103 protein-coding genes, 1 tRNA gene, 1 other RNA gene and 7 pseudogenes (1 of these 112 only partly in view) are annotated in these 115,098 nt (G+C 56.9%); 55 read left to right on the top strand and 57 right to left on the bottom strand.

Going from position 1 to position 115,098, the window contains the following annotated elements; all coding sequences use genetic code 11:
• The 4 genes in view from HUO14_RS05265 to HUO14_RS05250 are tightly spaced (at most 12 nt apart) and all read right to left on the bottom strand, a layout consistent with a single transcriptional unit that may run on beyond the window.
• Positions 1–1,416, bottom strand: the 5' portion of a protein-coding gene (locus tag HUO14_RS05265) for a Ppx/GppA phosphatase family protein (RefSeq protein WP_343046058.1). 105 nt of this gene lie to the left of the window's left edge; 1,416 of the gene's 1,521 nt are visible here — the first part of the coding sequence; it begins with the start codon at positions 1,414–1,416; its stop codon lies off the left edge, out of view.
• The gene (locus HUO14_RS05260) at positions 1,413–3,602 is read right to left on the bottom strand and encodes an RNA degradosome polyphosphate kinase (protein ID WP_176278850.1); all 2,190 of its coding nucleotides are present in this window, start codon (positions 3,600–3,602) and stop codon (positions 1,413–1,415) included. Before HUO14_RS05260 ends, HUO14_RS05265 begins: the two co-directional genes overlap by 4 nt.
• A gap of 3 nt (positions 3,603–3,605) precedes the next feature.
• Positions 3,606–4,223 carry a P-loop NTPase family protein gene (locus tag HUO14_RS05255; RefSeq protein WP_176278849.1) on the bottom strand — a complete coding sequence of 206 codons (618 nt, stop codon included), beginning with the start codon at positions 4,221–4,223 and terminating at the stop codon, positions 3,606–3,608.
• Between the two features lie 12 nt (positions 4,224–4,235).
• The gene (locus HUO14_RS05250; RefSeq protein WP_176278848.1) at positions 4,236–5,522 is read right to left on the bottom strand and encodes a heavy-metal-associated domain-containing protein; all 1,287 of its coding nucleotides are present in this window, start codon (positions 5,520–5,522) and stop codon (positions 4,236–4,238) included.
• 62 nt (positions 5,523–5,584) lie between these two features.
• On the opposite strand from HUO14_RS05250, the gene purM reads away from it, so the two are divergent.
• Complete coding sequence (purM, locus tag HUO14_RS05245) at positions 5,585–6,691, top strand: phosphoribosylformylglycinamidine cyclo-ligase (RefSeq protein ID WP_176278847.1); 1,107 nt, start codon at positions 5,585–5,587, stop codon at positions 6,689–6,691.
• Complete coding sequence (gene purN / locus HUO14_RS05240; protein ID WP_176278846.1) at positions 6,684–7,649, top strand: phosphoribosylglycinamide formyltransferase; 966 nt, start codon at positions 6,684–6,686, stop codon at positions 7,647–7,649. The genes purM and purN overlap by 8 nt, the downstream gene beginning before the upstream one ends.
• 180 nt (positions 7,650–7,829) lie before the next feature.
• On the opposite strand, the gene HUO14_RS05235 is transcribed toward purN, so the two are convergent.
• From HUO14_RS05235 to HUO14_RS05215, 5 genes are all read right to left on the bottom strand, one after another.
• Positions 7,830–8,411 (bottom strand): LuxR C-terminal-related transcriptional regulator, encoded by a 582-nt coding sequence (locus tag HUO14_RS05235; protein ID WP_246255391.1) that lies wholly within the window; start codon positions 8,409–8,411, stop codon positions 7,830–7,832.
• Positions 8,412–8,804: 393 nt separating this feature from the next.
• The gene (locus HUO14_RS05230; RefSeq protein ID WP_176278844.1) at positions 8,805–10,397 is read right to left on the bottom strand and encodes an EAL domain-containing protein; all 1,593 of its coding nucleotides are present in this window, start codon (positions 10,395–10,397) and stop codon (positions 8,805–8,807) included.
• A gap of 312 nt (positions 10,398–10,709) precedes the next feature.
• Entirely contained in the window at positions 10,710–11,132 is a 423-nt protein-coding gene (ndk, locus tag HUO14_RS05225; RefSeq protein WP_176278843.1) for a nucleoside-diphosphate kinase, read from the bottom strand.
• Positions 11,133–11,265: 133 nt separating this feature from the next.
• On the bottom strand, positions 11,266–11,703 hold the full coding sequence (locus tag HUO14_RS05220; RefSeq protein ID WP_176278842.1) for a DNA polymerase III subunit chi: 438 nt from the start codon (positions 11,701–11,703) through the stop codon (positions 11,266–11,268).
• 42 nt (positions 11,704–11,745) lie between these two features.
• Positions 11,746–13,203, bottom strand: coding sequence for a leucyl aminopeptidase (locus tag HUO14_RS05215; RefSeq protein WP_176278841.1), 1,458 nt, complete (start codon positions 13,201–13,203; stop codon positions 11,746–11,748).
• A gap of 268 nt (positions 13,204–13,471) precedes the next feature.
• Here HUO14_RS05215 and HUO14_RS05210 point away from each other — a divergent pair, with 268 nt between their 5' ends.
• The 4 genes from HUO14_RS05210 (at position 13,472) to rsmA (ending at position 18,979) form a co-directional block, all read left to right on the top strand.
• The gene (locus HUO14_RS05210; protein WP_176278840.1) at positions 13,472–15,685 is read left to right on the top strand and encodes an LPS-assembly protein LptD; all 2,214 of its coding nucleotides are present in this window, start codon (positions 13,472–13,474) and stop codon (positions 15,683–15,685) included.
• A 113-nt stretch (positions 15,686–15,798) separates the two neighbouring features.
• A complete protein-coding gene (locus tag HUO14_RS05205; RefSeq protein WP_246255339.1) occupies positions 15,799–17,148 on the top strand; it encodes a peptidylprolyl isomerase in 1,350 nt (449 codons plus the stop codon).
• Positions 17,148–18,155, top strand: coding sequence for a 4-hydroxythreonine-4-phosphate dehydrogenase PdxA (pdxA, locus tag HUO14_RS05200; RefSeq protein ID WP_176278838.1), 1,008 nt, complete (start codon positions 17,148–17,150; stop codon positions 18,153–18,155). Before HUO14_RS05205 ends, pdxA begins: the two co-directional genes overlap by 1 nt.
• Entirely contained in the window at positions 18,152–18,979 is an 828-nt protein-coding gene (gene rsmA, locus HUO14_RS05195; protein WP_246255337.1) for a 16S rRNA (adenine(1518)-N(6)/adenine(1519)-N(6))-dimethyltransferase RsmA, read from the top strand. Before pdxA ends, rsmA begins: the two co-directional genes overlap by 4 nt.
• Here the strand turns inward: rsmA and HUO14_RS05190 are convergent.
• Positions 18,976–21,081, bottom strand: a complete 2,106-nt coding sequence (locus HUO14_RS05190) for a malate synthase G (protein ID WP_176278837.1) — start codon at positions 21,079–21,081, stop codon at positions 18,976–18,978. The two genes, rsmA and HUO14_RS05190, sit on opposite strands and share 4 nt — an antisense overlap.
• A 455-nt stretch (positions 21,082–21,536) precedes the next feature.
• Here HUO14_RS05190 and HUO14_RS05185 point away from each other — a divergent pair, with 455 nt between their 5' ends.
• The 4 genes from HUO14_RS05185 to HUO14_RS05170 all read left to right on the top strand — a co-directional run bounded on the left by HUO14_RS05185 (position 21,537) and on the right by HUO14_RS05170 (position 25,342).
• Positions 21,537–22,745 carry a hydrolase gene (locus HUO14_RS05185; protein ID WP_176278836.1) on the top strand — a complete coding sequence of 403 codons (1,209 nt, stop codon included), beginning with the start codon at positions 21,537–21,539 and terminating at the stop codon, positions 22,743–22,745.
• Entirely contained in the window at positions 22,742–23,752 is a 1,011-nt protein-coding gene (locus HUO14_RS05180; RefSeq protein ID WP_176278835.1) for an arginine N-succinyltransferase, read from the top strand. Before HUO14_RS05185 ends, HUO14_RS05180 begins: the two co-directional genes overlap by 4 nt.
• A complete protein-coding gene (locus tag HUO14_RS05175; protein WP_176278834.1) occupies positions 23,749–25,011 on the top strand; it encodes an N-succinylarginine dihydrolase in 1,263 nt (420 codons plus the stop codon). Before HUO14_RS05180 ends, HUO14_RS05175 begins: the two co-directional genes overlap by 4 nt.
• Before the next feature lie 100 nt (positions 25,012–25,111).
• Positions 25,112–25,342 carry a hypothetical protein gene (locus tag HUO14_RS05170; protein WP_176278833.1) on the top strand — a complete coding sequence of 77 codons (231 nt, stop codon included), beginning with the start codon at positions 25,112–25,114 and terminating at the stop codon, positions 25,340–25,342.
• Between the two features lie 114 nt (positions 25,343–25,456).
• Here HUO14_RS05170 and ssrA read toward each other — a convergent pair.
• The 4 genes from ssrA to mscL all read right to left on the bottom strand — a co-directional run bounded on the left by ssrA (position 25,457) and on the right by mscL (position 27,248).
• Positions 25,457–25,809: a transfer-messenger RNA gene (gene ssrA, locus HUO14_RS05165) on the bottom strand.
• Positions 25,810–25,878: 69 nt separating this feature from the next.
• Positions 25,879–26,145 (bottom strand): hypothetical protein, encoded by a 267-nt coding sequence (locus HUO14_RS05160; RefSeq protein WP_176278832.1) that lies wholly within the window; start codon positions 26,143–26,145, stop codon positions 25,879–25,881.
• A gap of 159 nt (positions 26,146–26,304) precedes the next feature.
• Positions 26,305–26,529 carry a hypothetical protein gene (locus tag HUO14_RS05155; protein ID WP_176278831.1) on the bottom strand — a complete coding sequence of 75 codons (225 nt, stop codon included), beginning with the start codon at positions 26,527–26,529 and terminating at the stop codon, positions 26,305–26,307.
• 287 nt (positions 26,530–26,816) lie between these two features.
• Positions 26,817–27,248, bottom strand: a complete 432-nt coding sequence (mscL, locus tag HUO14_RS05150; protein ID WP_176278830.1) for a large conductance mechanosensitive channel protein MscL — start codon at positions 27,246–27,248, stop codon at positions 26,817–26,819.
• Positions 27,249–27,391: 143 nt separating this feature from the next.
• Here mscL and HUO14_RS05145 point away from each other — a divergent pair, with 143 nt between their 5' ends.
• The 4 genes from HUO14_RS05145 to HUO14_RS05130 are packed head-to-tail and all read left to right on the top strand — an operon-like array spanning position 27,392 to position 30,013.
• A complete protein-coding gene (locus HUO14_RS05145; RefSeq protein ID WP_176278829.1) occupies positions 27,392–27,982 on the top strand; it encodes a LemA family protein in 591 nt (196 codons plus the stop codon).
• A 20-nt stretch (positions 27,983–28,002) separates the two neighbouring features.
• Complete coding sequence (locus tag HUO14_RS05140; protein WP_176279487.1) at positions 28,003–28,815, top strand: TPM domain-containing protein; 813 nt, start codon at positions 28,003–28,005, stop codon at positions 28,813–28,815.
• A complete protein-coding gene (locus tag HUO14_RS05135) occupies positions 28,815–29,492 on the top strand; it encodes a TPM domain-containing protein (RefSeq protein WP_176278828.1) in 678 nt (225 codons plus the stop codon). The genes HUO14_RS05140 and HUO14_RS05135 overlap by 1 nt, the downstream gene beginning before the upstream one ends.
• Positions 29,493–29,521: 29 nt before the next feature.
• Positions 29,522–30,013 (top strand): NUDIX hydrolase, encoded by a 492-nt coding sequence (locus HUO14_RS05130; protein WP_176279486.1) that lies wholly within the window; start codon positions 29,522–29,524, stop codon positions 30,011–30,013.
• A gap of 35 nt (positions 30,014–30,048) precedes the next feature.
• On the opposite strand, the gene HUO14_RS05125 is transcribed toward HUO14_RS05130, so the two are convergent.
• The gene (locus tag HUO14_RS05125; RefSeq protein ID WP_176278827.1) at positions 30,049–30,327 is read right to left on the bottom strand and encodes an ETC complex I subunit; all 279 of its coding nucleotides are present in this window, start codon (positions 30,325–30,327) and stop codon (positions 30,049–30,051) included.
• Between the two features lie 24 nt (positions 30,328–30,351).
• Entirely contained in the window at positions 30,352–31,365 is a 1,014-nt protein-coding gene (locus HUO14_RS05120; RefSeq protein ID WP_176278826.1) for a polyprenyl synthetase family protein, read from the bottom strand.
• 116 nt (positions 31,366–31,481) lie between these two features.
• On the opposite strand from HUO14_RS05120, the gene HUO14_RS05115 reads away from it, so the two are divergent.
• Positions 31,482–31,766: a chorismate mutase gene (locus tag HUO14_RS05115; RefSeq protein ID WP_176278825.1), complete on the top strand. Its 285-nt coding sequence runs from the start codon at positions 31,482–31,484 to the stop codon at positions 31,764–31,766.
• Here the strand turns inward: HUO14_RS05115 and HUO14_RS05110 are convergent.
• From HUO14_RS05110 to HUO14_RS05090, 5 genes are all read right to left on the bottom strand, one after another.
• Positions 31,763–33,082, bottom strand: coding sequence for a sensor histidine kinase (locus HUO14_RS05110; protein WP_176278824.1), 1,320 nt, complete (start codon positions 33,080–33,082; stop codon positions 31,763–31,765). The genes HUO14_RS05115 and HUO14_RS05110 overlap by 4 nt on opposite strands.
• A 95-nt stretch (positions 33,083–33,177) precedes the next feature.
• Complete coding sequence (locus HUO14_RS05105) at positions 33,178–33,843, bottom strand: response regulator transcription factor (protein WP_176278823.1); 666 nt, start codon at positions 33,841–33,843, stop codon at positions 33,178–33,180.
• A 97-nt stretch (positions 33,844–33,940) separates the two neighbouring features.
• Positions 33,941–34,249, bottom strand: a complete 309-nt coding sequence (locus tag HUO14_RS05100; RefSeq protein ID WP_176278822.1) for a PepSY domain-containing protein — start codon at positions 34,247–34,249, stop codon at positions 33,941–33,943.
• A gap of 68 nt (positions 34,250–34,317) precedes the next feature.
• A complete protein-coding gene (locus HUO14_RS05095; RefSeq protein ID WP_176278821.1) occupies positions 34,318–35,031 on the bottom strand; it encodes an SIMPL domain-containing protein in 714 nt (237 codons plus the stop codon).
• 16 nt (positions 35,032–35,047) lie between these two features.
• Entirely contained in the window at positions 35,048–35,905 is an 858-nt protein-coding gene (locus tag HUO14_RS05090) for an aminotransferase class IV (RefSeq protein ID WP_176278820.1), read from the bottom strand.
• A 128-nt stretch (positions 35,906–36,033) separates the two neighbouring features.
• Between HUO14_RS05090 and HUO14_RS05085 the strand changes: the two genes are divergently transcribed.
• Positions 36,034–37,848 (top strand): ABC-F family ATP-binding cassette domain-containing protein, encoded by a 1,815-nt coding sequence (locus tag HUO14_RS05085; RefSeq protein WP_176278819.1) that lies wholly within the window; start codon positions 36,034–36,036, stop codon positions 37,846–37,848.
• On the opposite strand, the gene HUO14_RS05080 is transcribed toward HUO14_RS05085, so the two are convergent.
• Entirely contained in the window at positions 37,849–38,367 is a 519-nt protein-coding gene (locus HUO14_RS05080; RefSeq protein WP_425500476.1) for a DUF6456 domain-containing protein, read from the bottom strand.
• 88 nt (positions 38,368–38,455) lie between these two features.
• Between HUO14_RS05080 and HUO14_RS05075 the strand changes: the two genes are divergently transcribed.
• Positions 38,456–39,019 carry a helix-turn-helix domain-containing protein gene (locus HUO14_RS05075; protein WP_176278818.1) on the top strand — a complete coding sequence of 188 codons (564 nt, stop codon included), beginning with the start codon at positions 38,456–38,458 and terminating at the stop codon, positions 39,017–39,019.
• A gap of 24 nt (positions 39,020–39,043) precedes the next feature.
• Positions 39,044–40,222 (top strand): glycosyltransferase, encoded by a 1,179-nt coding sequence (locus HUO14_RS05070; protein WP_176278817.1) that lies wholly within the window; start codon positions 39,044–39,046, stop codon positions 40,220–40,222.
• Here the strand turns inward: HUO14_RS05070 and HUO14_RS05065 are convergent.
• From HUO14_RS05065 to yajC, 4 genes are read right to left on the bottom strand one after another with little or no spacing between them, the layout of a single operon-like run.
• Positions 40,219–40,599 carry an MTH938/NDUFAF3 family protein gene (locus HUO14_RS05065; RefSeq protein ID WP_246255335.1) on the bottom strand — a complete coding sequence of 127 codons (381 nt, stop codon included), beginning with the start codon at positions 40,597–40,599 and terminating at the stop codon, positions 40,219–40,221. The two genes, HUO14_RS05070 and HUO14_RS05065, sit on opposite strands and share 4 nt — an antisense overlap.
• Before the next feature lie 3 nt (positions 40,600–40,602).
• Positions 40,603–41,586: a protein translocase subunit SecF gene (secF, locus tag HUO14_RS05060; RefSeq protein WP_176278816.1), complete on the bottom strand. Its 984-nt coding sequence runs from the start codon at positions 41,584–41,586 to the stop codon at positions 40,603–40,605.
• On the bottom strand, positions 41,583–43,187 hold the full coding sequence (secD, locus tag HUO14_RS05055; protein WP_176278815.1) for a protein translocase subunit SecD: 1,605 nt from the start codon (positions 43,185–43,187) through the stop codon (positions 41,583–41,585). The genes secF and secD overlap by 4 nt, the downstream gene beginning before the upstream one ends.
• 27 nt (positions 43,188–43,214) lie before the next feature.
• Positions 43,215–43,547, bottom strand: a complete 333-nt coding sequence (gene yajC, locus HUO14_RS05050; protein ID WP_176278814.1) for a preprotein translocase subunit YajC — start codon at positions 43,545–43,547, stop codon at positions 43,215–43,217.
• 201 nt (positions 43,548–43,748) lie between these two features.
• On the opposite strand from yajC, the gene HUO14_RS05045 reads away from it, so the two are divergent.
• Positions 43,749–43,825, top strand: a tRNA-Pro gene (locus HUO14_RS05045).
• Positions 43,826–44,320: 495 nt separating this feature from the next.
• Here the strand turns inward: HUO14_RS05045 and HUO14_RS05040 are convergent.
• The 6 genes from HUO14_RS05040 to tnpA form a co-directional block, all read right to left on the bottom strand.
• Complete coding sequence (locus HUO14_RS05040; protein ID WP_100092225.1) at positions 44,321–44,506, bottom strand: hypothetical protein; 186 nt, start codon at positions 44,504–44,506, stop codon at positions 44,321–44,323.
• Between the two features lie 449 nt (positions 44,507–44,955).
• Entirely contained in the window at positions 44,956–45,231 is a 276-nt protein-coding gene (locus tag HUO14_RS16490) for a hypothetical protein (protein ID WP_254305635.1), read from the bottom strand.
• Positions 45,232–45,293: 62 nt separating this feature from the next.
• Positions 45,294–45,545 (bottom strand): fumarylacetoacetate hydrolase family protein, encoded by a 252-nt coding sequence (locus HUO14_RS16485; protein WP_339689398.1) that lies wholly within the window; start codon positions 45,543–45,545, stop codon positions 45,294–45,296.
• Entirely contained in the window at positions 45,485–45,808 is a 324-nt protein-coding gene (locus HUO14_RS16480; RefSeq protein WP_343046080.1) for a hypothetical protein, read from the bottom strand. The genes HUO14_RS16485 and HUO14_RS16480 overlap by 61 nt, the downstream gene beginning before the upstream one ends.
• Positions 45,809–46,309: 501 nt before the next feature.
• Complete coding sequence (locus HUO14_RS05030; protein ID WP_240616806.1) at positions 46,310–46,783, bottom strand: MarR family winged helix-turn-helix transcriptional regulator; 474 nt, start codon at positions 46,781–46,783, stop codon at positions 46,310–46,312.
• 95 nt (positions 46,784–46,878) lie between these two features.
• The gene (gene tnpA / locus HUO14_RS05025) at positions 46,879–47,304 is read right to left on the bottom strand and encodes an IS200/IS605 family transposase (RefSeq protein ID WP_100092228.1); all 426 of its coding nucleotides are present in this window, start codon (positions 47,302–47,304) and stop codon (positions 46,879–46,881) included.
• A 177-nt stretch (positions 47,305–47,481) separates the two neighbouring features.
• On the opposite strand from tnpA, the gene HUO14_RS05020 reads away from it, so the two are divergent.
• Both HUO14_RS05020 and HUO14_RS05015 read left to right on the top strand, forming a co-directional pair.
• A complete protein-coding gene (locus tag HUO14_RS05020; protein ID WP_100092229.1) occupies positions 47,482–48,369 on the top strand; it encodes an alpha/beta fold hydrolase in 888 nt (295 codons plus the stop codon).
• Positions 48,366–48,788, top strand: a complete 423-nt coding sequence (locus HUO14_RS05015; protein WP_100092230.1) for a hotdog fold thioesterase — start codon at positions 48,366–48,368, stop codon at positions 48,786–48,788. Before HUO14_RS05020 ends, HUO14_RS05015 begins: the two co-directional genes overlap by 4 nt.
• Positions 48,789–48,797: 9 nt before the next feature.
• On the opposite strand, the gene HUO14_RS05010 is transcribed toward HUO14_RS05015, so the two are convergent.
• Genes HUO14_RS05010 through HUO14_RS05000 form a run of 3 tightly spaced genes read right to left on the bottom strand, consistent with a single transcriptional unit; the run spans position 48,798 to position 52,970 of the window.
• Positions 48,798–50,255 carry an efflux transporter outer membrane subunit gene (locus HUO14_RS05010; RefSeq protein ID WP_100092231.1) on the bottom strand — a complete coding sequence of 486 codons (1,458 nt, stop codon included), beginning with the start codon at positions 50,253–50,255 and terminating at the stop codon, positions 48,798–48,800.
• A gap of 7 nt (positions 50,256–50,262) precedes the next feature.
• Positions 50,263–51,834, bottom strand: a complete 1,572-nt coding sequence (locus tag HUO14_RS05005; RefSeq protein WP_100092232.1) for an MDR family MFS transporter — start codon at positions 51,832–51,834, stop codon at positions 50,263–50,265.
• On the bottom strand, positions 51,831–52,970 hold the full coding sequence (locus HUO14_RS05000; RefSeq protein ID WP_343046057.1) for an HlyD family secretion protein: 1,140 nt from the start codon (positions 52,968–52,970) through the stop codon (positions 51,831–51,833). The genes HUO14_RS05005 and HUO14_RS05000 overlap by 4 nt, the downstream gene beginning before the upstream one ends.
• A 268-nt stretch (positions 52,971–53,238) precedes the next feature.
• Here HUO14_RS05000 and HUO14_RS16265 point away from each other — a divergent pair, with 268 nt between their 5' ends.
• The 4 genes from HUO14_RS16265 to HUO14_RS16160 all read left to right on the top strand — a co-directional run bounded on the left by HUO14_RS16265 (position 53,239) and on the right by HUO14_RS16160 (position 55,541).
• Positions 53,239–53,790 carry an AarF/UbiB family protein gene (locus HUO14_RS16265; RefSeq protein WP_246255333.1) on the top strand — a complete coding sequence of 184 codons (552 nt, stop codon included), beginning with the start codon at positions 53,239–53,241 and terminating at the stop codon, positions 53,788–53,790.
• Between the two features lie 172 nt (positions 53,791–53,962).
• Positions 53,963–54,667, top strand: coding sequence for an AarF/UbiB family protein (locus HUO14_RS16260; RefSeq protein WP_240616810.1), 705 nt, complete (start codon positions 53,963–53,965; stop codon positions 54,665–54,667).
• A gap of 103 nt (positions 54,668–54,770) precedes the next feature.
• Positions 54,771–55,193: an NUDIX hydrolase gene (locus HUO14_RS16165; RefSeq protein ID WP_206169917.1), complete on the top strand. Its 423-nt coding sequence runs from the start codon at positions 54,771–54,773 to the stop codon at positions 55,191–55,193.
• Positions 55,194–55,208: 15 nt separating this feature from the next.
• On the top strand, positions 55,209–55,541 hold the full coding sequence (locus HUO14_RS16160) for an NUDIX hydrolase (RefSeq protein WP_206169918.1): 333 nt from the start codon (positions 55,209–55,211) through the stop codon (positions 55,539–55,541).
• 549 nt (positions 55,542–56,090) lie between these two features.
• Here HUO14_RS16160 and HUO14_RS04985 read toward each other — a convergent pair.
• The 3 genes from HUO14_RS04985 to HUO14_RS04975 form a co-directional block, all read right to left on the bottom strand.
• A complete protein-coding gene (locus tag HUO14_RS04985; RefSeq protein WP_173203626.1) occupies positions 56,091–56,261 on the bottom strand; it encodes a hypothetical protein in 171 nt (56 codons plus the stop codon).
• Between the two features lie 73 nt (positions 56,262–56,334).
• Positions 56,335–56,661 carry a 2Fe-2S iron-sulfur cluster-binding protein gene (locus HUO14_RS04980; RefSeq protein WP_100092235.1) on the bottom strand — a complete coding sequence of 109 codons (327 nt, stop codon included), beginning with the start codon at positions 56,659–56,661 and terminating at the stop codon, positions 56,335–56,337.
• Between the two features lie 30 nt (positions 56,662–56,691).
• A complete protein-coding gene (locus HUO14_RS04975) occupies positions 56,692–57,954 on the bottom strand; it encodes a cytochrome P450 (protein WP_100092236.1) in 1,263 nt (420 codons plus the stop codon).
• 182 nt (positions 57,955–58,136) lie between these two features.
• On the opposite strand from HUO14_RS04975, the gene HUO14_RS04970 reads away from it, so the two are divergent.
• From HUO14_RS04970 to HUO14_RS04925, 10 genes are all read left to right on the top strand, one after another.
• Positions 58,137–58,877: a FadR/GntR family transcriptional regulator gene (locus tag HUO14_RS04970; protein WP_100092237.1), complete on the top strand. Its 741-nt coding sequence runs from the start codon at positions 58,137–58,139 to the stop codon at positions 58,875–58,877.
• 55 nt (positions 58,878–58,932) lie between these two features.
• Positions 58,933–60,075, top strand: a complete 1,143-nt coding sequence (locus tag HUO14_RS04965; protein ID WP_100092238.1) for an NAD(P)H-dependent flavin oxidoreductase — start codon at positions 58,933–58,935, stop codon at positions 60,073–60,075.
• A gap of 20 nt (positions 60,076–60,095) precedes the next feature.
• A complete protein-coding gene (locus HUO14_RS04960) occupies positions 60,096–60,875 on the top strand; it encodes a ubiquinone biosynthesis protein COQ4 (RefSeq protein ID WP_240616811.1) in 780 nt (259 codons plus the stop codon).
• Positions 60,872–62,062: a thiolase C-terminal domain-containing protein gene (locus tag HUO14_RS04955; RefSeq protein WP_100092240.1), complete on the top strand. Its 1,191-nt coding sequence runs from the start codon at positions 60,872–60,874 to the stop codon at positions 62,060–62,062. Before HUO14_RS04960 ends, HUO14_RS04955 begins: the two co-directional genes overlap by 4 nt.
• Positions 62,059–62,535, top strand: coding sequence for a Zn-ribbon domain-containing OB-fold protein (locus HUO14_RS04950; protein WP_100092241.1), 477 nt, complete (start codon positions 62,059–62,061; stop codon positions 62,533–62,535). The genes HUO14_RS04955 and HUO14_RS04950 overlap by 4 nt, the downstream gene beginning before the upstream one ends.
• A gap of 7 nt (positions 62,536–62,542) precedes the next feature.
• Complete coding sequence (locus HUO14_RS04945; RefSeq protein WP_100092242.1) at positions 62,543–63,793, top strand: acyl-CoA dehydrogenase family protein; 1,251 nt, start codon at positions 62,543–62,545, stop codon at positions 63,791–63,793.
• Positions 63,793–64,884, top strand: a complete 1,092-nt coding sequence (locus HUO14_RS04940) for an acyl-CoA dehydrogenase family protein (protein ID WP_100092243.1) — start codon at positions 63,793–63,795, stop codon at positions 64,882–64,884. The genes HUO14_RS04945 and HUO14_RS04940 overlap by 1 nt, the downstream gene beginning before the upstream one ends.
• Positions 64,885–64,946: 62 nt before the next feature.
• Complete coding sequence (locus tag HUO14_RS04935) at positions 64,947–66,560, top strand: acyl-CoA synthetase (protein WP_176278813.1); 1,614 nt, start codon at positions 64,947–64,949, stop codon at positions 66,558–66,560.
• Positions 66,557–68,161: a flavin-containing monooxygenase gene (locus tag HUO14_RS04930; protein ID WP_100092245.1), complete on the top strand. Its 1,605-nt coding sequence runs from the start codon at positions 66,557–66,559 to the stop codon at positions 68,159–68,161. Before HUO14_RS04935 ends, HUO14_RS04930 begins: the two co-directional genes overlap by 4 nt.
• Before the next feature lie 29 nt (positions 68,162–68,190).
• Positions 68,191–69,174, top strand: a complete 984-nt coding sequence (locus tag HUO14_RS04925; protein WP_100092246.1) for an alpha/beta fold hydrolase — start codon at positions 68,191–68,193, stop codon at positions 69,172–69,174.
• 86 nt (positions 69,175–69,260) lie between these two features.
• Here HUO14_RS04925 and HUO14_RS04920 read toward each other — a convergent pair.
• The 3 genes and pseudogenes from HUO14_RS04920 to istA all read right to left on the bottom strand — a co-directional run.
• Positions 69,261–69,446: pseudogene (locus tag HUO14_RS04920) on the bottom strand (IS3 family transposase); the annotation flags it as partial.
• Between the two features lie 166 nt (positions 69,447–69,612).
• Positions 69,613–70,377 (bottom strand): IS21-like element helper ATPase IstB, encoded by a 765-nt coding sequence (istB, locus tag HUO14_RS04915; RefSeq protein WP_100092247.1) that lies wholly within the window; start codon positions 70,375–70,377, stop codon positions 69,613–69,615.
• Entirely contained in the window at positions 70,374–71,861 is a 1,488-nt protein-coding gene (gene istA, locus HUO14_RS04910) for an IS21 family transposase (RefSeq protein WP_176278812.1), read from the bottom strand. The genes istB and istA overlap by 4 nt, the downstream gene beginning before the upstream one ends.
• 527 nt (positions 71,862–72,388) lie before the next feature.
• On the opposite strand from istA, the gene HUO14_RS04905 reads away from it, so the two are divergent.
• The 4 genes and pseudogenes from HUO14_RS04905 to HUO14_RS04895 form a co-directional block, all read left to right on the top strand.
• Positions 72,389–75,298, top strand: a complete 2,910-nt coding sequence (locus tag HUO14_RS04905; protein WP_246255331.1) for a TonB-dependent receptor — start codon at positions 72,389–72,391, stop codon at positions 75,296–75,298.
• A 342-nt stretch (positions 75,299–75,640) separates the two neighbouring features.
• Positions 75,641–76,570, top strand: a complete 930-nt coding sequence (locus HUO14_RS04900) for an IS4/Tn5 family transposase DNA-binding protein (protein ID WP_206169919.1) — start codon at positions 75,641–75,643, stop codon at positions 76,568–76,570.
• Positions 76,515–77,030 (top strand): transposase, encoded by a 516-nt coding sequence (locus HUO14_RS16155; protein WP_206169920.1) that lies wholly within the window; start codon positions 76,515–76,517, stop codon positions 77,028–77,030. Before HUO14_RS04900 ends, HUO14_RS16155 begins: the two co-directional genes overlap by 56 nt.
• A gap of 61 nt (positions 77,031–77,091) precedes the next feature.
• Positions 77,092–77,717 (top strand): annotated as a pseudogene (locus tag HUO14_RS04895) (transposase); the annotation flags it as partial.
• An 87-nt stretch (positions 77,718–77,804) separates the two neighbouring features.
• Here the strand turns inward: HUO14_RS04895 and HUO14_RS04890 are convergent.
• Both HUO14_RS04890 and HUO14_RS04885 read right to left on the bottom strand, forming a co-directional pair.
• The gene (locus HUO14_RS04890; RefSeq protein ID WP_176278811.1) at positions 77,805–80,516 is read right to left on the bottom strand and encodes a TonB-dependent receptor; all 2,712 of its coding nucleotides are present in this window, start codon (positions 80,514–80,516) and stop codon (positions 77,805–77,807) included.
• A gap of 321 nt (positions 80,517–80,837) precedes the next feature.
• Positions 80,838–81,152: pseudogene (locus HUO14_RS04885) on the bottom strand (toprim domain-containing protein); the annotation flags it as partial.
• 57 nt (positions 81,153–81,209) lie between these two features.
• Between HUO14_RS04885 and HUO14_RS04880 the strand changes: the two are divergent.
• A pseudogene (locus HUO14_RS04880) lies at positions 81,210–82,446 on the top strand (IS256 family transposase).
• 421 nt (positions 82,447–82,867) lie between these two features.
• On the opposite strand, the gene HUO14_RS04875 reads toward HUO14_RS04880, so the two are convergent.
• The 6 genes from HUO14_RS04875 to HUO14_RS04850 all read right to left on the bottom strand — a co-directional run bounded on the left by HUO14_RS04875 (position 82,868) and on the right by HUO14_RS04850 (position 88,511).
• Positions 82,868–84,094 (bottom strand): NAD(P)/FAD-dependent oxidoreductase, encoded by a 1,227-nt coding sequence (locus HUO14_RS04875; protein WP_176278810.1) that lies wholly within the window; start codon positions 84,092–84,094, stop codon positions 82,868–82,870.
• Positions 84,095–84,292: 198 nt separating this feature from the next.
• Positions 84,293–84,892: a 3-phenylpropionate/cinnamic acid dioxygenase subunit beta gene (locus HUO14_RS04870; RefSeq protein WP_176278809.1), complete on the bottom strand. Its 600-nt coding sequence runs from the start codon at positions 84,890–84,892 to the stop codon at positions 84,293–84,295.
• Entirely contained in the window at positions 84,858–86,177 is a 1,320-nt protein-coding gene (locus HUO14_RS16475; RefSeq protein ID WP_176278808.1) for an aromatic ring-hydroxylating dioxygenase subunit alpha, read from the bottom strand. Before HUO14_RS16475 ends, HUO14_RS04870 begins: the two co-directional genes overlap by 35 nt.
• 36 nt (positions 86,178–86,213) lie before the next feature.
• Positions 86,214–87,032 (bottom strand): DODA-type extradiol aromatic ring-opening family dioxygenase, encoded by an 819-nt coding sequence (locus HUO14_RS04860; RefSeq protein WP_176278807.1) that lies wholly within the window; start codon positions 87,030–87,032, stop codon positions 86,214–86,216.
• A 52-nt stretch (positions 87,033–87,084) separates the two neighbouring features.
• The gene (locus tag HUO14_RS04855; protein WP_176278806.1) at positions 87,085–87,384 is read right to left on the bottom strand and encodes a hypothetical protein; all 300 of its coding nucleotides are present in this window, start codon (positions 87,382–87,384) and stop codon (positions 87,085–87,087) included.
• 152 nt (positions 87,385–87,536) lie between these two features.
• Complete coding sequence (locus tag HUO14_RS04850) at positions 87,537–88,511, bottom strand: NADPH:quinone oxidoreductase family protein (protein ID WP_246255371.1); 975 nt, start codon at positions 88,509–88,511, stop codon at positions 87,537–87,539.
• A gap of 160 nt (positions 88,512–88,671) precedes the next feature.
• Here HUO14_RS04850 and HUO14_RS16255 point away from each other — a divergent pair.
• Both HUO14_RS16255 and HUO14_RS04835 read left to right on the top strand, forming a co-directional pair.
• Positions 88,672–89,754 (top strand): annotated as a pseudogene (locus HUO14_RS16255) (class I adenylate-forming enzyme family protein); the annotation flags it as partial.
• Between the two features lie 42 nt (positions 89,755–89,796).
• Entirely contained in the window at positions 89,797–90,315 is a 519-nt protein-coding gene (locus HUO14_RS04835) for an AMP-binding enzyme (protein WP_176278803.1), read from the top strand.
• On the opposite strand, the gene dmpG is transcribed toward HUO14_RS04835, so the two are convergent.
• The 3 genes from dmpG to HUO14_RS04820 all read right to left on the bottom strand — a co-directional run bounded on the left by dmpG (position 90,220) and on the right by HUO14_RS04820 (position 93,050).
• Positions 90,220–91,260, bottom strand: a complete 1,041-nt coding sequence (gene dmpG, locus HUO14_RS04830; RefSeq protein ID WP_176278802.1) for a 4-hydroxy-2-oxovalerate aldolase — start codon at positions 91,258–91,260, stop codon at positions 90,220–90,222. The two genes, HUO14_RS04835 and dmpG, sit on opposite strands and share 96 nt — an antisense overlap.
• Entirely contained in the window at positions 91,260–92,177 is a 918-nt protein-coding gene (locus HUO14_RS04825; protein WP_176278801.1) for an acetaldehyde dehydrogenase (acetylating), read from the bottom strand. Before HUO14_RS04825 ends, dmpG begins: the two co-directional genes overlap by 1 nt.
• Before the next feature lie 81 nt (positions 92,178–92,258).
• The gene (locus HUO14_RS04820) at positions 92,259–93,050 is read right to left on the bottom strand and encodes a fumarylacetoacetate hydrolase family protein (protein WP_176278800.1); all 792 of its coding nucleotides are present in this window, start codon (positions 93,048–93,050) and stop codon (positions 92,259–92,261) included.
• Between the two features lie 240 nt (positions 93,051–93,290).
• Between HUO14_RS04820 and HUO14_RS04815 the strand changes: the two genes are divergently transcribed.
• On the top strand, positions 93,291–94,055 hold the full coding sequence (locus HUO14_RS04815) for an IclR family transcriptional regulator (RefSeq protein ID WP_176278799.1): 765 nt from the start codon (positions 93,291–93,293) through the stop codon (positions 94,053–94,055).
• A 43-nt stretch (positions 94,056–94,098) separates the two neighbouring features.
• Here HUO14_RS04815 and HUO14_RS04810 read toward each other — a convergent pair whose 3' ends face one another.
• A complete protein-coding gene (locus HUO14_RS04810; protein ID WP_176278798.1) occupies positions 94,099–94,890 on the bottom strand; it encodes an SDR family NAD(P)-dependent oxidoreductase in 792 nt (263 codons plus the stop codon).
• A gap of 129 nt (positions 94,891–95,019) precedes the next feature.
• Here HUO14_RS04810 and HUO14_RS04805 point away from each other — a divergent pair, with 129 nt between their 5' ends.
• The 3 genes from HUO14_RS04805 to HUO14_RS04795 all read left to right on the top strand — a co-directional run bounded on the left by HUO14_RS04805 (position 95,020) and on the right by HUO14_RS04795 (position 99,775).
• Positions 95,020–95,862, top strand: a complete 843-nt coding sequence (locus HUO14_RS04805) for an alpha/beta fold hydrolase (protein ID WP_176278797.1) — start codon at positions 95,020–95,022, stop codon at positions 95,860–95,862.
• Between the two features lie 68 nt (positions 95,863–95,930).
• On the top strand, positions 95,931–97,514 hold the full coding sequence (locus HUO14_RS04800; RefSeq protein WP_176278796.1) for a class I adenylate-forming enzyme family protein: 1,584 nt from the start codon (positions 95,931–95,933) through the stop codon (positions 97,512–97,514).
• Positions 97,515–97,579: 65 nt separating this feature from the next.
• A complete protein-coding gene (locus HUO14_RS04795; protein WP_176278795.1) occupies positions 97,580–99,775 on the top strand; it encodes a TonB-dependent receptor in 2,196 nt (731 codons plus the stop codon).
• Between the two features lie 167 nt (positions 99,776–99,942).
• On the opposite strand, the gene HUO14_RS04790 is transcribed toward HUO14_RS04795, so the two are convergent.
• Positions 99,943–100,596 carry a TetR/AcrR family transcriptional regulator gene (locus HUO14_RS04790; protein WP_176278794.1) on the bottom strand — a complete coding sequence of 218 codons (654 nt, stop codon included), beginning with the start codon at positions 100,594–100,596 and terminating at the stop codon, positions 99,943–99,945.
• Between the two features lie 592 nt (positions 100,597–101,188).
• On the opposite strand from HUO14_RS04790, the pseudogene HUO14_RS04785 reads away from it, so the two are divergent.
• Positions 101,189–101,794 (top strand): annotated as a pseudogene (locus HUO14_RS04785) (IS5 family transposase); the annotation flags it as partial.
• An 8-nt stretch (positions 101,795–101,802) separates the two neighbouring features.
• Here HUO14_RS04785 and HUO14_RS04780 read toward each other — a convergent pair.
• Positions 101,803–102,648: an acyl-CoA thioesterase domain-containing protein gene (locus HUO14_RS04780; protein WP_100092257.1), complete on the bottom strand. Its 846-nt coding sequence runs from the start codon at positions 102,646–102,648 to the stop codon at positions 101,803–101,805.
• A gap of 626 nt (positions 102,649–103,274) precedes the next feature.
• On the opposite strand from HUO14_RS04780, the gene HUO14_RS04775 reads away from it, so the two are divergent.
• From HUO14_RS04775 to HUO14_RS04740, 8 genes and pseudogenes are all read left to right on the top strand, one after another.
• Positions 103,275–104,459 (top strand): alkane 1-monooxygenase, encoded by a 1,185-nt coding sequence (locus HUO14_RS04775; RefSeq protein WP_176278793.1) that lies wholly within the window; start codon positions 103,275–103,277, stop codon positions 104,457–104,459.
• Positions 104,460–104,643: 184 nt separating this feature from the next.
• Positions 104,644–105,057, top strand: a complete 414-nt coding sequence (locus HUO14_RS16530; protein WP_100092259.1) for a rubredoxin — start codon at positions 104,644–104,646, stop codon at positions 105,055–105,057.
• A gap of 31 nt (positions 105,058–105,088) precedes the next feature.
• The gene (locus HUO14_RS04765) at positions 105,089–106,543 is read left to right on the top strand and encodes an aldehyde dehydrogenase family protein (RefSeq protein ID WP_100092260.1); all 1,455 of its coding nucleotides are present in this window, start codon (positions 105,089–105,091) and stop codon (positions 106,541–106,543) included.
• A gap of 30 nt (positions 106,544–106,573) precedes the next feature.
• Positions 106,574–108,196, top strand: a complete 1,623-nt coding sequence (locus HUO14_RS04760; protein ID WP_100092261.1) for a GMC family oxidoreductase — start codon at positions 106,574–106,576, stop codon at positions 108,194–108,196.
• Between the two features lie 95 nt (positions 108,197–108,291).
• Positions 108,292–108,966, top strand: a complete 675-nt coding sequence (locus HUO14_RS04755; protein WP_100092262.1) for an OmpW/AlkL family protein — start codon at positions 108,292–108,294, stop codon at positions 108,964–108,966.
• Positions 108,967–109,058: 92 nt separating this feature from the next.
• Entirely contained in the window at positions 109,059–111,710 is a 2,652-nt protein-coding gene (locus tag HUO14_RS04750; RefSeq protein WP_176278792.1) for a helix-turn-helix transcriptional regulator, read from the top strand.
• A gap of 18 nt (positions 111,711–111,728) precedes the next feature.
• Complete coding sequence (locus HUO14_RS04745) at positions 111,729–112,919, top strand: NAD(P)/FAD-dependent oxidoreductase (RefSeq protein WP_206169921.1); 1,191 nt, start codon at positions 111,729–111,731, stop codon at positions 112,917–112,919.
• Positions 112,920–113,310: 391 nt separating this feature from the next.
• Positions 113,311–113,670 (top strand): annotated as a pseudogene (locus HUO14_RS04740) (transposase); the annotation flags it as partial.
• A gap of 148 nt (positions 113,671–113,818) precedes the next feature.
• Here the strand turns inward: HUO14_RS04740 and HUO14_RS04735 are convergent.
• The gene (locus tag HUO14_RS04735; RefSeq protein ID WP_089134615.1) at positions 113,819–114,046 is read right to left on the bottom strand and encodes a helix-turn-helix transcriptional regulator; all 228 of its coding nucleotides are present in this window, start codon (positions 114,044–114,046) and stop codon (positions 113,819–113,821) included.
• The gene (locus tag HUO14_RS04730; protein ID WP_100092264.1) at positions 114,039–114,530 is read right to left on the bottom strand and encodes a hypothetical protein; all 492 of its coding nucleotides are present in this window, start codon (positions 114,528–114,530) and stop codon (positions 114,039–114,041) included. The genes HUO14_RS04735 and HUO14_RS04730 overlap by 8 nt, the downstream gene beginning before the upstream one ends.
• Positions 114,531–115,098: the final 568 nt, after the last annotated feature.

Genomic DNA, 115,098 nt, shown 5'->3' with positions numbered 1-115,098 from the left:
CAGTTCCAGTTTTTTGCCTGATTTCCGGACTCGCGTCTGCTCCAGAGGATTGCGGGTGCCACCGCTGAGCCTTTGCCCCAGACGCATCGCCAATCCCCAGCAAATCGCGCGTTTTGTAGCCTGTTCGTCGGCTAGCCGTCCGCCCCCGGGGAATATATTATTGCCACCGCCGAAACTGGTGAACAGCGCCTGCCCCAGCATCTCGCGTTCCGGCCCGGTGATACCCACCCAGTTTCCGTGCAGTCCGATTTCCAGCCCCCGCTCGGCCCTGAAATTGGGGTTTGCGCGCCAGGCAACATCGCCCAGATTGCAGGCGGCCTGACGAATACGGTGCCACTCGACCGGGTCGTCGGAGAAAATCTCGCTTATCCATTCGCCGAGCAATTTGCTGTTCGCGGGAAAACGTGACTGGGCAGTGCCCGTATCATCCGTGGCCAGCAGCAGCGGGTCGCGCGCGGCTTCCTGTTTGCTGATATTCTTGAACAGCATGCCTTCCCGCACGCCATAGGCGGAAACCACCATCTTGGTACTATCGAGATAGCGTACCAGCATCGACAGAAGCCATGCGGCATCGTTCAACGTCGGTATCCGCGACGACGACAGCCCGGGCACATTTTTAAGCTTGTCCTTGTTCAGGCGGGCCAAGCGGCTGACCAGCCGCCGGGCGCGCTGCGGTTCCATTTCATAATTGTGGATGACCGGCAGCGGATATTTGCTGTCATACATGTCAAGCCGCGCCAGCGAGCGCCAGGAACCGCCGACGAGATAAAAGGGCAACTGCTGCCCCTTCTTGTCCCACCCGGTCTTCTTGAGCATCTTGCGTATTTTCGTCTTCAGGCCGTCGGTATCCTTGGCGCGCAAATCGGCGACCCTGAGCACGCCTAGCGGAAAAGAAAAGCGGTCCAGCACCTTGCCTTTGTCGATCATCGCCAGTTCAAGGCTGCCGCCACCAAGATCACCGACGATACCGCTCGCATCCGGTATTCCTGAAATAATGCCCAGCGCGGCCAGCTCCGCTTCTTCCTCTCCCTGCAGCACCGCGACATCATAACCGATTTCGTGCGCTGCTTTCAGCAGGTCATCGCCATTGCTGGCATCACGCACTGCAGCGGTAGCAAAGGCCAATATGCTATCGACCTCCATATCGGTGCACAGGCGATGAAAACGCTTCAGGCCGCGTATTGCAAATTCCATTGCATCCTTGCCAATCGCCCCGGTGGTCGACAATTCCCGTCCCAGCCCGGCCATGACCTTTTCGTTGAACAGGATCGCGGGGACTCTCGCCGGTCCCTGATAGACGACCAGCCGGATCGAATTGGACCCGATATCGACAATCGCCGTTCGTCGACAGGATTGCCGCTTTTTCGTTCGCGCGGAAATTGGCGATGCAGCTTTGCCTGAGAGCACCCCGGTCACGCTTTTTTCTTGCGACGACGCAGGCTGAGACGCGGAACCGCGTTGCTTTTCTTGAGCGCCTTGCCGCGCCCGGAGAGCGACGGATTGGTCATGAAATAGCGATGCAGGTTGAACGGTTTGTCGGAGGGTTCCACTCTGGTGTAACTGCCATCTGCATTTAATTCCCAGCTCTGCTCGTCATCGATCAGATTGGCTACCATCACCTGATCCAGTATCTGGTCATGGACGGTCTTGTTGGTGATCGGCAGCATATATTCCACCCGGCGGTCGAGATTCCGCGGCATCCAGTCGGCCGAAGAAATATAGAGCTGGGCCCCGTCATTCGGTAATTCCTTGCCGTTGCCAAAGGCCCAAATCCGGCTGTGTTCGAGAAAGCGCCCAACCACCGATTTCACACGGATATGGTCCGACAGGCCCGGTACATCCGGCCGCAGGCAACAGATTCCGCGGACCACCAGATCAATCTCGACACCGGCGTTGCTCGCCTGGTATAATTTTTCGATCAGCGCCGGGTCGACCAGCGAATTCATCTTGGCCCACACCATGCCGGGCTGACCTGCGCGGACATTGGCAATCTCCTGATCGATCAGCCCCATCAGGTCCTTGCGCATATTGCGCGGCGACATGGATATGAGTTCCAGTTCCTTGGGCTCGACATAGCCGGTAATATAGTTGAACAATTGCGCCGCATCGCGTGCGGCTCTCGGATCAGCGGTAAAGAAGCTGAGGTCTGTATAGATTTTGGCGGTAACCGGATGATAATTGCCGGTGCCGAAATGACAGTAAGTGCGATAACCTTCCTGTTCCTTGCGGACGACCATCGATATTTTCGCGTGGGTTTTCCATTCGATAAACCCGTAGACGACCTGCACCCCGGCACGTTCCAGTGCGCTTGCCCAAAGCAGATTCTGCTCTTCGTCAAAACGTGCCTTTAGCTCGACGATTGCAGTGACCGATTTGCCCGCTTCGGCAGCATCGATCAGCGCCCGTATGATCGCGGACTGCTTGCCGGCACGGTAGAGCGTCTGCTTGATTGCCACGACGTCGGGATCGACAGCGGCCTGGCGCAGGAATTCGATCACAACCTCGAAAGATTCATAGGGATGATGAACCAATATATCCTTGTCGCGGATGGCAGCAAAACAGTCGCCGCCGTGATCGCGGATACGTTCGGGAAAGCGCGGGCTATAGGGCGTGAATTTCAAATCCGGGCGATCTTCGTCAACCAATATGTCGAGATCCCCCACACCGACCAGACCGTTGATCCGGCTTTCGGTGGCGCCATCATGCAACAGATTTTCCCGCAACATGGCGACCACCGGCTCGGCGAGCTTCGGCCCCATTTCAAGCCGGATCACATCGCCGCGACGGCGACGTTTGATCGCGCTGCGGAAATAGCGGACCAGGTCTTCTGCTTCCTCTTCCACTTCGATATCGCTGTCGCGGATGACCCGGAACAGGCCGCTGCTGATCACCGAATAGCCGGGAAACAATATATCGGAAAATTCCTGGATCGTGGTCTCGACCGAAACATAGGTGGCAGATTCGCCAGGCAATCGGATGAACCGCGGCAGACCCGAAGGAATCATCACCAGTTCCCGAATGCCCAGCTTGTCCGATTGTCTCACCAGATCGAAAACCAGACTCAACCCCTTGTTGGGAATGAACGGAAAGGGATGGGCCGGATCCAGCGCTTGGGGAGTCAGGACCGGGAAAATCTGGTCGAGAAAATGCTGCCGCAGCCAGGTTTTTGAAGAATCGGACAGTTCGGCCACCGCCGAAACAAAAATATCCTGCTTGGCCAAGCTCTTGGACAGCGCCGACCAGACTTGCTGCTGATGCTCGATCAACGCATCCGCACGGATTGCGATCGCCTCAAGCTGCTGTGTAGGGGTCAGCCCGTCGGCCGACCGCTCCTCGATCTTCTGGCGATATTGGCCGACCAGACCGGCAAAGCGGACCATATAGAATTCGTCGAGATTGTTCCCGGAAATAGAAAGAAAGCGCAGCCGCTCCAGCAAGGGATGAGCGCTATTCTCGGCCTCCTCGATCACCCGCTCGTTAAAGCCCAGCCAACTTATCTCCCGATTGAAATAGCGTTTGCCACCGTCTTCGGAAAAAGCGCCAATGCCATTATCCTCGAGCGAAAGGTTCGCATCGAGCGACTCTGGAGCAGGAGTATCCATCAACTAACTATCCACCTTTTTATCGCCGGCGTCAAAAAACCTGAGCGCGGATTTGGCAACCGCCAGATTGATCGGCTTTCGGCTCTCGATCGCGAGCGAGTCCATTTTCTGCGCCAATTGCCGGACCATTGCGTAGGACCGGATCATACGCTTCTCCAGATAACGAAGCGCGTCTTCCGATATGGTTAGCCCGCGAGACGTGAAATATTTCTGAAAAAGCCCGTCAATCATCGCCTGATCAGGCGGACCGATTTGCAGATGCAATGATGCAGCGAGCCGGGATTTGAGATCTGGAAGCAGGATTCCCCATTCGGAAACAGGCTTTTCCGACATTAACAATAGCGGTCTCTTTTCACCATTAGCGCGATTCCACAGATGGAATATCTGAGTATCTTCGGCCTCGGAAGCATCCTCCAGATGAAGACCGCCGCTCTCGCTTGCGAAGGCCGTTGCCATTGTTGTCTTTCCAGAGGCTGCCGGACCGATCAGAATCATCGTATAATGCGACCAGTCGCGCCAATTCTGCAAATGCTGATGCACTTCGGCGTTGGCCGCAGTAACCAGATATCCGTCATGCTCCGGCGAAGGAATTTGTTCGAGAGGTAGGGCTATCTGACTCACTGCCTCGTTGCCTTACTGTCCGGGACGACTGATACGCAAGGCGCCCGCTCCTTGCTGGACCTGCCAGCCCTGCGCCCGAAGCGCTTGAGCCAGAGTCGCTATATCGCCCCTATAGGTCACGTTCATGACAGAAACCCCGCCAAGCGCGAGGCTTGATGTCGAAGCAGAGGTCACGCCCGAAATTGAGCGCACCGAAGATTCTCCGCGGCCTACGGCACCGACGTCCGGCGTGTCGAACTGCAAGGATATGCTGGTGGCGGCAGCAGGAGCCGCCGTTGGCGTTTCGCCGCCGGCTTCCGTTGCACCATTTCCAGCAGCGCTTTCGGTAGCATCGCTCTCACCAGTGTCGGTCACCGTATCAGCACCAATATCAAAATCCTCAAGGTTCAGATCATCCATATTGAACGGGTCCTCGATGATCAGCGACCGGTCGGTTTTCAATATGCCGCGCGACAGGGCGCTCGAATAAATGCTGTCCAGGCGCGTAATTCCCTGATCCAGCATTTTGGGAATATCTTCACTGCGCGCCACTTTCAGCGTGAAACTGTCGATATATTTATTGTCGGGTCCATAGCGCGCGGTGAACCGCGCTCTGACCGGACCGCCCGGATAGGCATAAGTCAGCCGGACCATCGGGATAATAACGTCCGCTGCGCTGAACTGGTCCAATATATTGCGCCACCAGCGACGGCTCGGGCGGTTGGCCTGCCCCGCGGTCAGAACCAGCGATTCGCTGTCCGATCCATAGGGACGAACATAATCAATGGGGCTTTCGCCGGAGCGGAACCGGGCCCAGGCCTTTTGCCATTCTGTCCTGTTTTCAAACACCTGAGGAGAACCGCCGCTCCACATAACCGGCAGGACCAGCAAGGGCGGAGACCGCAAACGTCGTCCTCCCACGCCAAGAATGGACCCTGTTCTGGCGCGATCAAACATCACGCCAAGTGTAGCAATATAGCGTTTGGGACCAATCTGCTCCTGCTCGACAATGATCGCGTAGACGATCGTGTTGAGCGTGGAATCCGGCAGTCCGCTGGTCTCGCTGCCCTGGGTGCGCTTGTAGAGCATCTTCCACGCTTTGCGCTGCGCCTCTTCCCAGCCTTTTTTGCGCGCATCGAAAGCGTTGTCGCCTTTGACATCAACCTTTACGCCCATGACTTCAAAATCGCCGCTGCTTGCGAGCGGCGCAACGCCGCGTTCCGTACCCTCAAGCTGGGCATAGACTACCGTCCCCGCGAGCATCATCACAACAGCGACGATCGCAGCAATCTTGATCCTGAAGTCAGTCAAAATACTCATTTGCGCCCTTTTGACGATTATGGCGTGGAAATCCAGCCGCGAGTTGTCTAATCGCTCAAGTTATGAGTGAAAAGCAAAATGAGCCGGATTCTTACACCTATGCGAAAGCCGGTGTGTCCATCGACGCGGGCAATGCCCTTATAAAGGCTATTGCCCCGCTGGCCAAAGCCACTGCACGCGCCGGTGCCAATGCGGAACTCGGGGGCTTCGGGGGCTTTTTTGATCTCAAGGCCGCCGGCTATGATGACCCGCTTCTGGTTGCCGCCAATGATGGCGTGGGAACCAAACTCAAGCTGGCAATCGACTATAACCGGCATGATACGGTAGGAATCGATCTTGTCGCGATGTGCGTCAACGATCTGATCGTCCAGGGCGCAGAGCCCCTGTTCTTCCTCGACTATTTTGCCACCGGCAAGCTCGAAAACGGTATTGCCGAACGGGTTGTCGCTGGAATCGCCGAGGGCTGCAAAATGTCCGGATGCGCGCTGATCGGCGGCGAAACCGCGGAAATGCCCGGCATGTATGCCGAAGGCGACTATGATCTGGCCGGCTTCTGCGTTGGCGCGGTCGAACGTGAAAAGGTTGTCACCGGAGCAAATGTCGCGGCCGGCGATATCCTGCTTGGCCTCGAATCTTCCGGCGTTCATTCCAACGGATTTTCACTGGTACGCCGACTCGCGGCGGACAAGGGCTGGAAAATGGACCGCCCCGCTCTTTTCAATCCCGATATATTGCTGGTCGAGGCCCTGATCGCACCGACCCGCATCTATGTGAAATCGCTGCTGCCGCTGATGCAATCCGGCCGGATCAAGGCCCTTGCCCATATTACCGGCGGCGGCTTGCTGGAGAATATTCCGCGCGTGATGCCCGACGGACTGCACGCCCATGTCGATGCTGCGAGCTGGGAACAGCCCCGTCTGATGGCCTTCCTGCAAGCCCAGGGCAATATCGAGCCCGAGGAAATGGCGCGCACATTCAACTGTGGAATCGGCATGATATTGGCGGTCTCGCCCGATGAAGCGGATGCGATAACATCGGACCTCGAAGCCGCCGGTGAAAAAGTCCACCGGGTCGGTGATGTCCGGGATGGCACCAAGGGATGTTCGGTGAACGGCAATCGCGGAACATGGTCGGCCACCGCCGATTGGACCGCAACCCACAATGGCTGAAAAAGCCAAAATCGCGATATTAATTTCCGGTCGCGGCTCCAACATGGCAGCCTTTGTCTATGCCGCCAAATCACCCAACTGTCCTTATGACATCGTGCTGGTGGCATCCAATGATCCCGAGGCCCCGGGCTTGCGACTGGCCGAGGCAGAGAGCATCGCGACCTTCGCCCATCCGCACAAAGGGATGGCCCGCGAAGATCATGATGACATCATGCACGACGCGATCCTCCGTTCCGGCGCCGAATATGTCGTCCTGGCCGGTTATATGCGGATTCTGAGCGACGGTTTCGTCAAGAAATGGTCGGACAGGATGCTCAACATCCACCCTAGCCTGCTGCCAAAATACAAAGGCCTCGACACCTACCAACGCGCGATTGATGCGCGTGACAATGTTGCCGGCTGCAGTGTCCATCTGGTCACCCCGGAACTCGATGACGGACCGGTGCTCGCTCAGACCGAGGTCGCGATCTTGCCGGATGACGACGCCGACAGCCTTGCCAGCCGAACCTTGATCGCCGAGCATCAACTCTATCCGGCAACGGTCGCGCATTATGTCACCCGCGAGAGCAATCCCGACTGGATATTGCAACAGATCCGCGACCGCGCATTGGCGCTGGAGGAAAGCTCGGAGCGATTGAGCTTCGGATCGCCCGGCTGGCGCGTCGGCGGAGAGAAAAATGGCAAATATTTCGCCTATTTCACCCAGAGATTATATGGCGAGGAAAGCATCGGGCTGCTGGTCAAAACCTCCGGACTCGATGAACAGGCAGCGCTGATCGACGCCGATCCCGAACTTTATTATTCGCCGAAATTTCTGGGCAAATCCGGGTGGATTGCGATCCGCCTCGACACAGGGAACACCGACTGGGATCATATTGCCGACTGGCTCCGCAAAAGCTGGCAGCGGGTCGCGCCGAAACGGCTGACCAAAATGGCCGCGATTGCTGATCAATTCTAGAAAGAAGTGTATCACGGGCTGGAACTCTTGGACAACAGAGAGGAGGGAGTATCTGCTGCCCAAAAATAAGTGCGACCCGGTTTGAGATTAAAAAAAAGCCCCAACCCGCAATACAATTTTGTGATTAGCCCGGGTCTGGCGCCAGAGCGATACGGCCCTTGGACCGTATGCTGGTAGGGCCTACATTCCCGCTTCGACCGCCAAACGCACCATGTCGGCGGCGCTCGGCACCTCGAGCCGCTGCATCAGAATCGAACGATGCATTTTGATCGTCCGCTCGCTGAGACCGAGTTCATAAGCGATCTGCTTGTTGAGCAGGCCCTTGGCGATATATTGCAGCACTTCGCGCTGCCGCTTCGACAGGTCTTTGACAATCGCAACCGCCCGCATTCGCCGGGCCTTGGCAAGGCTCGGCGAATCGGCATCGATTTCCACCTGCGATCCGAGAAAATATTCCAGCTCGCCTTCCTCGTCAAACAAGGGAGCTACCAGCACTGCATTCTGGAATGGCGTGCCGTCTTTCTTGTAATTCAGTATCTCGACCAATACCGACTTGCGTTGCTGCACGCCGCGCCGGATTTCTTCGGTCAGCCACGGCTCGGTCGCCTCGCCCGCGAGAAACCGGCAATTGCGACCGACAATGAACTCGCTGTCATATCCGGTTAGCTGGATAAAAGCCTCATTTACAGCGACAATCGGATTATCAGGCAAACGAGGATTGCTAACGACCGAGGCTATCGGGCTATTCTCGATCAGAGCCATGACCGAAGCCTTCGGCAATTCCGACGCGGAGACCTCTAGCTGGCTTTCAATGCTGTCATTTTTCTCGCGATCCATCCGGCCAAGCTACTCGACTTTCACGGTTCAAGGCAAGCAGTAGAGACGACCCGTTTCATATCTTTGGTCTCGAGCAACCAGCGGGCTAATAGTGGTCGGATAAAATGACGCATTCCATTGCCAAATCTGGCGAATGGCGACGAAAGGGCCAGACTGCGCAGAGAAATTCACGCAGCGGTCTGGTCTGGCTTGATGGGTGAGGCAAAACGCAGTTGGTTCCGAGCGGACTTCTTCGCATCATAAGGAGTCTTGTCGGCCAGACGAAAACTGGTTTGCAGATCAACCGCATATTCGTTGTGGCGTCGCGTGGAAGCCCTGTCAGCCCGCTTTTCTCTCTAACTTCTCGAGACTATTCTGGCTCGGGACGGCTTTTGTGCTTTTTTCGCTGCGATCGTCTTCCGCTTCGCGGGCGGGCAAGGTGATCTGCGGGAGCAACTTCATCAAGTCTTCCTTGGATGTCGGATGTCCGTAGAGCCAGCCCTGTCCGTCGGTGCAGCCGATATTATCGAGATAGGCTCTCATTTCGTCAGACTCGATCCCTTCAGCCGTGATCGGAACGTCCAATGATGCCGCAAGAGATGTAATCGAATTCACAATCGCGGCACTTTCGCCATTGTCGAGCATCGAGTATACGAAGCTACGGTCAATTTTGATCCGGTCGAACGGGAAGGCTTTCAACTGAGTCATCGCGGAATAGCCCGTTCCGAAATCGTCGAGCGAAATTCTGACGCCCAATGCCTTCAGGCTTGTAATCGTGCTGAGCACTTGCGGCGTATCTTCCAGCAGGCTGCTTTCCGTGATCTCCAGTTCGAGCCGTTGAGCCGGGAAACCGGTCTCGGCCAGAAGCTTCATGATCCGCTTGTCCAGCGTTGGATCAATCAACTGCACAGGTGATATGTTTACCGCCAAAACGAGCGAATGGTCCCAATCCTTCGCGTCGATGAATGCCTGACGCATAACCGAAAAAGACAGCGCCGAAATCAATCCGGTGTCTTCGGCGAGCGGTATAAAATCCGTCGGTTCGATCAATATGCCGCTCGGGTGTTTCCATCGCGCCAAAACTTCAAATCCGACGAGGTTGGATTCCCGGATACCATATTGTGGTTGATAGAACGGAACGAATTCCTGCCTGGGGATGCCTGCCCTGATTTCGGATTCCATTTTGTAGCGATGCTTGACTTCGGCTTCCATATTGGCCTCGAAGCAGAAAATTCGCTCGCCTCCCGCCTTTTTCGCTTGGTACATTGCGATATCGCTGCGCCGGAATACATCCGCAATGCTCGAGCCGCCCTCGATTTCTGCATAGATGCCCATGGAAGCACTGATCTTCGTTGTGCCTGCCCCAACCGATGTGGTTTTCCAGAGGGCTTTCCGGATTTTCTTGGCTATCGCGATTGCCTTTTTCCGGTTGGCCGCTTCTCCGCAAAGCAATATTGCAAACTCGTCCCCTCCAAGCCGCGCGCACTCCGCATCATCAGGTGTAGCCCGCACAAGGCGCTCGGCCACAGCCGTGAGCAATTCGTCTCCGGCCAAGTGCCCGTACAGATCATTGACCTTTTTGAAATTGTCGAGATCCAGATTTATCAGGGAAATATTCTCACCCAGCCGCAATTTCTGTCCAATTTTGGTGGATATGCCCGGGCGGTTCAAAAGGCCGGTAGCATAATCCCTGACCGCAACGATATCGACTGTGCGCTGCGCTTCAACAGCGGCCTGTGTCTGCCGCGAGAGCGCGTGCGATCCTCGCCAGATAAGCAATATCAGAGCGATGTTGAGGAGAAGCGCCGCGCTGAGGCTATTATCCAGAATGATCGGCGCACCGAATATTTTTGCGGTCGCGATCGGCAACAGCCAACTACTCAAACCAACAAACACCGCAATGGCACCACATAGCGCAACAATATTCAGCACATTTGGTTTGTGCTCTGAATTTAAATCGAACGACCCGGCTACTTGCATGTCCACACATCCTGCCAAAGAAGCACATCTTATCCGGACACGGTTTCAATATGATTAAGGCAATATTCACCAGCCTGAACAGGCCGGCATGACTTCTGTTCGATGAGGGGCCGGAGGGCGCGTTGGCTGCGACAGTTCTTGAATATATCGGAAGTGGCGTTGGGAGACGCATTCCTGCCAACGAAACCGCTATTACCCAACAAAAAACGCCCGGTCGCGATATTTGCAACCGGGCGTCTTGAGGCGTCCAAAATAGCGTCGGGATTAGCCGACGATTTCGTCGTCATTGAAGAAATAGGCGATTTCGATCGCCGCATTTTCTTCGCTGTCGCTGCCGTGGACGGTGTTGGCTTCGAGGCTTTCGGCCAGTTCCTTGCGGATCGTACCCGGAGCAGCATCAGCAGGATTGGTCGCGCCCATGATGTCGCGGTTGGCCTGCATTGCATTCTCGCCTTCGAGAACTTGCACGACGCAAGGGCCGCTGATCATGAAGTCGACCAGTTCGCCGAAGAAAGGACGTTCCTTGTGAACCGCGTAAAAGCCTTCGGCTTGTTCTTTGCTCATGTGGATACGCTTGGACGCGACGACGCGCAGTCCGGCTTCTTCCAGCATCTTGGTGACAGCACCAGTGATATTGCGACGGGTGGCGTCAGGTTTAATGATTGAAAATGTCCGTGTCACGGCCATGATAATACTCCATAGATCGGGGATATTGTGAGGTCGCGCAGCCCTTAGCCGCTGCACTGCAGCATGGCAAGTTTTCGATGATCGATTGCGCGCTTGTTAAAGGAAGCCTGCGATCCATGCCCCAGTGCTACATTCAGGGGCCTTCGACCCAGCGGCCGCCGTCCTGCTTCCAGTAGCGCGGGGTAACGACATCATTGGCCATCAATTGTCGCCAGACCGAACGTGCATGATCGATCTGCTCGGCCGAAAACAGGAAAAATGCGCGTTCAAAATCCAGCGCCTCGTCTCGCCACATGCCGTCGGACAGAATGATATAGGTCGCTCCATTAAAAGGTTCGCACTGATCGGAAATCAGGATCGGCTGATCTGCCTGCCGCTCTGATCCGGAGAAGTCATGCGCGAGGAAGCTGGCCGGCTCGTCGCTCCACAAAGCGTTACCGAGCGCGACACAACTTCTCTCGTCCGAAGCCAGCAGCAATATTCTTTTGCCAACGTCCAGCGACTTGCTAGCCAGCATCGGCACCAGCTTTTCCGCCGGATCACGGGTCAGGTGATAAAAGTCAACACGCACCGCGGCACCTTCGGTTGAGAGTTCCGCTCGATTGCAACAAGATCAATCCTCGAAATGGTCTGCGACATATTGGTTGAGCAGACGCACGCCATAGCCGGTTGCGCCTTTGTCCCAGACCGCGCTGGGCTTGTCCGCCCAGACCATGCCCGCAATATCAAGATGCGCCCATTTCACGCCATCCTTGACGAACCGCTTCAGGAATTGCGCTGCGGTTATCGATCCGGCACCGCGCGGTCCGACATTTTTCATGTCGGCAATCGGCGAATTGATCAGCTTGTCATAAGCCGGGCCAACGGGGAGCCGCCACAGGGGGTCGCCCGAATCCTTGCCTGCGTCGATCAAATCTTCAGCCAGATCATCATCATTGCTGAAGCAGCCGGCATGTTCATTACCCAGCGCGATAATCATCGCACCGGTCAGCGTTGCGAGATCTATCAGCACTTCCGGTTTGAATGTTTCTTGTGTCCAGTGCATCGCGTCGCACAACACCAGCCGGCCTTCTGCGTCGGTGTTGATTACTTCGATGGTCTGCCCATTCATGCTGGTGACAACGTCACCGGGGCGCTGTGCCTTGCCGTCCGGCATATTTTCAACCAGTCCGCAAACGCCGACGACATGCGCCTTGGCCTTGCGACCAGCCAGTGCTTTCATGGTTCCGGCAACGGCACCAGCGCCGCCCATGTCCCATTTCATTTCTTCCATACCGGCGCCTGGTTTGAGCGAAATACCGCCGGTGTCGAAGGTGACACCCTTGCCGACTAGGGCAAGCGGTGTCTTCTGGGCACCATTGGTGCCGTCCCAGCGCATCGCGAGCAACCGCGGAGGACGCTCGGAGCCCTGGGATACGCCAAGCAAAGCGCCCATGCCGAGTTTTTCCATTTCGTCCCAGCCAAGAACCGTGAATTCAACACCCAGCTCTTTCAATTCTTCGCAACGGGCCACAAAGCTTTCAGGATAGATAGCGTTTGCCGGTTCCGCGACGAGTTCGCGAGTCAGTGCAACCCCGTCAGCCACGGCAGAAAGATCCTGCCAAGCCTTGGCGGTTTCCAGATCCTGATCAAGCACAGTGATCTTGGTCAGGGTTACCTTCTGCTTTTCCGGCATGGTCGTCCGATATTTATCATGCCGCCAGCTGCGCAATTTTGCACCGAAGAGCAGCCGAGCCAGATGCTCCTTGTTCAGACCGGAAGGATCTACGGCGACATGTTTGGCACCGGATGCGAGGATTTTGGCGATCGCCGAACCACCGGCAGTCTCTGCGTCCTTCGCTTTGCCTTTGCCCAGGCCCGCCAAAACCACCCGCAAGACATTACCCGCCTCGGTTACAAAGATTTCAAATACCTCGCCCGGCTTTCCGTCGAACCGCGCCGCTTTTGCTGCCGCTTTAACCGTCTTAGCTTGCTCCAGCTTAAGCTCAAAATCGTTTAGCCCGTCCGTATTGATAGCAAATATGATCGCATCAGCGTCTGCGGGTCGTTCATCGGCAAAATTGAAATTCATCTGGAAACTGTCCCTATTTTCTGTTGTGAGAGGTCGATAGCCTCAATGGATCGCTGGTCAGTCCGACTCGTCGGTCGATGGACCAGCGTTTATCACGATTGGGCACGTTGCTGCACGGTATGGGTTTTCTGGTCAAGTCACTGTTCATCAGAAACTGGCAAAGAAAATTTGCAGACGAGGCGAACTGGTGCAATAGGCATTGGAAAGCTGGACGGAGCGACAATAACAACTGTCCAATGTGGGGCTAAATAGTAGGTTAACCCAGTCGATGAAATCTTCCCCCGCCCTTTTTACCTTATTTCTGGCTGCTGCGATGCCGACTGCGGCGACGGCTCAATCACAAAACGATGCCGCCGCCGCGCCGGACCAGCAACGGGATGAGATCGAATTCAAGGCCGATACGATCGACTATGATTTCGAGAACGATATTGTCACCGCATCGGGAGATGTAATCCTCAATCGCGATGGCTATAAATTGCGCGCCAATGAAGTTGTGTGGAACCGGAAAACCGGCATGGTTGTGGCGGAAGGCAATATCCGGTCTACCAGTCCCGATGGTGACGTGGCTTATGGCGACCGGATCGAACTGACCGATAGCCTGCGCGATGGTGCCGTGGACAATCTGCTGCTCGTGCTCGAAGATGGCAGCCGATTGGCCGCAAACAGAAGCGAACGGTTTGCCGACGGTTCGCTGGCCTTGCATAATGCAGCCTATACCGCTTGTGCGGTCACCACAGAGGACGGGTGCCCCAAGAGTCCAAGCTGGCAGATCAAGGCCGTGAAAGTGATCTATGATCCGGTTCAGAAGCGCGTGAAATACGAAGGCGCCAGGATCGAGATATTCGGACTGCCTGTCATTCCCCTGCCCGGACTGTCCCATCCGATCAGTGACGAAAATCGCAGTGGCCTTCTGGTTCCAGACGTGAAACTGGATACGGTAAATGGCCTTGGCGTGACTGTACCTTATTATTTTAGCATTGCACCCAATCAGGATGCCACGGTTACCGCACAGATATTCACGGACGTCGCACCGCTGTTCAGCGGCAATTTTCGCAGTCTTGACGATAAAGGCGCATTCCAGCTGACCGGATATGCAACTTATGGCTCGCGCATTCCGACGGGGGCCTCTCAGATTTCGCCGGATGCCGAGAGTGACTTTCGTGGCTATTTTGCAACCAACGGGCGATTTCGGCTCGACGACAAATGGTCTGTCTCACAATCGGCCCGCATCGCGTCAGATCGGACGTTTCTGAGGCGTTACGATATAAGCGACGATGACAGCCTCCGTTCGACGATCAATCTGGAGCGGATCAGCGATAGCAGCTATTTCTCCCTGGCCGGATGGGCCTTTCAGACATTGCGGGTGAACGATCCGCAAAACCGCGTTCCGGTCGCACTGCCGGTGATCGACTATCGCAAACGGTTCAACGACCCGATCCTTGGCGGACGACTGCAACTCCAGGCCAACAGTCTCGCGATCGGGCGAAGCGAAGGTCAGGATACGCAACGTGCATTCGGATCGGCACGATGGGATTTGAGAAAGCTCACCGACTGGGGACAGGAAATCACCCTCACCGGTTACGTGCGCGGCGACGTTTATCATAGTGATGACAATGCGCTCAACGAGACCGCCATTTATCGCGGCCAGTCCGGCTGGCAGACACGCGCCATTGCGACGGCTGCGGTCGATGTCAAATGGCCATTCATCGGGGAAGCCTTTGGTGGCACACAGACGATCACGCCGCGCTTCCAGGTTGTGGCATCCCCGGGCCTTGCCAATCTGTCGGTTCCCAACGAGGACGCACGCGCGGTTGATCTGGAAGACAGCAACCTTTTCGCGCTCAACCGTTTTCCCGGTTACGATCGTTATGAGGATAATGTTCGCGCCACCTATGGACTGGAATGGGAAATCAACCGTCCCGACCTGCAGGTAAACATGATCGTCGGCCAGAGCTATCGGCTGGAGAATAACAATAATATCGTTCCGGAGGGCACAGGCCTTTCCGATCGTTTTTCCGATATCGTCGGTCGTACCAATGTGCGGTTCAAGGATATCGTAAAATTTACCCACCGATTCCGGCTGGACAAGGATAATCTTGCCGCACGGCGCAACGAAATCGACGCGACTATTGGCACCAAGGGCACTTATGCGCAAATCGGTTATTTGCGCCTGAACCGCAATATCGGCGCAGAGCTGGAGGACCTCAGGGACCGAGAAGAAATACGCTTGGGCGGCCGCTATCAGATCGATCAATACTGGTCCGTTTTTGGCTCAGCGATCATCGACTTGACCGATCGTAGCGAGGACCCAATCTCGGTGGCTGACGGTTATGAACCGGTAAGACACCGGCTCGGTGTGGCCTATGACGACGGCTGTCTTTCCATGGGCGTGACATGGCGTTACGACTATGAAGACACGGGAGACGCGCGGCGCGGCAGTACTTTTCTGTTCCGGCTGGCCTTGCGCAATCTGGGCGTGTAGAGGATTTCCTAACGGGTTAACCCGCTCATATTGGGTTCAGCAGATAATTGGTATCTGATGCATGAAATTTACTCTTAGTAGTTGAGAAGATACAAGAAATGAACTTATTGAATATGAGAATTCAGGGTTTCAAGACCAAGACGACGTTGATTGCGGCGCTTGCCGTTGCGGGAGCATCGCCTTCGGTCAGCCAAACGGTCCCGGACGCTTCGGTGCCGCAGACAGGCCTGAACATACCCGACGAATTGACAATATTCGGCAAGAATGACCCCAATGTTCGCCGTGCGACGGCGATCGTCAACGGGGACATCATCACCGGCACCGATGTCAGCCACCGTCTCGCCTTGATCGTCGCTGCCAATGGCGGCGAAGTATCCGACGAGGAAAAGCAGCGGCTGCGGCTTCAGGTGTTGAGAAACCTGATCGATGAGACGCTACAAATTCAGGAGGCCGAGGCCAATGAAATTTCCATCAGTGCAGAGGAAGTCGAATCGACCTTCCGCCAGGTAGCCCAGCAGAATTTCAAACAGGATATCGACGCATTCGATCAATATCTCCGGACTCAAGGTTCTTCCACCGATACGCTGAAACGCCAGATCAAAGGTGAATTGGCTTGGAACCGCTTGCTTCGCCGCAACATCCAGCCGTTCATCAATGTCGGCGATGAAGAGGTCAACGCCATCATCGAGCGCTTGAACGCCTCCAAGGGGACCAGCGAGTTTCGTATCGGTGAAATCTACATGTCGGCGTCTCAGGAAACCGCGCCGCAAGTGGCCGAGAATATGCGCAAGATACTGGAACAGATTCGCGCCGGCGGATCCTTTGTTGCCTATGCCCGACAGTTTTCAGAAGCATCTACCGCAGCGACCGGCGGCGATCTCGGTTGGGTTCGCCCGGCCCAGTTGCCGCAAACCCTCGCTGATGCTGCCGAGCAGATGCAGGTTGGACAGGTCGTGGGACCAATCGATGTTCCAGGCGGCTTTTCGATCCTTTACCTGATCGACTCTCGTCAGGTGTTGACGGCTGACCCTCGCAACGCACTGCTCAGCCTCAAGCAACTTGCGATAAGCTTTCCACCCGGTACGACGGAGTCACAAGCAGCTGCACGAGCAGAAAAATTTGCTACGGCTACACAAAGCATCAAGGGCTGCGGTGCCGCCAATGAAGTTGCCGCGCAACTGGGTGCCAGCGTAGTCGACAACGATCAAGTGCGGCTTCGCGACCTTCCTGCCGCCTTGCAGGGAACGATTGCGGAACTGCAAATCGGTCAGGCAAGCCAGCCATTTGGTTCGGTAGAAGACGGCGTTCGCGTGCTCATTCTATGCGGACGCGATGATCCGCAGTCGGCTTCCGCGCCATCTTTTGATGCAATCATGTCCCGTTTGGAAAATGACCGTGTCAACAAACGCGCCCAGATTTATCTGCGTGATCTGCGACGCGATGCCATCATCGAATATAATTAATGGCGGAGTGGACCGCCAAACCATTTGCCATATCCTGTGGCGACCCGGCTGGAGTGGGGCCGGAAATTATCGGTAAAAGCTGGCAACGGCGCGCAGAAGCCGGGCTGAAGCCATTTTTTGCCATCGGGAATTTTGCCGACTTTGATAATCTTGCCGGGATTCCGGTTCGGAAAATCGAACAGCCGATGCAGGCAAGCGATGTTTTTGATGAAGCATTGCCGGTATTCCATATCCATGAAGCAGCTGCCGCGATTCCCGGCGAAACTACCATGGACGGTGCGCAATGTTCTCTGCACGCGCTGGAGATTGCCTGCGGGCTGGCACGTTCCGGAGACGCCGGGGCGATCATCACCGCGCCTGTCTCCAAAACCCAGCTTTACAAGGTCGGCTTCCGCTATCCGGGCCAGACGGAGTTTGTTTCCGAGCGCTGTGGGATAGCCAGGGAAAATGCCGTGATGATGCTAGCGGGGCCATCCTTGCGGGTCGTCCCAATGACCACCCATATCGCACTGAAAGAGGTCGCCGAACATTTGACCGCACCGCTCATCATTGCCCGCGCCCGCGCAGCGGAGAAGGCCATGATCCGCAATTTCGGTATCGAGAAACCGCGCATCGCGATCTCCGGACTCAACCCGCATGCGGGCGAGAACGGCAATCTGGGCGATGAAGAACAACGGATCATGCAGCCGGCGATTGACGAGCTTCGTCTGGATGGAATGGACATCACCGATCCGATGCCGGCCGACACAATGTTCCACGAAGAGGCACGGATCAAATATGACGTGGCGCTCTGCCCATATCATGATCAGGCATTGATACCCTTGAAGACCCTGCATTTCTTTGACGGGGTCAATATAACCCTCGGCCTTCCGATAGTCAGGACCTCTCCCGATCACGGCACCGCGTTCAATATTGCGGGACAAGGCATCGCCGACCCGCGATCGATGATGGCGGCAATCCAGATGGCTGCCACCGCCGTCGCCAACCGACAGATCCACGACCATTGAATCAGCCTGTTGCCCTGCCCCCGCTGCGGGAGGTGATCAAGAAACATGGTCTGACCGCGAGCAAGGCGCTGGGCCAGAATTTCCTGTTCGACATGCAGCTTCTCGACCGGATCGCTGCCGTCCCCGGTAGTCTCGACGACCAGTCCGTCTTCGAAGTCGGCCCCGGTCCCGGTGGCCTGACCCGCGCCCTGTTACAGGCCGGTGCGAAGGTGACCGCAGTGGAACGGGATGAACGCTGCCTGCCCGCCCTGTCCGAACTTGCAGACCATTTCCCCGGCAAGCTGACGCTGATCAACGAGGATGCGCTGGCGCTGGACCATGGCAGCCTGTTCGACGGTCCGTTCCATATCCTGTCCAACCTGCCCTATAATGTCGGGTCGGCGCTGCTGGTCAAATGGCTGTCGGCACCGCAATGGCCGCCGCAGTGGCAGTCGCTCACCCTGATGTTCCAGCGCGAGGTCGCCGACCGGATCGTCGCCCAGCCGGGGTCCAGCGCCTATGGCCGCCTGTCGATCCTCGCCCAGTGGCGCAGCACCGCGAAGCTCGCGATGACCGTCCACCGCTCGGCCTTCACGCCGCCGCCGAAGGTCATGTCGGCGGTGGTCCATATCGTTCCTACGGCCCAGCCCGAAGGGGTCGATTTCGCCAAGCTCGAGATCCTGACGCAAACCGCATTCAGCCAGAGACGCAAGATGCTCCGGCAAAGCCTCAAGAAACTGCCCGGCGGTCTCGAAGCGCTCGAGCAGGCCGGCATCGACAGCCAGCGCCGGCCCGAAACACTCGCGGTATCCGAGTTCGTCGAACTCGCCAGACTGCTCTCCTAGCCGGCCGCCTTCAGCTTCCGCCGATAGGCATGCAGCAACGGCTCGGTATAGCCGCTCGGCTGCTCGACGCCCTTGAACACCAGATCACGCGCTGCCTGAAACGCCAGACTGCTATCGGGATCGGGGGCCATGGGACGGTAGAGCGGATCGCCCGCATTCTGCGCGTCCACCTTGGCCGCCATCCGTAACAGGGCCGCATCGACCTGTTCGGCCGAACAGACGCCGTGCAGCATCCAATTGGCCATATGCTGGGATGATATCCGCAGGGTGGCGCGGTCTTCCATCAGGCCGACATCATTGATGTCGGGCACCTTGGAACAGCCGATTCCCTGATCGATCCAGCGCACGACATAGCCCAAGATGCCCTGTGCGTTGTTGTCCAGCTCATGCTCGATTTCCGCGTCCGACCAGTTGTGGCCGTCCGCCAGCGGCACGCTCAGCAATTTGTCGAGCGGCGCTATGCCGTCCGCTGTGACCTCTTTCTGCCGGTCGAACACATTGACCCGGTGATAGTGGATCGCGTGCAACGTCGCAGCCGTCGGGCTGGGTACCCAGGCGGTGTTGGCGCCGGTCATCGGATGGCCGATTTTCTGCTCCATCATGTCGGCCATCATGTCGGGCGCGGCCCACATGCCCTTGCCGATCTGCGCTTTGCCGGACATGCCGCAAGCCAGGCCGATGGCGACGTTGCGCTGTTCATAGGCGGTGATCCAGTCGCTTTTCTTGATATCACCCTTGGCCAGCATCGCGCCCGCCTGCATGGAGGTGTGGATTTCGTCACCTGTCCGGTCGAGGAAACCGGTGTTGATGAACACGACCCTGTCCTTCACCGCATGGATACAGGCCGCGAGATTGGCGGACGTACGGCGTTCCTCGTCCATCACGCCAACCTTCAGCGTATTGCGGTCGAGGCCCAGCAGATCTTCGACGGCATCGAACAGATCATTGGTGAAGCCGCATTCTTCCGGCCCGTGCATCTTCGGCTTCACGATGTAGATGGAACCGGCGCGGCTGTTGCGCAATTCGCCCAGTCCCTTGATATCGTGCATCGCGATCAGGCTGGTGAACACACCGTCGAGCAGGCCTTCCGGCGCTTCCGAACCGTCAGCAAGCAACACCGCGGGGTTGGTCATCAGATGCCCGACATTGCGGACAAACATCAGGCTGCGGCCCGGCAGAGTGAATGGCTTGCCGTCGGGATCGACATAGTCGCGATCCGGATTGGCCTTGCGTTCGACCAACTTGCCGCCCTTTTCGAAGGACGCATCGAGATCGCCGCGCATCAGGCCGAGCCAGTTTGCATAGGCCAGTGTCTTGTCTTCGGCATCCACCGCCGCGACTGAATCTTCCATGTCGATGATCGTGGTCAATGCCGCTTCCATCAGAACATCGGCAATATTGGCGGGATCATCCTTGCCGATGGGGTGGGCAGGATCGATGACAACTTCCGCGTGCAGTCCGTTATGCTTGAGCAGAAGCGACTGGCCATTGCGGCCAACCAGCTGCGAAGGTTCGGCCAGACCGATTTCACCGCCGGCATAGTCGGTCCATGATCCGCTCGACAGCGGAAAGGTTTCGTCCAGAAAGGCCTTGGCCGCCTTGATAACAGCAGCGCCGCGTTCCGGATCATAGCCGCCGGGCTTTGCCGGCGGCGCGTCGAGAGCATCGGTGCCGTAAAATGCATCATAAAGGCTGCCCCAGCGCGCGTTTGCCGCGTTCAGGACAAAACGATCGTTGAGCGAGGGCACCACCAGTTGCGGTCCGGCCATGGTCGCGATTTCGGGATCGACATTCTCCGTAGTGATCGAAAAAGCGGCTGGTTCCTCAACAAGATAGCCGATGTTTTTCAGAAACTCTTGATATTCGGTCTGATCAATCGGCTGACCCTTGTGGTCAATATGCCAGCTGTCAATTTGCGCCTGAATATCTTCGCGCTTGGCGAGCAATTCCGCATTACGCGGCGCAAACTTGCCCAGCAGTTCGGCAAATCCGGCCCAGAATTCTGCCGGATCCACTCCGGTTCCCGACAAGGCGCGATCGTTGACAAAGTCAAACAGCTCCCGCGCGATCTGGATTTGGTTCTGACTGACATATTCGGACATGATAATTCCTCGTTCAAATGCATTTACCCGCAGCATAGAATCTACGCCGGGGCCGTTCAAATTGTTCCGGGGAGGAATCGCTGCCGTCTATGACGGCTCTTTTTCGCCCTGTAAATGGGATGGACAACCAGAGCGGCGAAAAAGGATATTCCCGGAGATGAACTTTACAAACTTTACACAGTTATGAAAATTTTTTATTCTTCGCAGAATTTTTATGAGCAATCTGTAAAATTATACTGTAATTCCACAGTTTTTCTTCTATCTTGTCGATTGATCACAAATGACGGTTCGGTTCGGCTGCTGCTTTTGTCCATAGGGTATACTCCATTGGTAACGAGGGCCTGTGACCACTGCTGGCTCATATCGCGATGATAATAGCCTCGCCCCTTGTAAGACAGCATTTTCCTGTGACAGAGCGACTGGCATGGACTCACGACAAATGCTATCGGTTTCAAATGAAAGCAGATTCCTCCTCCGTGAAAGCAATATTGGAAAAAGCAAACGACTTGCCGCTTTTGCCGCGCACGCTCGAATGGGCGAAGGTCAATAGCGGCACAACCAATCTCGACGGTCTGGCAAGCGTCGCAGCCATGCTGGCAGACGCCTTTTCCGTTTTGCCGGGCGATACAAGGCTGATCGATGCTGAAACGGTCGAAGCGGTCCGCGCTGACGGCCATGTTGATCAGATCCGGCGCGGCCAACATCTGGTGACTTCGGTTCGTCCGGACGCGCCGGTCCGCCTTCTGCTGACCGGTCATATGGATACCGTATTTGCGGCGGATCACCCGTTCCAGCAGATTGTCGAACTGGAAAGCGGCGTGTTGAACGGCCCCGGTCTTGCCGATATGAAAGGCGGGATATCGGTCATGCTCGGCGCGCTGCAATTGCTCGAGCAGAGCGAATATACCAGCCGGATCGGCTATGAAGTGATGATCAACAGCGACGAGGAAGTGGGCTCCGGATCGTCCGCAGCGCTGATCAGGCGGCTGGCGGAAGGCAAGACCGCCGCGCTGACCTATGAACCCGCCCTGCCCGACGGCACACTGGCCGGCGAACGCGGCGGCAGCGGCAATTTCTCGGTCATCTTTACCGGCAAGAGCGCGCATGCCGGACGCAATCCGGATGAGGGACGCAACGCACTGGTCGCAGCGGCGGATATGGCTGTGCGACTGAAAGAGCTGCACCGCGAGGGGCTGAGCGTCAATCCGGCAAAAATCGATGGTGGCGGGCCGAATAATTCGGTTCCCGAACACGCTATATTGCGGGTTAACTTCCGGCCCAAAACACTGGAAGATCAGGCCATGGCACAACAGGCACTGGACCAGATGGTCGCAGATATCGCCCAGGAGCATGATCTCGACGTCCATTGCCACGGCGGTTTTGGCCGCCCGCCGAAACCGATTGATGCCCAGGCGCAGAAGCTTTTCGGTCTGGTCAAACAATGCGGCGCGGATCTGGGTCTTGATATCAACTGGCGCGGCACCGGCGGGGTTTGCGACGGCAATAATATCGCCGCTTGCGGTGTTCCGGTCGTGGATACTATGGGCGTCAGAGGCGGAGCAATTCACAGTTCCGACGAATATATGATAATAGAAAGTCTGGTCGAACGGACACAATTATCGGCACTGACGATCATGCGGATTGCCGAAAAGGGAGGATTATGAGTTTCCGGATACGCGCAGCGCGGGTCGACGATCTGCAGCATCTTTACGAAATGGCGAAACTGACCGGCGGCGGATTTACCAACCTGCCGGCCGACCGGGATTCACTCACCAAAAAGCTCGAGCGGTCGGATCGTGCCTATCAGAGCAACAGCAATGTGCAGGGCGATGATCTGTTTGTCATGGTGCTGGAAAATGTCGAAACCGGCGCGGTGCGCGGTACCTCGCAACTGTTCACCAAGGTCGGACAGACCTGGCCCTTCTATTCCTATCGCCTCAGCACCCTTTCGCAGACCAGCAAGGAACTCGACCGGACGTTCAGCGCCCAGATGCTCAGCCTGGTCACCGATCTGGAGGGGGCAAGCGAAGTCGGCGGTCTTTTCCTGCACCCGGGCGAACGCGCCGGTGGCCTTGGCATGTTGCTGGCCCGCAGCCGCTACCTGTTCATCAAGGAACATCGCGACCGCTTCGGCGACAAGATTTTTGCCGAGCTGCGCGGGATTATCGACGAAGCCGGCGGTTCGCCCTTCTGGGACGGTCTCGCCGGTCGCTTCTTCGGCATGAGTTTTCAGGAAGCCGACTATTTCAATGCCATTCACGGCAACCAGTTCATCGCCGATCTGATGCCCAAGCACCCGATCTATACCGCCATGCTCAGCGAATCCGCGCGGGCCGCCATCGGTGTCCCTCATCCCAATGGCCGTGCCGCCATGCGAATGCTGGAGAACGAGAACTTCTCCTATGACGGCTATGTCGATATTTTTGACGGTGGCCCGACGATGATCGCCAAGACCGATGATGTGACCAGCGTCCGCAATGCGAAATCGGCCAGGATCAGCGCTCTCGGCAAAGGCGACACGAAGGTGATCATTTCACACGGCAAGCTCAGCGACTTTCAGGCGACCTATGCCATGTTGAGCGAGCAAGACGACGGCGTCATGATCGACGAACAGGCCGCGGCCAATATCGGCCTCTCGGTCGGGGACGAAATCGGGTATATTCCGCGATGAGCAAGCTGGTCGAGATCAATTTTGACGGCATTATCGGGCCGAGCCACAATTATGCCGGCCTGAGCGTCGGCAATATCGCTTCCTCGACCAATGCCGGTGAAACGGCCTATCCACGCGAAGCGGCCTTGCAGGGCATCGCCAAGATGCGCCACAACCTCGGTCTGGGGCTGGCACAGGGGTTTTTCATGCCGCTGGGCCGGCCGAATATCGGCTGGCTTGAAAGCCTGGGCACGACCATCGATGGCTCCGAACCGCATCTGCGCGCCGCGTCCTTTTCCGCATCCTCGATGTGGGCCGCCAATGCCGCAACCGTTTCGCCCGCGCCCGATGCTCCCGACGGAAAATGCCATCTCACCGTCGCCAATCTGCAAACCATGCCGCACCGCAGCCACGAATGGCCCGGGACACTGGCGCAATTGCAGATGGCCTTTGCCAATCGCGAATATTTCGCGGTCCACGCGCCGGTCCCATCGCCCTTCGGCGATGAAGGCGCTGCCAATCATATGCGCTTGTGCTCCACCCATGATGCGGCCGGTGTCGAGATATTTGTCTACGGCAAGAGCGGCGGCCCCTTTCCCGCCCGCCAGCATATCGAGGCGAGCAAGGCGGTAGCGCGGATCCATGGCCTGGGCCTGGATCGCGTGATTTTCGCGCAGCAGGCCGAAATCGCCATAGCGGCGGGTGCGTTTCACAATGATGTCGTGGCGGTGGCCAACGAGCGGGTTCTGTTCACCCATGAACAGGCCTTCGAACAGCCCGAGGCGGTTTATGACGCGATCCGCAAACGCATGCCTGACGCAGAAATTGTCATCGTTCCGGCCAGCAACATCGGCCTGGAAGACGCGATTAAATCCTATCTTTTCAATGCCCAACTGGTGACACTTCCGGGCGGGGACGGGATGGCGCTGATCCTGCCGACCGAAGCACGCGACAATGATGCGGTCTGGAACTATCTGACCGAGCTGGTCGCCGGCAACGGCCCGATCCGCCAGCTCTGCCCGGTGGATGTCAGGCAGTCTATGGCCAATGGCGGCGGACCTGCCTGCCTGCGGCTGCGGGTCGTCGCCGACCCCGCGACCGTGGACCGGCGCTTCATGGCTACACCCGAAAAGCTCGACCAGATTGCTGCAGTGGTGGAAAAAAACTGGCCAGAGGCCATCAGTCCGGATCAGCTGTCCGATCCGGCGCTGGTCACAACGGTGACTACAGCCCGAACCAGACTGCTCGAGATTTGCGGATTGTCAGCGCTCGACGACTAGCAAATTCCTTCAATTGTCGGATTAACTTACAGTTTACTATATTATACCTGAAGAAACGTCGCATTTCTGCGATTGGCACGGGGTTTGCTACTGATATGGCATGTGGAAAAAATTCAAACGCCTGTTCATCATCAAGACCAAGTTCGAGGCGTTCCTCATCACCTATGCCCTTGCCACCGGCGCCGTTGCCCGTGGTCAGGACTATTTGATCCAATATCCCGGCTGGGGCGGAAAAATGCTGTTTCTCGCGGCGACCGGCGCTGTTTTCATGGCGGGCGCGAAAATGATCGAAGCCATCGAACTGCACCGGGTTTACGGCACCGAATATTGATCGCGGGGCAGACAGCCCGCAACGCTGGCGCAAGCTTCCCGGCACATCCCGATTATTTTCATTCGCTGTCAGAAAAGGTGGAAGGCTTCTGTTGCCCGGTGCCTTCCAAACCGCTGAATTCCCTTCTGTTGCCCGGTGGGTTCAACCGCGCGTAGCTTTCTAACTTATGACCGTGAGGTCATTGGGTTAGGCAGCGATAGCGAGTGCTTCATTATCGTTTGCACTTATAGGTTTTGAGCAATCACGGCATACTCAGGCCGGGCAAAAACAACGCCTTTGAACACCCGTCGATCCTAATTCGGCCCCATCAACAAAGGCGTCCCGCATCGCTGCAAATCGCCTGAAATGGTGGAGCCGCCGGGTACTGCCCCCGGGTCCGTAGTGTCTATTACACGCCATCATTTATCACCATAGTCCGCCGAAACGGACAGTGCCTATATAGGGAGATAATTCTGAATGAACAGTGCACAGACAAGAAAAAGGGCCAACCGGTCTCCCGGTTGACCCTCCTCTAGTTCCCCAAAGGGAATTCGTGATTACTGGGCGAGAACGCCTTCTTCAGCGTCAGCTTTGTCTTCCAGGGCATCAGCCTTGTCTTCCATGGCTTCAGCCTTGTCTTCCATCATTTCTTCGCCGGCTTCGGTGGTCGCGTTGTCAGCAGCTTCGTCGAGACGGTCTGCTTCCATTTCAGCTTCCTGAGCCTGAACTTCGGTTTCGGTTTCCGCGCCGCTGGTGTCTTCCTGTGCACAGGCGCTGAGCGCCAAGGCAGCCGAAGTAGCGGTCAAAATCATCATCTTACGCATATTATTCCCTCGTCAATTAGAAGGAGCAAAAAAGGCCCCTCGAGGACATCAACTAGCCTGCGATGAAATGGTTCCCGATCGTCCAACAAAAAAAGGGCCAACCGGTTTCCCGGTTGACCCTCCTCTAGTTCCCCCAAGGGAATTTCAGATAGTCTAGGCTTACTCGGTAACTTCTGCAGGTGCAGCAGCTTCGTCTGCAGGAGCAGCTTCAGCGGTTGCTTCTTCAGCTACCGGTGCAACTTCTTCAGCAACCATAGCGTCTTCAGCAGGTACAACTTCTTCGGTCGCAACTTCTTCAGTTACTGCAGCTTCTTCAGCTGGAGCATTGCAGGCACTCAAAGCGAATACGGCTGCAGATGCAGCCAAAACAGCGAATTTACGCATAATAATTAGTCCCCTATAGTCGTTCAAATCAGCTGAGAATCAAACCAGCTGAGCGGGCCTATAAGAGCGAAAAATATTCTTGTATCTTAAAAAATGATGACCGCGATTATCCTATTATAATATAACGATTATTTTTTAGATCGCGGGGGTTTTCAGCGGTTTTTCGATGCGAATTCGGCGATTCTCGGGGCAAAGAAAATCGCCCCTCTCGCACAGCATGTTTTGCACCAGGCAAATCACGCGGCAAAAGGGGCGATAATCGCCATCCCGAATGGCTGATTTTGTTGTTATTTTTTGAGGCTGTCCCGGATTTCGATCAACAGATCAATTTCGCTGGGGCCGGTATCAACCGCTTCTGCTTCGGCTTCCGATTTTTTCATCACCCTTGTCGCGTAGCGGACGATCATGAAGATAATGAACGCCAGAATGACGAAGTTGATCACCACGGTCAGGAACTGGCCCCAGCCTAGCATCGGTACGCCCGCTTCCTTCAGCGCAGCATAGTCGGTCATCGTACCGGCATAATCAGCAGGCGGAGAACCAAGCAGCAGAAACATCGTGGAGAAATCGGGAGCGCCGAAAATGGCGCTAACTATCGGCATGATGACATCTTCGGTCAGGGACGTGGTAATCGTCGCGAAAGCCGCTCCGATAATCACCGCCACCGCCAGATCGAGCACGTTGCCCTTCAAAATAAAGTCCCTAAACTCGTTTAACATATCACTTCCCATCCATTTATAAAGGCGTGTAAATGGGTGAAAAATTCGCAATAGTCGAGCGAAGTCGTTGCAAAAGCGTCGATTGATACCTATTTTTACAAACTATAACGGCGTTTCGCCGTGTGGATGGAGGGATTTCAAACATGCTGAATAAACTGATCAAAATTCTGGTGGTGCCGGCCGTGGCCCTGTCGCTGAGCGCCTGCGGAATCAACAGCGTGCCGACGGCGGAAGAAAATGCGAAAGCCAAATGGGCGGACGTCGAAAGCACCTATCAGCGCCGTGCCGATCTCATCCCCAATCTTGTCGAAACCGTGAAAGGCTTTGCGACCCAGGAACAGGATACCCTGACCGCCGTGGTCGAAGCCCGGGCAAAAGCAACGTCCATCCAGCTTAGTGCCGATGATCTTGGCGATCCCGCGAAGGTTCAGGAATTTGCAGCTGCGCAAGGCGCGCTGTCACAGGGCCTGGGACGCTTGATGGCGACGGTCGAAGCTTATCCCGATCTTAAATCCAATCAGAATTTCCTCGCGCTGCAAAGCCAGCTGGAAGGCACGGAAAACCGGATCAATGTCGCCCGCCGCGATTATAACGAAGCGGTCCGCGAATATAATACGACGATCCGCACCTTCCCCGATATCATCGGCGCAAAGATCATCCACGGTGCCGAGCCGATGGAACCTTTTGCCGCAACCACAGAAGGCGCGGACGAAGCTCCTGAAGTGAAATTCTAGAAGTGGCTGCTCCTATATCCATGCGGCCCGTCAAGACGGTCATTGTCGGCCTGGTGATCGCCTTTCTGGCGGTCACCAGCCCGGCTTTTGCCCAAAGCTTTCCGGAACTGACCGGCCGCGTGGTCGACCAGGCGGATCTGCTCAATCCTGCACAGGAATCTGAGCTCACCGCGAAGCTTGCGGCGCTGGAGACCCAGTCGAACCGCCAGCTTGTGGTTGCGACGGTCAACAGCCTCGAAGGCTATGATATCGCCGACTATGGCTATCAGCTTGGTCGCACATGGGGCATCGGACAGGACGGGAAAGGCGAGACCGAGAAGGATAATGGCCTAGTCCTTCTGGTCGCGCCCAACGAACGCAAGGTGCGCGTCGAGGTCGGCTATGGGCTGGAAGGCATCATGACCGATGCGCTGTCGAGCATGATCATCCAGAATGACATCCTGCCCCAGTTTCGCAACAACGATATGGCCGGCGGCATTATTGCCGGCGTGGACCGGATATCGAACCAGCTGGTTCTGCCGGAAGAAGAGGCACGCGCAATTGCCCAGCAGGCCAGCCAGCATGCCGGAAAGGGTGATGGCGATAATATCGGCCTGGCGGTTTTCTGGATTTTCGTTTTGGTTTTCTTTGTTCTCATTCCGATGTTCTCCAACCGCGGTGGCAAACGCTATCGCCACGGAGCCGGTCCCGTGGTTATCTGGGGCGGCGGATCCGGTTGGGGCGGTGGCAGCAGCGGTAGCAGCGGCTTCGGCGGCGGTGGCGGTTTCGGGGGCGGCAGTTTCGGCGGAGGCGGCGGCAGCTTTGGCGGCGGCGGCGCATCGGGGGGCTGGTAATGAGCAAAGTGAATCAGTTTACACCGGACGATCACAAGATCGTCACGTCCGCCGTTTCGCTCGCTGAAAAGAGCACCGACGGAGAGATCGTCACCATCGTGACCGGTGAATCCGACCATTATGGCGATGTCGCCTGGGCCATATCCGGTCTGGTGGCGCTGACGGCCTTGCTGGTCATCAGCCTGTTCCCGGAAATCTATCTGGGCATAATTGACTGGCTGGCCGACGGCTGGAGCGGGATCACTGCCCTCCCCTATTGGACCCTGTTTATATTTACCGCGCTGAAATTTTTCGGCACGCGGCTGATTCTGGTGTGGAAGCCTTTGCTTTTCCTACTGATTCCACCCCCGATCAAAAAAGCGCGGGTACGCAAACGTGCGATATCCCTGTTCCGGGTGTCGACCGATCACCGGACCGTCGGTCGCACCGGCATCCTGCTTTATCTATCGATGCGCGAACATCGGGCGGAAATCGTGGCCGACGAAGCCATTGTCGCGAAAGTAGAGCCCGTCATCTGGGGCGATGCAATGGTTGCGATGATTGATCTGGTGCGAGCCGGCACGCCGGGCGAAGGCATGGCCGAAGCGGTACGGCAAATGGGTCTTGTACTGGCCGAGCATTTCCCCAAGACCGATCAGAACCCGAACGAGCTACCCGACCGGCTGATTGAACTTTGAGCACCGAAAAGGCCGCAAAGACCGAGATCATGTGGGAAGGCCGCTTCATCACGGCCAAGCGCGAAGGCAAGTGGGAATATGTGTCCCGCAGTCGCGGTATCCGGGCTGCGGTGATTCTGGCGATCGACGAAGGGCATGTGCTTCTGGTCGAGCAATATCGCGTGCCGCTTGGCAAATCCTGCATCGAGCTCCCGGCCGGACTGGTCGGCGACCATGATGATAATCCCGATGAAGACGCCTCGCTTGCTGCGGTTCGCGAGCTGGAAGAAGAAACCGGCTATCGCGCTGCAACAATCGAGAATTGCGGAGAATTTTATTCATCACCGGGAATGGTGTCGGAAAGCTTTTCGCTGTTCAAGGCCAGCGGACTGACAAAAGTCGGCGATGGCGGCGGAACTGACGGAGAGGATATCACCGTTCACCGCGTGGCATTGACCGAACTGGGTGATTTCATCGCAACCAAACGCCAGGCCGGTCTTGCGATCGACGTCAAACTCCTGTTGTTTTTCCCATTTTCATAGGCAACCTGGAGGCGCCACGCGAGGGAAACGCCTGATTAGCGGAAATTGTCCGCGTAAGCCTGAATCTTCAAGGTCTTGTGCGGCGTTGGAATGATCGCATAGGCAATCGCGTGCTTGTCGGCATAAGCCTTTGCAGCATCGCAGCTGTCGAAGTGCAGCTCAACCTGCCGCTGGGTATCGCCAGACCCGGCCCAACCGGTCAGAGGGTCGGGCTTGCGGGGCTCTGACGGTTCAAACTCCAATACCCATTTGTCGGTCAGGGCCCTGCCCGACTGCATTGCGTTTCTGGGAATTTGATAGATTCGTGCAGCCATGTTTCGTTCCTGTCCTGAAACGCCTCAATAGGCGCGGGAAATGGCAAATTCAACTGCTTCGGTCATTGCTTCCCGGGCTTTGCCGGAAGGAAAAATACCCAGAGCATCAATCGCCCGCTGGCCGTAATGGCGGGCCCGCGACATTGTATCGTCAATTGCGCCGGTCGAACGCAGCAATCCGGTTGCACGGCCCAGATCCTCGTCCGAGGATTTGTGGCCGATGATCGCATCTTTCCAGAATTTGCGATCTTCCTCGCTGCCGCGTGCATAAGCCAGAATGACCGGCAGGGTGACCTTGCCTTCGCGGAAATCGTCACCGGCATCCTTGCCCATGGTCTCCCGATCGGAACTATAGTCGATCGCGTCGTCAACCAGTTGAAACGCAATGCCGAGATTGCGGCCATAGCTGTCCAGCGCCAGCTCGACCTCTTCATCGCATTCTGCGACAACCGCCGATATCCGGCTGGCGGCGGCAAATAATGCGGCGGTTTTCGCGCCGATAATATCGAGATAGCGGTCTTCGCTGGTATCGATCTTGCGCTGGGCGGTCAGTTGATTGACCTCCCCTTCGGCGATAACGGCCGACGCATTTGATAATATTTTCAATACCTTGAGGGAGCCGTCTTCGACCATCAGTTCAAAGGCACGGCTGAACAGGAAATCGCCGACCAATACAGTGGCGGGATTGCCGAAAATCAGATTTGCAGCAGCCTTGCCGCGCCGCAAGTCTGAGCCGTCAACAACATCATCGTGCAGCAGGGTCGCGGTATGGATAAACTCGACCGCCGCCGCGAGCTTGAAGTGACGAGTGCCCGCATAGCCGATCAGCTTGGCAGCAGCCAGTGTCAGCATCGGGCGCATGCGCTTGCCGCCACCGGCAATCAGATGACCTGCCAGTTCCGGGATAAGAGGAATTTCGGACTGCATGCGGTCCAGAATCACGCTGTTGACCTGATTCATGTCGCTGGCGACCAGTGACATGATGGGTTCTAGCGAAGGTGCGGAGTCCCGCCCGAGATGATGGACCGTTGCTGACATGTTGCACCGGATGTGGCAAGTCACTAGGGATAAGGCAAGTGAAATCAGGACCAGTCCGGTTGCATCCCACACATCCGGGATCAAATCCGCGGCGGGCGACAATCAGGCGACGAGACATGGACGAAAAGCTGCAACAATTTCGCGAAAGCATCAACAATATCGACGCAGCACTGGTGTTCATGCTGGCCGAGCGATTCAAGGTAACCCAGGCGGTTGGCGAGTATAAGGCGAAGAATAATCTCCCGCCGGCGGACGCCGGCCGGGAACAGGAACAGATAGCCCGCTTGCGACAGCTTGCCAGCGACGCCAATCTCGATCCCGAATTTTCGGAGAAATTCCTGCGCTTCATCATCGATGAAGTGATCCGCCATCACGAACGGATCAAGGCCGAAGCCGACTAGGACTCAACGCTTTCGCATTTGGGCAATCTCAACCGCACCAGCAACCCACCAAGATCTTCGCTCTCTTCGAGCGATACCGATCCCTCGTAAATTTCTGCGACGTCCCGGACGATTGCGAGGCCGAGGCCGGTACCCGGCTTTCCACTGTCCAAACGCGCGCCGCGGTCGAATATGCGCTGGCGATCCTTTTCGGGAATACCGTTGCCGTCATCCTCGATCAGCAATTCGACAAAACTGTCACCGGTTTCAACCGTGACAAAGACGCTGCCGCCTCCATATTTCGCGGCATTTTCGACCAGATTGCCGATCATTTCGTCCAGGTCCTGCCGCTCGACCGCGACAAACGCATCCTTGTCGCCGTCAATATCGATCCGGACGTGCGAATAGAGCCGTCCGACTGCGCGTTCGACAGCCTGCAGGCTCTGCCAGACCTTGGCGCGGCTGTGGGCATGGCCGCGTCGGCCCACGGCGCGTGCCCGGGCGAGATGATGGTCGACCTGCCGCCGCATCACGCCGGCTTCGCGGATTACCGTGTCGGCCAGGTCGTCGGCCTTGGCGGTCGCGCTGTTCATGATCACCGTCAGCGGGGTTTTCAACGCATGGGCCAGATTGCCGGCGTGCCGCCGCGCTTCTTCTGCCTGTTTTTCATTATGGTCGAGCAAGGCGTTGAGTTCGTCGACCATCGGGGTGACTTCGTTGGGCATCGGTTCGACCACCCGGCGCTGCTGGCCCGTCCGCATGGCGGCGATGGCAATCCGGATTTTGCGCAATGGCCAAAGACCATAGAGCGTCTGCAGCGCGGCCATGCCGATCAGTCCCAGTGCGAGGATCAGAAAGCTGTTGATCAGGATCGATCGAATATTGGCGATCTGGGCATCAAGACCATCGCGGCTTTGCGCGACCTGAAACAGCCATTTGGTTTCGGAGTCGGGCAGAATGATCGTGCGCTCGAGCAACCGCAACGGTTCGTCGGCAAACTGATTGCTGTCATAGATATGCGTTTCGCGATCATCATGGGTAATGTTCGATTCCAGCGTGCGGTCCCACAGGGACCGGGAGGGGAAATCGTCATGGCCTCTGCCGCTAATCTGCCAGTACAGCCCGCTGTTGGGCTCGAGAAAGCGTTGGTCTCCGAGCGGCCGATTGAGGAATACCTCTCCATCGGGGCCGATCTCGGCCGAGGCGATCATCGCGGTCAGCACATATTCCAGCTGATTGTCGAAATTGCGGGTTACCGCATCGTTGAGCACCCGGTCGAGCGCGAAGCCGCCGCCGAACAGCAGGATCACAATCCATGCTGCTGCTATCCCGATCATCCGGCGACCGAGGGAGCCAGTGGTCCGGGTACCTAGTCGATCACGGGTTGTCGGCGCCTTGTCATCGACCGGAAGATCTATCTGGGCTGGCTCATTCAGGCTTCAGGATCCTCTAGACTATAGCCAAGCCCGCGAATGGTTGAAATGACATCCGCGCCGAGTTTCTTGCGGATACGGGTGACGAATACTTCGATCGTGTTGGAATCGCGGTCGAAATCCTGATCGTAAATATGCTCGATCAGTTCGGTCCGCGAAACCACCTTGCCCTTGTGGTGCATCAGATAGGACAGAAGCTTATATTCCTGTGCCGTCAGCTTGACCGGACTGCCGTCAAGCGTAACCTTGCCCGACCGCGTATCGAGGCGCACGGCCCCCGCGGTGAGTTCCGACGAAGCATTGCCCGACGCGCGGCGGATGAGCGCGCGCAGGCGGGCGATCAGCTCTTCGGTCTGGAAAGGTTTTGCGAGATAATCATCGGCACCGGCATCAAGACCGGCAACCTTGTCGGACCAGCTGTCCCGGGCGGTCAGCACCAGCACCGGAAAATTGCGCTCTTCCTTGCGCCAGCGATCGAGCACGGTCAGCCCGTCAATCTCGGGCAGGCCGAGATCGAGGATCACCGCGTCATAGTCTTCGGTCGAGCCCATGAAATGGCCGTCCTCGCCGTCCGTCGACAGATCAATGGCGTAGCCGTTGGCTTCCAGTGTCGCTTTGAGCTGTTGCCCCAGCGTGGGTTCGTCTTCAACGATCAAGACGCGCATGCTTGTCCTCCGAAATAGTGCAGTTTTATCTGGGATAGCCTATATCACCATGGCGAAAACGCACAATGATTTAGAAATTGGGAATAGCCGACAGGAATCAGCGGGTCTGACGCAGGATCGCACCGGTCCGGCCGTCAACGTCGACAAACAGGACCCGACCGTCGCGGATGAATTTCAGGCGATAAACCAGTGCGTTCGGGTCGAATTCCGGACCGATATATTCGCTGCCTGCCATTCTCGGCAAAATCTGGTTCTCTATCGACCGGATCGACTTCACCTTGCCCGCCATCATTTGTGCCCGCGCCTCGTTCTGCTCGCCGCGACGATCCTTGGACGACGCCATTTGCGGCGCTACAGCGGCTACGCCGAGCGCCAGAAGGGTCAAAAAGGTGGTTTTCTTAAACATCCTCATCCTTCTAGGCTCGACGGTTTTAACATCAGGTGAATGGCGGGTTCAGGCTAGAGACGATTCGATTAACGAGTCATTTCATATGTTATGTTGAGCGACACCACCGTTCCGACCTGCCCCGGAGCGACAGGCGGAGCAGAATTCGACGCGGATGCCTCCATCCGCATCATGGGTGCATCCGACTGGTGGGACATGCCTTCGCTGATGGAAAGCACGCGGACACCGCTATATCCCTCTGCCCGGGCATAGCTCATCGCCCGTGATTTTGCGTTGGCAAGCGCGCGCTCCCGCGCCACATCCTTCAACTTGCTGTCATCGCTGATCGAGAAAGAAGGACCGTTCAAATTGGTGGCACCACTGCTGACGATCGCGTCGAGTATCTGGCCGAGCTTGGAAATCTCATTCACGGTCGCCGATACCTGGTTGGAAACGACATAGCCGACGAATCGGTTCTGGCGGCTTTCCTGATCATAATCATAGTCCGCCCGCAGATTGATGCCGGTGGTCTGAATATCCTTTTCGGCAATGCCGAGCGACTTGAGACGGTCGATTACAGCGCGGGCCTGCACCGAATTGTCACGCAGCGCCTGGGTTGCGGTCGGCGCTCTGGTTTCCACGCCGGTGCTAAAGGTGGCGGTGTCCGGTGCGCTGTCGACCTGCTCGGAGACGCTGAGTTCGATGACCGGATTCTGGGCGACAATCTCGACATTCGCGGCTTGCGCGATATTCATCGGCGCAAATGCCAAGGCTGCTCCGGCGAGTAGGATCGAATATTTCATATTTATCTCCATTGATTCAGTTCGTTGTAGACGAAGCTCTCTGAACGGCAGCTAAATAGTTTTGGCGGATTTTTCCTGTTTGGTCGCCCGGTTTGCCATCACCAATCCTGTGGCCGTCAATCTCGACGACCGGCATGACCAGCAATGTCGATGACGTAACAAACGCTTCAGCCGCGTTTTTTGCCTCGTCTATCGAGAAAGCGCGTTCCTCGACCATTAGTTCCATCGCACTTGCCTGCGCGAGCATCTCGATGCGGGTGACACCGGGCAGGATCCGGCGATCGAGCTGGTGCGAGATCAGCACGCCGTCACTGCTGATGATATGCGCGTTCTGGGATGTGCCTTCGGTGATCATATCATCCCGCGTCATCCAGACATCGTCTACTCCGGCTGCCACCGCCTCCATCTTCATCAGCGATGCATAAAGCAATTGGGTCGTCTTGATATCGCAGCGCTGCCAGCGCAGGTCGGGCCGGGTGATGATGCGCATTCCCCGATTGGCCATCGGATTTTCGAGCAGCGCCCGTTCCTGGGCAAAGGCGAATATTGTCGGCGGGGTGTCCGGTGCCGGCCAGCGATATTCGCGCTCGTCCATCACTCCGCGCGACACCTGCAGATAGATCAGGCCTTCCTTCAGCTTGTTTTCCGCGACCAGATATTGCGATATCGCGGTCCAGTCGGCGAAAGCGTTGATCGAAAGTTCGCCAAGCGACCGTTCAAGCCGGCTGACATGTCGGTCCATGTCGATCAGTCGGTCGTCTATCACCGAAATTACTTCATAGACCGCGTCGGAAAACAGCAGGCCCCGGTCAAATATCGAAATATTAGCCGACGACTTCGGCACATATTCGCCATTCAGATATACTAAGTCCAAAGCCCGCCCCTAACATCAAAAATGGCAATTTCGCCCCTAACAATCCGATAAGCTGCGGCGGGTCAATGGCCTTTGTGCAAAAGAGAATGCTTGAGCGAAAGCCCGCTTGCCCCTAACGCGCGGGAACCATGTCACAACCACCCATTTTTTCGTATGAAAATCTCTCGCTCCACCAGGGCGAGGGATGGCTGTTCCGCGATCTCGACCTGCACGTGGGGCCGCGTGACCGGCTGGCGCTGATCGGACGCAATGGCGCGGGCAAGACCACGCTTTTGCGGTTGATCACCGACGAGATAGAATCCGACAAGGGCAAGCGGGTTATTCAGCCCGGCGTCAATATCGTGATGCTGGAACAGGAACCGGACTTTACGCCATTCGAGACATTGCGCGACTATGCCCTGTCCGGGCCGATGGGACCCGCGCAGCATGACGTCGAAGCGATCGCCGACCAATTGGGTACCGATCTTTCGACACGGGCCGACAAGGCCAGCGGCGGAGAAAAGCGCCGCGCCGCGATTTGCCGCGCATTGGCGTCGGAACCGGATTTGCTGTTGCTGGACGAGCCGACCAACCATCTCGACCTTGGCGCTATCGACTGGCTGGAAGAATGGCTGGGGCGCTACAAGGGCGCGTTCATTACCATCTCGCATGACCGGACCTTTCTGACCCGGCTGACCAAACAGACATTGTGGCTAGACCGCGGCACGATCCGGCGGCTCGAGGTCGGCTTTGGCGGCTATGATGCGTGGATGGAAAAAATCTATGCCGACGAGACCCGTTCGGCGGAGAAGCTCGACGCGAAGCTGAAACTCGAAGCGCATTGGCTCGAACGCGGCGTGACCGCGCGGCGCAAGCGCAATCAGGGCCGGCTCGCGAAACTATGGGAAATGCGGGCCCAGCGCGCTGCCATGATCGGTCCGGCCGGCGCTGCCAAGCTGCAGGCCGAAAGTGATGACAGCCGAACCAAATCGGTGATAACGGCGACCAATATTTCCAAGTCATTTGGTGAGGGCGATGCCAAGCGCGTCATCATCCGGGATTTCTCCCTGCGCATCCAGCGCGGCGACCGGATCGGGATCGTCGGCTCCAATGGCGCCGGCAAAACCACCTTGCTCAAGATGCTGACCGGGGAACTGGAGTCCGATACCGGCAGCGTGGTCCTGGCCCAGACGCTGAACGGCGTCTTCATTGACCAGCAGCGCAGCCTGCTAACCCCCGACAAGCGGGTCCGCGATGTGCTTGCCGACGGCAGCGACTGGATCGACGTTCGCGGCACCAAGAAACATGTTCAGGGCTATCTCAAGGAATTTCTGTTCGCGCCCAGCCTGATCGACGCAAGGGTCGGCACGCTGTCCGGAGGCGAACAGTCCCGCCTCCTGCTCGCGCGCGAATTCGCCCGCATGTCCAACCTGCTGGTGCTTGACGAACCGACCAACGACCTCGATCTGGAAACGCTCGATCTGCTTCAGGAAGTGATCGCCGATTATGAAGGCACCGTCCTGCTGGTCAGCCATGATCGTGACTTCCTCGACCGCACGGTAACCGTCACCCTGGGGCTCGATGGTAGCGGCAATGTCGACGTCATCGCTGGCGGTTACGCCGAATGGGAAGCCCAACGCAAACAAAGTGGCTCGAACCAGAAAAGCTCGTCCAAACCAGCGCAAGCATCAAGCAAGCCTGCCGCTCGTTCGAGCAGCCCGAGCAAGAAGCTCAGCTACAAGGATCAGCGCGATTACGACCAGTTGCCCGAACGGATCGAGGCGATTGACCAGCGTATGGGCGAAATCGAACAGGCGCTCGCCGATCCCAAACTATATGTCAGGGACTTCCCGAAATTCGAAGCTCTGACCAAGGAAAATAGTGCGCTGATCGAGGAAAAGGACGCCGCCGAGATGCGCTGGCTGGAGCTGGCGGAAGAAGTAGAGCAACTGCTCAATCCCTGATCAGCCGGGCAATCGATAGAAGATTGCCAACCGGTCCAGCGCGATTTTCAGCACCAGCTTCCCCGACCGGGCAGGCCAGCCGAGATTTTTTTCGGCAACCGGTGTTCCCTCGCCGCCGCAAATGATCCGCCAGGCGATATCGGAAAGATCCCTGCCCAGATAATCTATCGCTTTCTCAAAGCGCAATTTGGCGGCAAGCTGCGCCTCGGTCTCGTCCAGGAGCGCAGGCGCATTGCGTCTTCCATTCGCGACCGGCGCAGCATCCCAGCGCATCGTGATTCTGGGAGCCAGATTGGCCCGCTCACAATCTGCCCGCAGCTTTTCGCCCGCGTCGAACTGGCGGTCGGACAAATGGCCTCGCGCGTGAAGCCAGCCCAGGGGCGATTCCGACAGATTGACGGTGACGCTGCGCGCACGCCTCCTCTTCGGTTTGCGGTCATGGCGCTCCTCACCGTCCTGCGGCAATGCGCGTTCGCCAAGCAACCGTGGATCGGATTGGAATCTGGTGGCCCTCGTCAATATAAAATATCCCCATTGGTGATATTCCACTCTTGCCATTTTGGCGATATTGTAGGAAAGAATAAACCATATAGGTTTGGAGACAGATATGATCAGCCGCATCAGAGACGTTCGCAAGGCCAAGGGATTGACGCTGGAGGAAGTAGCCGGACGATGCGATCCTCCGACCACCGCGCAAACCATCGGACGGCTGGAGACAGGCATGCGCACCTTGTCGCTCGGCTGGTTGAACCGGATTGCCGATGCGCTCGGCGTCGATAGCGCTACGCTTCTGTCCCTGCCCGACCAGGAAGAGCTCCCTGTTGCCGCAATTCTGGATCACAAGGGCGCCCACGCGCTCGACAAGACCGAATATATCTACCAACCCGCCATCGAACCGGAGATGGTCGCACTGCGGGTCAAAAGCAGCATTGGCGATTATCGATCCGGCGACGATGTCTGGCTTTCGCGACGGACGCCCGAACAGTTCGGCAGCGCGCTCAATCGCGACATATTGGTGCCTCGCCCAGCCGGGCGCTATCTTTTCGGCCGCTTGATCGGACGCGAGAGCAATCGCCTCCAGATACTGCCGCTCGGCAGCGGCGCACGACAGCAGATTGTCAGCGACCCGGAATGGATCGGCGTCGCCGTCCGGCTGGTAAGGGAGCTTTAGGGGCTCCGTGCTAGGACCATCGCCATGACCCAAAAGCTTCGCGTCCTGACCCTGTCGACCCTATTCCCCCATGGCGCAGCGCCCAATTTCGGGATATTTGTCGAGCGGCAGACGGCGGAACTCGCGATCAGACCGGAGGCCGACGTGACGGTCATCAATCCCGTAGGCGTTCCGCCCTGGCCACTGAGCAGACTTGGCCAATATCAGGCCTTGAACGCCCTGCCCGAACATGAAGAATGGCGCGGGCTTGACGTGTATCGGCCGCGGTTCAGGCTGATCCCCAAAATCGGCGGCGCCAGCAACCCGAGACGGATTGCAGACGCGTTGCTGCCGCTGGTCAGAAAATTGCACCGGCAGGCCCCGTTCGACATAATCGACGCGGAATTTTTCTACCCCGATGGCCCCGCCGCGATGCGGCTGGCGTCAGCGCTGGGCATCCCGTTCACGATCAAGGCCCGCGGAGCGGATATCCACCATTGGGGCGACGATCGCAAATGCCGCGAACAGATATTGCAGGCAGCGGAACAGGCCAACGCCTTATTGGCAGTATCCGAAGCGCTCAAGCAGGATATGATTGCCATTGGAATGGATGGAAGCAAGATTTCGGTTCATTATACCGGGCTGGATCAGGAAAAATTCCGTCCCATTGACCGGCTGGCCGCGAAGCAGGCGCTCGGCGTTAGCGGGCCTTTGTTCATAACCACCGGCGCGCTGATCGCCCGCAAGAACCAGGATCTGGTTATCCGGGCGCTGGCAAGGCTGCCGGATGCCACGCTGATGCTCGCTGGCATGGGTGAAGAAGAGCATGCCTACCGTGCCCTTGCCAGACAATCGGGCGTTGCCGACCGGGTCCGCTTTCTCGGCAGCGTCCCGCATGATCAACTGCCGCATCTTACGGCCGCCGCCGATATCGCCATTCTCGTATCAAAATCCGAAGGTCTCGCCAATGCGTGGGTAGAGGCGCTTGCCTGTGGCACGCCCGTGATCATCAGCGAAGCCGGTGGCGCGCGGGAACTGGTGGGCAGCAAGTCTGGCGGGCGAGTCGTCGATCAGACCGTCAAAGCGATCATCGAGGCCGCGAAGGCAATCCTTGCCGAACCCCCGGCTCAAGAGCTTGTGCGGGCATCGGTCAGCCAATTCAGCTGGACAAATAACGGCGATCAATTGCTAGCCATATTGAGCGAGGCTGCGAGCACAGCCTAGGCGATCGGCAGGAAGGCACCGACGATCCATCGTTCTTCTGCACGCAATACGCCCCATGTCCGCGCTGCGGCCCGGCTGTCCATGACTTCCAGCCCCATGCCGGCCGCCTCGACTTCCCGCCGGAACGCCGCTGGCGGCTGCTGCATCGACGCACCGCTGCCCAGTAACAGGAATTCGGGAACGGGAGACAGGTTCAGGCGCGACAATATCTCGCCAAGGTTCATCTGATCCAGGCTCGAACCGGACCAGTCCAGCACCTGCTCCGGCGATATCAACAGTCCTTGCTCGAACCGCTGGTCACCTATTTTATAGCCCTGCGCGGTAAAGCCGGTAACCACAGGACCGGTGAATTCTACATCCTTGCGCAGTTCTACCAAGGGTCAGCCAATCTGCTCTGGTCCGCCCGTCTGTCCCGGCTTCTCGTCCGCTGAATCGGCCGGCACGAATGTGTCCGGGCCGACTTTCAGCCAGATCAGGATTGGAGCAGCCATATAGACCGAGCTGTAGGTACCAACGAATACGCCGAAGAACATCGCAACGGAGAAACCGAAAATCACATCGGGGCCCCAGAGGATCAACGCACCAAGCGCAATCAACATGGTCAAGCTGGTCATCACGGTCCGCGCCAGAGTCTCGTTCACCGAAAGGTCGAGCAAAGCGATGATGTCCATCTTGCGATATTTCTTCAAATTCTCGCGAATACGGTCAAACACGACGATCGTATCATTGAGCGAATAGCCGATGATAGTCAGCAGCGCCGCGACAATGTTGAGATTGAACTCCATCTGGGTCAGGGCGAACAGGCCAAAGGTCAGCGCGACGTCGTGGACCAGCGCAAACAGGGCGCCGACACCGAACTGCCACTCGAAACGGATCCAGATATAGATGGATATCGCGATCATCGCGAACAGGAGCGAATAGGCGCCAGTTTCGAAAAGCTCCTCCGACACCTTGCCGGAAACCGATTCCACGCCATCGATGCGGACATCGGGATGATCAGCCTTCAGCGTCGACACGATCTTCGCCGTCATCTCGCTGGCCGCTTCCGGGCGTGCTTCCGCTTCGGTCGGCAGCCGCATCCGGATCGACACTTCATTGGCATCGCCAAATCGCTGGATCGTCGCTTCGCCATAACCAAGCCCGCCGATGCTTTCGCGCAATTCCGGAATTGGCGCGGTCTCGGTCTCGGTGAAAGTCGCCTGGATCATCTGGCCACCGATGAAATCGACGCCGAAATTCAATCCCCTGGCGCCGACCAGCGCGATCGAGGCAATGATCGTCAATATACTGAAGGCCATGGCGATATTACGCCATTTCAGAAAGCCGATATTGGTATCGTCCGGGACGAGCTTGAGCAATCTCATATCACCAACTCCTGCGGGCGGGCTCTTCTGACCCACAGCGCTACAAACATCCGGGTCACGACGACGGCGGTAAAGACGGAAGACGCGATACCGATCATCAGAACGACCGCGAAGCCCTTGACCGGACCGGAGCCGAACATGAACAGCAACACGCCGGCGATGATATTGGTAATATTCGCATCGAAAATAGCGCGCGAGGCTTCCTTATAGCCGACTTCGATCGCCTGGATCACACGTCGCCCTCGCCTGCGTTCTTCGCGTATTCGTTCGTTGATCAGCACATTGGCATCGACGGCGGAACCGACGGTGAGGACAAATCCCGCGATACCAGGCAGCGTCAACGTTGCGTTGAATATCGCCATGACCCCGACAATGATGAACAGGTTCAGGGCCAGCGCGATATTGGCGTACATGCCAAAGCGACCGTAGGTCACGACCATGAAGGTCAGAACCGCCACGGTGGCGATGATCGCGGCGATCATCCCCTTGTCGATCGAATCCTTGCCAAGATCGGGGCCGACCGTGCGCTCTTCCACGATCTTCAATTCCACGGGCAGCGCACCGGATCGCAGCGCAATGGCCAGCTGGTTCGCGCTTTCGACGGTAAAGTTCCCCGAAATCTGAGCCGAGCCGCCAAGGATCGGTTCGTTGATATTGGGAGCGGACAGCACCTGGCCATCGAGGATGATGGCGAAGGGCCGGCCGACATTATTCTGGGTCAGACGGGCAAATTTCGAGCCGCCCTCGCTGTCGAAGGTGATATTGACGACCGGCGCGTTGGTTTCCGGGGCAAAGCCCTGCCCGGCATCGGTCAGCTTGTCGCCGCTGATCCCGCCGAGGCGCTTGACCGCGATATTGGGCAATCCGGTCGGATTGTCGGGATAGGGGAAAATCTGGCTGCCGATCGGCGCCCGTCCTTCTGCCAGCGCGTTGGGATCGGCGTCAAAATCAACCAGTTTGAATTCCAGCTTGGCGGTCTGACCGAGCAAGGCCTTCAGCGCTTCGGGATCATCGAGTCCCGGCACCTGCACCACGATCCGCGTATCACCCTGACGGATGATGGTCGGCTCGCGGGTACCCATTTCATCGATCCGGCGGCGGATCACGTCGGTTGCCGTATCCATTGCATTGGTCACCGCATTTTCCAGGCCCGCCGCGGTCGGCGTCAGGACGAAGCGCGTATCGTCGCGCACTTCGATATCCCAGTCGCGCTGGCCGGTCAGGCCGGCACCGCTGGTCAGTGGAAGAATGACTTCGCGCGCCGCATCGACCTGGGTGCTGTCGCGCACCATGAAGCTGAGCACGCCATTGCGCCGCGAAATATCGCCAATGCCGATCCGTGGTTCCGCCCGGCGCATTTCCGCCCGTACCGATTCTTCCATCGTCTCGAGACGCATGCTCGCGACGTCGGCTGGATCGGCTTCCAGCAATATATGGCTGCCGCCCTGAAGGTCGAGCCCCAGATTGATGGTTTCATTGGGTAAAAAGCCGGGCCAGTATTTTTGACCGCCCTCGCCGATCAGGCTTGGCAATGACATCATCACCCCGAAGATCAGCAACAGGGAAATGGAAATGACTTTCCAGCGCGGGAAATCGAGCATCGAAATTAACTTTCTATATCACCACGATCAGTCGTTGGCGGGTTTGGCGCCACCGCGTGGCATGACATCCGACAAGGTTGCCTTGACCGCTTTGACCCGAACGCCGGTTGCAATCTCCACTTCGACGAATTCATCGTCGACCTTGACCGCTTTGCCGACCAGTCCGCCGCCGGTGACGACCTGGTCATTTTTCTTGACCGCGCCGATCTTGCCCTGATGTTCTTTCATCTTCTTTTGCTGCGGACGGATCAGCAGGAAATAGAAGACCGCGAAAATCAGCACGAGCGGCATGACCGAAATCAGAAAACCACCGGCACCACCCGCGCCCGCTGCTGCAGATAAAATAGAAATACTTGTCATGAAACCGTCCCGATAATTGCAAATTGTGATGTGTGCTGGCCCGGCTGATATTTCAAGCCCCCGAACAGCCAGCCCGGATGATGCGCGCGCCTATCACGCGCTTGTCACAGGTGCAACGAAATCCGTATTCGGGAAAGGTTGGATTAGCGACGCAAACGACTTGCCAAGCCCCACCGACCTCCATATATGCGCAGCCTCGGTCGGGACGTAGCGCAGCCTGGTAGCGCATCACACTGGGGGTGTGGGGGTCGGAGGTTCGAATCCTCTCGTCCCGACCAGTTTTCAGCCATTTTTTAAAATGCTGAATTCTTATATCACTGCTGTAAGTGCAATGTAAGTGCAGATTTTCTGTTTTTGTTCTCCAAAGCATCACCATCATCCCGGGGATCATCATCGGAGGAATATTTGCGCCAACCAGATAGGTTCTTCAAATATGAGATCGCCTGAATTGGAATAGTGCCAAACATCACCATCCGGACACTTGCCGCAAATACTAACTTTTAATCAGTAGGTCGCTGGTTCGAACCCAGCAGGGCTCACCATAATACGTTGAAGATAAACGATTTTCTGACAGAATGATATTCGAAGTTGCAATATTTGCAACTTGGGTAGCATTTTGGGTAGCAAATGGAAGAAATTCCAATATTCGAAGAACTGATGATGGACCAGTTCTTTCAAAGGTAGGGAATACAACAGCGTTGATTGCTAAACCAACGAACCATCCAACCCAAAACAGTGATAAATGTAAAAACGATTTCCGGTAGCGGCGCCTGCTACCATTTCTCGTCGCGAGTAAACTCGACTGCGGTCGCGTCAAGATCTTTCGCCAATTGATTGAACTCACGATATGCTCCAAGGCGCTCTAGACCATCAAGTCGCTGATCGCCGGAAAGGCGGTCCATGCGGGTTCGAATTAGCGCCGCCACAATTTTCAATGTTGCTGGATCTGGCTTGGTCATAGTTGCGTTGTATCACGATTCAAATTGCGATGCGAACAAGAGCTTTAGGTGTTCAGCGAAACAACACCAGAGGGCAGACGAATAAGATGTGTCATGGTAATCTTTTTTTCTGACAAAAATAAACACTGATTGAACAATCCTGGCTAAAGATGATCGCGTTATCCTGAGCAGTCGATGCTGGGGGGGATCGGAGGTTCGAATCCTCTCGTCCCGGCCAGTTTTCAGCCATTTTTTCAAAATGCTGAATTCTTATATCACCGCTGTAAGTGCAATGTAAGTGCGGATACTCTCTTTTTGTTCTCATCGCACCCTATGGATTTCACGCTCATTCTAGAACATGGTCAAAAAGATCAACCAAATAGGTTCAATTGAAAACAATTTCAATTGAGCGATCTTGGCATGACAAATCAGGCTTTCCTATACTATTTTCAGAAAGTGGCAGTCGCACGTCAGGCTTGAACGACCTGCTGGTCGATCACACCACATGGGGATGAGCCGTCAATTCCGCGCCCTTCGATGCGAATAGGGTCACCAAAAGACAGGAACGGCGTTGTGGCTAGGCCCTTGTCGCGGATCACCTCGATCGCACGAACCTCTGAAATACAGCTTGATCCGACTTCTGTATAGTTTGAATCGGAAACGGTACCCGACTCAATAATCGTTGCCGCTACCAGATCGCGCGTCAATGCAGCATGAGCAACCAGTCCCTGGAAACCAAAATCCATGGCTGCACCAAAACGTTCACCGTACAAGTCAATTTATAAGTCGTGTCAAACACGCCATCTTTCTAGACTTCACCCAGTTCATCGGGTGTCACCGCAAAGGGCACCATCGAACAGGCCGGTTTTGCCTGCACCCAACCAAAGCCGGTTGCCATTTCTATCGGAGCAATCGCGCGCAAAGAGCAGTCGTTGATTTTGACGATTAGTCTGATGTGTTTCGTTGCGTCCGTAGCGCATGTTCCCATTGGAACATGATCTACAATAACACCGAACTCGCCTTCAAAATCAATACCATGTTCGATAGTGGGCAACGACACACCTTCGGTCGGGCCGAAAAACCGATCCGAACACCCTGATACATGAGCGGTTTGTCGGTATTGATTGGATCCAGACCAAACGCGACTTGCATAAGGTCTCCATGAGTTGAAAAGGCAGAGCCGTCGAGCCATTGCCAGCTGCGCGGCATCAGCGCAGCACAGTCGGTGGTCGCAAACTCTTCACCTTCCCCCGAAAAAAGGCGATCAAGTGCTTTGGCAACGCTCGGCTGAACCACTTGCCAGTCACCGAAAACAGCGAGCAAATTGGTTGCCGGACCATCGACCCGAAAAACAGCGCCTCCTGCATCACCGTCCGCTCGCCCATCATCGCAGCATCTCCCGCCTCTACAGGAATGCTGAATCGCATCTCTACAATGCTGACAAGACCGAGTTTTTCAACACAACCCGCCCTCTTGTCGGTCGGTCGACCACCTCTTCGGTATTCTTACAAGCAAACACAATCCGCGCTGGGAGATTCTCGGTAGTCTCGGGCGCTATGCCGTCCAACGGCTACATGGCGCAGTGTAGATCATATCCGCTGTATATAAGGATGAGGATATCTACTCTATCCACGTCGTACATCCCGTTAAGCAACTTCTAGCCGCGGATGACTGCCTGATTTATGCTCCGGCAGGAGTCGATCGCTAGCAACGCCAATAACTGGCTTATACCAAAAAAGGGAGCGAGTGGCCCCAGCCACTCGCTCCAGCTGATCCTATGGGAGAGAAGGATCAGAACCAGTTAGATTTTGGGATCTGACGTGTTCAGCACACCCTTAGATTCCCAACCATTTTTTCCATCGCGGTTCGTATGATGGTCAAGTCTGCTTTGGAAATGCCTTTGAACATCTTCTGATAAACGGCGTTGGCTTCTTTCCGAAGTTCCGGAATAATGTCGATTGCCTTTGGACGCAGGAATATCCGCCAGACACGCCGGTCATCTTCTGCGGACCGACGTTCGACAAATTCCAGTTTTTCAAGATGATCAATCGTCAATCCGATCGTAGCTCGTTCCAGTTCTAGGCAAACTGCCAGCTCGGTTTGCGTCATTCCCTCGGTCTTGATCAGATAGGCCAATGTTCTCCACTGGGTGCGGGACAAGCCGAACTGGGCAATCGATTCATCAAATGACTTGCGCAGGACTCGCGGTACTTCCTCCAGCAAAAACGCAAACTCATCGGTCTCATTCAGGAAGCCGTCTTGCGCGTTTGCGCTCATTGTAGCTGTTTCGGTTGTCATGATAGTGACCATATCGTAAATTCAATATAATATAAAGCCCTTTACTGCATAAATGCCGTCAAGGCGACACGCTCCCGCGATTACTCCATGTAGGTTCACGGGTTGGGGCTGAAGCCAGCTTTGTTTGGGTTAGTATGCTTGTCGAGATAATTGAGGATCACGTCGTCGGTGATATTGCCTGAGGTGGTCGAGAAATAGCCTCGTTGCCAGAAGCGCTGGCCCCAGTAGCGTTTGCGGATATGCTCGAACTCCTGCTGTATCTTGCGCGATGAGCGTCCCTTTGCCCGGCGCACGAAGTCGCTGACTGCAATATGGGGCGGGATCTCGACAAACATATGCACATGATCGCGTGACAGAACGCCATGGATGATCTTCACGCCCAGTTCGCTGCAGACCTGCCGGATGATCTCCCGCACCCGCAGGCGGACCTCCCCATGCAGCACCTTGAAGCGGTATTTTGGAGTCCGGACAATATGATAATGATGATGAAAAGCCGTGTGGCTCCCGCATGAATATGGCATGAGCACAACCCTCGAGAAAATGACTTCGTCTGCGAGCGGGTCATTTTCTGGAGGATAGTTCTGAGCAAACAATAACGGCTGAAGCCTTCTACCAGCTATAAGCTGGTGAGTTTCCTTCAAAGGCGAGACATTAAATAACTTTACTGTTTGGGGCGCCGGAAGCTAGGGGGTAGTCCCATGTATTGCGAAACAGTCAGCATTGAAGGAGCTGGAGGCTTGACCCTCACAGCCGAAGCCAACGGCGAGAGTGGTGCGATGCCCGTCCTGCTCGCTCATGGTGGTGGGCAAACACGTCGTGCATGGAAGAACGTGGTCGGCGACCTTGCGGAGGCGGGTTTCCACGCAATCGCCATCGACATGCGGGGCCACGGCGACAGCGAATGGGCAGCCGATGGCGCTTACGAAACACACGATTTCGCGTCCGATCTGGTCGCCATCGTATCACGGATGGAGCGCAAGCTTGCGCTGGTCGGGGCGTCGCTGGGCGGAATGGCCGGTATACTCGCCGAAGGGGATTTGGCGCCCGGCAGCTTCGCTTCCCTGACACTTGTCGACATCGCACCGCAGATGGAAGTAAGCGGGGTCAACCGCATTGTCGGATTTATGGAAGAGCATATCGAAACCGGTTTCGCCTCGCCCGAAGAGGCGTCGGAAGCGATCGCGCGTTATATGCCCCTTCGACGCAAGCGGTCGAGCGGCGAAGGGCTGCGTAACTATCTACGACACAAAGCCGATGGGCGGTATTACTGGCATTGGGATCCAGCCTTTATCCTTAGCAGCAGGACGGTCAGCAAACGCGATGAAGGGCGCCATCAACGCCAATTTGAAGCATTAAGCCAGGCGACCCAGAACCTCACCTTGCCGGTCCATCTCATTCGCGGCGGTTCGAGCGACCTCGTTTCCGAAGACGCGGTGGAGCATCTACGCGAACTTGCGCCGCATGCGGAATATACCGACATCGCCGGCGCCACTCACATGGTTGTGGGCGATGCGAACGATTCGTTTTCTCACGCCATTCTCGATTTCCTGAAACGACATCACTCCATGCGGGGGCGAGAAACATGAGCGAGGCGCCAGCGCGAATAGATCGGGCACGCATAGAGGAAATTCTCCGTATCGCGCCTTTCCATGCGTGGCTCGATCTGAAGGTTAGGTCGCTGACTCCGCAGCGGCTGGAGCTCGAAATGCCATGGCGCGACGAAATCGTTTCCAATCCTATAATCGGATCGGCCCATGGCGGCGTACTTGCGTCTCTGATCGACCTGACCGGTTTCTACGCCCTCATTGCACAGGGCACGAAAGTAAAGGCTACTGCCGATCTGCGGGTCGATTATCATCGCCCGGCAACCTCAGGCCCGCTCGTCGCAACCGGTTTGATTGTGAAAGTCGGTCAGCAAATTTCAGTGGCCGAAACCAGCGTTACCGGGCCGAATGAAAAATTGCTCGCTAGCGGGCGCGGTGCCTATATATGCGGTGACCTGTAGGGTCGGCATCTAGGATGGCGCCTGCCATCCCAGGCCGAGCGATTTTTGCACCGCAATCCACGCAAGAGTAAGGGCAGCTCTGCCCCGGGCCAAGTCCGTATTGGCCTTCTCCTGCTCGCGCAAAGTCCGGTTGAGATCGATGCGCGAGATCGCCCCCGACTCAAAGCGCTGCCGGTTGAGATCCGCCGATTTATCGGCATGTCGCTTGACCTGGATCAAAGCCGCCAGCGCAGCGCGCTGCTGCGCGAAACGGGCTAAGGCGCGCTCGGCATCCTGCAAAGCTGCAAGCACGGTCTGCCGGTAATTTGCAGCAGCCTCGCGGCGAGCCGCACCTGCCCGGTCGATCGACGCGTCGACCCTTCCGAAATCAAGGAAATTCCATTGCAGGCGCGGAATCGCAATGGCAGAAAACTCGCCTACGTCGAAGATATCTTCCGGCGAGGTTCCCCCCAGCCCGAGGATGCCCATGAACGAGAGTTTCGGAAACTTCGCAGCCTCGGCCACACCGACCCGCGCCGTCGCGGCGGCCAAGGTGCGTTCAGCGGCGCGGATATCGGGCCGCCGCGCGATGAGACTAGCGGGATCACCTACCGCCACTCTTTCGGGCGGCAGGGGGATCTCGCCAATCGGTGCAACTTCGAGAGAAGGCGCTCCCGGAGCGCGCCCGGTCAGAACGGCGAGCGCATCGAGCAACACGGCCTCATCTGCTTCGGCCTCGGCCAGTTGCGACTTGAGCAACTCCAGTTCTGCATTAGCATTTCCGACCGGAAACAGCGGTAGGGTACCTTGCTGATAACGCTGATAGGTCAGAACGAGTATCTGCTCCTGCAACTCGCTTTGCAGGCGGTACCGCACGACCCGCTGCTGTGCCTCGCGCAGGTTCACATAGGCGTTGGCGACGTCTGCAGTTAGCTGGACTCGCGCATCCTCGGCATTCGCTACGGCAGCGGCCAACTGTGCATTGGCTGCCTCGATCCGCCGCCCGGTCCCGCCACCAAAATCGATCTCCCAATTGGCGTTGAGGCCGGCATTATAAAAACTGATGGTATCGTCTTCCTCTTCTGGCGGCATTCCGGGCGTCCCTGGAGGAAGTGGCGGACCGCCCTGAATGTCTAAACCCGGCAGACGGCCCTGCACGACCGTTGCTTGGGTGCCAAGCGATGGCAGACGGCCTGCATTTTCCTGCGCGAGGGATGCGCGGGACTGCGCGATGCGCGCACCCACCGCCTCCAGCGAAGGATTATCGGCGAGCGCCGCCTCGATCAGTCGATCGAGTCCGGGATCGTCGAGTAGAATCCACCACTCGGCGAGTTCCGGCACTGTGCTGCTCACTTTGTCGCCGGCCCGGATGAAACCCCCGGCTCCGCCGGCGGCAGCCAACTCGGGCGGCCCCGCATAGTCTGGGCCGGCGGTGCATCCTGCCAGAGTGGCGGCAATAAGAAGAAAAGGAATTGATTTTCGGATCATGTCGGTATCAGTGCATCGAGAGGGAAACGTTCTTGGGCAGCGGCTTGAGGAACACGACAAGCGGCACCGTTATCACCGTCAACAGACCCATCACGAAGAACACGTCGTTATAGGTCATAACAAAGGCTTCACGTTGGATGGTCCGGTCCAGCACGGCCATTGCTTCATCCATACCGCCGAAGGTCCGCGCCAGCGAATCCAGGTAGCTCTGCAGCGAGACGCTGTTTGCATTCAGAGTTTCTTCCATCCGGCGGCTGTGATGCCAGGTGCGCTGGTCCTGGAACGAGGCGAGGCCCGCTAATGCGAATGACCCCCCCAGATTGCGCGCGGCATTGAAGATGCCCGAAGCATCGCCGGCTTCGTCCTTCGCCACCGAGGCAACAGTCGCCTGGTTGAGGAACATCATCGCCAGGATCATACCCACCCCGCGTATTAGCTGGCTTTCGGTAAACACTGCGCCACCGGATTCGGCTGTAAGGCTGGTGCTCACAAAACAGCTAAGGGCCATCAAGAGCATACCAGCCCCTACTGCGATGCGGATATCAACGCGACGGATCATGAAGGGTAGAACCGGCATCAACAGGAACGCCGGCACACCCATCCAGAAGATTACCAGCCCGGTCTGGAAGGCGTTGTAATCAGATATAATCGCCAGGAACTGTGGGATAACGTAGATCGAGCCATACATCACCATCCCCAACGCGAGCGCCATCACAGCGACGCTCCCGAATTGCCGACTTAAGAGTAGCCGGAGTTTAAGAACGGGTTTGGAGGCGTACAATTGACCGTAGATGAGGGACGCGAACCCGATTACAGTGATCAGGGTAAGCCATCGGATGAGAGAGGAATCGAACCATTCCTCGCGGTGGCCTTCCTCCAGCACGACCGTCAGTCCACCAAGCCCGAGAATCATGCCAAGGATACCGGCCCAGTCTGCCTGGGTCAGATATTCCCAGTTCGGCTTTTCGTGTGGCAAACCTACGAATAGGAGCAAGAGGAGGGTCGCGCAGACCGGGACATTGACAAAGAAGGCGTAGTGCCAACTAAGATTCTCAGTCAACCATCCGCCGATCAGCGGCCCCATGACCGGACCTAAGACGACGGTCATGCCGAACAGCGCCATACCGATGGGTTGCTGGTGGGGAGGCAGCCGCTTCGCCACGATCGTCATCGCAGTCGGAATCAGTACGCCGCCCATAAATCCCTGACCTGTACGACCGATAATCATAGTCGTCAGATCGGTCGCGATCCCGCATAGTATCGAGAAGCCTGTAAACGCAGTCACGGCGATGATGAGCAGCGTACGCAAGCCAAACAGGCGCTCCAGCCAGGCGCTGAGCGGGATGACGACAATCTCGGCGACGAGAAAGGAGGTAGCGATCCAGGTGCCCTCGGTACCGGTCGCCCCGATTTCGCCCTGAATGACGGGAAGCGCGGAATTGACGATTGAGATGTCCAAGGTCGCCAGCATAGCGCCGAGCGCGCCCGCCACCACCGCGACCCAGGCAGTGACGTCGGCATTCTGCGGCTTGGTTGGAGCACCGGTCGGGCCAGCTTGGGCAGGCGCTGCCTCGGTCATTCGGCAGCGCTCGAAATCTCTTCGAGTTCGCCGACGGCACCGCGGGTGTCGATGGTAGCGACGACCGACATGCCGGGCACGAGCAGGCGGCGCACTTCGGGTGCTGCGTCGATGGATATGCGGACCGGGATACGCTGGACGATCTTGGTGAAGTTCCCGGTCGCGTTTTCTGGTGGCAAAATCGAAAATTCGGCCCCGGTTCCGGGCGAGATGCTGTCCACCGTTCCAGCAATCTTGCCATCTGGCAATGCATCCACTTCGAGTCTGACCGGCTGACCCGGTCGCACGAGACCGACCTGCGTTTCCTTGAAATTGGCGGTAACGTAGATCTGGCTCACCGGCACCAGAGTCATGAGCCGCTGGCCGGGCTGGACGAACTGCCCGACCCGGACCGACAGGTCACCAATGCGCCCTGCCCTGCTCGCTTCCAGCCGGGTCGAAGAGACATTGAGGTCGGCAACATCGAGCTGCGCGCGAGCAGCATCGGCCTGTGCCCGGGTCTGCTCGATCTGCTCAAACAACGTGGCGCGGCGCCCTGTGGCGGCCGCGACCGCAGCCTGCGCGGAGGCAAGTTCGGCCCGAGCCTGCTGCGCTTGTGTCACGTACTGGTCGAGTTTTTCGCGCGGTTCCGCCCCGCTGGCGGCGAGCGGGCGATAGCGGTTCACCTGTTTGTTGGCAAGGTCTAGCGTCGCGCGCGCGACGGCCAATTGCGCGCGCGCCTGGCGGATCGCGGCGTTCTGTTCGCTCACCTGCGAGCGGATCGTGTCGGCACCGGCCACCGTGGCCGCGATCTGGGCGCGTGCCTGAGCGGCTTGGGCGCGGTAATCACGCAGGTCGAGCTGGACCAGTGCTTCGCCGCGGGCAACCTGTTGGTTTTCCGAAACCAGCACCGCATCGACGTATCCGGCCACCTTGGAAGAGACCACCACACTGTCCGCTGCAACGTAGGCATTGTCGGTTGACTGCATGTATTGCCCGTAGGTAACATAACGATAATACCACCAGGCACCTGCAAGAACGGCCACGATCACCGCCGCGAGGATGAACAGGCGTAGTTTCCTGTTGGAACGCGATCCCGCAGCCGGTTCATTGTCGCCCTCTACAGCTTCGGAAATATCCTTCATTTGTCCGCTCACTCTATCGATCCCGATTCATTTAACGGGTGAGTTAGAGATAGCCCTACAGATCGTAAAGCACTTTATTATATTTGTTTGGTGTTTCATACCAAGTTGGCTAAAGCAATCCCATGGCCATCTATGAACTCCAAGTGCGCGAATCGAAAGACCGTCGGGAGATAATCACTGACGATGATCGGATATCCAAGAACCTTGAAAAACTCCCGGACGCAACGGACTGAGCCAGATGCCCGGAGATTCGGAAAAACTCATAGGCGACCTTTCGCGATTGGCGGAACTCGGTCGAATTTTTGCCCGTCACGGTGCAATGAATCTGGGTAATGCCCTTGGAATTGCACCTTTTCCGGAAGAAGATGTCAGTCCAGAGCACTTGCGACCGAAATCAATGGTTGCCTTGCTGCGCGATATTGGCCCGATCGGTGTGAAACTCGGCCAACTTCTCGCAACGCGCGGCGATGTGTTCTCTGACGAGTGGATAGACGCCTTGGCCAGTCTTCAGGACCGGGTCGAGCCCCTGCCGTTTGACGCGATCGAGCCTGTTCTCGTCGCCAGTTGGGGCGAGAAGTGGGAGGAAGATTTCACGGCATTCGAGCGCGATCCGATGGCCTCCGCCTCTATCGCCCAAACCTATACGGCAACCTTGCTGAATAGCAGTGACGTGATCGTGAAGGTTCGACGGTCGGGCACTGCGGCCAGACTGGAAGCAGACATGCGCATACTGGTGCGGCTGGCGAAGCTATCCGAGCGGCGGTCGAGCGACATCGCCCGCTATCGTCCAGTCGAGTTCCTCCAGACCTTCGGCAAGAACCTGGCCCGCTAGATGGACCTCGCTGCAGAAGCGCGGGCCTGCGAGCGGATCGGCGGCTACCTTGAAACGCTGGGAGCGAAGTCCCCGGCGATACACTGGCATCTCACCGGCCTGCGGGTGAATGTGCTGGAACGCCTGTGTTGCATCGACCGGTTGAGATCGTACCGCATCGCAGATCGACCGTGTGGCGGAGAAGGCGCGAAACATCGTATTTGCCAAACGCTATGCCGATGCTGTGCTGCGGATGATGATCCTCAATGGCAAATTCCATGGCGACCCCCATCCCGGTAATATTTTCCGGATGGATGCTGACCAGGTTGGCTTCATCGATTTCGGCGCGGTCGGTTTTCTCAGCGGAGCGAGTCGGCAGGAAATCGTCCGTCTGATCCTCGCAATCGCCGACGAACAGGCGGAGGACGTTGCCGATCTGCTGCTCGACTGGGCCGGCAATCCGGCGGTGGATCGCGACCAGCTCGCCCTCGATCTGGACCATATCATCGAAGAATTTCGCGGCACGGTGCTGTCGGGGATCGAATTATCGGCGCTTTTCGACCGGGTTTTCGGCCTTCTGCGCGAATACAGCCTCGTCCTGCCGCCCGATCTTGCCATCCTGCTGCGCACACTGCTGACGACCGAAGGCCCTGTCCTCGCGTTCGCGCCAGACTACAACATTGCCGAAGAGACCAGACCCATCCTTATTGAACTGCTGTCGGAACGGTTCTCGTTCGGTGCGACCCGCAGCCAGCTCACCAAGCTGCGCCGCCGACTGTTCGGTCTTTCGGCTTCCCTGCCAGACCTAATCGGCAATGCCACCATTATCGCCCGATCTGGCTCGATTCCCGTGACCATCGACCCGACCAGTCGTGGGTGCTGGCAGGGATCACCCTAGCGCTCGCACTGATCGCATTGGTCCGGAAATGGAATTGAACCAGCCGACTGCCCATGTCTTAAAGCCAACACAAATAAGCGAAGATCAAACCGGAGAGAGAAATATGACCAGCCCGCAACCCGTCGATCCCGTCCCCGCAGCCACCATGTTGTTGCTGCGCGACGAGCCGGAATTCCAAGTGCTGATGGTAAAGCGGCACCACCAGATCGACTTTGCCTCCGGCGCGCTGGTCTTTCCGGGTGGGAAACCAGCTACGGGTGATGATGCTGCGCAATGGGCCGACCATTGCGCCGGCTGGGACACACTTGAACCGACACAGCGGACCCTGCGGATCGCCGCAGTTCGCGAAGCCTATGAGGAAGCGGGCATCCTGCTGGCCGATAAAAGCGATGGCAGCGCTTTCGAGGGTTCCTGCGACCCGGCAAGCCGCAAGGCGGTCGAACAAGGCGAACTCGCGTTCCTCGACGTGGTTCGTGAGGCCGATGTGCAATTGCGGCTGGACAGGCTTAGCGATTTCGCTCGGTGAATCACACCCACCTTCATGAACAAGCGCTTCGACACTTGGTTCTACGTCGCCCGCGCTCCCGAACGCCAGATCGCGGCGTGCGATGGCTACGAAACCGTGGATGCCGAATGGTTATCACCTGGCGGCGCACTGGCTATGGGCGAAGCCGGGGAGCGGACGATTATCTTTCCCACCAGGCTGAACCTGGAACTGCTGGCCCAGGCCAGCAGTGCGCAGGACTGCGTCGAACGTGCCGAAGCGCGCTTGATCGCGCCAGTCCTCCCGAAAATCGTTCAGCGTGACGGGAAGAACATTCTCACCATTCCCGAGAGTGCGGGTTATGGGGCAGCCAGTGAAGTAGTAGGTTGACGAGATTGCATTCCCGATAGCTCCTGAACGAATGGGTGTTCGAATGAAGGGCAAACAGTTCCGCCTATTCGCAGGCCGTCCAGCCCGGGCTGTTCTGATTGGACTCGGGGGCGGACAGAATTGACGGGGGAAGAATCAACCTGCTGAGAGGAAGGCAGAGGTTGGCAGCAAGTCGGTGCCGAACTCGCTTACGAAAGAAGTAGGCCCGAATGCATTTAAACCTCCACTGTGCTGTTCGACGGACAGTCTCAGCACCTGCGAAAAATGATCGGGCGGATGAGACGACCGCTCGGATCGTGGGCGCGAGAGTTGCGTGCCCACATGCCGCTTAGCTAGCCTTCCTCGCGCAGCTAGCGGCAGGCGAAAGCTCAGCGCGGTATTGAAGCGCTAAGAAGCGAGCATCTGGTTGAACCGCACGTGCTGCTTCAGGTAGTCAAGCGTGCTGTCGAACAATGCCTGCGCCAAATCGAGCATCTCGGCAGCAGCCTGCCACTGCCTCCATATGCCTTGGGTCCAGTGGGCGTGCCCAGCCCCGAGCACCAATATGACTCACGCCATTTTGTATGAAGAGGCGTTTCGTTTGTCGGAATTTTCAGGCCTGCTAGCAAGGTTGACCTTGCTCTTGAGTTCTTGCGGGAATTTTTCGCTAAGGAATTCGTGTACTTCTGTGCGAAACGCGTCGTCGTCCGCGTGGGTGTTCTCTTTCAGCTGGGTCGCCATCATGGTCTCCATCTGAGGATCAGGGTTGCTTCTCCATCGATTGGGCGAGGATTGCGAGATCTATCTCGATGGATCAATATTGCTGTTCGGGCACGTGAAGCACTAGGCCGTCCAGCATCGGCTTCATCGGAATCTGGCACGCGAGGCGGCTGTATTCTGTAGTGCCTTCGGCGAACTGCAGCAGTTCGGCTTCCATCCCGTCTTCCTGCAGCCGACCGACCTTGTCGATCCATTCGGGGTCGACATGAACGTGACAGGTCGCGCAGGCGCAAACGCCTCCGCAATCGCCGTCGATACCCGGCACGTCGTTGAACAATGCCGCTTCGCGCGCGGTTTCGCCTTTGTCGATCTCGACTTCCCGGCGCTCTCCGTCGCTCGCGACGAACGTTACCTTTACCATTTCTATCTCCGCAATATTTGGTTCGGACAATCAGCGGGCATGCAAACGCACCGGCAGATTGGTGATTCCCCGCACCAGATTTGAAAACAGGCGCTCAGGCTCGCCGGTCACTTCGACCCTTGAGAAACGCTTGTGAATCTCTTCCCAGATGATACGCAGTTGCAGTTCGGCGAGGCGGCTGCCCATGCAGCGATGAATTCCATAGCCAAAAGAGAGGTGATGGCGCGGATTTTTGCGGTCGATAATGAATTCGTCCGCTCGGTCGATGACGCTGCCGTCGCGGTTGCCGGAGAGATACCACATCACGACCTTGTCGCCCTTTTTAATCTGTTTGCCGCCGATCTCCCAATCCTGGAGCGCAGTGCGGCGCATATGGGTCAGCGGCGTCTGCCACCGGATGATTTCCGGCACCATGCTGCCAATGAGCGAAGGGTCGTCCGACAGCCTGCGATATTGATCGGGGTTCTCATTAAGAGCCAGCACGCCTCCGCTGATCGAATTGCGGGTCGTGTCGTTGCCGCCCACGATGAGCAGCAGAAGGTTACCCAGAAATTCCAGGAAGGGCATGTCCCTTGTCGCCGGGGAGTGCGCCATAATGGAGATCAGGTCGTTCTTTGGCTCCTCATTGATGCGCTGTTCCCACAGCCCCTTGAAATACATTGCGCACTCGATGAGCTCTTCGCGCCTCGCCTCGTAGGATTCGACGATGCCAGTTTCCGGCGCAGCCGTTGTGATGTCCGACCAGCGGGTGAGCTTGCGCCGTTCTTCCCAGGGAAAGTCGAACAGCGTCGCGAGCGTCATAGTGGTCAATTCGATCGAAACCTTGTCGACCCAGTCAATCTCCTCACCGACCGGCAGGTCGTCGAGAATCTTGGCGGCACGTTGGCGAATGATCGGTTCCAGCTGCTGCAAGTTGGACGGCGCGACCGAGGGCGTCACAGCCTTTCGCTGCTGATCGTGCTTGGGTGGATCCATGGCAATGAACATTTCCAGGTCAAGCGCACCCTCAACCGAATGCATGTCCTGAATCGCGATACCGCCAAGCTTCGCCTCGGACGAGAACACCTTGTGGTTGGTATCGACCGCCATGATGTCGTCGAACTTGGTGATCGACCAATAAGGGCCGACATAGCTGTCGCGGCAGTAATGAACCGGATCTTCCTTGCGCAGCCGATCAAAGAACAATCCGATGGTATCGTTCTGGAACAGGCTTGGCCGGGCAACGTCGATCTCTTCAATCGGAATCGCGGCGATCTTGTCTGCAGTATCCATTTCCATGATCTGGGTATTCATATCCTGTCTTCCTCTCCCGCAAGCAATCCTGCCCTAATCTTACAAAAATAATGGTCTAGCCGATTCTTGTCAAGAAAGCTTATAATATTTTCTACTTTTTACCCCACCCTATCGTTTCAAGGCCATTGACAGCGGGCATTGAACGCTTTTAAATGTTATACGACTTTAGCCAAGGGGCAACGATGCAGCCGCAGGTCGAAACAGTGAAGAAAACCAAGCGCGCCTTATCGCTCGCCCAGAACATCGTGCGCGACATCGAGGCGGGGGCGCATTCTCCTGGGGACCGGCTGCCGCACGAGGACGAGATGCTGGCGCGCTACGAGGTTGCCCGTGCGACCTTGCGCGAAGCCTTGCGCTTCCTGGAACTCCAGGGCGTGATCCACCTGCAACTGGGGCGCGGAGGCGGGCCGGTGGTGGCACGCCCGCAGACTGGTGATTTCGCCAATAGCCTGTCGCTGATCCTGCATTTCATGGAAGCGGACCTGCGCGGATTGCTGGAACTGCGCGAGGCGATTGCGCCCGATGTCGCTGCCTATGCCGCGCTGCGCGCGACCACGGGCGACCTGAGTGCACTTGCCGATTGCTTCAAAGAACTGGAGCGCAATGAAGCCGACAATAATTTCGAGGAACTGAACCGCCGTTTTCACGACCTGCTTGGCTGGGCAAGCGGCAATCCGCTCTTTGGCTTGCTAACCTCGACGATGCATTTGCTGACCCGCGAATTCTCGAACTCGCTGGGGTATTCGGCACAAGAGCGAGCGGTCCAACTACGATTTTTGCGCAGCGTTCTCGAATCGGTGCGCACTGGCGACCAGGCAGCTGCGCGGCAGGCGATGAGCCGCCTCGTCTCGGGCTCGGCATCCTATCTTGCGGAACGCAGCCCGGAACTGGTGTCCCAACGGGTCAAATGGGGGCAAATTTAGCAGTTGTAACCAATTGAAGCGTGCCAAAAGGCATCCATGCGGAGAGGAAGAGAAAATGGCACTGAGAAGCCGAATTTGTGAAATGCTGGGAATCGAATATCCGATCCTGCTGGCCGGCATGGGCGGTGCAAGCGTTCCGGCACTGGCCGCGGCAGTATCGAATGCGGGCGGGTTGGGCGTGCTGGGTGCGGCGGCGTGTTCGCCTGAACAGCTGCGCGACTGGATTCGTCAGACCCGCGAGCTGACCGACAAGCCCTTCGGCGTCGATACGCTGCTGCCCGCCTCGGTCACGCGCGGATCCGCACCGCAGAGCGGTGGCGCACCCGAAAATCCGATGGAACTGCTGGGCGAATACCAGCAGTTCACCCGCGATTTCATGGACCGCGAAGGCCTTCCTCAAGTTGATACTGAGGCGGCCATGCGGGCGGCTGGCGCCCCCGAAATGGGGAAAGGCGGGCCTCAGCTCTTCTCGAAGGAGTTCTTTGAAGCGCAGATGGAAGTGGTGATCGAGGAAAAAGTGTCCGTCTATGCTGCGGGTCTTGGCAATCCCGAACCGTGGATGGACCGCCTGCATGCCAATGGCACCAAGGTCATGGCGGTGATCGGCAAGGTTAAACATGCCGAGCAAGTGGTCGGTTCGGGCATCGACATGATTGTGGCGCAGGGTCACGATGGTGGCGGTCACAATTCGCCGATCGGCACCATCTCGCTCATCCCGCAAGTGGTCGATGCGGTAGGCGATCGCGTTCCCGTCATCGGTGCCGGCGGCATTTCGGATGGCCGCGGCGTTGCTGCCGCGATGATGCTGGGCGCCGAGGGCGCATGGATCGGAACGGCGTTCCTCGCGACCGAGGAAGCGGGTATCGAACACTTCCAGAAAGAAGCGATCACCGAAAGCGGCGAGGACGACACGGTGGTCAGCCGCTCTCTTACCGGCAAGCCTGCGCGCATGATTCGCAACAGATGGGCCGATGCATGGGTTGAGGCGGGCAAAGAGCCCCTCCCCATGCCGTACCAATCGATGATTTCCGGGCCGGTAATGGCCTCCGGCATCAAGGCGGAGCGAAAAGACGTTATTCCCGGTTTCGCAGGTCAGGGGATCGGACTGATCGACGCGATCCGTCCCGCCTCCGAGGTCATGCAGGATCTCGTCACGGGGGCCGAAGAGGCGCTTTCATCCGCCAAGTCCTACTCGTGAACCGCGACGGAGGTATTGTCATGAACGAAGTACCAAACTTGCCGCAAGGGCACGAATTGCGCCGCGGCATTCGCCCTGGAGAAGCCTTTTCGGCAATGCGCCGGCTGATAGCGGACAAGGAAGACACTTCGCAGGTATTTCGCATCGTCCAGGCGCTATCGGGCAATTCCTACTACCGCAACTTCCGCCGCTTCGCCGCCTCGCCGCAAGGGCAGACGATCCTGACGGAACGGGCCGATTTGCTCGGCACGCTCAGCGACCGGGAGCGTCTGGCGCGCTGCGCGCCGGGGACGCTTGGCCGCGCTTATCTCGATTTCGTCTATGGCGAGGGACTGACCGCTCAGGGCTTGGCCGAGGCGAGCGAGGCAAGCGGCATGGCAGAATTCAGCGATCCTGCGGTCACGCTCTATCGCCAACGTCTGCGCGATTCGCACGATCTGTTCCATGTGGTGACCGGTTATGGCCGCGATGCATTGGGCGAATTGTGCGTACTCTCTTTTGGCAATGCACAATTCTACAATCACGGCATCACCTTCATCGTTGCGGTCGGTATTCCCAAACTGCTGGCGGAGCAATGGCAGCTCCCCGTCGCGCGCGCCGCGTTTGAGGCGTGGCGACTGGGTCGCAAGGCAGCGGACCTGACCACTTTCTATTGGGAAAGGTACCTCGATCACCCGCTTGAGGAAGTGCGCCGCGATCTGAACCTCCAGCCCCCGGCAGTATATGTAGGCGTGCGTGATCTTTCACAGCGACTGGAGCGTGAGTTTCAGGCGCGCCGGCAAGGCGAGCTGCAGGCATGAACGGTCCCGCCGCCCTAAGCTTCAGCGACAGGTCCGCTATCACTGGCGTTGGCGAAACCGCTTTCGTCAAAGGCACCGAACGCACCGCAGTGGACATGATGCTGGAAGCATCGCGCCGCGCCATCGCGGATGCCGGGCTGAAACCTTCCGATATCGATGGCATGGTGCCGCCGCCGATCTATACGACGTCAGAGGAAATGGCCGCCAATCTGGGTATCGATGTGCTGCGCTATGCCGCCACAGTGCATATGGGCGGGGCCAGCCCGACTACGGCGCTGCAAAACGCGGCAATGGCGATCGCCAGCGGCCTGTGCGACCATGTGCTCATAACGCTGGGCTGGAACGGATATTCGGCGCTCAGGCCCAAGCCAGGTGCGCCGCCGACGCGGCCGATGAACATGAACACGCTGACCAACACGGTCAAAGGCTATTACAGTCCCTATGGCGTGTTTTTGCCGGTGCAAATGTATGCCTGGCTCGCGACCCGCCATTCAAAGCTTTACGGCGTCGGGCCTGACGCAATGGCGGCCGTCGCGCTGGCCTGCCGCCGCCATGCGCAGATGAATCCGCAGGCCTTTACCTATGGGCGCGAGCTGGACGCGGAAACCTATCACTCGGCGCGGTTGATTTCCGAACCTTTCCGCCTTTACGATTGCTGCCTGGAAACCGACGGAGCCTGCGCGGTCGTCGTCTCGCGGATGGACCGGGCAAAAGACATGCCGCATGTCCCCGTCAGCATTGCGGGCGCAGCCGAGGGACATCCCTATCCGGCCGACGACATTCCTTCCCGGCCCGATCCGTTCAAAATCGGCCTCAGCTATGCCGCCCCGCGCGCCTTCGACATGGCGGGCGTTCGCCGCGAGGACATGGATTTCCTGCAGATCTACGACTGCTTTACTTATGTCGTCCTGCTACAGCTCGAAGCGCTGGGTTATTGCGAACCGGGCGGACAGGGTGAATTTGTCGCCGACGGGCAGATCGAGCTGGGCGGGCGCTATCCGGTCAACACCCATGGCGGCCTGCTGAGCGAAGCGCATGTCTGGGGCCTCAACCACGTGGTCGAGGCGGTGCGTCAACTGCGCCACGATTGCGGCGAACGCCAGGTCGAAGGCGCGCAGACCGGGCTGGTCACCGGCTGGGGCGACTTGGGCGATGGCAGTATCGCTATCCTGAGGAGGTTTGCATGAGCGACGAGAAGAATCTTCCGCCCAAAATGCGTGCCTCGGCGCAGAAGGCGCCGCCAAAGCCGCAACCGCGCCCGCAGGATCCGGTGGAACAGGAATTCTGGAACCGTTGCCAGGACGGCAATCTCTATTTCCAGCGCTGCGGCGAATGTGGCACCTTCCGCCACCTGCCGCGCTACATGTGCGCAAAATGCGGCTCGCCCGACTTTTCTTGGGAGCAAAGCAGCGGAAAAGGTACGCTGTTTTCCTGGACGGTCACACATCAGGCTCTGCACCCTGCCTTTGCCGCTGACATTCCGTTCGTCTCGGCGGTGGTGGAACTGGAAGAAGGCGTCCGCATGGCCACGCGTCTGATCGATTGCGACCGCGACAAGCTAGAGCTGGACCTTCCGGTAACGCTCGATTTCGAACTGATCGGCGCGGATTTCCGCCTGCCGGTTTTCCGCCCCGATACGAACCTACCCCACGAAGGATAAGCACGAAATGGATCTCGAATATGGACCCGAATATGACGCTTTCTGCGAGGAAGTGCGACAATTCTTAAAGACGTACGGGAATCGTGCGCCAGCCGAGCAGGGCCGGGCCGCCCGCCCCTGTCCCGAGGCGGTCGAGTGGCAAAAGCTGCTGATCGAACATGGCTATACCGCGCGCACGATCCCCACGGAATACGGGGGTTACGGGGCCGAGCCCGACATTCTCAAATCGCGAATCATCGCCGAGGAATTCGCGCGCGCCGGCATTCCCGGCGGACTTGCCAACCAAGGCATATCGATGCTGGTCCCTACACTGCTGGAACTGGGAACTGAGGCACAGAAACGCCAGTGGGTCGAGCCGACGCTGAAAGGCGAGGTCGTATGGTGCCAGGGCTATTCCGAGCCCGGCGCGGGATCGGACCTTGCCAGCCTGAAAACCAGCGCGCGGATCGAAAACGGCGAATTCGTGATCAACGGCCAGAAGATCTGGACCAGCACGGCCAAGCAGGCGGACATGATCTTCTGCCTGGTCAGGACCGAACCTGACGCGCCCAAGCACGGCGGCATTTCCTATCTGATATTCTCGATGGATACGCCGGGGATTGAGGTGCGTCCGCTCAAGACCATGACCGGTCACGCCGAATTTAACGAGACGTTCTTCACCGACGTGCGGGTGCCGATGGACCAGATCGTCGGCCAGCGTGGTCAAGGCTGGTTCGTCGCCAATGCGACACTGGGTCACGAACGCGGCATGCTGGGCGATCCCGATGCGCTGGAAAACCGATTTCAGGCACTGGTCAAGCTAATGCAGAAAGAACGTGTCGGCCAAGGCCGCGCGATCGACAATGCCGTGCTGCGCGACCGGTTGGCGGCGCTTCAGGCCGAAGTTGCAGCGATGAAATACAACGGAATGCGTATCCTTTCGGACAATCTGAAGGGCGAACCCGGCGGCATGGCCAAGCTGATTGTCAAGCTGCAAAGCTGCGAACTGGCGCATCAGATATCGGCTCTGGCGATCGACGCCATGGGCGAGATCGGCATCCTTTATCACGGTAGCAATCGCGAGCGCGAAGGAGGCGCGTGGCAGTGGAACTACATGTTCCAGCTGGGCCTTATCATCGGTGGAGGTACCGCGCAGATCCAGAAGAACATCATCGCCGAACGCGGTCTCGATATGCCGCGCGAACCTAAGCTGGCCAAACCTGCGCCGGCCGAACAGGGCGCCGCCGTCGCGGCCCGCCAGAAACAGGGAGCCGCCTGATGGATTTCGGACTGTCGCAAGACCAGCAGATGCTGCGCGATACAGTCGCGCGATGCCTCGCCGACACCTGCCCGCTCGACCATGTGCGTGAGTGCGCCGAAGGCGAAGCTTCTTACAGCGAAAAGGTGCAGTCTGCACTGAGCGAACTGGGCATCACAGGAATGATGGTTCCCGAACAGCATGGCGGCCTCGGTATGACCTTGCTAGATGCAGCTATTGTGGCCGAACAGCTTGCCTATGCGGTCGCTCCGGTGCCGTTTCTCGCCAGCCATGTGCTTGCACCCATCGCGCTGGCGCAAGCCGGCAACGAGCAGCAGCAGGCTGAGTGGTTGCCTCAGATCGCCAGCGGCAAAGCGCAGATCGCCGTTGCCATTGCCGAGACTATTGAGGCGCGCGACGGGGCGGGCGTAACCTGCAACAGCGGCAAGCTGGACGGCACGGCGCTGTTCGCACTCGATTTCACCGGCGCCGAGGCCTTCCTGGTGGCCGATACCGCGGGGCGGATGCACTTCGTCCCCGCCGATGCACCGGGGCTGGAGAAAATCCCGCTGACGACGATCGACCGCACCCGCAGCGTAGGGGAAATGCGGTTCGAGACCGTTGCGGCCGAACCACTGGCCAACGATGGCGGAGCGACTGCGGCACGGCTGCGCGATGCGGGCCGGGTGATCCTGGCCGCTGACAGCCTCGGCGCGGGTCAGGCCATGATTGAGAAGGCGGTCGATTATGCCGGACAGCGCGAACAATTCGGGCGGATCATTGGCAGCTTTCAGGCGGTCAAGCATATGTGCGCGGAAATGGCAGCCCGTCACGAACCATGCCGCTCCCTGATTTGGTACGCAGCGCATGCTTTCGACGCGGCGTCGGATGAAGCCACGCTCGCCGCGTGCCATGCGAAATCGCATACCGGCGAGGTGTATCGCTTCGTCGCGCGCACTTCCACCGAAGTGCATGGCGGGATGGGCTTCACCGACCTGCTTGGGCTCCATTATTGGTTCAAGCGGATCGGTTTCGATCGCCAGGTTCTTGGCGGCCCCGAAGCGGTGAGAGCCGAAGCAGCAGCGCGGCAGGGGTGGACCCGGGCAGCGTGATTTAAGTAGCTGCGGGGACGCCGCGAGACAAGCGGCGCCCCGCCAAGAGATGAGATGGAAACGTGATCGACTGGAACCTTGGCGACATTCTTGATGCTATCGAACCGGCCATGCCGAAGGATGCGCCCGCGCTGATCCATGGCGACCGGATCATCACATGGCCGGAAATGTCAGTCCGTTCGAACAATCTCGCGCGCAACCTGCGGGAACGCGGTGCCGTCGACGGAGCGAAGGTGGCGTTCTACATGCGAAACCGTCCCGAATACGGCGAGCTGATGGCGGCCTGCTTCAAGGGTCGGCTCACGCATGTGAACATCAATTATCGCTACGTGCCCGAAGAAGTATTCTACATCTTCGACGATTCCGACAGCGAGGTGATCGTCTACAGCTCCGAATTTCGCGACTATATCCTTGAGCTGAAGGACCGGCTTGAGAAGGTCCACACTTTCGTCGAGATCGGTGATGCGTCGGAAATCGCCCCTTTCGCCGTTCCCTATGAACATCTCACGACGCAGGGAGACGGTTCGCCTCTAGGCATCGAGCGCTCACCAGGCGATCTGCTGTTCATCTATACCGGCGGCACCACCGGCATGCCCAAGGGCGTGATGTGGCGGCACGACGACATGCGCAAGGCGCAGCTCGACGCGCAAAAGCTGCTCGGCCCGGTGCCGCAGTCGCACGAAGAAAACGTCGCGCTGATCAAGAGCCAGGGGCCGGGACGCCGCACCCTCCCCTCCTGCCCGCTGATGCACGGCACAGGCTTTATCACCGGGATCGGCGCGCTGATGTCGGGCGGTGCAATCGTTACACTCTCCGACCCGTCATTCGATGCCGAAGAGTTGTGGGAGACGGTCGAGAAACACAAGGTCGAGAGTATCGCAATCGTGGGTGACGCTTTCGCCAAGCCGATGCTTCGCGCCCTCGACGAACATCCCGGCCGCTGGGATACCAGCAGCCTCGTGTCGATCATCTCGTCCGGCGTGATGTGGAGCAAGGAGGTCAAGGCCGGTCTTTGCAAGCACATTTCTCAAGTCATCCTGATGGACAGTTTCGGCGCTTCCGAAGGCCTCGGCTACGGCCTTTCGGTCACCACCGCGCAAGGCGGCACCAACACCGCCAAATTCGGCATCGGCGAGTTCTGCGACGTGTTCGACGAGAACGACCAGACGGTCGAACCGGGCAGCGGCGTGCCCGGCTTTATCGCGCGCAAGGGTGCGATCCCGGTCGGCTATTACAAGGACCCCGAAAAGTCGGCCAAGACTTTCAAGACAATCGACGGTGTGCGTTACTCGATACCGGGCGACTGGTGCCACGTGGAGACCGATGGCAGCCTGACCCTGCTCGGCCGGGGCAGCGTGTGCATCAACACCGCTGGTGAAAAGGTCTATCCCGAAGAAGTCGAAGAAGTGCTGAAGACCCACCCCGCCATCGCCGATGCGCTGGTGGTCGGCGTGCCGGACGAAAAATGGGGTCAAGCGGTAACCGCCGTGGTTCATCTCGACAAGCAGGCTGAATTTGATGAGCAAGCTGTAAAGGATCACGTCCGCCAGCAGCTGGCGGGATATAAAACGCCCAAGGCGATCCATCCTACCGACACGCCTCTGCGCGCCTCGAACGGAAAGGCGGATTACGCAGCGGCAAAGAAAATTGCGGAAGGCAGCAGGGCGGCAGCGTGAGCGGCAAGACCACGCCAGACTATGACGCGGTGATCGTCGGTGCCGGTTTCAGCGGCATCTACCTGCTTCACAAACTGCGCGAGGCCGGGTTCAATATCCTGCTGGTCGATGCTGCCGCCCAGCCCGGCGGCATCTGGTACTGGAACCGCTATCCGGGCGCGCGGGTCGATTCGCAGGTTCCGCTTTACGAATTCTCACTCCCAGATATATGGCAGACATGGTCTTGGACCGAGCGCTTTCCCGGATGGGAAGAGCTGCGCACCTATTTTCGTCATGTCTGCGATACCCTCGATCTGTGGCCGCACATGCGTTTGGGCACGAGGGTCGAAAGCGCGCGCTTCGCCGAAAAGGCATCGCTCTGGCGCCTGCATCTGGACGGTGGGGACACGGTGACAGCGCGGTTTCTCCTGCCGGCTCTCGGCTTCGCGTCGAAGCCTTATGTCCCCGACATTCCCGGCCTCGACACCTTCGCTGGCGAATGGTGCCACACCGCGCGCTGGCCTCAGGAAGGCATTGATCTGGCAGGCCGCAAGATTTGCCTGATCGGCACCGGCGCCAGCGGTGTGCAGGTGGCACAGGAGGCAGCAAAATCAGCAGACCGGCTGACACTGTTTCAGAGGACGCCGATCCTGGCCCTTCCCATGCGCCAGGAGACAATGACCGAGGAAGGGCAGGTGTGCGAAAAGCAGGGGTATCCGGCCATTTTCGAACAACGCAAGCAGACCAGCGGGGGTTTTGAATACCAGTCGCTGGAAAAATCGGCACTTGAGGTTAGCGATGAGGAGCGCACCGCACATTTCGAGCATCTCTGGCAGCGCGGCGGTCTAAAATTTTGGTATCACAATTTTGCGGATATGCTCACCAACCGCGAAGCAAACCGCTACGCTTATGATTTCTGGCGCGACAAAGTCCGGGAGCGGATCGTCGATCCGGCGCTTGCGGAAAAACTTGCTCCTGCCGAGCCGCCCCACCCCTTCGGCACCAAGCGGCCATCGCTGGAACAGAATTATTACGAGATTTTTGCGCAGGAAAATGTCGCGCTCGTCGATCTGAAGGAAACGCCGATCGTCCGGATCAGCGCGGACCGTATCGAAACTCAGGATGGGGCGTTTGACTGCGATCTGATCGTCTTTGCAACAGGCTTCGATGCCGGACGCGGCGGACTGATCGACATGAATATAACCGGGCTGGGCGGGCTCGGTTTGGCACAGGCCTGGAACGATGGCTTGCGCGCCTATCTGGGCATGTCCGTGACGGGCTTTCCCAATATGCTGTTTTCTTACGGTCCCCTGAGCCCATCAGGTTTTGCGAACGGCCCAACGAGCGCTGAGATACAAGGCGACTGGATTTGCGACTTTCTGATATGGCTGAGGCAAGGCGGGATCAAGCTCTTCGATGCCGAACCGCAGGCCGAGACGACCTGGACCGAAATAGTCGCCCAAGCTGGCGCGATGACACTCTTTCCCGAAGCGGACTCCTGGTACATGGGCGCAAACATCCCGAGCAAGAAGCGCCAGCTTATCAATTTCCCAAGCGTGGTTGGCTATGCCGCCGTATGCGACGACGTAGCGCAAAATGCCTATCGCGGATTCGCCACCTAAAAACTCACCAACAAGGAACCTTTCGCGCAATGAATGAAATGACCCCTGTAAACAACCTTCCGACTGACATCGATTCCTTGTGGGCCGGGGACGGTTCGCACCTGCCCGAATGGTTCATAGCAGCACTGAACGTGCCGCGCGAAGAAGCTTATGTAGAGATTTCCGGTGCCAAGGTGCACTATCTCCGCTGGGGCAGCCCCGATAAGCCCAAATTGCTAATGACACATGGCTTCCTCGCCCATGCCCGCTGCTTCGCTTTTATTGCGCCGTTCTTCGCGGAAGAATATGATGTCGTGGCATTCGATTTGGCGGGTATGGGGGACAGCGAAATGCGGGGGGCAGCTGACACGGCGGCCCGCGGGAGGGAATTCACCGAGGTTGCCGAGGCCCTGAACATGTTTGCGGATGGCCAAAAGCCAACGATCATCGCGCACAGCTTCGGTTCGGGTGCCGCGCTGACAGCCGTGACCCAGTCGCCCGACGCCTTTGCTGGAGTGGTCGTATGCGACCTTATGATCATGCGCCCTGAATTGCTTGAAAAATACTGGAAGAACGATCGGTCGAGCCCGGGATCAGGGAATCCGGACAAGCCCAACAAGCGCTATCCCAGCTATGAAGCAGCGCGTGCGCGCTACATCCTATCGCCGCCTCAGCCCGCCGAGGAGCCATTCCTGCTAGATTATATTGCGTATCATTCGCTGAAGCATAAAAGAGGCAGTTGGACGTGGAAATTCTCACCAGAGGTTTTCCGGCGGAGCAATAGGCCCGAGGAGTGGCTGAACATGGGTAAGCGGCTGGTGCAAGCGCCGGGCCGCAAAGCAATCGTGCACGGCGGTAACAGTCTGCTCTTCTCACAGGATTCTGCCGATTACATCCGCGAGATGGGTGGAAACGACATCCCGATAATAGCCATACCGGAAGCCCGCCACCACCTGATGCTCGATCAGCCATTGGCCTTTGTCGCAGCTCTCAGGAGCGTTCTTTCTTTTTGGAAAAGCTCCCACGAACGCTAACCGCAATGTTAGAATGACCTGTCATATCTTCGATGAATTGGGTGGTCGAGAATACCAAATATGAATTTTGATACCTTGATTTGAAGCTAGGTGTTTAGTCTAGGCATTTGATGAGTTGGATTAAGTGTAAATCTGTTTGGTTCAGTTGTCCACATTTTGCAGATGTATTCGAAGGGTGTGAGTCTCTTGAGGGTCTTCAGCCGCCGACCATAATTGTAGGCGTCAATGAAGTCGTTGAGATGCGCGGTCAGCTGGGCATGGCTGTCATAATTGTCAACGGCGGAGTAAAATCAGGCCATATGGCGGCGCAAAAGTAGACCAGTTTTTGGTTGAGCGTGATGGGTGCAAAATGGCGGCGGCCAGTCAGCCGCGCTCCCCAAATAGCTGGCGGTTGACTGGCCGCTTTGGCCCGTCAGGGCCAAATCTGGATTGGCTGGATCAGGTGGCGGCTTTTGCCTTCCGGGCACGGCTTTGGCCGAGTCGATAGCTGTCGCCATTCATCTCGAGGATGTTGACGTGGTGGGTCAGCCGATCGAGCAGTGCTCCGGTCAGACGTTCGGTGCCGAAGGTTTCGGTCCATTCGTCGAATGGCAAATTGCTGGTTATCATCGTGGAGCCGCGCTCATAGCGCTGCGAGATCAGTTCGAACAAGAGCTCTGCACCGGTCTTGGACAATGGCACAAAGCCCAACTCGTCGATGATGAGCAGCTTGACCGCGGCCAGCTGCTTTTGCAGGCGGAGCAGACGGCGCTCGTCTCGGGCTTCCATCATCTCGTTGACCAGCGTCGCGGCGGTGGTGAAGCTGACCGAGAGGCCCTTCTGGCAGGCAGCCAGCCCAAGTCCGAGGGCGACATGGGTCTTGCCTGTGCCGCTCGGGCCAAGGGCGATGACATTCTCGCGCCGGTCGATCCATTCGCAGCGGGCCAGTTCCAGCACCTGCATCTTGTTCAGCTTTGGGATCGCCTTGAAGTCGAAGCTGTCGAGGCTCTTGGTGGCCGGGAATTTCGCGGCCTTGATACGGCGTTCGATCATTCTGCGCTCGCGATCGATCAGCTCCAGCTCGACCAGACGTCCCAGGAACTGGACATGATCCAGCCCCTCGGCGGCGCACTGGCGCGCGAGCTTTTCATACTCGCGCAGGAATGTCGGCAGCTTCAGCGTCTTCAGATGATCGGCCAGCAGGATCTTCGGCGCGTCGGTCATTCCGCCGCCTCCGTCATCAGGGCCATGTAGCTGGCGGCCGATGTGGTCTCGACATTGGCGCGCGGCAGGTAGGGATAGACATCGAGGTCGAGCTTCGGCGGCCGTTTCTCGACATGGCAGAGAACAAGGTGCTTGACGGCATCAAAGCCAATTGCCCCCAATTGCAGGGCCTTCTTCACGGCGGCATGCAGATCGTCGATGTCGAAGGTCTCGAGCAGGCGCAAAACCTGCACGTACTCGCGGCGTCCGGCCTTGATCATCCGCGCCTCCATCAGGCGGCGCAGTGTTGCGAACTCGGGCGGCAGGCTCCATTCAGCCAAGGGAGCTGCTTGGTCCAGGGCGTTGATCTTGCGCTCGATCAGCGGAAGGTAATGCAGCGGATCGAAGACCATGTCCTCGCGGTCGTAGCAGCGGGGATGGCGTGTGATGACTTCGCCGCTGCAGCCAATAACCACCTCGTCGACATAGCCCCTGATCCAGACGTCGCGGTGGCCGTAAGCGACCGGTACCGAGTAATCGTTGGTTTTGTAGCGCACCAGCGCCTGCGAACTGACCCTTCCGGTTGCCTGGTCACAGGCATCGAACGGTGCCGCAGGAAGGCCGGTCATCGCCGCCAGATCCCGCGCGAGGCGTTGACCGATCGTCTCGGACTGGCCCCGCAGGACATCCGCCTGACGTTCGCGGCACTGCTCCTCCAAATAGGCGTTGAACGCCTCCCAGCTCGCAAACCGCGGGATCGGTACCATGAAGTTGCGGCGGGAATAGCCGACCAGCCCTTCCGCGTTACCCTTGTCGTTGCCCTTGCCGGGGCGGCCGTAGCGATCGCGGAACAGGTAGTGCGACAGGAACCCGCTGAAGAGCGTGGCCCGCTTACGCGTTCCGTTCGGAAGAATCTTCGCAACCAGGCAGCGGTCGTTGTCGTAGAGGATCGATATCGGCACCTTGCCGAAGAACGCGAAGGCGTGGACGTGGCCATCAACCCAGGCTTCCGCCGTTGCCGCCGGATAGGCCCGCACAAAGCAGGCATCACTGTGCGGCAGGTCCATGACGAAGAAATGCGCCTTCTGCTCGACACCGCCAATGATGACAACCGCCTCGCCGAAATCGGCCTGGGCATGGCCGGGCCGATGGACCAGCGGCACGAACATCTCGCGACCGCGCCGTTCGCGCTCCCGCATGTAGTCCTTCACGATCGTGTAGCCGCCGGTGAACCCGTGTTCATCGCGGAGCCGGTCGAACACCCGCTTCGCTGTGTGCCGCTGCTTGCGATGAACCCCCAGATCGCCGTCCAGCCAGCCGTCGATAATCCCAGTGAAGCCATCCAGCTTCGGTCGCTTGACCGGTGCCGATCGCCGGTAACCCGGCGGAACCGAGAACGCCATCATCTTGGCTACACTGTCGCGCGAGATGTTGAAATGCCGCGCTGCCTCCCGCTGGCTCATGCCCTCAGCACAGGCCAGCCGAACCTTCCGATATAAATCCACAGTAAAAATCCTCCCGCCCTCCCTGTCGCCAGAAAGGGTAAAGGTGGACGACTTTTACACCGCCCGCAGCAAGCTCATCCCGCCGCTACCGTGGCCGACTTTTGCACCGCCGTTCTCACGCGTGAATATGGCATAAGCACTATCCTCCAGAAAATGACTTCGCCTGCGAGCCGGTCATTTTCTGGAGGATAGTGCTGAGCAAACAATAACGGCTGAAGTCTTCTACCAGCTATAAGCTGGTGAGTTTCCTTCAAAGGTGAGACATTAAAATTACAAAATATGGCCCTGCCGAGAAATCGGCAGGGCTTTTTTGTAGCAAAATTGCATCAATTTGCCTGTGTATCGTGCTAAAATGGAGCAAAACTAGATGTTTCACGATTTGAGCCTGGACTTAATCGAGCGATTAGTTAAGTAATAACGGAATGGGGGGGGGGGTGCGTAAAAATATCACTCTCCGATAAAATGTTGGGATTTGGGAGAGAGAAATGCGTAAATCGTTATTATTAGCCGCCACAGCTATATCTACAATGTCCGTACCTGCCATGGCGCAGGACCGTGATGATGGTACCATTGATAGCAATGTCATTATCGTGACCGCGCAGAGGCAGGCACAAAGTGCTCAGGATGTACCGATTGCGGTTTCCGCATTTTCCGGGGCAGCCTTGGAAGCCCAACAGATCGAGAACAGTTCCGATCTCCAGCTAACGCTCCCGAACATCACCTTTACCAAAACCAATTTTGTCAGTTCCAGTTTTACAATTCGCGGGATCGGCGATCTTTGTGTCGGCGCGTCGTGTGATCAGGCAACCGCCATTCACCTGAACGATTCGCCTCTTTTCGCGACGCGACTTTTTGAAACAGAATTTTTCGATCTCGAACGCGTCGAAGTGCTGCGCGGTCCGCAAGGCACGTTGTTCGGACGCAATGCGACCGCGGGTGTGGTCAATGTTGTCACTGCCAAGCCACAAATGGGAGAGTTCAAGGCATCCGGCGATGCCGAATATGGCAATTATAACGCGATCAAAGTCAAGGGCATGGTCAACATTCCCATCGGTGACAATATCGCATTCCGTGGTGCCGGCGTTTATGTAAAACGCGATGGTTATACCACCAATCTTAACGGCGGCCCTGATCTTGATGACCGGGATATGTATTCGGTGCGTGGTTCGCTGCGTTTCGAACCAACTGCGGATACGACGATTGACCTTTATGCTTCATATTTCCGCGAAGATGACAATCGTATGCGGATTCAGAAGCAATATTGTCAACGTGACCCTACAGGTATTTTGGGTTGTCTGAACAGTTCTCGCAATGCAGAATCGTTCAACGCGAACTCGACTATTGCGGCTACATTATCGTCGCGCGAATTCCTTGCAACTCAGGGTATTCCAACGGCTTTTGCTCTCGGTAGTCTTTACGGTCCAGACCAATATGCAGGTGTTTCCGTTCCCGCGGATCCGCGGACGGTCAACACGGCCTTCACGCCGGAATATTTTGCCAGCGAGTTGACGTTCCAGGGCAAGATCGAACATGACTTCGGGCCGATCAGCGCGCAACTTTCCGGTACCTACCAGAAGGTCAAGCTGGATTCTCGGCAGGACTATAACAACAATATTGGCCGTAGGGATATTTATGCAACTGGATTAAACACGCTTGCTGCAGCTGCAGCTGGTGCGATCCCAGGTCTTCCTGCAGCTTATTTTGCACCTCTTGCTTCTGCGATCATTCCGGATGGACCGAACGGCGTGCTTTGTACTTCAGATACTGATACCACCGGTCTCGGGGTATTTGGGGGCAACAGCATTTGCGACGCAACACCGCTTCAATTTGACCGGTCGAATCTGGATAACAGCAGTTGGTCCGTCGAGGCGATCATCTCAAGCGATCTGGATGGTCCGTTCAACTTCCTGGTCGGCGGTATTTATGCCGACTCTCATCTGACCGAGAACAGCTATTATGTGAACGCCTTCGGGCTCGATTATGGGGCAGGTTTGCTCGGTAGCTTCATTTCGCTTGCCGATGGCTTGCCGCCTTCATTCCTCGGCACGCCATATTATCGCAACCATTCGGATGATCTGACGGTCAAATCCTATGGCCTGTTCGGCGAAGTCTATTTCGATATCAGCGACAAGCTGAAACTGACGGGTGGACTGCGTTACAACAACGACAAGAAAAAAGTTAGAGCGCGTACAACGCTGGCAGACTTCCTTGTGCCATATAGTCAAACAACCGATGCGTTTGAATCACCATTCGTCGGATCTTTGGATGCCGATCCAGGTATACCCGGTAATCAACTTTTCCAGAATCGGGAGGTCAAGTTCAATGAAATCACTGGCCGTGCGGTGCTTGATTATAAAATCACCGACGACAATCTGATCTATGCATCCTATTCTCGCGGTTATAAGTCAGGTGGTATAAATCCGCCACTGCAGCCAATTTTCGCAGCTCCGGAATCCTTCCGGCCCGAGCAGGTCGATGCGTTTGAAATCGGATCGAAAAATACATTTGGCGATGGGGCTCTGCAACTCAACCTGACTGCATTCTACTATAAATATAAGGGTTTGCAGCTCAGCAAGATTGTTGCTCGGACCGCTGTAAACGAAAATATCGATGCCGATATTTACGGTGCGGAAGTCGAGGCAGTCATTCGTCCTGATCCGGACTGGATGATCAACATGGGCTTCAGCTATCTGCACACCAAGGTCAAGGGCGATACGTTTAACAGCGATCCGCGCGATTTTGGCGGAGGCCGGTCGGATGCGGTCATCATCCAGGATATTACCAATGCATCCAATTGTGCGGTGGCTTCCACGTCCGGAAATGCAGCTGGTGTAAATGCTTTTGTCAACACGATAAATGGTGCGATCAATGCCGGTCTGGTGCCGGGACTTGCACCTGGAGCAGGCCTGCAACCAACCACGGCATTCCCTGCTGATGGTGGCATTGCTTCAACCGGTGCCTTTGGTATTTGCGCTGTGCTGGACGCAGCGGCCCAAGGAGCTTTTGCTGGTGCAGGCGTTGTTCCGGCAGCCTTTGGCGGGATCGAGTATTTCTCTGCCGGTGTTCCCAAGAACATTCGTGGGAACCAGTTGCCACAGGCACCTCAGCTGAAATTCTCCACTGGCGTGCAATATACCATGAACTTTGACAATGGCATGAGTCTGGTCCCGCGTGTTGACCTTGCTTATACCGGTGAAAGTTTCGGCAGTATCTTCAACGGCAATGTCAACCGGATCAAAGGTTATGCGCAAGCAAACGCCCAGATTCAGTTGAACGGTACGGATGACCGCTGGTATGTTCGTGGATTTGTCCAGAATATTTTCGACAGCAACTCGGAGACCGGACTATATGTCACCGATCAGTCGTCGGGCTTGTACACGAATATCTTCTCACTTGAGCCACGCCGCTATGGTATTGGAGCTGGCTTCAAGTTCTGATCTGAAGCGACCATGATATGAAGAAAGCCCTGCCGGGAAACCGGCGGGGCTTTTTTTGATCATCTAAGATGCCTTTTGGCGAAAGCGCGACCTGATCCGGATTTTAGATATATCTCGAAATTGGCAGCCATTTTGCGATCAGGAAAGCCGTGCATGGAGACTAACTCCCAAGGGCGAGGCGTGCTGTAAGCGTGGCAAGGACCTTCCAATTACCCACAAGTCGTCGCACGTGTGATTCCATTGGCCGCGCGGACCTTGCTCACGTGGAATCGGGTATGATTCATCCTCTGGCACCTGAAATAGCTGACGGGGTGCACAAGGGGGAATTCTGGTTTCGACGCAGTGAGATGGGCCGATGGGGAAGTTGATATCGGCGCATTTCGCGACAAGCGTCTGGGCGAGCGGCTTAGAACGATGCTTGCGCAGATGGCAGGAGCGATTGGCGCACCGATCCCGATGGCCTGTCAGGACTGGGCCAATACCAAGGCAGCTTACCGCTTCCTGTCTAACGGCTCAGTGAACGAAGGCGAAATCCTCGCCGGCCATTTTCAAGCAACGCGAGCGCGTGTTGGAACGCTTGAAGGGCCAATCCTCGTTCTACAGGACACCACTGAATTCTCCTATCAACGCCGCGCGCCGGAAAAAATCGGTGCAATCGGCCTGGCACCCAGCCGACGCGATGAAAATGGCAGGCTGCGACTTCATACGGTCTGTGGCCTGCTCATGCATTCTAGCCTTGCGATCACGACCGAGGGATTGCCGCTGGGTCTGACAGCAGCGAAATTCTGGACCCGCACCAAATTCAAGGGCACCAACGCGCTGAAACGAAGGATCAATCCTACGCGTGTGCCGAACGAGGAGAAGGAAAGCTACCGCTGGCTCGAGAACATGCGTCAGTCGACCGCTATGCTGGGCGAGTCCGAGCGACTGGTCCACATCGGCGACCGGGAGAACGACATTTACGAATTCTTTTGCGAAGCGCAGGCACTCGGCACACATTTTCTGGTCCGCACCTGTGTCGATCGTCTGGCCGGTGACGGTGACCACACCATTGCCGACGAAATGAGCGAGGTTTCCGTGCAGGGCATGCAACGGGTCGTCATCGACAAGGACGATCATGCCGACATTGAGTTACGCTATAGACGGATCCAGGTGTTGCCACCGATCGGCAAGCAAAAGCGCTATCCGTCTCTCAACCTTACCATCCTGCATGCCCGTGAGTGTAGAGCACCTGAAGGGCGGGCCCCCTATCGATTGGAGGCTTATCACTGATCTGCCGGTAACAACGCCTGCCGAAGCGATTGAAAAGCTCGACTGGTACGCCCAACGCTGGAAGATCGAGCTTTTCCACAAGATACTAAAATCCGGCTGTCGGGCTGAGGATGCACGGCTCCGGACTGCCGATCGACTTGTCAATCTGATCGCAATATTCTGCATCCTGTCATGGCGCATCTTCTGGATGACCATGATCAATCGCGCCGCGCCTTCCGCATCACCCAGGCTCGCGCTGACCGATGACGAAATCGTCCTGATCGATCATCTTGTGGCTTCCAGAAAGAAGGTGCCCAGGCTCAGAACCATATCCGATTACCTGTACGAAATCGCGCGGCTCGGCGGCTATCTCGCTCGCGCCAATGACCCGTCTCCAGGTAACATTGTGATCTGGCGAGGATGGACCCGCCTCATGGACATCAAAATCGGTGCCAACGCCATCCGTAAGACTTGTGGGTAATTGGAAGGTCCTCGCCACGCTTACGTGGGTGTGGCCCCTCAATACGTATCAATGTTGGGCAAGTGCACGCGGCCTCACATGGGCCGTCGGCATCCCGTACAAGCAGAAAGTCTATCCCGCCGACGTGGCGATGATTTTTCCCGTCGCCGGGCGTGGTCGCCCCCGCAAGCGGCACATTCCCGACGCTACATCGGTATCGGCAAAGGCGATGTTGGAGGTAGCAAAGTGGCGCAAGGTCAGTTGGCGGCGCGGAACCAAGGGGCTGCTCTCGGCACGCTTCGCCGCCGTTCGCGTGCGAGTTGCCGATGGCCCGCCTCAACGCATCCGGAACAGTGGCGCGCAACATCTGCCCGGCGAGGAAGTGTGGCTGGTCGGCGCACATCGCTCAACCGGCGAGCGCAAATACTACCTCCCCAACCTGTCCTCCGACACGCCGATCAAGCCGCTTGCCGGAGCCATCAAGGCCCGTTGGGTCTGCGAACAGGGACATCAGCAACTCAAGGAAGAGCTCGGCCTCGATCACTTCGAAGGCCGATCATGGAAGGGGCTTCACCGACATGCGCTGATGTCGATGATTGCCTTGGCCTTCCTGCAATCCCGCCTCCTCAAGCAGGCCAAGGGGGAAAAAAGAATCGCCGGGTCGCCACCACAGCCGAGCCTGCCGACGATCAGGCAGACCATCATTGAACGCCTCGCCAAACCTCCTGATCTGACGTGCCCACAGTGCGGACACTGCATCTCTCATCGCTCGCTCACAAATCTGCCAAAGTAGTGTTAGAACTGGCCACGCAATGTGATGCCATAGGTTCTTGGTTCCGCAAGGAAGGCCGAATAGGTCTGCTGCGATGCGACAAATGGCGTGTTGAACGCAACCTGCGAATAACCAACATTGAAGACATTTTGTGCCCAGCCTTCGATCGCCCATTTATCGTCAGGACCACGGATACCAATACGCGCATTTACCAGCGTAAACCCGTCCTGTTCCTTGCCGTAAAGCAAATCCGAACCGGTGTTATAGTCACTGGTGGTACGGGCGTTGATGTAAAACAACCCGGTCAATCCGCTGTTGCCGATTGGCGGCGTGTAGGACAGCGATGCGGTCGCTGTGATTTCAGGCGCGTTCGACAGATTGTCGCCTGGCAGCAGGCGCAAAGCCGGATCGAGTGGAGAGCCAGTATCACGGCCAACCAGATTATTTTCATAGCTGGTATCGGTATATGTCAGCCCCATAGAGACATTTACATGTCTGACGGGATTGATGGACGCTTCCAGTTCGACACCCTGCGCGACAGCGCCATATTTGACGTTATCCGGGGTACAATTGCCCGTTGCGCCGCTGGCATCGCGATCCGCACCACCGAGATCATCGCTACACGCGTTTACATTCTGAACCACATAAGTGGAGCCATTGAATGTATTGAGCTGAAAACTGTCAAACTGCTGACGGAACGCAGCAACGCTCAGCGAAAATTCCCGGGTCGAGTATTTTCCGCCAATTTCAAAGGCGTTCACCGTCTCCTGGTCAAATTGGAGATTGGCGGTGCTGCCCGCCAATGCCGGATTGGCCAGCGTTGAACTGGTCAACGCAGACCGGTCGAGGTTGAAACCGCCAGCCTTGTAGCCGCGCGAATAGCTGGCATACAGCATCAAATCGTCAACCGGCTTGTAAGACAGGATAGCCGTACCCGTGAATTCATTCTCGCTCCGACTATCAGCCAAGGTTACACCATCCAGTTCGGAAGTTGAATTGCCCTGACATGACAGGCCGATCAGACCGGCTGCCAAAGGAGCAACCCCAGTACTGAGTAACGGCGTGAACAACGCGCGTTGAATCGGACACATCGTATTGTCGTTGGTAAAGGCCGCGTTAAAATCCTTTGTTTCATTGGTGTAGCGCAGCCCCAACGTCAGATCGAGTTTGTCGGTAACGTGGAAGATATTGTGGGTGAAAAAAGCAAAGTTTTCGCTTTTCTGATTATACGTGTCGAGCACCGTTCCCTTGTCATTAATCTGTGCCAGATTATCGAGACCGGCAAAAATCAACGGTGTCGCTGGTCCGAACGCACCTGCCAGTGCCGCTCTGCCGCCTGCACTCAGGCAACCGGAGCTGGTTGGAGATGCTAAAGCCGGATTGATGGCATTGACGATGCGGCATGGTGCGAAGGCACCATATTGCGAACCAAAGCGCAGATTATCTCGTACCTCAAGCTTTTCGTTGGCGTAAAAACCGCCGACCAACCAATCCAGCTTGTCGTCGAACGCCGAACCCTGCAGTCGCAGTTCTTGCGTAAAGGTTTTAAACTCACGAGCACCGGCATTTTCATTCGGCTCGCGATAAAGGATATCTACCTGTGTGTAATCGGTATCATTACCCTGAAAGTTGGAATATTCACGATATCCGGTGATCGACGTGAAGTTCATCTCACCCAGTTCGGCATTGAGTTCAACCGAAGCGCCAAAATCCTCCGTCTCACCGGCATATGAACGACCGGGTGTGACATAGATATCCCGGTTGAACGTACTTTGCGTAAGCGCGTTGCTGTTTTGACCGAGCGCCAACAGCACCGGTATGATCGGATTCGCCGTGTCGGTAAGAGCGGGCGCACCAGGCTGTGGAAGAGCGAAAGGATCAAGTCCCGGGCTTACTCTTGCCCGCTGCGCAAATTCAGGCTGGACGAACGTCGCTGCACAGCAGGATTCGTCTTTCTTTGAATAGTCACCAATCACCCGGACCGTCAGTCCATCCTTTGGCTCAAACAACAGCTGGCCACGCACAAGAAACCGGTCTTTGTTATTGACGTCGGTTCCGTTTACAACATCATTGTAAAAGCCGTCGCGCTTCAAATAAACGCCGTCGACGCGCGCAGCAATCGTATCGCTCAACGGGCCATTAATGCCCCCTTCCAGACGTATCTGGTTGTAATTGCCGTAGGATGCTACGGCATGTCCTGAGAATGTAAATTCAGGGGCGGCAGTGGTAATGCTGATCATACCGGCAGAAGAGTTGCGGCCACCCAATGTTCCTTGCGGACCCCGCAGAACTTCGATCCGATCAATCGGGCCAAGTTCGCTGAGCGCATTACCACTACGCGAACGATAGACACCATCGATGAACACGGCCACGGAGCTTTCCAGTCCGGGGTTGTCACCCACGGTACCGATACCGCGAATACGGGCAGAGCCATTGGCTTCGTTTCCGGTCGATGACACAAGCAATGAAGGCGCAAGCTGGTTGAGCTCACGAATGTCGGTTGCCCCACTCTTCTGCAATTGTTCCGCGTTAATGGCCGAAACAGCAATAGGAACATCGGACAAAGCTTGCGACCGGCCCTGTGCGGTCACCACGATCACATTATTATCGACGGCACCCTCATCACTTCCGTCAACTTGGTCGGCGGCATCCGATTGCGTCTGTGCATAAACGGGGGCGGTGGTGATTGCTGCAAGTGCAAATGCGCACGCAGATAGATTCAACGCTAATTTCATAACATGCTCTCCTGAAAATTTATTTTTTATCCTCATTAATGATAGCCTAGCCCGTCACATTTGATAGCCAAATCTCGCATCAATGCACCGTTTTCTGCAAACTGTGGCTTTATTGTCAGCCTATGCGGCACTTTTGGCGCAACAAATGAGCAGCCGATTTGCTTCCAACATCCAATGGCCCGCATCTTCTGGAAACAGAGAATAATTAATAAGAGCAGGATGACGTAGCGTCATAGCTGGCGCGGCCTGATCTCCCCGCATTTTGGATGGTTTCCAGGCAAATTTTTGGCCGTCCCAAACACTGCTTGGACCGAAACCGGGTCAATCACTATTTATCGGCCGTCGAGAGCGCAACGCCTGCGCCAGAGTCCCCTCATCGAGATAGTCCAGCTCACCGCCCACCGGTATCCCGTGCGACAGCTGACTGAGTCTCACGGGATAATTTTCCAATCGCTCGGCGATATAATGGGCCGTCGTCTGACCCTCCAAAGTGGCATTCATCGCCAGAACGACTTCGTCAATCCCGCCCTGCTCGACGCGCTTGATCAGCTTGTCGATCGCAATGTCTTCGGGTCGCACGCCGTCCAGCGCTGACAACCGCCCGCCGAGCACATGGAATTTTCCGGGAAACAGCCGCGGTGGGGCATAATGGGTAAAAGGAGTCCCACTATGTGACGACGCAAAGAGCCGACGATCCCGGCAGAGTTACTGGATCAACTATTGGCATGATCGGATGCAGCTTCTGCGCTGGATCAGGCGGATTGCTGGATTCGTTGAAGAAGGCGCTCGCCGAACGGGCGTTGAATGCCGAGATGGATTATCATCTGGGTGGCGATGAACAGGTAGGCAACAGCCGCAATGGCTATGGCCGCAAGCGTGTCATCACCGATAGCAGCAAAATCGAGATTGAGGTGCCGCGCGACCGCGAGGGCAGCTTTGATCCGCAGTTGATTGCTAAATATCAGCGCCGGTTCCCTGGCTTTGATGACAAGATTATCTCAATGTATGCGCGCGGGATGAGCACGAGGGAGATCACCGGGCATCTGCGCGAACTATACGGCATCGACGTATCGCCTGACCTGATCTCGACCGTCACCGACGGCGAGCATCGCTCCGTGCCGGGGGCACGGGAAGACGCGCAGCGCTGGAAGAAGTTACCGCCTGGCAGCAGCGGCCGCTTGATCCGGCCTATCCACTGGTGTTTTTCGACGCCATTCGCGTCAAGATCCGCGATGAAGGCATGGTTCGCAGCAAAGCTATTCATATCGCGCTTGGCGTCCGCGCTGATGGCCGCAAAGAGGTTCTCGGCCTGTGGATTGAACAAAATGAAGGTGCCAAATTCTGGTTGCGCGTTATGAACGAGCTTAAAAACCGGGGCACCGAGGATATCATGCTGGCAGTCGTTGATGGTCTCAAGGGCTTTCCCGATGCGATAACGGCGGTATTTCCCGAAGCCGTCGTGCAGACATGCATCGTCCATTTGCTACGCAACAGCATGGATTTTGTGTCGTGGAAAGACCGCAAGCCACTGGCAACGGCCCTCAAGGCCATTTATCGCGCCGTCGATGCCAAGGCTGCCGAAGACGCGCTGATTGCCTTCGAAGCAAGCGAATGGGGCCTGCGCTATGTCGCCATTGCCCAGAGCTGGCGGCGAGCATGGAATGAGGTGGTTCCATTTTTCGCCTTTCCCGAGGCGGTGCGCAAAATTATTTATACCACGAATGCTATCGAGGCCCTGAACTCAAAGCTCAGGCGAGCGATCAGAGCCAGAGGTCATTTTCCCAATGACGAGGCGGCAACAAAATTGCTCTATCTGGTCTTGAACAGACCAGAAAAAGAGTGGAAGATGCCACTTCGTGAGTGGACCATGGCAAAAGCACAGTTCGCAGTTATCTTCGGCGAACGCTTCATCAAAGCCAAGACGGCATAATGTTCAACCGCCCCACCACACACGAAATTACTGACACTCCCGCGAGCGGCGGCCGTTCATAGGGAATCACGTCCGCACAATATCGAGCGCCTCCTTGCCGCTCACTGCCGATCGCTGGCCATGACACATGATCGTGACGGGTTGTAGTTTCCGTTAGAGAATCGACTTTCTGCCAAACAGCGCCACAATGTTCGGCCACATATCAGGACACCGACCCTCTCGTGATGTCGGCGCTATCCGATAATTTCTTCACGCCGGGCGACGGACCGATCACTGGCCTCTTTGACGATCATTGGCAGACGATGTACCGCAAGGAGTTTGACCTTCTTACGCTTCCTAATGTCGAAGGTATCGCCATTGGTTCGAACTTTCGCGCGGTCTCGATCATAGTGGACATGTTGAATCGGCTATCCGCCGGACTTCAAAGCAATTCCTTAAGCTGGCGCGAAGTATCGGCAAGGTCTTCACGTGCCGCTACCAATCCCGTCTCGACAAGCCTTCTACCCTGCACATAGTCCTTCATGGAATTAACGCAATCGAGCGCCACGACTTTTCCATTCTTCAGATATACAATGGAAAAGGACCGATTGGATGGATCACCACGTGTCACGGAGTCATCGTATCCCGCACTCAGTCCTACCGTCTGAATTTTCAAGTCATACTGATCGGACCAGAACCAAGGTGTTGCGTGATATGGTTCAAAGTTGCCGCAAATCACACTCGCGACGACGCTCGCCATGTCGTTGGCATTCTGGACACTTTCGAGCCGAATGCGCTGGCCGTCCGCAAACGGATTTATGTGTGCAGCACAATCCCCGATTGCATACACACCGGGTAGTGTAGTTTGGCAGTATTCGTCGACTACGACACCGTTCGCGGTTTCCGCGCCTGCCTTGGCCAATGCATCAATGCATGGTTCGATCCCGATGCCGACGAGAACGATATCGGTCTGAATCACCTCGCCTGTTTCGAGCACAACGCCAGTCAGAAGTCCCCCGTCTCCCTCGATGCAGCGGACGCCCGATTCGAGGTGTATTTTTACTTCTCTGCTCACGTGCTCATTTTGAATAAAGCGGGAAACTTCGGGACCAGTGACTCTGGAAAGCACACGATTGAAAGCTTCTACTAAGACGACTTCATGGCCAAGTTTTCGAAATACTGCTGCCGCTTCCAGGCCAATGTAGCCACCTCCTATTATCGTACACCGCTCTGTTCCTGCTTTCATGTCATCGATCAAAGCATCCACATCCTCCTTGGAGCGCACCGTGTGTACGCCCCGTAGGTCCGATCCATCGCAGATAAGGCGCTTGGCATCTCCACCCGCTGACCAAACAAGCTGCTCGTATGCATATTCCTGACCGTTGCCACAGGAAATTGTTTTCACCAGAGGATCGAGTGAAGAAACATTGCTCCCGCCTAGCAGATGTACATCCCTATCCCGCCAGAATTTCTCGGGTCGAATGAGTATCCTTTCGAAGGTTTTCTCTCCGGAGAGATACTCCTTCGAAAGTGGCGGTCTTTCATAGGGGAGGGCACGACTGCGGTCGAGCAATCCGATGCTTCCGTGGAAACCCTGCTTACGCAGCCCAATGGCAGTCTGAGCACCGCCATGTCCGCTGCCGACGATCAGAACATCGTATTTCTCCATCTGTTAACCCTCCTCCTACAGAATAATCATGACCCCACAGCGGCAAGCATGCATTGAGTGTTCAGTCGGTTCGCGAAAGTCGTCGGCCCATGCCATACAAGAGCCGTGTCTGAAGAAGCTACCCCGATCCTTAATAACGCTCTTCAGGATCGGTACCCAAAGGCAACGATACAGCATGCGAATTGCGAGCTATGCAAATCAAAGGAATGTGTTAATATTCTTCGCTTGCAAAACGGTCTGCTGCAGGATCACTTTACGACGGGCCAGTTTCAGCGAGCCGTCCGTATCCCGCCTGATCAGATCGACGCGTCTGGCCTTCAGCTCCATCTCGTCATCCTCCGCGTGGTGGCGATTGTTGATGACTAGTGAATGAACGGTCCATTCGGTGGGGGTATCGGTCAGTTCGACCTCGATATTGCTCACAAGATGAAAGTGCCGGGTCGGCGGGTCTTCAGCCCATGCGGAGGGCTGCTTGGCGCGGGCTACGCGAATCTTGAGATATTCGAGATCGTCGTCGAAAAAGGCCATCCTTGTGGGACTGAACTTGGCGTCGTCATTCCGGTAGCGTGTTTGCACCCCTGGAATCCAATAGTGGATGTCGTCTGCCAGCAATTCCAGCCATTCATGCAAATGCTCGCCGTCGAGTAGGCGGGCTTCGCGATAGAGAAATTGCTGAATTTCGATAATTAGATCGACGGAAACTGCACGATGTTCGCGGGTTTCGATTTTTTCGGCTTGGTTCACGGTCACCTCAAACTGGTATTTAGCGGACTGGTACGTCGGCCCAGGTTTCTGCATTCATTAGATCGGCCCAGCGTTGGTAGAACGCCCGCTGGTTCGCTTCGTTGATCTGGCTCTGATGGACATTGCCCTTCAGTTCCTCGTGTTCGATACGCGAATCGAGGCCCATTCCAGCATGGAGTTTCTGTCGCCGCGTGACGACACCTGCATTGACAGCGGTGCAATTTTCGAAATTCTCACCGTCGTCCATCTCGAAGACCCCTGCTGGAGAGAAAGTCAGCATCACGCCGCGGCGATATTCTTTCTTTAGTTCCTCCGGGGCATTGGCGTTCAGAAATACCCAGGTATGAAGCTCCGTTTCTCTCGGACCTTTTGGGTTCCACGTGCGGAAGGTGTTGTGCCCGGCCAGGAAGGACAGGTTCGGAAAAACATTGGCCGAACTGAGCGAGGCGACCATCCTGCTGCGGACCTTCCCCAGCCGTTCGGCAAACTTCGCCTCGTGTTCACGCAGATATTCGAGGATTTGCGGCGAATTGAGCGTGGCCGCGTTGCCGATGAAATCCAGGCCGAACTCCCACCCGTGGCCATTGGCGTTGGCGTGATAGGAACGATCGGGCCGCATCGTCGGCTGTTTGCCGAACATGGCGATGAGAGCCGAACTGTGCGTCCATGGAGCGTGGTAGGAATCGCCTACGAAGTTTTCTGCTGGGAACTTCCAGTTGCACTTGAGGCGGGACTTGATGTTGCCGTCGATAAATTCGATGCCGCCTTCGTCATTGTCGAGAATGACGTCGAGATACCAGCGAAAGTCGCCCAGATATTCCTCTAGCGAGGGTGCGTCCGGATCGAAGCAGGCAAAATGCATGCCCTTGTAGCTCTCCACCCGCGCCTGGTGGAGGCCGAGCCGAGACTTATCGAAATTGGACTTACCATCGTAGGACTTTGGTCGGCTGACGCTCTTCAGACTGCCGTCGAGGCCGTATGACCAGCCGTGGAAATTACATGTGAAACGGCGGGCCTTGCCAACTTCGGCAAAACACACGCGGTTGCCGCGGTGGGAACAGGAATTGAGGAAAGTGTGAATCTTGCCGTCTTCGCCGCGCGAAACGATGACCGCATCCTCCCCTATTGTAGTAGTTAGGAAGTCCCCGACCTCTGGCAGTTGCGAATCGTGCGCAACGAAAATCCAGCAGCGTGCAAAAACTCGCTCGAGCTCGAGCGAGTAGATCGCATCGTCCCAGAATATCCGGCGATCAATGTAACCTTCTTCCGCATCAACCCAGTCGTTGACCTTGGAGGCGAGTTCCGCTTTATCGTCCGTTTTTGTGGATAGGTTTGTCACCCCATTCTCCTATTGAAATTGGTTTTCCTGCCGCCATCAGGCCGGTAGGATTTCGGCAAAGCCTAGGCCAGTGACACCGCCCGACCAGGCTTCGTAAATAAACACTTCCCCCCGGCCAGCCGGAAGGGCTCCCATCACCGCTAGATAATGGCGGATTTCCATGCCCCCATTGCCCCCGTCGCGCATGATCTCTTCGTCGGTCATCGAAAGCAGCGTGGACGGGTCGCCGGACACGATGGCATCGAGGACCTTCTTGTCGAACTCGGGGTTGATTCGGCCCATTTCTCCTGTGCCGACCCAGTGGCTGATCCCACCGCTACCGATCAGCACAACGCGTTCGTCACCCGGCATGCCTCCAACCGCATCGCGCACCATCTGCCCGAACTCATACGCCCGCTGAAGGCGAACATATGGCTCGACGCCGCTGGCCATGTAAACGGGAACGGTCTGAACCGATCCGTCGGTCGGAAGGGCAAGTTGGGCCGGAACGCCGATTGCATGATCCACGCCCAGATCGCGCGCGACGGATACGTCGAACCCATTGTTATGGGCGTGATTGACAAGGTAGTTGGCGAAGTCCGGATCGCTCGCAATCGGTGCATTAGCTACGCCTGGCAGCCGATCAATCGGACCATGCAGCTCGCCGGTAGCAATGAGGAATTGCGGCAGGCAACGCGGGCCGAACAGAATGTAATGGTCGGCGCCGAAAATTATCGCCTTGGTCGCGCCCGATGCGCGAACCTTATCGCATATCCGGGAATAGGCCGCGAGAAGGTGATCGCGCTCCTTCTTCTGCGGATTTACGAACAGCAAGGGGTCATGCGGCATTATATAGCCGCCAACGATATTCGCCATTTAACAACTCTCTCCTGTGTGTCGAAAACTCGGCGACGTGATGTCGCGCAAACTACAAACTATCCTTACCGCCGCTCGACGCTTCCAACCGTGATGCAAGCTTGGGAACCCGGGCAAGATATTCGGGCATTGATTGCGGCCCGCGGACGCTGGTCCAAAAGCCCATCAAGAGCATCGGATTGATTCCGTATTCGAACAGGTTTTCTACCTGCATAGAAATAACCATCTCGCGTTCGGTCTCGCTGAGTGCATATTTGCCCGCGACTTCTCCGGCATCTTCGCGAAATGCTTCCTTCCGGTTACGTGAAGTACTCACGTCATAAAACAATTGCTCGACAGCCCCGTAGCTCATCCCATTCGCTTTCTTTTTGCATTGCGACGACGGGGATAATCCCCAGTGTCTTTTTAGGCATTGGCAGGAATGAGTCAATACCCTTGCGTATGGTTTGGCAATTTAGGGCCGCCGACTTACCTATTTTTTTGCGCTTTCCTGCGGCTATGGCGCTACCAGGACAGCACAACTTTGCCGACTGTCTCTCGCGACCGTAGCGCCTTCATCGCCGCGACCACTTCACCCATTGGATAGACATCTCGAATCAGCGGGCGAATCCCACCTGCGGCACAAAGCTCGACCAGTTCTTGCTGGATCGCGCGGATTTCGTCGGGATCGCGGTCAAAGCTCCAGTAGACGCCGTGCACGCTGGCTGATTTTACCAGCATGTAATTCGCCTTCAGCGCTGGTATCTCGCCGCTCGCGAAGCCGCATATGAGCAGTTTTCCCTGCCAGGCGAGCAGCCGCAAACTCTGTTCCGAAGTTGCGCCGCCGACCGGATCAACCACGATGTCGACGCCATTTGGAGACAATGATTTGACCTCTTTGTACCAATCCGGCTTGCGATAATCGATAACATGGTCCGCGCCATTTTCGATTGCGAAACGGCGCTTTTCCTCCGACCCAGCCGTGGCAATGATGCGGGCTCCGGCGGACCGGGCAAGCTGGGTCGCTGCGACCCCGAGACCGCCACTCGCAGCGTGGATCAGGACCGTCTGGCCCGCAGTCAGATTGCCTTTCTGAAACAAGGCGACATGCGCCGTGGTGTAAGAAACCGGAAGCGCAGCGGCGGCACGAGCATCGATGTCTCCGATCGCCATCAATCGGTCTGATGCAACCGCGCAATATTCCGCGAAGGCACCGCTGCGAACCTGACAAGCAACCCTGTCTCCAGGCTGAAACCGCGAGCCTGCGCTGGTCTCCACGACTGTTCCAGCAAGCTCGTTACCGGGGACAAACGGCGGCTCGATACGGTCCTGATAGCGGCCCGCGATAGCAATTTCGTCAGCAAAATTGAGCGCTGCGGCCTCCACCTTCACCAGGGTATCAACCGGATTCGGACCGCCTTGTTCCAACGAGGGAACGGGAATCCGATCGAACACCAAATCCTCCGGCTTGCCATATTCCTTCACGACCCAAGCCAGCATCTTCTTCAAATCAATTACCCCTTACAAAATATCCATTCGCATAAGTATGGAAATGACTGTTATCTGACAAGCCCAATCGGCAAAAGGTGGAATTTAATCATGTCAGCCAGCAATGCCGCATCGGCCATGTCTCGCGCTGGCGGTGTAGTCGCTTTCTTACGGCGAGGTCGTCGAACTTGCGTCAAGCATCGAGGCCGTACTCGCTCGAATGGGTATCGAGCCGGGGGAACGCAAAGATTATATGGGTCTGCCCCATACCGTGTTCACGCTCAGCTGTTTCGCGATATGCCATATCGGCGCGGTCTATGTCGGGCGCAATCCGTTATACAGTGCCGATCGGCTAGCCAGGCAATGTGTCGATAGGGGCCTGAAAGCCATCGTGACCTTCGATGAGCCCGGGCCGCTCGCCAAGTCTCTCCAGATACGCGAACGCATCAGCCGTCCCGTGCCCCTGCTGGTCGGTTCCTTCACACAGGGTCCGCGCGAGGCAATCGCGCTGCAAGAATCTGAGATGGCATCGTTCCTGCAGACCATAGCCGACCTACTGACGGCCGGTGGATCAGTGAATCGGATCACGTTCGACCCCGTCGCACAGCCCGCCCTGCTCCAATTCACGGGCGGTACCACCGGCACGCCCAAGGCCGCAGTCCTCACCCCTTACAATCTGCAGTACAATTCGGCCTAAATGGTCAGCTGGTATCCTTAGCTCAAACACGGCAGGGAAGTTATGCTTTCGGCAGCCCCGGCGACCCACGCGGGCGGGATCGAGCCGGTCCAGAATTTCACAATGCAACCGGCCGAAGAACTGGTCTCTCTACCGCACTTCGATCCAATGAATGCCCTGGAACTGGTCGAAGAACGACAGATCACCATCCTTCTGCTGGCCCCTACCATGGCCATCGCCCTGCTGAAGGTGCCCCGTGAGCGGCCGATCGACTGGTCGGGCATGAAATGCGTCCAGTGCGGCGCGCGACCGGTACCAGGAGAACTGAAGGAGAGGTTCCTGGAGGCGACCGACCACTGGATCACGACCCTATACGGCATGAGCGAAACCGCTCGGGCGGTCGACTATTCGCCGCCCGAACGCACGCATGCGCAATGCACCGATGTTCGCCTGCCCTTCACCGAATTGGAAACCCGCAAGACAGACGATCCCCGTCAGCGGGCGGCGGTTAGCGAAATCTGTCTGCGCGGCCCGCTGGTGATGAAGGAATACTCGCGTAATCCGGAAGCGAGCGAGTAGGAATTCGTCGACGGTTTCTTCCGCAGCGGCGTTCTCGGTTCGATGAGCGAAGACGGGCCTGCCGCCGTTAACGGCAGGCTGAAGGACATGATCATCGCTGGCGGCTTCAATATCTACCCTGCCGACGTGGAGCGCGCGATGCTGGGCCATCCCGCCGTTCGGGAGGCGGCGGTCATCGGCGTGCCCGAGGATTACCGAGATGAGACTGCAAGGATGATCGTTAGTCTGCGACGAGGCGAGCAGCTTGATCTCAAGCATCTCAAGGAGTTTCTCTCCGGGCGGCTTTCCCCGATGGAAATTCCCACGATCCTGTCGATCGCAACCGAAATTCCGCGCAATGAGAAAATGAAGATTTCGCGGCAGGGCCTGCGCAAGCGCGAAGGCCTCGCCCCGCGCGGAACGGGGCGAAGTGACCGGGCGGCGGAATTGCGCCGCCACCCGGCCCCTTTCATCACCGAACCAAGGCTAGACCAAGTCGCGTTCCTTGGCCATCGACAGCGCCGTGTCCTCGATCATGTCTTCCTGTCCGCCGATCATCTTCTTGCGAGCCAATTCAATTAGGATGTCGCGCGCGGACAGGCCGTATTTCCGCTCTGCTTCCTTGGCCTGATACAAGAAGGTCGAATAGACTCCCGCAAAGCCGAGGGTGATAGAATCCCGGTCTGCACGGGGCGGCTGCGGCATAATCGGCAGCACCCGGTCTTCGGCTACGTCCATGAGTTTGAACAGGTCGACGCCAGTCTTGATACCCATCCGTTCGCTGACTGCGGCCATTAGTTCCAGCGGCGTATTGCCCGCCCCGGCACCCAGCCCGGCCGCCGAACCGTCGATACGATCCGCGCCCGCCGCCACGGCCGCCAGCGAATTTGCCACACCCATGCCGAGATTGTGATGGGCATGAAAACCGATCTCTGTCGCATCCTTCAAGGCTGTGCGCAGCCCGCCTATGCGAGCCGTCACGTCATCGGGCAGCATGTAGCCGGCCGAATCCACGCAATAGATCGTCGTCGCCCCGTATCCTTCCATCAACAATGCCTGTTCGAACAGATGATCTATCGAGGTCATATGGGCCATCATCAGGAAGCCGACCGTATCAAGACCGAGTTCGCGCCCCAGGCCGATATGTTGTTCGGTGACGTTGGCCTCGGTGCAATGCGAGGCCACATGGACGCACCCTGCCCCGCAATCGGCGGCCATCCGCAATTCATCCAGTGTGCCGATGCCCGGGACGTGAAGGACCGAAATTGTCGCATTCTTCACGACCTTGGCCACTGCCGAAATATACTCGCGATCCGTATGCAGGCCGCGCCCGTAGTTGAGAGACGATCCCCCCAGCCCGTCACCATGAGTGACCTGGATCAGGGGCACTCCGGCATCGTCGAGTCCCGAAGCGATGTCGACCATCTGGTCCAGGGTGATTTGATGGCGCATCGAATGCATGCCATCGCGCAGGCACATGTCATGCAGCTTCAGTTTGCGGCCTCTGACCTGATCATCCAGCGTCATTATGCGTTCTCCATCACGGGTTCTAGTTCAAGCTGGCCATCCAGAATGTCCTGAGCGAACATTTCGGCGGTGCGGACAGAGGCCGCTGTCATGATGTCGAGATTTCCGGCATATTTGGGAAGGAAATCGCCAAGTCCCTCCACCTTGAGGAAGATCGACACCTTGCGACCTTCGAAAGTCGGCCCGTTTTTCAACTGGTAGCCGGGCACGTATTGCTGTACCGCCGCGATCATCTCGTGGACGGAGGCGGTGATAGCTTCCTGGTCGGGTTCGTCGACGGTTTCGCAATAGACGGTATCGCGCATCATAAGCGGTGGTTCCGCCGGGTTCACGATCACGATCGCCTTGCCTTTCGCCGCCCCTCCAACCTCTGCTACCGCAGCCGAGGTCGTGCGGGTGAACTCGTCGATATTCTTGCGCGTGCCCATGCCAATCGACTTCGAAGCGACGGTGGCGATGATTTCGGCATACTCCACCTCCTGCACACCGCTGACCGCGGCGACCATCGGGATCGTGGCTTGCCCGGCGCAGGTGACCATGTTGACGTTCATGGTCTTGCGCCCCGCAAGGTCTTTCAGATTAATCGGCGGGACGCACAGCGGGCCGATGGCAGCGGGCGTCAGATCGATCATCAGGACACCAAGTTCATTGAGCTTGCGACTGTTGTCCGCATGAACATAGGCCGAGGTCGCATCGAACGCGATCTGAACCCCATCCTCAATCACATGGGAAACCAACCCGTCGACCCCTTCTGCGGTGGTCTTGAGCCCCAGTTCTTTCGCGCGGGCCAGACCTTCGGACCCGGGTTCGATGCCCACCATCCAGACCGGTTCGAGAACCTCGGAACGCAGCAGTTTGTATAGAAGATCGGTGCCGATATTTCCCGGCCCGATTATTGCACATTTGATTTTATCCATCTCTTCCTCTTTCAGTTGAATTGAGCTTGTTCGCGAGTACTTGAACGCTTGCGGTCGGCCTCTACCCCCGCCAGGGGCGGCCTAGGTGAAGGTCAGGCGGCAGGTTCCGAGACCATCGCTAAGGCTGAGCAGCAGCGTGTCGCCGGCGGAGATTTCGACCATCGGGCCAAGCGCCCCGGAAAGGATAATTTCGCCTGCCCTGAACGGCATGCCGAGACGACCCAGCGTATTGGCGAGCCACGCGACCGAGTTGAGCGGCGAACCCTGGACCGCGGCCCCGACGCCGCTCGCAACCTCGGTTCCATTGCAGTCGATTTTCATGCTCACGCTGGCAAGATCAATGTCGCGCGGATCGACCTGCTGCGTGCCGATTGCGAAAATCCCGCATGAAGCATTGTCGGCGACAGTATCCTGAATCCGGATGTCCCAGTCGCAAATGCGGCTGTCGACGATCTCGAAACAGGCGGTGACATATTCGGTCGCCTCAAGAACATCTGCCGCCGTCACGCCGGGCCCTGTCAGGTCATGCTTCAGGATAAAGGCGATCTCTCCCTCGGCCTTTGGCTGGATGAGAGACTTGCGCTCTACTGTGGCATCATCGGCAACCAACATGGCATCGGTCAACTGGCCGAAATCAGGTTCAAATACCCCGATCATCTCCTGGACCACCTTGGACGTAACCCCGATCTTCTTGCCGATGATTTCCTCACCGGTCTCCAGCCGCCGCGCAATCAAGCGTTCCTGAACGCGGTAAGCATCGACGATATCTATATCCGGATTCCGGTCCCGAAGATTGGGGATCGTCTCACCGGCGATCAGGGCATCGTAAAGCTCATCGCCCAGTGAAGTGATGATCGAAGGTTCAATTGTCATTGCCTAAAACTCTCCCAAATGAACGCAAAATTGCGCAGCTGTTACTTATCGGCTCACCCCTTCCAGCCACGATCTATTGCATCATCAGCCACAAATTGGATGAGTTCGCAAATCTACCGTTTACTGAAAGCTTTCGGATTGATCATTCATCAGAACATTGGGCCAACTTTCCCCATTCTACCAGCCTTGACAACCGTGCCTTTTGGTCTAGAGCCTCACCCTGTGAGAGGAAGAGCCGAGATGAATGAAGAGGCGGGTACATCGGTTGCCGAGCGATTGCTCGACTTGCTTGAGTGCCTTTCATCGTCACCTTTGACGGTGAGGGAAATATCCGAAACTTCCGGAATACCTCTTTCGACCGCTCATCGGTTGCTGCGGCCACTGGTGGCGCGCAAATACGTGCTGCGGCACGGGCGGGGGCGCTACCTGCTCGGCATCGCCAGCTTGGAACTTGGAGCGCGCGTGGATCTCGATTCCATCATCACCAGCGCTACCCGTCCGATCATCGCGGATCTTGCCAAGACCTGCAAGCACACGGTGCATCTGGGTGTTTTCCGGAACAATCTGGTCCGTTACCTGGTCAAGGCCGATGCTGGATATTCGCGTACCCCCTCGCAGGAGATGACCGAACTCGAGGCCTATTGCACCGGGGTCGGCAAGATGCTGCTTGCCCAGCTCGCTCACGATCAGCTGGAGGAGTATCTGGCTCCAGACGATTTCGTCCCTCTGACGCAGAACACCATTTCGCAGGCCGATGCCTTGCGGAAGGAGATCGGCGACGTGCGCAGGCAAGGCTGGGCGATGGACCGGGGTGAGATATATTCCGAATTGCGCTGTCTTGCGGTGCCGATAGAGGATCGGACCGGGCGGCTGATGGCGGCAGTTTCGGTCACCGAGGTGTGCACCGACGAAAATTTCGAAGAGGCGGAGGAGAGGCTGCTCACGCTCCTGCCGAGCATCGTCGAGGCGGCGGAGGCAATCTCCGTCATGCTGCGGGCTTCGTAGGGTCGCTGCGCTGGAAAACGGGCTCTGAACTTGGCCAATGCACCTATCCCATTCTCGAACTGAGCCCGCCGTCGCTGACTAGGATCGTTCCGTTGAGGTTCTTGCCGTCGCGTCGGGACGCAAGCAGCACGTAACACCCTGCATGATCATCTGCCGCGGCGGCTCTTCCTAGCGGCGATGCCTTCGCTACCATTTCAACGGTCCGTTCTTCAGAATCGAGCCGACGCGAAGAACTCTCCAGCGCTGCGAGACCCGACAGGCCGGTCACCGTCCCGCCCGGAGCGACTCCATTGACGCGCACATGCGGCGCCCATTCATAGGCCAGCTGATAGACCACGCCGCGCAGCGCAAACTTACTTGCGGTATAGAGCGTCCCGCCGCCGCCAGCCCTGAAACTGGCGTTCGAACAGGTCACTATCAGGGAGCCACCCGATTCCCGCAGCGCCTCGACGGAGGATCGTGCGATCAATAAGGTCGAAAGTACATTGATGCGGAACAGTTCCTCGAACGCGGTCTCCACATCGGCCGTGCCCATCCGATCTATTCGCTTGTACCAATCGTACACGCCTGCATTCGCGACCACGCAGTCCAGCTTGCCGAATTTTTGCAGCGCGAGCGCGACCCCGCGTCTGCAGATCTCGGCCTCAGTGCAATCGCCTGCCACGACCGCACACCGATCGCCTAAACGATCCGCCAGGTCGGCAAGCGCATCCGCATTGCGATCCAAGGCTACCACATTCGCCCCCTCTTCTACGAAGCGCAGGGCCACCGCTTCTCCGATGCCCGAAGCAGCCCCTGTGATCACCGCAGTCTGTCCCGATAGAATCTCCACCATTTCTCACCCTCTGATTTTTGGCTCATGCCCATTTTGGCAAACCATACTCTTACGTATTGACATTTCTGCGAAGGTCTCGCAACAGATATTTCACAAGAATTTGACAAATTGCGTGGTGTGGAGAGAGATATGTCCAGTAATCTGAGGCTCCCCGATATCGGGGCTTCGATAGACGTCGACGGTATCCAGACGAATTATCATGAACACGGTGAAGGCGATCCAGTGATCCTCCTTCACGGTTCGGGTCCGGGCGTCACGGCATGGCAGAATTGGCAAGGAATCCTGCCTCGCCTTGGCGAAACGCACAGGGTTCTGGCCCCTGATATCGTGGGATTTGGCTTCAGCCCTTTGCCCGAAGGCGAAAAACCGGGGATCAAGCTGTGGACCCGGCATCTGGCGGGCTTCATCGACGCCATGGGCCTCAATCGAGTGATACTAGTTGGCAACAGTTTCGGCGGCGCGCTGGCGCTTGGGATGATGGCTAATCACTCCGACAAGGTGCGCTCGCTCGTTCTCATGGGGACCCCAGCGGGCGAGTTCGAGCAGACCCAAGGTCTGGCGAACAGCCGGACCTTCGAACCCAGCATGGATGCCATGCGCGCAATGATGCAGGCCTTTCCCTACGATCCGTCGATCGTCACCGACGAGGCCGTCGCCGCGCGGTTGCGCGTCGCCGAGATCGCCAGCGGTAAAGAAACCATCCGCAAACTGCAGCCCGGCGAGGAACAGAATGCCAAGGGGTCGCGCATCGTGAAAGGCATCCCGCTGCAGCAGCTTGATGCGATCACCGTGCCGGTGCTGATCCTTCACGGGCGGGAAGACAAGATGATCCCGCTGCAGGTGGCGGTACGTATGCACGAGCACCTCAAGCGTTCGGAAATGCACGTATTTGGTCAGTGCGGCCATTGGGTGCAACTGGAACGCGAGGAACAGTTCCTTGAACAGGTCCGGGGTTTTTTCCGCAACAACTGAACGCCTAGCAAACTCGCAAGCGCGTTTCAATCCGCCCTCAACTCAGCTTCCTCCTAAGATGGTACTTTATGCAGAAATCGAAAACCAGATCCGAGATACTTCGTCGCCTCAGTGAAGGCGATCCTGTTTTTACGCGGAAAGAATATTCCGATGTCGTAACCATGTTCTGGGACACCGTAGAGGCGTGCCCGGACCAGCTTGCCTTGGTCGAAGGCGGCAGAAGCCTTTCTTACGCGCAGTTTGGCGCCGCGGTGGCTGGTCTCGCGGCGCGGATCAGTCAGATTGTCCCGCCTTCAGGGCGCGTCGCGATCTGCATTCCGAATTCGATCGAGGCCAATGTCGCCATCTACGCCGCGCTAAGCGCCGGCGCGGAAATTTCGACGGTCAACGCCGACTATACCCCGCGCGAACTGGGTGCACTGTTCGAGATAGCGCCGCCCGGTCTGGTCCTAGCTGGTGAGCGTAACTCCAACGTTGCCGGGGAAGCCGCCGACAATGCCCATGCGCAGCTGATTACCGTGGGCGAAGGTGGCATTGCAATCGAGCAATTGCTCGACACCCAGCCCACTCGGCCTGAGGTGAAAATCACGGGCGACAGTCCCTGCATCATCATGTTCACCGGCGGATCGACTGGCACGCCGAAGGGCGTGCAGCGCAGCCACCGATCGGAAATGAGCATCATCAAGGCGATGCATACGGCATGGCCGACGCGCGATCAGGAAGAGGTGTGGCTCAATGTCGCCCCGATCAGCCATGTGTGGGGGACACACATGGGCTGCTTCAACCCGGTCTATGGCCGCTCGCCCCTCATCATCGTACCCCGCTTTCAGCCGGATCTGGTCGCGCGTTTGATGGAGGAACATCGGGTCAGCGTGTTCAGCGGCGGTCCGGCAGCGATCTATCAGGGCCTGCTTGCGGCCCCGGAAGCTGATCTTTCCGCCCTGTGGCTGTGCCCGGGAGGCGGTTCGGTCTTTTCCCGGCAAACCCTGTCGCGGTGGGAGGCCAAGACCGGCCTACCGATCCTTGAGGCGTTCGGCATGACCGAAGGCGGCCCACTCACCGCGCAGCCACTCGACGGCACGCATCAATACGGCACCACCGGGCTTCCCCTGCCAGGCATAGAAGTAGCCATCGCCGCGCTCGACGGCAGCGGCAAGCGGCTGCCCGCAAACGAGAATGGCGAGATACTGATCCGGGGCGAACGGGTGATCGACCGCTACATGGGGCTACCTCCCGTGGCTGAAGACGGCTGGCTCCCCACCGGTGATATCGGTTTCACGACACCGGACGGCTTTCTGGCGGTCGTTGATCGCAAAAAAGACATGCTGATCGTCGCCGGGTTCAATGTCTATCCGAGCGAAATCGAGGAAGTGCTTTCGCTGCTTCCCGAGGTTTCGGACGCTGCGGTGGTTTCCGTGGCGGACGATCGCAAGGGCGAGGTGCCTATCGCCTTCGTGGCCACCGGGCCGGACTCCGGCATGACGGAAGAAGTCTTGCTGAGCCACTGCGCCGAACGTCTCACCAGTTACAAGATTCCTCAAGCCGTCGTCGTGCTTGACGAACTTCCGAAAACTCCTGCCCGCAAGCCGGACAAGAGACGACTGGGAGAGATGGCCAAGCAGTTCATGCAGAAACGAAATGCTTCGAAATAAGTTAGTTCCAAATAAAATAACGTAGAAACAGACAGTCGAAATATTATTATACCTGGGAGATAAAAATGAAGAAATCATTGTTAACAACGGCAGCCATACTGCCTTTCCTGCTCTGTCCGGCTGCGGCCAATGCCCAGAGTGCCACCTCGGATGAGGCCGACCAGGCGGGCGAGGCCCAGCTAAAGGCGGATGCGCAAGCTGACGGCGCGGGCGGCATGATCATCGTCACCGCCACGCGCCGGGAAGAAAGCCTGCAGAAAGTCCCCGTGGCAGTAACCGCCCTGTCGACTGAGGTGCTGACGACCTCGGGCGTTGAACAGGTCCGGTCTCTCAACCAGGTCGTGCCAGGGTTCAACGGCGGCCGCAACCAGAACGTAATGCAGCCCAGCATTCGCGGTGTCGGTTCGAGCGGTACTTCGGTCGGCGATGAATCAAACGTCGCGGTCTATGTGGACGGCGTTTACCAGGGCGATCCCTATTCGACACAGATCGACCTTGTCGAAATCTCCCGCGTCGAGGTTCTTCGTGGGCCGCAGGGCACGGTGTTCGGCCGCAACGCCACTGGTGGTCTGGTCAACGTCGTGACCCCGGATCCTCAGTTCACACCGCGCGCCCGTATCAAGGGAAGCTGGGGTCGCCTGCGCGAGGATGCAAACAATTTCGACATTCGTGCCTACGTTACCGGCGGCTTGACCGACACAATCGCTGCCGATCTCGCCGTTCTCTATCGCAATCAGGATGGATACGCGACGAACCTGCTCAATGGCGGCGCTGTCGGCGATACCGAAATTGCGTCGATCCGGTCCAAGCTGCTGTTCCAGCCGAGCGACCAGGCCGAGTTCATTCTGACGGTCGCATATGTCGATACGCACGAAGAAATTGCGGCCACTGCCCAGCCGTTCGAGGGGAACTCGCTGGGCGCGCAGTTCGCCGGCGCGATCATTCCCGACGAACCCTGGGAAATCTCCAATTTCGCCTTCGGAACGGCTGGCCTGTCTGACTTCACCCGACTGGACATCGCGCTGAAGGGACAGCTCGATCTGGGCGGGGTCATTCTGGAATCGACCAGCTCTTACATGCGTACGCGCGTGCACCAGATCGCCGATTCCGATGGCACCAATATTCTTCTCGGCGAAACGAACATGCGGGTCAAACCCGATACGTTCACACAGGAACTGCGGCTTATTTCGGACAATGGTAGTCCCCTCAGCTGGACTGCTGGCGCCTATTATTACCAGCTGGAGGGTGAGCAGCCGCTTATCCTGATCAATCGCCGGGACGTCGCTACCCCGGTCACGCCGATCACGATCGAGCCGGAAGTGGAGAATTCGTCAATCGCGGCCTTTGTCGAAGGCACCTATGATCTGACGCCGAGCCTCTCGGTAACGCTGGGCGGACGTTACACCACGGAGACGCGAAAGTTCTCGCAGCGTATCAACGGCAACCAGCTGTTCACGGATGCGGAGGAGGATTTCGACAAATTCACTTACCGCGTGGCCGTCCAGTACGAAGCTTCGCCTGATCTGAACATCTACGCCACCTATGGCACCGGGTTCAAAAGCGGCACCTTCAACACTTTCGGCACTTCGAACGTGGCGGTCGAGCCGGAAACGATCGAGGCGATCGAGTTTGGCATAAAATCCGATCCACTGCCGTGGCTGCGGGCGAACCTTGCGACCTTCTATTACACCTATGACAACTTGCAAGTGACCGCGCGGGCGGCCAATAATTCGTTCGTTCTGCAGAACGCGGCCAGCGCAGAGATCTATGGTGGAGAGCTCGAGCTTACGGCAGAACCTATTGACGGCTTGGATCTGCGTGCGGCCATCGCCTACACTCATGCCAAATATGATGAATTTTCCAACGCGCAGGTATTCATTCCCCAGGCGGGCGGCGGAAACATGGTTTCATCCACCGATGTCTCTGGTAATCAGCTAGTCCGCACCCCGGAGTTCACTCTGACGCTGGGCGGACGCTACACATTCGATGCGTTCGATGGAGAAGCCTTCATCGGTGGCAACCTCTTCCATTCGAGTGCGGTATATTACGATTACCTCAACATCTTCAGCCAGGATTCTTATGAACTTCTGTCGGCAGAGATCGGTTGGACTAGCCCGGATGACGATCTTACTTTCCGCATCTTCTCGAAGAATCTCACCAACGCAGCGGTGGCCCAGCAAATCTCGCCTGGACCGCTCGCCGCCTACATCATCTACGAACGCCCGCGTGAAGTAGGTGCAAGCGTAGAACTCAGGTTCTGATCTAACGGTCGACGCAGGGCACGAGCATGAACATGCCCTGCGTCGCCATGCCTTTGGGGCCTCGTACTCTTGCGGGTAGCGAGGCCCCTAGATTTTTGGAGCTTCCACATCGCAGCAACAGACACGCGGTGCCCCCGAATAAGGCTCCGGCCGGGCTCGGCGAAGGTTCAACCCGCAGTCGAAGCAGTCGCTCCGGTGGTGCTGGTGGAATCCGTTTTGGGCGGTTCCCGCCCTACTGTTACCGGAAGGAATACTGCGAGGAATGCCTTGGTATCTTCGGCATGGCACCGCTTCGTCTGGGAGCGTGACAGGATGTTCAGTCCGATGATTTGAGCCAGCGCCATTGTCGCCGTCTGGCGCGCCTGATGCTCGCGCTTGCCCAGTTCGATATAGGCATCGGAAATTAAGCTGATCCGGTCCTGATTGACGCGCCGGGTGGTTTCGGCAGCAATCTCGGAAACCCGCGCCCATTCTTGCAGCGCCCGTTCGACGGAGCCGCCCGGAACATCGTGCCGTCGGTTCAGGGCAAGGGTGTAAAAATATCGCAGCCGATCCAATGGATCGTCGAAGTCGCGTTTGCCCGCAAGTCCAATGGCCTTGGTCGCCGAGTTATACCAATATGACAGCGTCTCGCAGAGAAGCGTCTCTCTGTCCTGGAAATGCCAATAAAAGCTTCCTTTAGTTACATTCAGCTCCTTGGCTAATGATTCTATCTGAATACCGGCGACACCAACTTCACCTATTTTACTGAGCGTGTGCTTTAACCAGATGTCCTTTGACAGCCTGACCCGTTTTTTCGATCCGTTATTAGCTTCGGACATGGAATTCCCTAATTTTACGATCCAGTTCGAAAGTTTCGTTCTTCGGACCGCTTATCGCTTTAGTGGCGAAACGCGTTGACATTACATGTGCTGATAGCCGTATCTGCAGCATCAAGGCTGCTTTGACAATCCACCTAAGTATACGACGGCGGCGAGGATTGGGTCAAGGAACCTTCTATTAATCCGTCATTGATTATGCTGGCCGAACTTGCGGAACTCAGACTTCAAACGGATACGCGCATCGTGTCGCAGGAAATCAGCGAACTTCGACATATCGCGGTTACAGCCACGACGCAGGTGAAGATCAGCCGGGCTCTCAAGGGAACGTCGAGCCCCGGGTGAAATGGATATTCCATTCCCTTTCTGAATCTGCGCCGTTCATTAGCTGCCAGATGCTGAAACCGGTTAATCGACGCACCAATATCGGTACGCTCTGGTTCAAGCTCTCTCGTAAATTGGGACTGGGAATTCCTGCGACTCCCGAGACGGTAAACGGATTGCCACCAGCGGGTTTAGAGCCCGATCCGAAAGTAGTTGAGCAATACCAGGATGTTGTGATTCAGTCCGTCTTTACGAAGAGATGGAGTGAACGATGACATGGACTGGTATTGCCCGGCGTGAGCATAGCCGGGAAGGGTTACGATATCCAAGCGATATGACGGACCGGGAATGGCTACTGACAGCACCGTTTATCCCGTCCGCCAAGAGCGGGGGCCGCCCTCGCACGACCGATATGCGCGAAGTTGTGAATGCGTTGCTCTATATTGCGGCGAGCGGTTGTTCGTGGCGACTGTTGCCAAAATGCTTTGCGCCGGTGTCGACGGTGCGGCGCTATTTCTACGCCTGGCGTGATACGGGTTTGTTTGATGCGATCAACATGGTGCTGGTTATGAACCTGCGCGAAATCGAGGGTCGCGAAGCCTCGCCCAGTGGCGGTGTCATCGACAGCCAGAGCGTCAAAACCACGGAAAGTGGAGGAGTTTGCGGCTATGACGCGGGCAAGAAGGTCAAAGGCCGCAAACGGCATATCGTTACTGACACTTGTGGCTATCTGATCTTCATCCTGGTCCATGCCGCCGATATTCAGGACCGCGACGGGGCCGTCGATGTCCTCAAAGCTATCCGCTATCGCTTCCTATGGCTGCGCCATGTGTTCGCCGATGGCGGCTATGCGGGGGACAAGCTCAGGCGCGCGCTCAAATGCCGCTAGCGCACAAAAGTTGCTATCGCTGTGGCTAGCGGTTTCTCTGGTTCATGGAAACAGCTGGCGCGGACAAAGCTCGCGGCTTTGCCTTCACGTTCAAAACAACTGTTCGTGAATAGATCGCGCGAACCTACGGCTGGACGCAAATAACGAATGTCAATTGACTCTAGCTGCTGGCCGATCGAACTTTCACCGCCTGCCACACGGCCCTGGCATGCAGACATCAGCGCCGCAGCAACGGCGCCGCCATGGACAATATTTCCGCTTTCCCATCCCAAAACGGCCCGATTTCCTGCTGCAATTTGTGGAGAGTCTGGTGCGCCCGATAAACCCAAACTGGTGCTCATTGGTCCGGGCATTGCTTGAGGACTGAAATCACCGATCAAATTATAGTCGGCCGGAGCGCCCCCCGGGAAGCTCCCCAAACGAAACAGGCCTGTTGCTGTTCCGACGATATCTTTGGACGAGTTGGTTACACTGCCTGTTACAGTGGCAGATGTTTTCCCAACCATCACCGCTTCGGCGGTCAACGTCAATTCATCCCCCATCGAAGATCCTGATAAAAGTCCGATCCGCAAATCAAAAGTTGAAATTCCGATTTCAGCCGCAATCAGTCCTTTCAACGATTGGGACAATCCTTGATCGATAAAGCCCATGAGTGCCAGCGGATCAAGGTTTGGATTTCCCGGTGCTTTGGCAATCCGCCTATTGGCTTTCATTCGACTGATCGAACGCCCGCTGCTGCATTCCAGCAACTCCATGCCGAGCGTCAATTGATAGGGGGTTACAAGTCGAACCCGCATTTTCTCACCCGTCTGTCCATCTGGCTTGATTGCGCAGTCATCCATTTAACTTCCAATAAGGCATACTCAAAATTCCTTAGTTAGGCGTAAATTGCAAACAAACGACTCCGTTCGCCGGAGACGCGAAAATTGATGCCCGCAAAACCCGAACGGTGCAAGGTCATCATGATCTTGGGGAATGAGGTCCGATGATTGCTTTTACAATTCTGGCCAACATCCCCTTTGTCATTTGGTCATGTTAAACTAGCAGGGCAACGTTGAGAGGCGTAGGCAGCGTTGCGCGCGTCGCGCATTAGATATTCACCGTTGCGTCGATGCCATATGCGCGCGGTGTGTACATCGGGTGTCTGGGGAGACACTCTCTACCTGCGATTATAGCCTTTCCCGAAGCGCTTCATAGGGCGTTTGGCAAAACCAAAGACTCTTGTCTCGGCTTCGTCGCGCTCGCCTCATTCTTATTTGCGCCTCCTAAGCCGGTACAATCCTATCCCGCGGCTCCTCAGAGGCGCTCCTTAACGGCCTATCCAATCGAAAAACGCCTAAAACTACCCGATCAGGTAGTTGAATACCCCTCATATGCCTGTCTACTTGTTGCAGATAGGAATCGGACACGAAATTCGAAAAAGTCCGATCCATTTATGGACTAGGGATGCATTTGAAAGGTAGAACGGATGGTGAGCCACGCATTGAATAAGTCGCATCTAGATGGCGATGCGGCACTGAACTATGTCGACAAGAAAAAAGCACTATGGATACTCTCCGTTCTTTGGCCAGCAACGCCTCTGGTAGGCCTTTATCTCGTTTCGGAAACGGGCTGGAGCATCTGGTATGGACTGGTTCTGATCCTGTGGTATTTAATTATTCCAGCGCTTGATTTTGTATTTGGTCAGGATTACTCCAATCCGCCCGAAAGCGCGGTAGAAAAACTTGAAAAAAGTACATATTATCGCGTGCTTCTCTACCTTACGGTGCCAATACACTTCGCCGCGCTGATCGGCTGCGCATGGTGGGTTGCCACCCAGGATCTCAGCGCGCTTGAATTTATTGCGCTGGCCCTCTCGTTGGGTGTCGTCAACGGATTGGCACTCAACACCGGCCACGAACTTGGACATAAGAAATCTTCGTTCAGTCGCTGGATGGCAAAGCTTGTGCTTGCCGTTGTCGGCTACGGACACTTCTTCATCGAACATAACAAAGGGCATCACCGCGACGTAGCGACGCCGCTAGATCCCGCAACTTCGCAAATGGGCGAGAATATTTACATTTTCTCGCTGCGCGAAATTCCGGGTGCATTCAAACGCGCTTGGCATCTGGAAAAGGAACGCCTCGCCCGTTGTGGCAGTAGCCCCTGGACTCTCAAAAACGAGATTCTCCAGCCGATGGTCGTCACCGTCCTGCTTTATGGTGCGCTGATCGCCGCATTTGGCACGATCATGCTAGTCTTCCTACCGATTCAAATGGCGTATGGCTGGTGGCAGCTGACGAGCGCGAATTATATCGAGCATTACGGCCTGCTGCGCGAGAAGTTGCCGAATGGCCGGTATGAGCACCAGCAGCCGCGGCACTCGTGGAACGCGAACCATATCATGTCAAACCTGATCCTGTTTCATTTGCAGCGCCATTCGGATCACCATGCGCATCCGACGCGGTCCTATCAGTCGCTGCGTAATTTTGAGGATTTGCCGGCGCTTCCGCTCGGCTATTCAGGGATGTTTTTTCTCGCACTATTCCCAGCTGCATACCGGGCCGTGATGGACAAGCGTACCGTCGCTTGGGCCGGCGGCGATCTGAGTAAAATCCAGATACGCAAGGGCAAACGGGCATATTACGAAAGAAAGTTCGCGGACGCTGCGTAAAACTTTTCGGCGCAGGGTAGAGTCTCTTCCCACACCCACCCTGCGCCGTTCTTCCCAACCGAGTGGCGGTGCAGGTTTGTAGGGTCGAACGCTGTGAAAGCTTTGTGCCCAAGGTCACTGCGGTGTCCCACCGAGCGGTGCAATCCGCACCATGGCTCTCCAGAACAAATTACGAGGTTTATCGATGGCGAAATATCAGTGCCCTGATTGCGGTTATATTTATGACGAGGCCGATGGCGACCCTCATGAAGGTTTCGGACCTGGAACGCCGTGGAGCGAGGTGCCGGAAAGCTGGTCATGTCCCGACTGCGCTGTGCGCGACAAGATCGATTTTACTCCGATTGATGGAGGATCGCAGGCCGCCGAAGTTGGCGCAAGCACGCCCATCACCCCAGATGGTTCCACGACGACCAGCGCCGCTCCAGGGGCCCCATTTCGAAAGTGGGTCTGCATCACCTGCGGGCATATCTATGACGAGGCAACAGGCGATCAGCACGAGGGATTTGCGGTGGGAACTCGGTTCGAAGAAATACCAGACGACTGGTGCTGTCCCGATTGCGGAGCATCCAAGGGCGATTATGTCCTTGTGCGCGATTAAATGACGACAATTCAGATGAAAGCTTAATTTAATGGGAATTGCCGAAATTCTGAAACCAGCTGGATCTCCGGGCAATGCGATTAGAGAATATGACAACCTTTTAGCACAAATGAAGGCTACCCAGCTGGCGCATCGGACACAGTATAATCGAAATGCGCGGCTTGATGATCTTGAAAGGTTGCGTAAGGCTATGCTTGCGCACGAAACGCAGATCACTGAGGCCTGCGAACGTGATTTCCGCAAGCCTGCATCGGAAGTCAAGCTGACCGAAATATTCCCGGTCCTGCAAGAAATACGGCACGCGAAACGACATCTCAGGCAGTGGATGAAACCCCGTCGCGCGTCGTTGACATTGAGCATGGTCGGCACGCGGGCGCGGGTTCGCCCGGAAGCCAAGGGTGTGTGCCTCATTATCGCGCCCTGGAATTACCCGGTCAATCTTTCGCTAGCCCCTTTGGTTTCAGCGATCGCGGCCGGAAACAGCGTCGTGATCAAGCCCTCAGAACTGACACCGCACACGTCGGGCGTAATCGCCGACATCGTGCGCGAGGTCTTTTCACCATTGCATGTAGCTGTCGTCCAGGGCGGAATTGAAACCTCCCAGAGCCTTTTAGAGCAGCCGTTCGATCATATCTTCTTCACCGGTAGTCCGGCAGTTGGCAAGGTTGTGATGGCAGCAGCAGCGCGCAATCTTTCTTCGGTAACGCTTGAATTGGGTGGGAAGTCGCCGACCATTGTCGGCCCCGGGGCGAATATGCGCAAGGCGGTACAGAGTATCGTTTGGGGTAAATTCGCAAACAACGGGCAGACCTGCATCGCGCCCGACCATGTTTATGTTCATAGCAGTATTGCCCAAGAATTCGAGCACGCTGTCATCACAGAAATCTGCAGGGTCTACGGGAACGACAATCGTAATCTGAAGGCTAACCCCGACTATTGCCGGATCGTCAACGCCCGCCATTTCAAGCGGCTGCACGCCCTCGTAAAGGATGCACGCACGAAGGGCGGGGAGATCGCTTTCGGCGGCGAATTCGACTCGAGTGAAAACTACATTTCACCGACCGTGTTGAGAGGCATGAACCCTGACATGGACATCGCCGAAAAGGAATTGTTTGGACCCCTGCTCCCGCTCATTCCGTTCGATAATCTGGATGACGTCATTGCAAGGATCAATTCGCAGCCGAAACCTCTGGCACTCTATATCTTCGAGAAGGACCGGGGATTAATCGACCGCGTGATCGCGAACACCTCGACTGGCGGGATTGGAATCAATGTCACGGTCGCCCAATTTCTCCATCCAAACCTCCCTTTCGGCGGAGTGAACAATTCCGGGATAGGGGCCGCGCACGGCGAGTATGGCTTTCGTTCATTCTCACATGAGCGGGCCATCCTGGAAGATCGGTTTTCAATCCTTTCTTGGCTCTATCCTCCCTACACGCCGCGCGTACGCCGTTTGATCGACCTCGTAGTCCGGGTGCTGGGCTGATGCGTACATTCTGCAAGGAACAAGCGAACCATGTATGACTACATAATAATCGGGGCCGGTTCGGCCGGTTGCGTCCTCGCCAACCGATTGTCCGCCGATGGCAAGAAACGGGTGGCTCTGCTAGAGGCTGGCCCAAGGGACAAAAGCCCGCTGATCCACATGCCGATTGGAATCGCGCTTCTCGCCAACAACAAAAAACTCAACTGGGCTTTCGAAACCGAGCCGCAGGATCATCTTAATAAGCGGCGCTTGTTCTGGCCCAGAGGAAAGACACTTGGTGGCTCGTCCTCGATCAATGCGATGATCTATATTCGCGGTCATCCAGACGATTATCAATATTGGCAGGAAGCGGCAGGATCGGCTTTGTGGGGGTGGGACCGTGCGAGCGAACTTTTCCGGCGCATGGAGGACAACGAACGTCACCCGGCTGGAGGTTTTCACGGACAGGGCGGTGAATTGAGCGTCGGCGATTTGCGCACGGTAAACCCGCTCAGCGATGATTTCGTCGAAGCGGGGCGGGAACTCCAGTTCCCGGTCAATCCGGATTTCAACGCGGACAGCCAAGAAGGCCTCGGATATTACCAAGTGACACAGCGCAACGGTCGGCGATGGAGTTCAGCGCAGGCCTTTTTGCGCCAGGTCGAGGAGCGGGCGAACTTGGACATTATTACCGATGCGCGCGCCGAGCGCGTGTTGATGAATGGCAAATCGACCGTTGGCGTCGCTTACCGCCAGGCGCGCGAGTCGAAAAAGTTGAAGCTCAAACCGGGTGGTGAAGTCCTACTGTCTGGTGGCACCGTGAATTCTCCACAATTGCTGATGCTGTCGGGGATCGGGGATAGTGCTGTGTTGCGCCATAATGGCATTCCGATCGTACACGATTTACCCGAGGTCGGTCAGAACATGGCTGATCACCTCGACGTCACCATCATGAACGCAGCAAATTCGCGCAAGCCGATCGGGGTGGCAGCCAGCTTCATACCAAGAGCCCTCGGGGGGCTGTGGTCGTATATTTTTTCACGGCGGGGCTTTCTTACCAGCAACGTTGCGGAAGCAGGTGGTTTTGTCCAGTCTTCGCCTGACCGAGATCGGCCTAATGTTCAGTTCCACTTTCTGCCTACTTATCTCAAAGATCACGGGCGAAAAGTTGCCTTCGGATATGGTTACACGCTTCATATCTGCGATCTGCTGCCGAAAAGCCGCGGTTACATTTCCTTGAAATCATCTGATCCAATGGCCGACCCGCTGATCCAGCCTGGATACCTAGCCGATCCTGATGATCTCAAGACAATAATCGCGGCATTCAAGATCGGTCGGCGCATTCTGGATGCGCCGGCGATGGCCGCTCATAGTGCTGCTGAGGTGCATCCCGGGCCGTCGGTCCAGACAGACGATGAAATTGCCGCGTTTATCCGCGACACTGCCGAAACAATTTACCATCCCACGGGCACCTGCCGAATGGGTGCGGATGCGGAGTCCGTAGTCGACGCCTCGCTTCGTGTCCGGGGTATCTCAGGCCTCCGGGTCGTGGACGCCTCGATCATGCCCAGCCTCGTGGCCGGTAATACCAATGCGCCGACCATGATGATTGCAGAGAACGCCGCCGACATGATTTTGGGCAAGGTCGGTACGTTGGACGCAAATGCTGCCTGAGGCCGCTCGGTCTCAAGAAAACTCCGGCGGTGCCCGGAGAAATTAGTGAAGCTGGGCCTGGCCCGGACAAGATAACTGTATCTGGGAGAGAAGAAATGAATCCATTCAATGTAAAATTCCCGACATCCTGTTGTGTTCTGGGTCTGGCTCTCATGTGGGGGAGTGCGGCTTCAGCCCAAGATGGCGGCATGTATAAACGCGGGGATTTCGTAGTCGCTGTTTCCGCGTCAGAGGTTTTGACCAGTGAGCAGTTGGACGAGGTTTCGGTTGGCGGGGGTGACCTGCCGGGAGCAGGCGTCACCATCAATAATGACGAAACGGTCACTTTCGACCTATCCTATTTTCTGTCTGACCGGATTGCGGTGAATCTGTTCGGCGGTATCCCTGCTAGCGCGAGGCTGCAAGGAACCGGCTCTATCGGAGGTCTTGCGCTCGGCTCGACTGATTATGGACCTGCGGTGTTGTCGCTTCAATATCATCAGCCGATCGGGAGTAACGTCTCTCTTTATGCAGGGGGAGGCGTAGCGCGCCTGCTATTCCTAAACGAGAAAGACGGCGCAATTGCCGAATTCGATGTGCGCGACACTTGGGCTCCCGCGCTGCAGGTCGGAACGCGTGTAGCTCTGAATTCGAGCCTATTGCTCAACCTCGATACCCGCTATATTCCTTTCAATGGAAATATCAGCGGTAATCTTGGCCCCGCGCGAGTCAAGGCCAAGGTCGGCGTGGACCCAATTGTCGTCAATATTGGCCTTGCCTATCGCTTCTGACGACACTCCTGATCCGCATTCCCGGTACGGCAAATTCAATTGCCGGGACAGATAAGCAGCGGTCGGTGCCGCCGAAGTTAAGAGGAATCATTATGATGACAGCGGGTGGGGTCGACGGGAAAACGCCGCTCGGGCAAGAAGGGCTCGACCCCACCTTGCAGTTATACAACAGACGCATGGCCCAGCGCAGGCACGTTTTTGCTCAGTCTGCCATCCGGCGCGAGCGCCTCTCGCATGAGGCCCATCAAGGTGCGAAGGCGCTCGTCTACTGCGCACCCAGCGGCTTTGGGAAATCGACGCAGTTGGCGATCATGGCAGAAGATGCAGGTTCCGGGAACGCAGCTTACCTTAGCCTCGCTGAGTTCGAAACTGCGGAGGGCAGCGATGGTTCGTGTGTAGAACGTGTGATGCAGGCCATCCTCGATCAGTTGTCGGGACCGGATGCGCCGCAAACAAAGGGCGTGCACGAGGGAGAGGCTGTACTGTTCGCCCGGCTTTGGAAAACCGAGCAGCCAATCTTGTTGTGTTTCGACGAATTTATACCGGCTTTTGCTGACTTGGCGGAGCGGATTATCTGCGAGACGCCTTCCAGCGTCAAACTTGCCTTCGCCCCCATTGGCGTGGAGTTTTTGTCACGGCTCGCTCTTTTGCCCGGGGTCGTAAGAATGCGGTCGGAAAGCTTAGCATTCAACGAAGCCGAGATAGATGAACTTGCCCTTCTATCGGGGGCGCCATGGTCCACTGAACGCGCTTTGGAACTGACTGGCGGCTGGCCCGCATTGCTGCGTTTCGCTGTCGACCGAGCCGAGCCATTATCTTCGCCCATACAGTGGCCAGAAGTGCAGAACTTCTTGCATAACGACGTGTTTGCCAAATTGACCGTCGAAGAACGGGAAGTTCTGCGTAACGCCTCAATCTTGCAAACGGTTACACCGGAAAGCTATCGCTATGTTTTTAAAGCGAATTCGGACCTAGAACATTGGCTCAAGCGCCTGAGCGCTGTCCATGGTGTGCTGGTTGCAGGGCTGGCGAATGATGGGGAGAAGTTAGTAATGCTCCCGGTGCTCCGCGATTTTCTGCGCGAGGAGTTGCGCGTACTCATGCCAGACCGAATTTCCTATTTGTTGAAGCGCATCGCCTACTGGCATTGGCGACAAGGCGAATACCGCGAGACGATAACTGCTGCTTTGGATGCCCACGACCATCGCTGGGCGCACCGGGTAAGCGCAGGCGTGCTTATCGATATTGCATTACGACAGGGAGAAATTGCGGGTCTACGAGAATGGTTCGCTTCGGTTCCTCGTGACCAGTTGAATCGCCTGCCAGCCTTGGCATTCGGCTATGCCTGGACGATGTATTTCAGCCAGCAGGCGCAGGTGTCAGACGAAGTGCTCGAAGGCATGGCCGCAACTGAATACGCCGGCCAGAACCTCTACGGCCAACCCAGGGGTTGGCCCGAACTCGTATTCGCTATTGGCAAGGCGACACATGATGAATTGGATGAAAGCACCAGACTATGCCACCAATGGATCGATAGTTTTGGAGAGGATAACGAGGTTGGCGCAGGCGCGGCTTATACCTGCTTAGCATTTATCGCTGCGAGCGAGCGGCAATTCGAAGATCTGTCGAAGCTTTCTCGGAAGGCTTTCTCAATCAATCGATACGCGCGTCAGCGTTACGCTTCGGGTTGGCTTTCGGCCACCAACGTGCTCGCGGCGATGCGGAGCGGCGAGATGCTACGGGCTCGTACACTCGTAAAACAATCGCGCGAGAGCTCTGATATCGCTGTTGAACGTTCGCCTTTCGCGTCAAATCTCCTGCAGGCGTTCGAATATCAACTTTGCGAGGAGATCAAAGAAGGTGTCATGCCAGAGGGGCTCGAACACGACGCCATTAATTTCGCAATGGAATATGGGGTGGTGGATGTGCTCGCCGGAGTGACCCAGGCTGCGGCAAGGCGGATGGCGTTGAAGGGACTAACAACTGAGGCATTTGCCCTGATGGAAAAGGTCCGCGCCACGGCTCACCGCCGCCAATTGCCCCGCTTACGTTATCTGGCGGAAATCAATCTCGCCGAATTTCACTTGCTGGAGGACGGAGCGGACGCAGACGTTAATCTGCCCAAGCCCAACGCTGCGATCCTTTCGGCCAACCAGCTCCAGGCGTTGGATGCGCGCCTCGCCCGTGTGCGAGCGCTCATCGAGATCGGCAAGTCGCGTTTCGGGCTTGCTGAACAGCACGCCCGTCTCGCGTTGCGCGAGGCGGGCACAATGGGCGACTTGCGTGCGGCGGCCGCCGCCCAATATTGTCTCGCTACGGCGCTTGTCCTGCTGGGTTCGACTAGGGACGCGGAACGTGCTTTTCGCGAAGCGGAAGAACTCGTAGCACTGAATGGCTGCCGCACGACACGTGAGTGGATGATGGCACTGCTCCTTCGCATCGTGCCAGAAACGATACAGTTCTTCGATACAATCGGGCGTAAGGGCGAAGCGCTTCATTCGATGGAGCCGAGCGTCGGCTCCTCAGATAAGGGCCTCGTGCCGGTTCTGGCAGGGCGGCTTACCCGCAAGCAATATCTTGTCCTCCAATATATTGCCCGGGGCATGACGAACAAGGAAATCGCAGCACAACTCTCGATCAGCGAAAGCGGCGCGAAATGGCATGTCAAGCGGCTGTTCGAACGCTTCGGTGTCTCTAAGCGGAGTCAGTTGGTCGCCACCGCGCAGGCAAAAAACTTACTATAGGTACAAGGAAAATACTTCATGCAATCAATTAAGAGAATTGTAATCATTGGGAGCGGGACTGCTGGGATCAATCTAGCGCTAAATCTGCGCCAGAACGGTTTCGCAGGGAATGTCACGGTATTTGGTACCGAGCATCACGATCCCTATCAACGTCCGCCGCTTTCGAAGAACTGGTTGCTATCCGATAACGATCCCAGCCCCATTCCGTTGCGTCCAGCGAGCGCTCTTGAGGAAAATGAAATCGTGCTCAGGCTGGGCCAGGAGGTTGCCCTGATCGACCGCAAACGTGCTGTGATTGTGACCGAAACTGGCGAGGAAATTCCTTATGATAGGTTAGTATTCGCCACGGGTGCCGCGCCGCGTCGGCTCGACGTGCCGGGGGCGGATCTGAAAGGTGTTTTCTATTTGCGCAGCCTGGATGATGCTGCGGCGCTGCGGCGCGCGATGCGCGATAATTTGTCGGCCGAAGCGGTCGTTGTAGGCGCTGGGGTGATTGGCCTTGAAGTCGCCTCGGCATTTACCACCCTTAATAGACCCGTGACGGTGGTCGAGGCGGGTGCACGCGTCCTTGCTCGGGTCGCATCGGTTTCGGTCGCGGCGCAAGTGACGCAACGACTGGAAAAGGCGGGCATACACTTCCTGTTTGAAAAGGCGGTCGCCCGGATCGAAGGCGAGTCCGGTTCGGTAAAAGCTTTGGAGCTAGCCGATGGAACTCGATTGCCCGCCCAGCTGGTTATCATTGGAATTGGAGCGGTGCCACAGGAAAGCCTTGCACTCAAGGCTGGACTTACGTGCGATGACGGTATACTGGTGGATGAGGAAATGCGCACGTCGGATGAGCACATTTATGCAATTGGTGATTGCGCGCGGGGGCCGAATGAATTCGCGCGAGGCAAAGTCCGGATCGAGACGATCCATAACGCTATGCATCAGGCGAAATTGGCGGCCGCCAGCCTGTGTGATAAACCCGCTCCCGCTCCGGCCGTGCCGCGTTTTTGGTCCGACCTTGCTGGCATGAAGCTTCAGGGTCTCGGCATTCGCTCCGATTCGGAAGTGATCGAGGAGCAACATGGGGAGAGCGAGGATGCCGGCGAATATCATCATTTCGAGAACGGCCAACTCGTCGCGACCGAAACAATCAATCTCCCAATGCGGCAGAACGAGTTCGCCTCGCTTATCGTATCCCGAGCTCGTACTGACACCGAATAGTCTGTGAGTTGTTCCCCGTCAGCACTTATGTCACCAAATTGATGTTGTGATTTAAGGAGTGTTTTGGTTTCATCGTAGTGACGAAGGAACGAAGCTCACGGCAAATCAAACTTCATTTCGAACGATGTTGGATGATCATCTGAAAGAACGAGCAACAAAAATGTTGGGGCAAGATAAAATGTCGAAAGAGGCCATATCGGAAGCATTGGGCTATACCGACCGGACCAGTTTTAGCCGTGCGTGCAGACGGTGGTTCGACATTTGAGGGCCACCTCGAAAACCAGGCCCTTCCCTTGGGGATTAAAATCCGGTTCAAGGATGCTGAGGCAGCGAGGGAACTTGGATCATGGGCCAGCTGGGATTTTTTGATTTGCAGCAGCGGCATTAAGGTCTGGACGCAAAGTCTGATCCTTTGGTGGCGATATTGGCAGCGGTGCCGTTTGAGCTGTTCCGCGTGAAGCTGAAGGCGGCGCTGGTGAAAAGCGGTCTACCCAAAACGGCGGATGATCGCAAGAATGCGGCGGGCCGCAAGCCTTGGGATGAAGTGCTGATCTTCAAGGCCTTGGTGTTGCAGGCGCTCTACAATTTGTCGGACGATGCGATGGAATATCAGCTGCGGGACCGGCTCTCCTTCATACGGTTTGTTGGCCTTGGCCTTGAGGACGCGGTGCCCAATGCCAAGACGCTATGGCTGTACCGCAAGGCGCTGGTCAAAGCGGGAGCGATTGAAGGCCTGTTCCATCAGTTTGACAGCACGCGTCACTGCTGTGAATGGCAGCGTGCTCAAAACATGTTATAGCAACTGTATCGTTCACGCTGTTTGCTCCATCCCGTTTATTTGTGAGCGACACAACGCGTTTAGTATCCGACGGAAAAAAATTTGTGGAATTCCGAAAGCTCTAGCTTGTAGCGTCGAGCGATGTCTTTGAGGTGATCCATCCGTTAATATCGCTTTCTAGCCACCTGACGCTGTAACCGCCTATTGAATGAGGCCTAGGAAATTTCCCATCGTCCATCCAGCGATAGATGGTTGATCGTCCTAGTCCGACACGGTGCTGGACTTCTTTCAGACGGAGCAAACGTGCCGCAGGCGGATCTGGCAGTTTATTTGGCTCAATATCAAGCATATCCGCCTCCATGTGCGCGATCGAAGCCATCGCCCAGAAGCGTATCCTTCCGGGCGAGGTCGTCCATGTGCTCAGCGAGCAGTCGCGCGACGCGTTGAGCAGTCCCCTTCGCCCAATGCGGTTTGACACCGTGGAGGTGATCACCAAGCTGGGTTTCTAGGACATCTGGCAAATGGCGAACCAGTTCTTCAAAAAACAAGGCTAGGTCCGTTTGCATCCAGCGTGATGCCTTGTCCTGATCTGAAGCCAGATAAAGAAGCAAATGGGCATGCGGCGATGCGCCGCTACCATATAATATACGCAAGGCTTCACTTACGGTAGCTTCGCGCTTGCCTGCCAGAATACGGCGCATCGTGCCCCGGTCTATTTGAGCCTCGCTAGCAATGCGCACTTGAGAACGGCCTGATGTCGATGCTGCCTGATTGAGCAGCTTAGATACACCGGCCTTAATATGCGCTTCGGAAATTCCATTGGTTTCGGTCATGTTATTCATCCTGTCTTTAAGAGAACGAATCACCTTATATCTTGAAGGCGCACCTGTAGGAAAACAAAAAGAACATAAATAGAACAAATAGGAAATTACGAATCAACTGATCCGGGTTTCCTGTTCTGTTAAAAACAGCTTCTGTTTAAATGAGAACAACTGCTGTGCTGGCCTGAACAGTTCCGGGCAGATTAGCGCAATCGCTGTTCGGCTATGCCCATTTTCCTTCCAAATTGTCGCTTTTAGCTTGGGATACATCCAATTTGGCATTTCCTGTTTTCCTACAGGCGGGTCACTGACGCACATAGAACATACAGCGAACATATGCTGTTTCATGTTTCTCAAGCGAAAGTGATTTTCCATGATCAATACTACCCAAACAAACCGCCGCGCATCCGATTACCTCATTCCAGCAGCTATAGCGCTTCTCTGTGCAACGGCTGCCTGTTCCCCGTCAGCACCTGTGGCACAAATTTGATGTTGTAAGTTAAGGAGGATTTGGGTCTCGTCGTAGTGACGAAGGAACGAAGATGAGACCCAAATCCTCAAAACCCAAAGCGAGTGCTGA

The organism is Parasphingorhabdus flavimaris, from assembly GCF_013371215.1.
GTDB lineage: Bacteria > Pseudomonadota > Alphaproteobacteria > Sphingomonadales > Sphingomonadaceae > Parasphingorhabdus > Parasphingorhabdus flavimaris.
Note: the sequence above shows the minus strand (reverse complement) of the source record. Positions and strands in the feature narration are given on the sequence as shown.

What these genes read in the sequence shown, in the direction of transcription:
- HUO14_RS05260 (WP_176278850.1), bottom strand. Translation starts at nt 3,602, where the DNA reads ATGGATACTCCTGCTCCAGAGTCGCTCGATGCGAACCTTTCGCTCGAG.
- HUO14_RS05250 (WP_176278848.1), bottom strand. Translation starts at nt 5,522, where the DNA reads ATGAGTATTTTGACTGACTTCAGGATCAAGATTGCTGCGATCGTCGCT.
- purM (WP_176278847.1), top strand. Translation starts at nt 5,585, where the DNA reads ATGAGTGAAAAGCAAAATGAGCCGGATTCTTACACCTATGCGAAAGCC.
- purN (WP_176278846.1), top strand. Translation starts at nt 6,684, where the DNA reads ATGGCTGAAAAAGCCAAAATCGCGATATTAATTTCCGGTCGCGGCTCC.
- HUO14_RS05235 (WP_246255391.1), bottom strand. Translation starts at nt 8,411, where the DNA reads ATGGCTCTGATCGAGAATAGCCCGATAGCCTCGGTCGTTAGCAATCCT.
- ndk (WP_176278843.1), bottom strand. Translation starts at nt 11,132, where the DNA reads ATGGCCGTGACACGGACATTTTCAATCATTAAACCTGACGCCACCCGT.
- HUO14_RS05215 (WP_176278841.1), bottom strand. Translation starts at nt 13,203, where the DNA reads ATGAATTTCAATTTTGCCGATGAACGACCCGCAGACGCTGATGCGATC.
- HUO14_RS05210 (WP_176278840.1), top strand. Translation starts at nt 13,472, where the DNA reads ATGAAATCTTCCCCCGCCCTTTTTACCTTATTTCTGGCTGCTGCGATG.
- HUO14_RS05205 (WP_246255339.1), top strand. Translation starts at nt 15,799, where the DNA reads ATGAGAATTCAGGGTTTCAAGACCAAGACGACGTTGATTGCGGCGCTT.
- pdxA (WP_176278838.1), top strand. Translation starts at nt 17,148, where the DNA reads ATGGCGGAGTGGACCGCCAAACCATTTGCCATATCCTGTGGCGACCCG.
- HUO14_RS05190 (WP_176278837.1), bottom strand. Translation starts at nt 21,081, where the DNA reads ATGTCCGAATATGTCAGTCAGAACCAAATCCAGATCGCGCGGGAGCTG.
- HUO14_RS05185 (WP_176278836.1), top strand. Translation starts at nt 21,537, where the DNA reads ATGAAAGCAGATTCCTCCTCCGTGAAAGCAATATTGGAAAAAGCAAAC.
- HUO14_RS05180 (WP_176278835.1), top strand. Translation starts at nt 22,742, where the DNA reads ATGAGTTTCCGGATACGCGCAGCGCGGGTCGACGATCTGCAGCATCTT.
- HUO14_RS05175 (WP_176278834.1), top strand. Translation starts at nt 23,749, where the DNA reads ATGAGCAAGCTGGTCGAGATCAATTTTGACGGCATTATCGGGCCGAGC.
- HUO14_RS05170 (WP_176278833.1), top strand. Translation starts at nt 25,112, where the DNA reads ATGTGGAAAAAATTCAAACGCCTGTTCATCATCAAGACCAAGTTCGAG.
- HUO14_RS05160 (WP_176278832.1), bottom strand. Translation starts at nt 26,145, where the DNA reads ATGCGTAAGATGATGATTTTGACCGCTACTTCGGCTGCCTTGGCGCTC.
- HUO14_RS05155 (WP_176278831.1), bottom strand. Translation starts at nt 26,529, where the DNA reads ATGCGTAAATTCGCTGTTTTGGCTGCATCTGCAGCCGTATTCGCTTTG.
- mscL (WP_176278830.1), bottom strand. Translation starts at nt 27,248, where the DNA reads ATGTTAAACGAGTTTAGGGACTTTATTTTGAAGGGCAACGTGCTCGAT.
- HUO14_RS05145 (WP_176278829.1), top strand. Translation starts at nt 27,392, where the DNA reads ATGCTGAATAAACTGATCAAAATTCTGGTGGTGCCGGCCGTGGCCCTG.
- HUO14_RS05140 (WP_176279487.1), top strand. Translation starts at nt 28,003, where the DNA reads ATGCGGCCCGTCAAGACGGTCATTGTCGGCCTGGTGATCGCCTTTCTG.
- HUO14_RS05135 (WP_176278828.1), top strand. Translation starts at nt 28,815, where the DNA reads ATGAGCAAAGTGAATCAGTTTACACCGGACGATCACAAGATCGTCACG.
- HUO14_RS05130 (WP_176279486.1), top strand. Translation starts at nt 29,522, where the DNA reads ATGTGGGAAGGCCGCTTCATCACGGCCAAGCGCGAAGGCAAGTGGGAA.
- HUO14_RS05125 (WP_176278827.1), bottom strand. Translation starts at nt 30,327, where the DNA reads ATGGCTGCACGAATCTATCAAATTCCCAGAAACGCAATGCAGTCGGGC.
- HUO14_RS05120 (WP_176278826.1), bottom strand. Translation starts at nt 31,365, where the DNA reads ATGTCAGCAACGGTCCATCATCTCGGGCGGGACTCCGCACCTTCGCTA.
- HUO14_RS05115 (WP_176278825.1), top strand. Translation starts at nt 31,482, where the DNA reads ATGGACGAAAAGCTGCAACAATTTCGCGAAAGCATCAACAATATCGAC.
- HUO14_RS05110 (WP_176278824.1), bottom strand. Translation starts at nt 33,082, where the DNA reads ATGATCGGGATAGCAGCAGCATGGATTGTGATCCTGCTGTTCGGCGGC.
- HUO14_RS05105 (WP_176278823.1), bottom strand. Translation starts at nt 33,843, where the DNA reads ATGCGCGTCTTGATCGTTGAAGACGAACCCACGCTGGGGCAACAGCTC.
- HUO14_RS05100 (WP_176278822.1), bottom strand. Translation starts at nt 34,249, where the DNA reads ATGTTTAAGAAAACCACCTTTTTGACCCTTCTGGCGCTCGGCGTAGCC.
- HUO14_RS05095 (WP_176278821.1), bottom strand. Translation starts at nt 35,031, where the DNA reads ATGAAATATTCGATCCTACTCGCCGGAGCAGCCTTGGCATTTGCGCCG.
- HUO14_RS05085 (WP_176278819.1), top strand. Translation starts at nt 36,034, where the DNA reads ATGTCACAACCACCCATTTTTTCGTATGAAAATCTCTCGCTCCACCAG.
- HUO14_RS05075 (WP_176278818.1), top strand. Translation starts at nt 38,456, where the DNA reads ATGATCAGCCGCATCAGAGACGTTCGCAAGGCCAAGGGATTGACGCTG.
- HUO14_RS05070 (WP_176278817.1), top strand. Translation starts at nt 39,044, where the DNA reads ATGACCCAAAAGCTTCGCGTCCTGACCCTGTCGACCCTATTCCCCCAT.
- secF (WP_176278816.1), bottom strand. Translation starts at nt 41,586, where the DNA reads ATGAGATTGCTCAAGCTCGTCCCGGACGATACCAATATCGGCTTTCTG.
- secD (WP_176278815.1), bottom strand. Translation starts at nt 43,187, where the DNA reads ATGCTCGATTTCCCGCGCTGGAAAGTCATTTCCATTTCCCTGTTGCTG.
- yajC (WP_176278814.1), bottom strand. Translation starts at nt 43,547, where the DNA reads ATGACAAGTATTTCTATTTTATCTGCAGCAGCGGGCGCGGGTGGTGCC.
- HUO14_RS05040 (WP_100092225.1), bottom strand. Translation starts at nt 44,506, where the DNA reads ATGACCAAGCCAGATCCAGCAACATTGAAAATTGTGGCGGCGCTAATT.
- HUO14_RS16490 (WP_254305635.1), bottom strand. Translation starts at nt 45,231, where the DNA reads ATGGATTTTGGTTTCCAGGGACTGGTTGCTCATGCTGCATTGACGCGC.
- HUO14_RS05030 (WP_240616806.1), bottom strand. Translation starts at nt 46,783, where the DNA reads ATGACAACCGAAACAGCTACAATGAGCGCAAACGCGCAAGACGGCTTC.
- tnpA (WP_100092228.1), bottom strand. Translation starts at nt 47,304, where the DNA reads ATGCCATATTCATGCGGGAGCCACACGGCTTTTCATCATCATTATCAT.
- HUO14_RS05020 (WP_100092229.1), top strand. Translation starts at nt 47,482, where the DNA reads ATGTATTGCGAAACAGTCAGCATTGAAGGAGCTGGAGGCTTGACCCTC.
- HUO14_RS05015 (WP_100092230.1), top strand. Translation starts at nt 48,366, where the DNA reads ATGAGCGAGGCGCCAGCGCGAATAGATCGGGCACGCATAGAGGAAATT.
- HUO14_RS05010 (WP_100092231.1), bottom strand. Translation starts at nt 50,255, where the DNA reads ATGATCCGAAAATCAATTCCTTTTCTTCTTATTGCCGCCACTCTGGCA.
- HUO14_RS05005 (WP_100092232.1), bottom strand. Translation starts at nt 51,834, where the DNA reads ATGACCGAGGCAGCGCCTGCCCAAGCTGGCCCGACCGGTGCTCCAACC.
- HUO14_RS16165 (WP_206169917.1), top strand. Translation starts at nt 54,771, where the DNA reads ATGACCAGCCCGCAACCCGTCGATCCCGTCCCCGCAGCCACCATGTTG.
- HUO14_RS16160 (WP_206169918.1), top strand. Translation starts at nt 55,209, where the DNA reads ATGAACAAGCGCTTCGACACTTGGTTCTACGTCGCCCGCGCTCCCGAA.
- HUO14_RS04985 (WP_173203626.1), bottom strand. Translation starts at nt 56,261, where the DNA reads ATGGCGACCCAGCTGAAAGAGAACACCCACGCGGACGACGACGCGTTT.
- HUO14_RS04980 (WP_100092235.1), bottom strand. Translation starts at nt 56,661, where the DNA reads ATGGTAAAGGTAACGTTCGTCGCGAGCGACGGAGAGCGCCGGGAAGTC.
- HUO14_RS04975 (WP_100092236.1), bottom strand. Translation starts at nt 57,954, where the DNA reads ATGAATACCCAGATCATGGAAATGGATACTGCAGACAAGATCGCCGCG.
- HUO14_RS04970 (WP_100092237.1), top strand. Translation starts at nt 58,137, where the DNA reads ATGCAGCCGCAGGTCGAAACAGTGAAGAAAACCAAGCGCGCCTTATCG.
- HUO14_RS04965 (WP_100092238.1), top strand. Translation starts at nt 58,933, where the DNA reads ATGGCACTGAGAAGCCGAATTTGTGAAATGCTGGGAATCGAATATCCG.
- HUO14_RS04960 (WP_240616811.1), top strand. Translation starts at nt 60,096, where the DNA reads ATGAACGAAGTACCAAACTTGCCGCAAGGGCACGAATTGCGCCGCGGC.
- HUO14_RS04955 (WP_100092240.1), top strand. Translation starts at nt 60,872, where the DNA reads ATGAACGGTCCCGCCGCCCTAAGCTTCAGCGACAGGTCCGCTATCACT.
- HUO14_RS04950 (WP_100092241.1), top strand. Translation starts at nt 62,059, where the DNA reads ATGAGCGACGAGAAGAATCTTCCGCCCAAAATGCGTGCCTCGGCGCAG.
- HUO14_RS04945 (WP_100092242.1), top strand. Translation starts at nt 62,543, where the DNA reads ATGGATCTCGAATATGGACCCGAATATGACGCTTTCTGCGAGGAAGTG.
- HUO14_RS04940 (WP_100092243.1), top strand. Translation starts at nt 63,793, where the DNA reads ATGGATTTCGGACTGTCGCAAGACCAGCAGATGCTGCGCGATACAGTC.
- HUO14_RS04925 (WP_100092246.1), top strand. Translation starts at nt 68,191, where the DNA reads ATGAATGAAATGACCCCTGTAAACAACCTTCCGACTGACATCGATTCC.
- istB (WP_100092247.1), bottom strand. Translation starts at nt 70,377, where the DNA reads ATGACCGACGCGCCGAAGATCCTGCTGGCCGATCATCTGAAGACGCTG.
- HUO14_RS04905 (WP_246255331.1), top strand. Translation starts at nt 72,389, where the DNA reads ATGTCCGTACCTGCCATGGCGCAGGACCGTGATGATGGTACCATTGAT.
- HUO14_RS04890 (WP_176278811.1), bottom strand. Translation starts at nt 80,516, where the DNA reads ATGAAATTAGCGTTGAATCTATCTGCGTGCGCATTTGCACTTGCAGCA.
- HUO14_RS04875 (WP_176278810.1), bottom strand. Translation starts at nt 84,094, where the DNA reads ATGGAGAAATACGATGTTCTGATCGTCGGCAGCGGACATGGCGGTGCT.
- HUO14_RS04870 (WP_176278809.1), bottom strand. Translation starts at nt 84,892, where the DNA reads ATGCAGAAACCTGGGCCGACGTACCAGTCCGCTAAATACCAGTTTGAG.
- HUO14_RS04860 (WP_176278807.1), bottom strand. Translation starts at nt 87,032, where the DNA reads ATGGCGAATATCGTTGGCGGCTATATAATGCCGCATGACCCCTTGCTG.
- HUO14_RS04855 (WP_176278806.1), bottom strand. Translation starts at nt 87,384, where the DNA reads ATGAGCTACGGGGCTGTCGAGCAATTGTTTTATGACGTGAGTACTTCA.
- HUO14_RS04850 (WP_246255371.1), bottom strand. Translation starts at nt 88,511, where the DNA reads ATGCTGGCTTGGGTCGTGAAGGAATATGGCAAGCCGGAGGATTTGGTG.
- HUO14_RS04835 (WP_176278803.1), top strand. Translation starts at nt 89,797, where the DNA reads ATGAGCGAAGACGGGCCTGCCGCCGTTAACGGCAGGCTGAAGGACATG.
- dmpG (WP_176278802.1), bottom strand. Translation starts at nt 91,260, where the DNA reads ATGACGCTGGATGATCAGGTCAGAGGCCGCAAACTGAAGCTGCATGAC.
- HUO14_RS04825 (WP_176278801.1), bottom strand. Translation starts at nt 92,177, where the DNA reads ATGGATAAAATCAAATGTGCAATAATCGGGCCGGGAAATATCGGCACC.
- HUO14_RS04820 (WP_176278800.1), bottom strand. Translation starts at nt 93,050, where the DNA reads ATGACAATTGAACCTTCGATCATCACTTCACTGGGCGATGAGCTTTAC.
- HUO14_RS04815 (WP_176278799.1), top strand. Translation starts at nt 93,291, where the DNA reads ATGAATGAAGAGGCGGGTACATCGGTTGCCGAGCGATTGCTCGACTTG.
- HUO14_RS04810 (WP_176278798.1), bottom strand. Translation starts at nt 94,890, where the DNA reads ATGGTGGAGATTCTATCGGGACAGACTGCGGTGATCACAGGGGCTGCT.
- HUO14_RS04805 (WP_176278797.1), top strand. Translation starts at nt 95,020, where the DNA reads ATGTCCAGTAATCTGAGGCTCCCCGATATCGGGGCTTCGATAGACGTC.
- HUO14_RS04800 (WP_176278796.1), top strand. Translation starts at nt 95,931, where the DNA reads ATGCAGAAATCGAAAACCAGATCCGAGATACTTCGTCGCCTCAGTGAA.
- HUO14_RS04795 (WP_176278795.1), top strand. Translation starts at nt 97,580, where the DNA reads ATGAAGAAATCATTGTTAACAACGGCAGCCATACTGCCTTTCCTGCTC.
- HUO14_RS04790 (WP_176278794.1), bottom strand. Translation starts at nt 100,596, where the DNA reads ATGTCCGAAGCTAATAACGGATCGAAAAAACGGGTCAGGCTGTCAAAG.
- HUO14_RS04780 (WP_100092257.1), bottom strand. Translation starts at nt 102,648, where the DNA reads ATGGATGACTGCGCAATCAAGCCAGATGGACAGACGGGTGAGAAAATG.
- HUO14_RS04775 (WP_176278793.1), top strand. Translation starts at nt 103,275, where the DNA reads ATGGTGAGCCACGCATTGAATAAGTCGCATCTAGATGGCGATGCGGCA.
- HUO14_RS16530 (WP_100092259.1), top strand. Translation starts at nt 104,644, where the DNA reads ATGGCGAAATATCAGTGCCCTGATTGCGGTTATATTTATGACGAGGCC.
- HUO14_RS04765 (WP_100092260.1), top strand. Translation starts at nt 105,089, where the DNA reads ATGGGAATTGCCGAAATTCTGAAACCAGCTGGATCTCCGGGCAATGCG.
- HUO14_RS04760 (WP_100092261.1), top strand. Translation starts at nt 106,574, where the DNA reads ATGTATGACTACATAATAATCGGGGCCGGTTCGGCCGGTTGCGTCCTC.
- HUO14_RS04755 (WP_100092262.1), top strand. Translation starts at nt 108,292, where the DNA reads ATGAATCCATTCAATGTAAAATTCCCGACATCCTGTTGTGTTCTGGGT.
- HUO14_RS04750 (WP_176278792.1), top strand. Translation starts at nt 109,059, where the DNA reads ATGATGACAGCGGGTGGGGTCGACGGGAAAACGCCGCTCGGGCAAGAA.
- HUO14_RS04745 (WP_206169921.1), top strand. Translation starts at nt 111,729, where the DNA reads ATGCAATCAATTAAGAGAATTGTAATCATTGGGAGCGGGACTGCTGGG.
- HUO14_RS04735 (WP_089134615.1), bottom strand. Translation starts at nt 114,046, where the DNA reads ATGCTTGATATTGAGCCAAATAAACTGCCAGATCCGCCTGCGGCACGT.
- HUO14_RS04730 (WP_100092264.1), bottom strand. Translation starts at nt 114,530, where the DNA reads ATGACCGAAACCAATGGAATTTCCGAAGCGCATATTAAGGCCGGTGTA.